This is a genomic window from Citrobacter sp. C348 (assembly GCF_047467975.1).
Lineage (GTDB): Bacteria > Pseudomonadota > Gammaproteobacteria > Enterobacterales > Enterobacteriaceae > Citrobacter > Citrobacter gillenii.
In genome coordinates this window covers 1-82,421 of the sequence record NZ_JASJUJ010000016.1, presented here as the reverse complement: position 1 = coordinate 82,421, position 82,421 = coordinate 1, and the positions used below count along the sequence as shown (strand labels likewise).

Annotated in this window: 75 protein-coding genes and 6 tRNA genes; 62 read left to right on the top strand and 19 right to left on the bottom strand. The window is 53.8% G+C overall.

Annotated elements, in window-relative coordinates; all coding sequences use genetic code 11:
- Window positions 1-32: 32 nt before the first annotated feature.
- Window positions 33-109: transfer RNA gene (locus tag QNN86_RS22685), tRNA-Asp, on the top strand.
- Window positions 110-161: 52 nt separating this feature from the next.
- Window positions 162-237 (top strand) — tRNA-Trp (locus QNN86_RS22680).
- 103 nt (window positions 238-340) lie between these two features.
- On the opposite strand, the gene hdfR is transcribed toward QNN86_RS22680, so the two are convergent.
- Complete coding sequence (gene hdfR / locus QNN86_RS22675) at window positions 341-1,174, bottom strand: HTH-type transcriptional regulator HdfR (RefSeq protein WP_096758962.1); 834 nt, start codon at window positions 1,172-1,174, stop codon at window positions 341-343.
- Between the two features lie 118 nt (window positions 1,175-1,292).
- On the opposite strand from hdfR, the gene maoP reads away from it, so the two are divergent.
- The gene (gene maoP / locus QNN86_RS22670) at window positions 1,293-1,631 is read left to right on the top strand and encodes a macrodomain Ori organization protein MaoP (protein ID WP_096758961.1); all 339 of its coding nucleotides are present in this window, start codon (window positions 1,293-1,295) and stop codon (window positions 1,629-1,631) included.
- Window positions 1,632-1,656: 25 nt separating this feature from the next.
- On the opposite strand, the gene QNN86_RS22665 is transcribed toward maoP, so the two are convergent.
- Window positions 1,657-3,177: a YifB family Mg chelatase-like AAA ATPase gene (locus QNN86_RS22665; protein WP_115259865.1), complete on the bottom strand. Its 1,521-nt coding sequence runs from the start codon at window positions 3,175-3,177 to the stop codon at window positions 1,657-1,659.
- A gap of 353 nt (window positions 3,178-3,530) precedes the next feature.
- Between QNN86_RS22665 and ilvL the strand changes: the two genes are divergently transcribed.
- The 6 genes from ilvL to ilvA all read left to right on the top strand — a co-directional run bounded on the left by ilvL (window position 3,531) and on the right by ilvA (window position 10,084).
- On the top strand, window positions 3,531-3,629 hold the full coding sequence (gene ilvL, locus QNN86_RS22660; RefSeq protein ID WP_001311244.1) for an ilv operon leader peptide: 99 nt from the start codon (window positions 3,531-3,533) through the stop codon (window positions 3,627-3,629).
- A gap of 139 nt (window positions 3,630-3,768) precedes the next feature.
- Window positions 3,769-5,415, top strand: a complete 1,647-nt coding sequence (gene ilvG, locus QNN86_RS22655) for an acetolactate synthase 2 catalytic subunit (protein WP_279277463.1) — start codon at window positions 3,769-3,771, stop codon at window positions 5,413-5,415.
- Entirely contained in the window at window positions 5,412-5,675 is a 264-nt protein-coding gene (gene ilvM, locus QNN86_RS22650) for an acetolactate synthase 2 small subunit (protein WP_096758958.1), read from the top strand. The genes ilvG and ilvM overlap by 4 nt, the downstream gene beginning before the upstream one ends.
- 17 nt (window positions 5,676-5,692) lie before the next feature.
- Window positions 5,693-6,622 carry a branched-chain amino acid transaminase gene (locus tag QNN86_RS22645; protein ID WP_096758957.1) on the top strand — a complete coding sequence of 310 codons (930 nt, stop codon included), beginning with the start codon at window positions 5,693-5,695 and terminating at the stop codon, window positions 6,620-6,622.
- Window positions 6,623-6,683: 61 nt separating this feature from the next.
- Entirely contained in the window at window positions 6,684-8,534 is a 1,851-nt protein-coding gene (ilvD, locus tag QNN86_RS22640) for a dihydroxy-acid dehydratase (protein WP_182270678.1), read from the top strand.
- Between the two features lie 5 nt (window positions 8,535-8,539).
- Complete coding sequence (ilvA, locus tag QNN86_RS22635) at window positions 8,540-10,084, top strand: threonine ammonia-lyase, biosynthetic (protein WP_414212364.1); 1,545 nt, start codon at window positions 8,540-8,542, stop codon at window positions 10,082-10,084.
- A gap of 33 nt (window positions 10,085-10,117) precedes the next feature.
- Here the strand turns inward: ilvA and ilvY are convergent, their stop codons facing one another.
- Window positions 10,118-11,008, bottom strand: coding sequence for an HTH-type transcriptional activator IlvY (gene ilvY / locus QNN86_RS22630; protein ID WP_181618209.1), 891 nt, complete (start codon window positions 11,006-11,008; stop codon window positions 10,118-10,120).
- Between the two features lie 158 nt (window positions 11,009-11,166).
- Between ilvY and ilvC the strand changes: the two genes are divergently transcribed.
- A complete protein-coding gene (ilvC, locus tag QNN86_RS22625) occupies window positions 11,167-12,642 on the top strand; it encodes a ketol-acid reductoisomerase (protein ID WP_414212363.1) in 1,476 nt (491 codons plus the stop codon).
- A 100-nt stretch (window positions 12,643-12,742) separates the two neighbouring features.
- Here ilvC and ppiC read toward each other — a convergent pair whose 3' ends face one another.
- Complete coding sequence (ppiC, locus tag QNN86_RS22620; RefSeq protein WP_015960967.1) at window positions 12,743-13,024, bottom strand: peptidylprolyl isomerase PpiC; 282 nt, start codon at window positions 13,022-13,024, stop codon at window positions 12,743-12,745.
- 84 nt (window positions 13,025-13,108) lie between these two features.
- On the opposite strand from ppiC, the gene rep reads away from it, so the two are divergent.
- A complete protein-coding gene (gene rep / locus QNN86_RS22615) occupies window positions 13,109-15,130 on the top strand; it encodes a DNA helicase Rep (protein ID WP_414212362.1) in 2,022 nt (673 codons plus the stop codon).
- 47 nt (window positions 15,131-15,177) lie between these two features.
- On the opposite strand, the gene gppA is transcribed toward rep, so the two are convergent.
- Window positions 15,178-16,659 (bottom strand): guanosine-5'-triphosphate,3'-diphosphate diphosphatase, encoded by a 1,482-nt coding sequence (gene gppA / locus QNN86_RS22610; protein WP_181618207.1) that lies wholly within the window; start codon window positions 16,657-16,659, stop codon window positions 15,178-15,180.
- Between the two features lie 91 nt (window positions 16,660-16,750).
- Window positions 16,751-18,019, bottom strand: a complete 1,269-nt coding sequence (rhlB, locus tag QNN86_RS22605) for an ATP-dependent RNA helicase RhlB (protein ID WP_414212361.1) — start codon at window positions 18,017-18,019, stop codon at window positions 16,751-16,753.
- A gap of 117 nt (window positions 18,020-18,136) precedes the next feature.
- On the opposite strand from rhlB, the gene trxA reads away from it, so the two are divergent.
- The 20 genes from trxA to QNN86_RS22505 all read left to right on the top strand — a co-directional run bounded on the left by trxA (window position 18,137) and on the right by QNN86_RS22505 (window position 35,288).
- Window positions 18,137-18,466, top strand: coding sequence for a thioredoxin TrxA (gene trxA / locus QNN86_RS22600; protein WP_001280776.1), 330 nt, complete (start codon window positions 18,137-18,139; stop codon window positions 18,464-18,466).
- A 132-nt stretch (window positions 18,467-18,598) separates the two neighbouring features.
- A complete protein-coding gene (locus QNN86_RS22595) occupies window positions 18,599-18,727 on the top strand; it encodes a rho operon leader peptide (RefSeq protein ID WP_102191218.1) in 129 nt (42 codons plus the stop codon).
- 78 nt (window positions 18,728-18,805) lie between these two features.
- Complete coding sequence (gene rho / locus QNN86_RS22590) at window positions 18,806-20,065, top strand: transcription termination factor Rho (RefSeq protein ID WP_096758948.1); 1,260 nt, start codon at window positions 18,806-18,808, stop codon at window positions 20,063-20,065.
- A gap of 237 nt (window positions 20,066-20,302) precedes the next feature.
- Entirely contained in the window at window positions 20,303-21,406 is a 1,104-nt protein-coding gene (wecA, locus tag QNN86_RS22585; protein WP_414212360.1) for a UDP-N-acetylglucosamine--undecaprenyl-phosphate N-acetylglucosaminephosphotransferase, read from the top strand.
- 12 nt (window positions 21,407-21,418) lie between these two features.
- A complete protein-coding gene (gene wzzE / locus QNN86_RS22580) occupies window positions 21,419-22,465 on the top strand; it encodes an ECA polysaccharide chain length modulation protein (protein WP_279277459.1) in 1,047 nt (348 codons plus the stop codon).
- Between the two features lie 55 nt (window positions 22,466-22,520).
- Complete coding sequence (wecB, locus tag QNN86_RS22575; protein WP_181618203.1) at window positions 22,521-23,651, top strand: non-hydrolyzing UDP-N-acetylglucosamine 2-epimerase; 1,131 nt, start codon at window positions 22,521-22,523, stop codon at window positions 23,649-23,651.
- Complete coding sequence (gene wecC / locus QNN86_RS22570) at window positions 23,648-24,910, top strand: UDP-N-acetyl-D-mannosamine dehydrogenase (RefSeq protein WP_414212359.1); 1,263 nt, start codon at window positions 23,648-23,650, stop codon at window positions 24,908-24,910. Before wecB ends, wecC begins: the two co-directional genes overlap by 4 nt.
- Window positions 24,910-25,977 carry a dTDP-glucose 4,6-dehydratase gene (gene rffG, locus QNN86_RS22565; RefSeq protein ID WP_414212358.1) on the top strand — a complete coding sequence of 356 codons (1,068 nt, stop codon included), beginning with the start codon at window positions 24,910-24,912 and terminating at the stop codon, window positions 25,975-25,977. Before wecC ends, rffG begins: the two co-directional genes overlap by 1 nt.
- 18 nt (window positions 25,978-25,995) lie before the next feature.
- Window positions 25,996-26,877, top strand: a complete 882-nt coding sequence (gene rfbA / locus QNN86_RS22560; protein WP_181618200.1) for a glucose-1-phosphate thymidylyltransferase RfbA — start codon at window positions 25,996-25,998, stop codon at window positions 26,875-26,877.
- Window positions 26,855-27,532, top strand: coding sequence for a dTDP-4-amino-4,6-dideoxy-D-galactose acyltransferase (gene rffC / locus QNN86_RS22555; RefSeq protein WP_279277458.1), 678 nt, complete (start codon window positions 26,855-26,857; stop codon window positions 27,530-27,532). Before rfbA ends, rffC begins: the two co-directional genes overlap by 23 nt.
- Window positions 27,533-27,536: 4 nt before the next feature.
- Window positions 27,537-28,667, top strand: a complete 1,131-nt coding sequence (gene rffA / locus QNN86_RS22550; protein WP_181618198.1) for a dTDP-4-amino-4,6-dideoxygalactose transaminase — start codon at window positions 27,537-27,539, stop codon at window positions 28,665-28,667.
- 1 nt (window position 28,668) lies between these two features.
- On the top strand, window positions 28,669-29,919 hold the full coding sequence (gene wzxE, locus QNN86_RS22545; protein WP_181618197.1) for a lipid III flippase WzxE: 1,251 nt from the start codon (window positions 28,669-28,671) through the stop codon (window positions 29,917-29,919).
- Window positions 29,916-30,995, top strand: a complete 1,080-nt coding sequence (locus tag QNN86_RS22540; protein ID WP_414212357.1) for a TDP-N-acetylfucosamine:lipid II N-acetylfucosaminyltransferase — start codon at window positions 29,916-29,918, stop codon at window positions 30,993-30,995. Before wzxE ends, QNN86_RS22540 begins: the two co-directional genes overlap by 4 nt.
- On the top strand, window positions 30,992-32,344 hold the full coding sequence (gene wzyE / locus QNN86_RS22535) for an ECA oligosaccharide polymerase (protein WP_279277456.1): 1,353 nt from the start codon (window positions 30,992-30,994) through the stop codon (window positions 32,342-32,344). The genes QNN86_RS22540 and wzyE overlap by 4 nt, the downstream gene beginning before the upstream one ends.
- 2 nt (window positions 32,345-32,346) lie before the next feature.
- Window positions 32,347-33,087, top strand: a complete 741-nt coding sequence (gene wecG / locus QNN86_RS22530) for a lipopolysaccharide N-acetylmannosaminouronosyltransferase (RefSeq protein WP_096758936.1) — start codon at window positions 32,347-32,349, stop codon at window positions 33,085-33,087.
- 280 nt (window positions 33,088-33,367) lie between these two features.
- A complete protein-coding gene (gene thrP / locus QNN86_RS22525; RefSeq protein ID WP_279277455.1) occupies window positions 33,368-34,753 on the top strand; it encodes a bifunctional threonine/serine APC transporter ThrP in 1,386 nt (461 codons plus the stop codon).
- A gap of 102 nt (window positions 34,754-34,855) precedes the next feature.
- Window positions 34,856-34,932 (top strand) — tRNA-Arg (locus tag QNN86_RS22520).
- 56 nt (window positions 34,933-34,988) lie between these two features.
- Window positions 34,989-35,064, top strand: a tRNA-His gene (locus QNN86_RS22515).
- Window positions 35,065-35,084: 20 nt separating this feature from the next.
- Window positions 35,085-35,170, top strand: a tRNA-Leu gene (locus QNN86_RS22510).
- Between the two features lie 41 nt (window positions 35,171-35,211).
- Window positions 35,212-35,288 (top strand) — tRNA-Pro (locus QNN86_RS22505).
- Window positions 35,289-35,758: 470 nt separating this feature from the next.
- Here QNN86_RS22505 and hemY read toward each other — a convergent pair.
- Genes hemY through hemC form a run of 4 tightly spaced genes read right to left on the bottom strand, consistent with a single transcriptional unit; the run spans window position 35,759 to window position 39,854 of the window.
- Window positions 35,759-36,958, bottom strand: coding sequence for a protoheme IX biogenesis protein HemY (hemY, locus tag QNN86_RS22500; RefSeq protein WP_181619528.1), 1,200 nt, complete (start codon window positions 36,956-36,958; stop codon window positions 35,759-35,761).
- 2 nt (window positions 36,959-36,960) lie between these two features.
- Window positions 36,961-38,154, bottom strand: coding sequence for a uroporphyrinogen-III C-methyltransferase (gene hemX / locus QNN86_RS22495; RefSeq protein WP_414212356.1), 1,194 nt, complete (start codon window positions 38,152-38,154; stop codon window positions 36,961-36,963).
- Between the two features lie 21 nt (window positions 38,155-38,175).
- Entirely contained in the window at window positions 38,176-38,916 is a 741-nt protein-coding gene (gene hemD / locus QNN86_RS22490; protein WP_414212355.1) for a uroporphyrinogen-III synthase, read from the bottom strand.
- Complete coding sequence (gene hemC, locus QNN86_RS22485; RefSeq protein WP_181618191.1) at window positions 38,913-39,854, bottom strand: hydroxymethylbilane synthase; 942 nt, start codon at window positions 39,852-39,854, stop codon at window positions 38,913-38,915. The genes hemD and hemC overlap by 4 nt, the downstream gene beginning before the upstream one ends.
- A 393-nt stretch (window positions 39,855-40,247) precedes the next feature.
- Here hemC and cyaA point away from each other — a divergent pair, with 393 nt between their 5' ends.
- Window positions 40,248-42,794, top strand: coding sequence for a class I adenylate cyclase (cyaA, locus tag QNN86_RS22480; protein WP_181618190.1), 2,547 nt, complete (start codon window positions 40,248-40,250; stop codon window positions 42,792-42,794).
- Between the two features lie 95 nt (window positions 42,795-42,889).
- Here cyaA and cyaY read toward each other — a convergent pair whose 3' ends face one another.
- The gene (cyaY, locus tag QNN86_RS22475) at window positions 42,890-43,210 is read right to left on the bottom strand and encodes an iron donor protein CyaY (protein WP_181618189.1); all 321 of its coding nucleotides are present in this window, start codon (window positions 43,208-43,210) and stop codon (window positions 42,890-42,892) included.
- Between the two features lie 139 nt (window positions 43,211-43,349).
- Here cyaY and lptM point away from each other — a divergent pair, with 139 nt between their 5' ends.
- The 8 genes from lptM (at window position 43,350) to corA (ending at window position 50,387) form a co-directional block, all read left to right on the top strand.
- Window positions 43,350-43,553, top strand: a complete 204-nt coding sequence (lptM, locus tag QNN86_RS22470; RefSeq protein WP_115259844.1) for an LPS translocon maturation chaperone LptM — start codon at window positions 43,350-43,352, stop codon at window positions 43,551-43,553.
- Between the two features lie 36 nt (window positions 43,554-43,589).
- Window positions 43,590-44,414: a diaminopimelate epimerase gene (gene dapF, locus QNN86_RS22465; RefSeq protein WP_003017933.1), complete on the top strand. Its 825-nt coding sequence runs from the start codon at window positions 43,590-43,592 to the stop codon at window positions 44,412-44,414.
- Complete coding sequence (locus tag QNN86_RS22460) at window positions 44,411-45,118, top strand: DUF484 domain-containing protein (RefSeq protein WP_181618188.1); 708 nt, start codon at window positions 44,411-44,413, stop codon at window positions 45,116-45,118. Before dapF ends, QNN86_RS22460 begins: the two co-directional genes overlap by 4 nt.
- Window positions 45,115-46,017 carry a tyrosine recombinase XerC gene (gene xerC, locus QNN86_RS22455; protein WP_414212354.1) on the top strand — a complete coding sequence of 301 codons (903 nt, stop codon included), beginning with the start codon at window positions 45,115-45,117 and terminating at the stop codon, window positions 46,015-46,017. The genes QNN86_RS22460 and xerC overlap by 4 nt, the downstream gene beginning before the upstream one ends.
- Complete coding sequence (gene yigB / locus QNN86_RS22450; protein WP_414212353.1) at window positions 46,017-46,733, top strand: 5-amino-6-(5-phospho-D-ribitylamino)uracil phosphatase YigB; 717 nt, start codon at window positions 46,017-46,019, stop codon at window positions 46,731-46,733. The genes xerC and yigB overlap by 1 nt, the downstream gene beginning before the upstream one ends.
- Before the next feature lie 64 nt (window positions 46,734-46,797).
- Complete coding sequence (uvrD, locus tag QNN86_RS22445; RefSeq protein WP_414212352.1) at window positions 46,798-48,960, top strand: DNA helicase II; 2,163 nt, start codon at window positions 46,798-46,800, stop codon at window positions 48,958-48,960.
- 265 nt (window positions 48,961-49,225) lie between these two features.
- Window positions 49,226-49,282 (top strand): YsgD/CorL family protein, encoded by a 57-nt coding sequence (gene ysgD / locus QNN86_RS22440; RefSeq protein ID WP_212723238.1) that lies wholly within the window; start codon window positions 49,226-49,228, stop codon window positions 49,280-49,282.
- Window positions 49,283-49,436: 154 nt separating this feature from the next.
- Entirely contained in the window at window positions 49,437-50,387 is a 951-nt protein-coding gene (corA, locus tag QNN86_RS22435; RefSeq protein ID WP_181618185.1) for a magnesium/cobalt transporter CorA, read from the top strand.
- An 89-nt stretch (window positions 50,388-50,476) separates the two neighbouring features.
- On the opposite strand, the gene rarD is transcribed toward corA, so the two are convergent.
- Both rarD and yigI read right to left on the bottom strand, forming a co-directional pair.
- Complete coding sequence (gene rarD / locus QNN86_RS22430) at window positions 50,477-51,370, bottom strand: EamA family transporter RarD (RefSeq protein WP_182270669.1); 894 nt, start codon at window positions 51,368-51,370, stop codon at window positions 50,477-50,479.
- A gap of 51 nt (window positions 51,371-51,421) precedes the next feature.
- Window positions 51,422-51,889: an acyl-CoA thioesterase YigI gene (gene yigI / locus QNN86_RS22425; RefSeq protein WP_005133301.1), complete on the bottom strand. Its 468-nt coding sequence runs from the start codon at window positions 51,887-51,889 to the stop codon at window positions 51,422-51,424.
- Window positions 51,890-52,053: 164 nt separating this feature from the next.
- On the opposite strand from yigI, the gene pldA reads away from it, so the two are divergent.
- The 3 genes from pldA (at window position 52,054) to rhtC (ending at window position 55,524) form a co-directional block, all read left to right on the top strand.
- A complete protein-coding gene (gene pldA / locus QNN86_RS22420; RefSeq protein WP_096758921.1) occupies window positions 52,054-52,923 on the top strand; it encodes a phospholipase A in 870 nt (289 codons plus the stop codon).
- A gap of 88 nt (window positions 52,924-53,011) precedes the next feature.
- Window positions 53,012-54,841 (top strand): ATP-dependent DNA helicase RecQ, encoded by a 1,830-nt coding sequence (recQ, locus tag QNN86_RS22415; protein WP_115259840.1) that lies wholly within the window; start codon window positions 53,012-53,014, stop codon window positions 54,839-54,841.
- A gap of 62 nt (window positions 54,842-54,903) precedes the next feature.
- On the top strand, window positions 54,904-55,524 hold the full coding sequence (gene rhtC / locus QNN86_RS22410) for a threonine export protein RhtC (protein WP_096758919.1): 621 nt from the start codon (window positions 54,904-54,906) through the stop codon (window positions 55,522-55,524).
- 45 nt (window positions 55,525-55,569) lie between these two features.
- Here the strand turns inward: rhtC and rhtB are convergent, their stop codons facing one another.
- On the bottom strand, window positions 55,570-56,190 hold the full coding sequence (gene rhtB, locus QNN86_RS22405; protein WP_096758918.1) for a homoserine/homoserine lactone efflux protein: 621 nt from the start codon (window positions 56,188-56,190) through the stop codon (window positions 55,570-55,572).
- Window positions 56,191-56,300: 110 nt separating this feature from the next.
- On the opposite strand from rhtB, the gene pldB reads away from it, so the two are divergent.
- The 3 genes from pldB (at window position 56,301) to QNN86_RS22390 (ending at window position 59,112) form a co-directional block, all read left to right on the top strand.
- Window positions 56,301-57,317, top strand: a complete 1,017-nt coding sequence (gene pldB / locus QNN86_RS22400) for a lysophospholipase L2 (RefSeq protein WP_414212351.1) — start codon at window positions 56,301-56,303, stop codon at window positions 57,315-57,317.
- A gap of 14 nt (window positions 57,318-57,331) precedes the next feature.
- Window positions 57,332-58,132 carry a sugar/pyridoxal phosphate phosphatase YigL gene (yigL, locus tag QNN86_RS22395; protein WP_096758916.1) on the top strand — a complete coding sequence of 267 codons (801 nt, stop codon included), beginning with the start codon at window positions 57,332-57,334 and terminating at the stop codon, window positions 58,130-58,132.
- Window positions 58,133-58,212: 80 nt separating this feature from the next.
- The gene (locus QNN86_RS22390) at window positions 58,213-59,112 is read left to right on the top strand and encodes a carboxylate/amino acid/amine transporter (RefSeq protein ID WP_414212350.1); all 900 of its coding nucleotides are present in this window, start codon (window positions 58,213-58,215) and stop codon (window positions 59,110-59,112) included.
- Here QNN86_RS22390 and metR read toward each other — a convergent pair.
- Window positions 59,015-59,953: an HTH-type transcriptional regulator MetR gene (metR, locus tag QNN86_RS22385; RefSeq protein WP_115259837.1), complete on the bottom strand. Its 939-nt coding sequence runs from the start codon at window positions 59,951-59,953 to the stop codon at window positions 59,015-59,017. The genes QNN86_RS22390 and metR overlap by 98 nt on opposite strands.
- A gap of 235 nt (window positions 59,954-60,188) precedes the next feature.
- Here metR and metE point away from each other — a divergent pair, with 235 nt between their 5' ends.
- Window positions 60,189-62,450, top strand: coding sequence for a 5-methyltetrahydropteroyltriglutamate--homocysteine S-methyltransferase (gene metE, locus QNN86_RS22380; RefSeq protein ID WP_414212349.1), 2,262 nt, complete (start codon window positions 60,189-60,191; stop codon window positions 62,448-62,450).
- Between the two features lie 103 nt (window positions 62,451-62,553).
- Here metE and QNN86_RS22375 read toward each other — a convergent pair whose 3' ends face one another.
- Window positions 62,554-63,363: a dienelactone hydrolase family protein gene (locus tag QNN86_RS22375; RefSeq protein ID WP_137399143.1), complete on the bottom strand. Its 810-nt coding sequence runs from the start codon at window positions 63,361-63,363 to the stop codon at window positions 62,554-62,556.
- Between the two features lie 265 nt (window positions 63,364-63,628).
- On the opposite strand from QNN86_RS22375, the gene udp reads away from it, so the two are divergent.
- From udp to tatD, 9 genes are all read left to right on the top strand, one after another.
- Entirely contained in the window at window positions 63,629-64,390 is a 762-nt protein-coding gene (gene udp, locus QNN86_RS22370; protein ID WP_003828923.1) for a uridine phosphorylase, read from the top strand.
- Window positions 64,391-64,531: 141 nt separating this feature from the next.
- Window positions 64,532-65,962: a DNA recombination protein RmuC gene (gene rmuC, locus QNN86_RS22365; RefSeq protein WP_115259834.1), complete on the top strand. Its 1,431-nt coding sequence runs from the start codon at window positions 64,532-64,534 to the stop codon at window positions 65,960-65,962.
- 94 nt (window positions 65,963-66,056) lie between these two features.
- Complete coding sequence (gene ubiE, locus QNN86_RS22360) at window positions 66,057-66,812, top strand: bifunctional demethylmenaquinone methyltransferase/2-methoxy-6-polyprenyl-1,4-benzoquinol methylase UbiE (RefSeq protein WP_096758910.1); 756 nt, start codon at window positions 66,057-66,059, stop codon at window positions 66,810-66,812.
- A 13-nt stretch (window positions 66,813-66,825) separates the two neighbouring features.
- Window positions 66,826-67,431 (top strand): ubiquinone biosynthesis protein UbiJ, encoded by a 606-nt coding sequence (ubiJ, locus tag QNN86_RS22355; RefSeq protein WP_414212348.1) that lies wholly within the window; start codon window positions 66,826-66,828, stop codon window positions 67,429-67,431.
- Window positions 67,428-69,068: a ubiquinone biosynthesis regulatory protein kinase UbiB gene (gene ubiB, locus QNN86_RS22350; protein ID WP_115259832.1), complete on the top strand. Its 1,641-nt coding sequence runs from the start codon at window positions 67,428-67,430 to the stop codon at window positions 69,066-69,068. The genes ubiJ and ubiB overlap by 4 nt, the downstream gene beginning before the upstream one ends.
- Before the next feature lie 78 nt (window positions 69,069-69,146).
- Window positions 69,147-69,401: a Sec-independent protein translocase subunit TatA gene (gene tatA / locus QNN86_RS22345; RefSeq protein WP_096758907.1), complete on the top strand. Its 255-nt coding sequence runs from the start codon at window positions 69,147-69,149 to the stop codon at window positions 69,399-69,401.
- A 3-nt stretch (window positions 69,402-69,404) separates the two neighbouring features.
- Window positions 69,405-69,953, top strand: a complete 549-nt coding sequence (gene tatB, locus QNN86_RS22340; protein ID WP_181618177.1) for a Sec-independent protein translocase protein TatB — start codon at window positions 69,405-69,407, stop codon at window positions 69,951-69,953.
- Between the two features lie 2 nt (window positions 69,954-69,955).
- Window positions 69,956-70,744, top strand: coding sequence for a Sec-independent protein translocase subunit TatC (tatC, locus tag QNN86_RS22335; RefSeq protein ID WP_181618176.1), 789 nt, complete (start codon window positions 69,956-69,958; stop codon window positions 70,742-70,744).
- 41 nt (window positions 70,745-70,785) lie between these two features.
- Window positions 70,786-71,568, top strand: a complete 783-nt coding sequence (gene tatD / locus QNN86_RS22330; RefSeq protein WP_181618175.1) for a 3'-5' ssDNA/RNA exonuclease TatD — start codon at window positions 70,786-70,788, stop codon at window positions 71,566-71,568.
- 7 nt (window positions 71,569-71,575) lie between these two features.
- Here the strand turns inward: tatD and rfaH are convergent, their stop codons facing one another.
- Complete coding sequence (rfaH, locus tag QNN86_RS22325; protein ID WP_096758903.1) at window positions 71,576-72,064, bottom strand: transcription/translation regulatory transformer protein RfaH; 489 nt, start codon at window positions 72,062-72,064, stop codon at window positions 71,576-71,578.
- 204 nt (window positions 72,065-72,268) lie between these two features.
- On the opposite strand from rfaH, the gene ubiD reads away from it, so the two are divergent.
- Window positions 72,269-73,762 carry a 4-hydroxy-3-polyprenylbenzoate decarboxylase gene (gene ubiD / locus QNN86_RS22320; RefSeq protein WP_096758902.1) on the top strand — a complete coding sequence of 498 codons (1,494 nt, stop codon included), beginning with the start codon at window positions 72,269-72,271 and terminating at the stop codon, window positions 73,760-73,762.
- A gap of 40 nt (window positions 73,763-73,802) precedes the next feature.
- Window positions 73,803-74,504 carry an NAD(P)H-flavin reductase gene (fre, locus tag QNN86_RS22315; RefSeq protein ID WP_181618173.1) on the top strand — a complete coding sequence of 234 codons (702 nt, stop codon included), beginning with the start codon at window positions 73,803-73,805 and terminating at the stop codon, window positions 74,502-74,504.
- Between the two features lie 160 nt (window positions 74,505-74,664).
- Here fre and fadA read toward each other — a convergent pair whose 3' ends face one another.
- Entirely contained in the window at window positions 74,665-75,828 is a 1,164-nt protein-coding gene (fadA, locus tag QNN86_RS22310) for an acetyl-CoA C-acyltransferase FadA (protein ID WP_174361525.1), read from the bottom strand.
- Between the two features lie 9 nt (window positions 75,829-75,837).
- The gene (gene fadB, locus QNN86_RS22305; RefSeq protein WP_414212347.1) at window positions 75,838-78,027 is read right to left on the bottom strand and encodes a fatty acid oxidation complex subunit alpha FadB; all 2,190 of its coding nucleotides are present in this window, start codon (window positions 78,025-78,027) and stop codon (window positions 75,838-75,840) included.
- Window positions 78,028-78,216: 189 nt separating this feature from the next.
- On the opposite strand from fadB, the gene pepQ reads away from it, so the two are divergent.
- Genes pepQ through hemG form a run of 4 tightly spaced genes read left to right on the top strand, consistent with a single transcriptional unit; the run spans window position 78,217 to window position 82,209 of the window.
- Window positions 78,217-79,548 carry a Xaa-Pro dipeptidase gene (pepQ, locus tag QNN86_RS22300; protein WP_414212346.1) on the top strand — a complete coding sequence of 444 codons (1,332 nt, stop codon included), beginning with the start codon at window positions 78,217-78,219 and terminating at the stop codon, window positions 79,546-79,548.
- Window positions 79,548-80,162, top strand: coding sequence for an IMPACT family protein (locus tag QNN86_RS22295; RefSeq protein ID WP_414212345.1), 615 nt, complete (start codon window positions 79,548-79,550; stop codon window positions 80,160-80,162). Before pepQ ends, QNN86_RS22295 begins: the two co-directional genes overlap by 1 nt.
- A 38-nt stretch (window positions 80,163-80,200) precedes the next feature.
- Window positions 80,201-81,652: a Trk system potassium transporter TrkH gene (trkH, locus tag QNN86_RS22290; protein ID WP_115259827.1), complete on the top strand. Its 1,452-nt coding sequence runs from the start codon at window positions 80,201-80,203 to the stop codon at window positions 81,650-81,652.
- 11 nt (window positions 81,653-81,663) lie between these two features.
- Window positions 81,664-82,209 (top strand): menaquinone-dependent protoporphyrinogen IX dehydrogenase, encoded by a 546-nt coding sequence (hemG, locus tag QNN86_RS22285; protein WP_096758895.1) that lies wholly within the window; start codon window positions 81,664-81,666, stop codon window positions 82,207-82,209.
- Window positions 82,210-82,421 lie beyond the last annotated feature (212 nt).

The following is an 82,421-nucleotide window of genomic DNA, read 5'->3' as shown; positions in this document are numbered from 1 at the left end:
AAAAAATCCGGGTAGTGACAAAGAAATTCGGTGGAGCGGTAGTTCAGTTGGTTAGAATACCTGCCTGTCACGCAGGGGGTCGCGGGTTCGAGTCCCGTCCGTTCCGCCACTTATTAGAAAATTAAGCCTGCTACCTTAGCAGGCTTAATGATAAGAAATATAGGGGCGTAGCTCAGTTGGTAGAGCACCGGTCTCCAAAACCGGGTGTCGCGAGTTCGAGTCTCTCCGCCCCTGCCAGAAACAATCCTTAGCATTTTTGCTAAGGATTTTTTTTATCTGAAAATGACGCCACCTTCATACTGTTTATTTCCTGTTTCCGGCATCCTTGCCAGCGTCCATTTTAATCATCCAGAATATTCGTTTTCAGCAGATCGCAGATAAGCGTATGTTTATCGCTATTTTGTAGCCAGACCGCATACAACGGACGTGAAAGTGTCGTGCTGTCAGAAACTATATGGAGATCGCTTTTTGTTTTCGCCCAACACACGGGAAGCCAACTAAACCCCTTCAGTACAGGAAGTTGCTGTCTTGCTAGCTCAGCAGAACTGGTGGTTAGCACTGGTACTTCGTCGCCGGCAACTAATCCCGCTTCGTGTTGTTGAAAATCAGGTCCCCACTCCAGACGCAGATAATTCAGTTCATCTTTTGTTTGTGATGGAGCGCTGCAATAGAGCGCCAGCGTGAAATACCCCAGTAGTTGACTGCTAAATTCGTCCATTTTTGGGGATTCAGTAGTAATCAGCAGATCAAGCTGTCGTTCATGGAGTTGCTTTACTAGCGACTGGCGCTGCGCGATCCTGGCTTCAAACTGCAGGCTGGTTTGCGGCACCTGCGACTGATATAAACGACCCAGCCAGCCATTGAGCATGCATTCCCAAAGGGAAGCGCTGGCACCGATAGAGAACTCATTATGGCGTGAGGTATTTGCGACCTCCTTACGTGCTGCTTGCCACGTATTCATCAGCGTTTCAGCATATGGCAATAATTTTTCACCCGCAGCGGTTAAACGGATATTGTTTCTGTGTCGGGTGAAGAGGTTCACACCCAGTTGATTTTCCAGTTGTCTGATGCGAAAACTGACCGCCGATTGGGTCAAATAGAGCGCTTCAGCTGCCCGGCCAAAGTGGCGCGTTCGGCTAACTTCCAGGAAAGTCTTTAACAATTCCGTATCCACAACTCACTCCATAAAATTATTTGTCGTTATGATTTAAATCTTTTGTTTGACGCTCTGTCAAGCGTAACTAATACTCCGCGCCATAAATAGCTCGGCCAAAGAATTAGGAGCGTGCAGGATGGCGGAAAGCTTTACGACGACTAATCGATATTTCGACAATAAATATTACCCCCGCGGATTCTCTCGTCATGGTGATTTCACCATTAAAGAGGCACAGCTGCTTGAGCGTCACGGTTATGCCTTTAATGAGCTGGATCTGGGCAAGCGTGAGCCGGTAACTGAAGAAGAGAAGTTGTTTGTGGCGGTATGCCGTGGTGAACGTGAGCCGGTTACCGAAGCGGAACGTGTGTGGTCTAAATACATGACGCGTATTAAGCGTCCAAAACGTTTCCACACGCTGTCTGGCGGCAAACCTCAGGTAGAAGGTGCGGAAGATTACACCGAGTCAGAGGATTAATAAAAAAAGGGCGAAAGCCCTTTTTTTATGCCAGTAGTTTCTGTAAATGGATTAACAACCTGTCTATTGCCCGATAGCCAACGGCTTCCTGTAAATGTTGACGGGTGATCTGGTCACATTGCTCAATATCTGCAATTGTGCGAGCGACCTTTATCAAGCGCAGCCATGCGCGGATGGACAATCCAAGATGTGCTAACGTTTCCTCCAGCCAGCGTGCGTCATCCCTGTGTAAGACGCAGAATTGATGTATATCCTGGCTGCCCAGATGCGCATTTAACTTATTTTGCCGCTGATACTGGCGCTCACGCGCGGCCATAACCCGTTTCTTCACCGTCTCACTGTCTTCTCCCTTTGCTGCTCGCTGACTGAGTATACCGGGCGGTGGAAGGGGTATTTCGAGGGACAAATCGAAGCGGTCGAGAAAAGGGCCAGATAAGCGATTGAGGTAACGTAGCGTTTGCTCTGGGGTACAACGGTTGTGGTTTCCCTGATAGTGCCCTGTTGGGCTTGGATTCATTGCTGCTATCAATTGAAAGCGTGCCGGGTAGGTTATTTTTGCCCGGGTGCGTGATAAATGAATCTGTCCGGATTCAATAGGCTCACGCAGGGCATCCAGCGTACGGCGTTCAAACTCGGGCAATTCATCCAGAAATAATATGCCGTTATGTGCCAGAGAAATCTCGCCCGGTGCCGGTATCGATCCTCCTCCTACCATTGCGGTTAAGGACGCGCTGTGATGGGGTGAGCGAAAGGGGCGTTGCTTCCACTGTTTTTGTATGGTGTCGGAATTGACCAGACTGAGAATTGCCGCGCTTTCCAGAGCCTCATCATTGCTTAACGGTGGTAACAATCCGCGAAGGCGACTGGCAAGCATCGTTTTTCCCGTACCCGGCGGGCCGATGAGCAAGAGATTGTGGCCGCCTGCAGCGGTAATCTCCAGCCCTCGCTTGCCCTGTTCCTGGCCGATGACGTCACTGAGGTCATCAGATGAGCCTGAAGGTGGAATCTCTACGCAAACAGGCCTTTCTAATTCATGCTTACCTTCGAGAAATGCGCACACGGCTTGCAGGTGATCGGCAATCAGGCAGCCCTCGCCGTGTATTAGCCCCACTTCTGCAGCGTTCTCTTTTGCGACAATAATTCGCCTACCTGCGCGAATTGCTTCAGTTGCGCTGGATATTGCTCCGGGAACGCCACGTAGAGCACCTGTAAGCGCTAGTTCACCGACTAACTCATAAGTATCGAGATTATGTGTTGTAAGCTGCTCTGACGCAGCCAGAAGCGCAATGGCGATAGGTAAATCATATCTCCCTCCTTCTTTAGGCAGATCTGCCGGGGCAAGGTTGATGGTTATCTTCTTGGCCGGAAATTCATACCCGCTATTAATAATCGCACTGCGAACTCGATCTCGAGCCTCTTTCACGGTGGTTTCGGGTAGTCCAACCATGGTTAAACCGGGCAAGCCATTACTAATATGGACTTCAATAGTAATGGGTGGTGCATTGACGCCTAATGCGGCGCGCGTGTGGACTATCGACAGTGACATAACCCCTCCTGATGCAGGCATTATGTCTTAATAGATGGCGACGATATCTTGCTTGATTGATACTTTTAGATGCTGATTCATGTATTTTTATGCAAGGGTTAATATTTTACGTAACCTCTGGAACAACGCTCACAAGCGCCGCTCAAAGTGCCGCCTGCAAAGGGAAAACATGATCGTGTTGACTGAATAACGTGAAATATTTTCATTTTCTATTTTTTGTATAAAAAACAAGGTGATTTATAGAAACCGTTAACCGTGTCAGAAAAATGAATGCAGAAATATCTTGTGCCATAGTGAAACTCTATGGTAACTCTTTAGGTATTCCTTCGAACAAGATGCAAGAAAATACAAAAATGACAGCCCTTCTACGAGTGATTAGCCTGGTCGTGATTAGCGTGGTGGTGATTATTATCCCACCGTGCGGGGCTGCACTTGGACGAGGAAAGGCTTAGAAAACAAGCCTTAACGAACTAAGACCCCCGCACCGAAAGGTTCGGGGGTTTTTTTTGACCTTAAAAACTTAAACGAGGAGCAGAAAGTGAACACTAGCATAAAATTCTGTTTCTCAAGATTTACGGCGGGGATGTAACTATGAATGGGGCACAGTGGGTGGTACATGCGTTGCGTGCACAAGGGGTGAAAACCGTCTTTGGCTATCCCGGTGGCGCAATTATGCCGGTTTACGATGCGTTGTACGACGGCGGCGTAGAACACCTGTTGTGTCGACACGAGCAGGGGGCGGCGATGGCGGCGATTGGCTATGCCCGCTCAACCGGTAAAACCGGTGTCTGTATCGCGACTTCCGGTCCTGGTGCAACCAACCTGATCACCGGCCTGGCAGATGCGCTGTTAGATTCCGTTCCCGTTGTGGCGATCACTGGTCAAGTCTCTTCCCCGTTTATCGGCACCGATGCGTTCCAGGAAGTGGATGTACTCGGCATGTCGCTGTCATGTACCAAACATAGTTTCCTGGTGCAGTCGCTGGAAGAGCTGCCGCGTATCATGGCCGAGGCCTTCGACGTGGCGAACTCTGGTCGTCCGGGTCCGGTTCTGGTTGATATCCCGAAAGACATTCAGTTAGCCAGTGGTACGCTGGAGCCCTATTTCACCACCGTCGAAAACGCAGTTGCTTTCCCACATGCTGAGATTGAACAAGCCCGCAAGATGTTGGCGAAGGCACAGAAACCCGTGCTGTACGTAGGTGGTGGCGTAGGGATGGCGCAGGCGGTTCCAGCGCTGCGTGAGTTTATCGCCGCAACGCATGTGCCGGTGGTTTGTACGTTGAAAGGCCTTGGCGCTGTGGATGCAGATTACCCGTACTATCTGGGTATGCTGGGCATGCATGGCACCAAAGCGGCAAACTTTGCGGTGCAGGAGTGCGATTTGCTGATCGCTGTCGGTGCACGTTTTGATGACCGGGTGACCGGCAAGCTGAACACCTTTGCCCCCAATGCCAGCGTGATCCACATGGATATCGATCCGGCCGAGATGAATAAATTGCGTCAGGTACACGTTGCGCTGCAAGGCGACTTGAATATGCTGTTACCCGCATTACAACAACCGCTGGCCATCAACGAATGGTGCCAGTATGCCGCTGACATGCGCGCAGAACATGCCTGGCGCTACGATCATCCGGGGGAGGCTATTTACGCTCCGCTGTTGTTAAAACAGCTGTCCGAAAGGAAACATAAGGATAGCGTGGTGACGACGGATGTTGGTCAGCATCAGATGTGGTCAGCACAACACATGACCTACACTCGCCCGGAGAACTTCATCACCTCCAGCGGCCTGGGGACGATGGGCTTTGGTTTACCTGCAGCAGTGGGGGCGCAGGTGGCCCGTCCGAATGATACGGTCATCTGTATCTCCGGTGACGGCTCTTTCATGATGAATGTGCAGGAGCTGGGCACCGTAAAACGCAAGCAGTTGCCGCTGAAGATCGTCTTACTCGACAACCAACGGTTAGGCATGGTGCGACAATGGCAGCAGCTGTTTTTCCAGGAACGCTATAGCGAAACTACCCTGACCGATAATCCCGATTTCCTCATGTTAGCCAGTGCCTTCGGCATCCCAGGCCAACACATCACCCGTAAAGACCAGGTTGAAGCAGCGCTCGACACCATGCTGAACAGTAAGGGGCCATACCTGCTTCATGTCTCAATCGACGAACTTGAGAATGTCTGGCCTCTGGTACCTCCTGGTGCCAGTAACTCAGAAATGCTGGAGAAATCATCATGATGCAACATCAGGTCGCCGTTGAGGCTCGTTTCAATCCGGAAACGTTAGAACGTGTTTTGCGCGTGGTACGCCATCGTGGTTTTCAGGTGTGCTCCATGAATATGAACGCAGCCAGCGATGCGCAGAATATAAATATTGAATTGACCGTTGCCAGCCCACGGTCGGTCGACTTACTGTTTAGTCAGTTAAGTAAACTGGTCGATGTTGCACATGTTGCTATCTGCCAGAGCACAACCACATCACAACAAATTCGCGCCTGAGCGCAAAAGGAAGAGAAATGACGACGAAAAAAGCTGATTTCATTTGGTCTAATGGCGAGATGATTCGTTGGGAAGACGCGAAGGTTCATGTGATGTCCCATGCGCTGCACTACGGTACATCCGTATTTGAAGGTATCCGTTGCTACGATTCTCACAAAGGGCCGGTGGTGTTCCGTCATCGCGAACACATGCAGCGTCTGCGTGATTCAGCCAAGATTTATCGTTTTCCGGTTTCTCAGAGCGTTGATGAGTTGATGGAAGCTTGCCGTGCGGTGATCCGTAAAAACAACCTGACCAGTGCGTACATCCGCCCGCTGGTGTTTGTTGGCGATGTCGGCATGGGCGTTAACCCACCGGCGGGATACACCACGGATGTGATCATCGCTGCGTTCCCGTGGGGTGCTTACCTGGGTGCTGATGCCCTGGATCAGGGGATCGACGCGATGGTTTCTTCCTGGAACCGTGTCGCACCCAACACCATTCCTACCGCCGCCAAGGCGGGTGGTAACTACCTGTCTTCACTGCTGGTGGGTAGCGAAGCGCGTCGTCATGGTTATCAGGAAGGTATTGCGCTGGATGTGAACGGCTACATCTCCGAAGGCGCGGGTGAAAACCTGTTTGAAGTTAAAGACGGCATTCTGTTTACTCCACCGTTTACCTCTTCCGCGCTGCCGGGCATCACACGTGATGCGATTATCAAACTGGCGAAAGACCTCGATATCGAAGTGCGTGAACAGGTGCTGTCTCGCGAGTCGTTGTATCTGGCCGATGAAGTGTTCATGTCCGGTACGGCGGCAGAAATTACCCCGGTGCGCAGCGTTGACGGTATCCAGGTGGGTGAAGGCCGTTGTGGCCCGGTCACTAAGCGCATTCAGCAGGCCTTCTTTGGCCTCTTCACCGGTGAAACGGAAGATAAATACGGCTGGTTGGATCAGGTTAATCACTAAGTATAAATTTGGGACGGCACGCACCGTCCCATTTAAATAGTCAGACGGGAGTAAATAAAGCATGCCTAAGTATCGTTCCGCCACAACAACACATGGCCGCAATATGGCGGGAGCCCGCGCGCTGTGGCGCGCCACCGGGATGACTGACGATGACTTCGGTAAGCCGATTATCGCCGTCGTAAACTCGTTTACCCAGTTCGTGCCGGGCCACGTGCATCTGCGCGATCTCGGTAAGCTGGTTGCCGAACAAATTGAAGCTTCCGGCGGCGTAGCCAAAGAGTTTAATACTATCGCCGTGGATGACGGTATCGCCATGGGCCACGGGGGCATGCTGTATTCACTGCCGTCGCGCGAGCTGATTGCTGATTCGGTCGAGTACATGGTTAACGCCCACTGTGCCGATGCGATGGTCTGCATCTCTAACTGCGACAAAATCACCCCGGGAATGTTAATGGCTTCCCTGCGCCTGAACATCCCGGTGATCTTTGTGTCCGGTGGCCCGATGGAAGCCGGTAAAACCAAACTCTCCGATCAGATAATCAAACTCGATCTGGTGGATGCGATGATTCAGGGCGCGGACCCGAAAGTCTCTGATTCGCAAAGCGATCAGATTGAGCGCTCCGCCTGTCCGACCTGTGGTTCCTGTTCGGGGATGTTCACCGCTAACTCGATGAACTGCCTGACTGAAGCGCTGGGCCTGTCGCAGCCGGGTAACGGTTCGCTGCTGGCCACCCACGCCGATCGTAAACAGCTGTTCCTCAATGCGGGTTCACGTATCGTTGAGCTGACCAAACGCTATTACGAACAGAATGATGATTCTGCGCTGCCGCGCAATATTGCCAACAAGGCGGCGTTTGAAAATGCCATGACCCTGGATATCGCCATGGGGGGTTCCACAAATACCGTTCTGCACCTGCTGGCGGCTGCACAGGAAGCTGAAATCGACTTCACCATGAGTGATATCGACAAGCTGTCCCGCAAAGTGCCACAGCTGTGTAAAGTCGCGCCGAGCACCCAGAAATATCATATGGAAGATGTCCACCGCGCGGGCGGCGTACTGGGGATTTTAGGTGAGCTGGATCGCGCCGAATTACTGAACCGCGACGTGAAAAACGTGCTGGGGCTGACCCTGCCACAAACTCTGGATCGCTATGATGTCATGCTGACCCAAGATGAGGCGGTGAAAAACATGTTCCGCGCCGGCCCGGCGGGCATTCGTACCACCCAGGCGTTTTCGCAAGATTGCCGCTGGGACACGCTGGATGACGATCGCGCTGAAGGCTGTATCCGCTCGCTGGAACACGCTTACAGCAAAGACGGCGGTCTGGCGGTGCTGTACGGTAACTTTGCAGAAAACGGCTGTATCGTGAAAACCGCAGGCGTGGATGACAGCATCCTGAAGTTCACCGGCCCGGCGAAAGTCTTTGAGAGTCAGGACGATGCCGTTGAAGCCATCCTCGGTGGCAAAGTGGTTGCTGGTGATGTGGTGGTGATTCGCTACGAAGGACCGAAAGGTGGACCGGGGATGCAGGAAATGCTCTACCCAACCACATTCCTGAAATCAATGGGTCTCGGCAAAGCCTGCGCCCTTATTACCGACGGTCGTTTCTCCGGCGGGACATCAGGTCTGTCTATCGGTCACGTTTCTCCGGAAGCGGCGAGCGGCGGCAACATTGCGATTATCGAAGACGGCGACATGATTGCGATTGATATCCCGAATCGTGGCATTCAGCTGTTGTTGAGCGATGCGGAGATCGCAGCCCGTCGTGAAGCGCAGGATGCTCGCGGTGATAAAGCCTGGACGCCAAAAGATCGCCAGCGTCAGGTCTCCTTTGCACTGCGCGCCTACGCCAGTCTGGCAACCAGCGCCGACAAAGGCGCGGTGCGCGATAAATCGAAGCTAGGGGGGTAATGGCCATGGCGGATTCACAACCTCTATCCGGCGCTCCTGAGGGTGCCGAGTATCTCAGGGCGGTACTGCGTGCGCCGGTCTATGAAGCGGTGCAGGTAACGCCGCTACAGAAAATGGAAAAACTCTCTTCGCGCCTTGATAACGTGGTCCTGGTGAAGCGCGAAGACCGTCAACCCGTTCACAGTTTCAAGCTGCGCGGGGCCTACGCGATGATGGCAGGCCTGACTGAAGCGCAAAAAGCGCAGGGCGTGATCACCGCGTCGGCAGGAAACCATGCTCAGGGCGTGGCCTTCTCCTCTGCGCGCCTTGGGGTGAAGGCGCTGATCGTCATGCCAACGGCTACCGCGGATATCAAAGTCGATGCCGTTCGCAGTTTCGGTGGCGAAGTGCTGCTGCACGGTGCCAATTTTGATGAAGCGAAAGCCAAAGCGATTGAACTGGCACAGCAACAAGGTTTCACTTGGGTTCCGCCATTCGATCACCCGATGGTGATTGCCGGGCAGGGCACACTGGCGCTTGAGCTGCTGCAGCAGGATGCGCATCTCGATCGGATATTTGTTCCGGTTGGCGGCGGCGGTCTGGCGGCGGGTGTGGCGGTGCTGATTAAACAGCTGATGCCACAAATCAAAGTTATTGCCGTGGAAGCCGAAGACTCAGCCTGCCTGAAGGCGGCACTGGATGCGGGCCACCCGGTCGATCTGCCGCGCGTAGGCCTGTTTGCTGAAGGCGTGGCGGTGAAACGCATCGGTGATGAAACCTTCCGCCTGTGTCAGGAATACCTCGACGACATTATCACCGTTGATAGCGATGCAATCTGCGCGGCGATGAAAGACTTGTTCGAAGACGTGCGTGCGGTGGCGGAGCCGTCTGGCGCACTGGCGCTGGCGGGGATGAAAAAATACATCGCCCAGCACAATATTCGTGGTGAACGTCTGGCGCACGTGCTGTCCGGTGCCAACGTCAATTTCCACGGCCTGCGCTATGTGTCTGAACGCTGCGAGCTGGGTGAACAACGTGAAGCGCTGCTGGCGGTGACAATCCCGGAAGAAAAGGGGAGTTTCCTGAAATTCTGCCAGCTGTTGGGTGGACGTTCGGTGACCGAATTTAACTACCGGTTTGCCGATGCGAAAGATGCCTGCATTTTTGTCGGCGTACGCCTGAGCCGCGGTCTGGAAGAGCGCAAAGAAATCCTCCAGTTGCTTAGCGACGGCGGTTACAGCGTGGTGGATCTGTCCGATGATGAAATGGCCAAGCTACACGTGCGCTATATGGTCGGTGGACGCCCCTCGAAACCGCTACAGGAACGTCTGTACAGTTTTGAGTTTCCGGAGTCTCCGGGAGCGCTGCTGAAATTCCTGCATACCTTAGGGACCCACTGGAATATTTCGTTGTTCCATTACCGCAGCCACGGTACCGACTACGGTCGTGTGCTGGCGGCGTTTGAACTGGGCGATCATGAACCGGATTTTGAAACGCGGATCAACGAACTGGGCTACGATTGCCACGATGAGAGTCATAACCCGGCATTCAGATTCTTTCTGGCGGGGTAGTCCGGTTAAGGCGCTTGCGCCACTATCCGGCAACTAGTGGTTTGGTAATATCTTCCAGAATGCCTCAATCAGCGGCTCATGCAGCCGCTTTTTTTGTGCGCAAACGCCCAGCTCAAACGGTGTTTTCTCGTCGCTACGTTCTAAAATCATCACTCGGTTGCGCACCGGTTCAGGGCTATTTTCCAGCACCACTTCCGGCAGCAACGCCACACCGCAGCCCAGTGCCACCATCGACACCATCGCCTCATGGCCGCCAACGGTGGCGTAAATCGACGGATTGCTGATTTTATGGCGGCGGAACCACAGCTCAATGCGGCGGCGTACCGGGCCCTGGTCGGCCATGATAAACGGCACCGTCGACCAGTCGGGGTCATCAACGGAAACCTGATTGCGCACCGGGCAGGGTAACGCCGGGGCGATCAGCACCACCGCCAGATTTTCCAGCATGGAAAATGCCACCGCGCCCGGCAGCGTTTCGGGCTTCCCGGCGATGGCCAGGTCCGCTTCTCCCGTCACCACTTTTTCCATAGCATCGGCAGCATCGCCGGTGGTGAGCTTAATCTCCACCGACGGGTGTTCGGCGCGAAAGCGATCAAGAATTGGCGGCAGATGGCTATATGCGGCGGTCACCGAACAGAAAATATGCAGCTCGCCTGACAGCGACGGCCCTTGTTGATCGAGGGTGTGACGTAACTGCTGATACTGCAACAGCGTCTGTTGGGCAAAGACGCGCAGCTCTTCGCCCGCTTCGGTGAGGGTAACCGTACGGTTATCACGCACAAATAACGGCTGACCGAGGTCTTCTTCCAGTCGCTGGATCTGGCGTGAAAGCGTCGAGGGGCTGACGTGCATCGCCCGCGCGCTGCGGCCAAAATGGCGGCTTTCCGCCAGATGCAGGAAGGTTTTTAGATCGCGTAAATCCACGGCTCGCACTCCACGATTTTACATTGCATAAATTGCAACGTGACGTTGTGAATATATCAATTTCCGCAATAAATTTCCTGTTGTAATGTGGGTTCATTCTCGCTGAGACGCGAACCGAATAATAAGCACAACAACACAACATCACGGAGTACACCATCATGGCTAACTACTTTAATACACTGAACCTGCGCCAGCAGCTGGCACAGCTGGGCAAATGTCGCTTTATGGGCCGCGACGAATTCGCCGACGGCGCGAGCTACCTTCAGGGTAAAAAAGTGGTCATCGTCGGCTGTGGCGCTCAGGGTCTGAACCAGGGCCTGAACATGCGTGACTCCGGTCTGGATATTTCTTACGCCTTGCGTAAAGAAGCGATTGCCGAGAAGCGCGCTTCCTGGCGTAAAGCGACCGAAAACGGTTTTAAAGTCGGTACCTACGAAGAGCTGATCCCGCAGGCGGATCTGGTAGTGAACCTGACGCCAGACAAGCAGCACTCCGACGTTGTGCGTTCCGTACAGCCGCTGATGAAAGACGGTGTGGCGTTGGGTTACTCCCACGGCTTCAACATCGTGGAAGTAGGCGAACAGATCCGTAAAGACATCACCGTGGTGATGGTAGCGCCGAAGTGCCCGGGTACCGAAGTGCGTGAAGAGTACAAACGTGGTTTCGGCGTACCGACCCTGATTGCGGTTCACCCGGAAAACGATCCGAAAGGCGAAGGCATGGCGATTGCTAAAGCCTGGGCTGCGGCAACCGGTGGTCACCGTGCGGGCGTACTGGAGTCCTCTTTCGTCGCGGAAGTGAAATCTGATCTGATGGGCGAGCAGACTATCCTGTGCGGTATGTTACAGGCAGGTTCTCTGCTGTGCTTCGACAAGCTGGTGGAGGAAGGTACCGACCCGGCATACGCGGAAAAACTGATTCAGTTCGGCTGGGAAACCATCACCGAAGCGCTGAAGCAGGGCGGCATCACCCTGATGATGGACCGTTTGTCTAACCCGGCTAAGCTGCGCGCTTACGCGTTGTCCGAACAGTTAAAAGAGATCATGGCGCCGCTGTTCCAGAAACACATGGACGACATCATCTCCGGTGAATTTTCCTCCGGTATGATGGCTGACTGGGCTAACGACGATAAGAAACTGCTGACCTGGCGTGAAGAGACCGGTAAAACCGCGTTCGAAACCGCTGCACAGTTCGACGGTAAAATCGGCGAGCAGGAGTACTTCGATAAAGGCGTTCTGATGATCGCGATGGTGAAAGCGGGTGTTGAGCTGGCGTTTGAAACCATGGTGGATTCCGGCATCATCGAAGAGTCTGCTTACTACGAATCACTGCACGAACTGCCGCTGATCGCGAACACCATCGCCCGTAAGCGTCTGTATGAAATGAACGTGGTGATCTCCGATACCGCTGAGTACGGTAACTACCTGTTCTCTTATGCTTGCGTACCGCTGCTGAAAGAGTTCATGACTACGCTGCAAACTGGCGACCTGGGCAAAGCGATTGCTGAAGGTGCGGTCGACAACGCGCAACTGCGCGATGTGAACGATGCGATTCGTGGTCACGCAATCGAGAAAGTGGGCCAGAAACTGCGCGGATATATGACCGATATGAAGCGTATCGCCGTCGCGGGCTAATTCCTCGTAGAAGAATGTCATATTTATAGAATTTAGTAGGCCTGATAAGCGAAGTGCCATCAGGCAAAAAAGCCCGGAGGTTTATACTCCGGGCTTTCTATTAGTTACGGTACAGCACCTTAATGATGTGGTAACCGAACTGGGTGTGCAGCGGGCCTGTTGGCTCCAGCACCGGGCAGGAGAAGACCACTTTATCAAATGCCGGAACCATCTGGCCCTGACGGAACTCACCCAGGTGACCGCCTTTCTTACCTGACGGGCAGGTAGAGTGTTTCTTCGCCAGCTTCTCGAAGTCGGCACCATTTTTAATTTGCTCCAGAAGATCCAGAGCCAGTTTCTCTTCTTTAACAAGGATATGCAGTGCTGCTGCTGTTTTTGCCATGATCGTGCCTTGAGTGGGGTGGTTGAGGCTGGCTATACTACCATGCTCTAAATTTCCCCTCCCGACTTTCATTGAGTGATCTTTATGCGTTTAAATCCCGGACAACAACAAGCCGTCGAATTCGTCACCGGACCCTGCCTGGTGCTGGCGGGTGCAGGTTCCGGCAAAACTCGCGTGATCACCAACAAAATTGCACACCTGATCCGCGTTTGCGGCTATCAGGCGCGGCATATTGCGGCAGTGACCTTTACCAACAAGGCCGCGCGCGAGATGAAAGAGCGTGTGGCGCAGACGCTGGGCCGTAAAGAGGCGCGTGGGCTGATGATCTCCACCTTCCATACCCTGGGGCTGGACATTATCAAGCGTGAATACGCAGCGCTGGGCATGAAGTCGAACTTTTCATTGTTCGATGACACCGACCAGGTAGCGTTGCTGAAGGAGTTGACCGAAGGGCTCATCGAAGACGATAAGCTAATTCTCCAACAGCTGATCTCGACGATCTCCAACTGGAAGAACGATCTGATGACGCCGGTACAGGCGGCAGCCAGCGCTAAAGGCGAGCGCGATCGTATTTTTGCCCACTGTTACGGGCTGTACGATGCGCACATGAAGGCCTGTAACGTGCTGGATTTTGACGATCTGATTTTGCTGCCTACGCTGCTGCTCCAGCGCAATGAAGAGGTCCGTGAACGCTGGCAGAACAAGATTCGTTATCTGCTGGTGGATGAATATCAGGATACCAACACCAGCCAGTACGAGCTGGTAAAACTGCTGGTGGGTAGCCGTGCGCGCTTTACCGTGGTGGGCGATGACGACCAGTCTATCTATTCCTGGCGTGGTGCACGTCCGCAAAACCTGGTGCTGCTGAGCAAAGATTTCCCGGCGTTGCAGGTGGTTAAGCTGGAACAGAACTACCGTTCTTCCGGACGTATTTTGAAAGCGGCCAACATCCTCATTGCCAACAACCCACATGTTTTTGAAAAACGACTTTTTTCCGAGCTGGGTTACGGTGTCGAACTTAAGGTATTAAGCGCCAAAAACGAAGAACATGAAGCAGAGCGCGTGACCGGCGAACTGATTGCCCACCACTTTGTTAACAAGACGCAGTATAAAGATTACGCGATTCTGTACCGCGGTAATCATCAGTCGCGGGTGTTCGAAAAATTCCTGATGCAGAACCGCATCCCGTACAAAATTTCTGGCGGCACGTCGTTTTTCTCCCGTCCGGAGATTAAAGATCTGCTGGCCTATCTGCGGGTACTGAGTAACCCGGATGATGACAGCGCATTTCTGCGTATTGTGAATACGCCAAAACGTGAAATTGGTCCAGCGACGCTGCAAAAACTGGGCGAGTGGGCGATGACGCGTAATAAAAGCCTGTTCACCGCCAGCTTTGATATGGGGCTTAGCCAGACGCTAACCGGGCGCGGCTATGAGTCGCTGACCCGCTTTACACAGTGGTTGGGTGAAATTCAGCGCCTGGCCGAGCGTGACCCGATTGCGGCTGTGCGCGATCTGATCCACGGCATTGACTACGAATCGTGGCTCTATGAAACCTCACCCAGCCCGAAAGCTGCCGAAATGCGTATGAAAAACGTCAATACACTCTTCAGTTGGATGACGGAAATGCTGGAAGGTAGTGATATTGATGAACCGATGACGCTGACCCAGGTTGTTACCCGCTTTACCCTGCGCGACATGATGGAACGTGGCGAGAGTGAAGAAGAGTTGGATCAGGTACAACTCATGACGTTACATGCCTCTAAAGGGCTGGAGTTCCCGTACGTGTTTATGGTGGGCATGGAAGAAGGCTTTTTGCCACATCAGAGCAGCATTGATGAAGATAACATCGATGAAGAACGTCGTCTGGCCTATGTTGGCATCACTCGCGCGCAGAAAGAACTGATTTTTACACTGTGTAAAGAGCGTCGTCAGTACGGTGAACTGGTGCGCCCGGAGCCGAGTCGTTTTCTGCTGGAATTACCGCAGGACGATATTATCTGGGAGCAGGAGCGAAAAGTGGTCAGCGCTGAGGAGCGGATGCAGAAAGGGCAAGCCAGCATCGCGAATATTCGGGCAATGATGGCGAAAGCAAAAGAGAAGTAGGTTTTTGTCGGCCGGATAAGCGTAGGCTATCCGGCAATACTTGAGGGTTAGTGCACTTCTAAAGGCCAATGGACATAGCTTTGCCACTGGCTTTCCTGATCGATAAGCTCTTTACCGAGCGGATGATGCACCAGCCAGCCTTCAGGCAGCGTTATCGTAAGATGTTCATTCTTTGCTTCGAGATGAATTTCCGGTACTAAATCGTCCCGGCGACGGCTGGCAAAAATGATCGCCAGACGGAGCAAACGGCAAAGATGTTCCGCGATACGCGGCGGCACCGCGTTTTGCTGGTGGAGCGAAGAGAGATCGACCGGGTTGGTTTGGTTGAGTAACAGCGTGGCTAACAGTTTTTTCTGTGCGGGGGTAAATCCCGGAAGATCGAGATTACGCACCAGATAGGCCGCATGCTGTGGCGCTTGCTTAAAATCGACGCTGAGTCCAATTTCATGCAACTGACAGGCACTAATCAGTAGTTCGCGGCTGATAGCTTCCAAATGCCACTTTTTCTCTACCTGATCGAGGAACTTAGTTGCCAGGTTAGCGACACGATGCGCCTGATCGGTATCGACCATAAATCGACGCTGAATATTGCGCAACGTACGGCTACGAATATCCTGGTCCACGGCCAGATGCAGCATGCCATAGACCAGACCTTCACGTAATGCGCCGCCAGCAAGGGTCATACACTGGATATTGAGCTCAGTGAAAATGGCGATCAGGATTGCCAGCCCGCTGGGGAACACCAGCGCACGTTCCAGCGTTAACCCTTCGATTTCCAGCTCTTCAAGACGTCCGCAATGAATGGCGCGCTGCTTTAACTGCTGAAGTTTTGCCAGCGTAATGCGCTCGTCCATGCCCTGCGCCATCATGATTTCCTGCAGAGCCTGTACGGTGCCAGAAGCCCCGACACACACTTTCCAGCCGTGAAAACGTAGATTGTCAGCGACAGGACGTAACACTTCACGCGCCGCCTTCTCTGCCTCGTCAAAGTTTTCCTGCGCCAGATTTCGATCGGTAAAGTACCGTTCGAGCCACGTGACGCAGCCCATCGACAGGCTAAACAAAGAGGTGGTTTGTGCACCTGAGCCGGTGACCAGTTCGGTACTGGCTCCGCCGATATCGACGACCAGACGCTGATCGGCACCCCCGGTGGTGTGGGCAACTCCCTGATAAATCAGCCGGGCTTCTTCTTCACCGCTAATAACCTGAACGGCACAGCCGAGGATCTCTTGCGCTTTAGCAATAAAAATGTCGGCATTGGTGGCGATACGCAGTGTTGCCGTGGCAACCACGCGAATTTGTGGCTGAGGAATATCCTGCAGGCGCTCTGCAAACAGGCGTAGACACTGCCAACCGCGCTCCATGGCTTCAGCAGAGAGCGCATTATCACTATTCAGGCCAGCGGCCAGACGCACTTTGCGTTTAATCCGCGTGAGCGTCTGGATGCTTCCCGCTACCTCGCGTACAACCAGCATATGAAAACTATTGGAGCCGAGATCGATTGCTGCATACAACGAGGTAGAATTCATACACTTCATCCTTCAACCTGTATCTGTGTTGGCTGCGTTTTCTCACCGCCTTGATACAGGCTGAATGATTTTGTGTATGGCATAACGTTTCTTAACCTGAACGACGACGATTACGCGGAACACCACCGGTGCGGCGTGGGCCATTGCCAGGGCGCGTTCGCGTCAGGCGAAGCGGCTTCGGCAAATCGGTCATCAGTGCATCCGGGTTATACTTGCTGACCGGAATCGAATGGCCGATATAGGTCTCGATGGCAGGTAAATTCAACGCGTACTCTTCACAGGCCAGGCTGATGGAGTGTCCGCTTGCGCCTGCACGACCGGTACGACCAATACGGTGTACGTAGTCTTCGCAGTCATCCGGCAGGTCATAGTTAAATACATGCGTAACAGCCGGAATATGCAGACCACGCGCGGCAACGTCGGTTGCAACCAGAATGTCGAGATCGCCACGGGTGAACTCTTCCAGAATACGCAGACGTTTTTTCTGTGCCACGTCACCGGTCAGCAGACCGACGCGATGGCCGTCAGCGGCAAGGCTGCCCCAAATATCTTCGCAACGGTGCTTGGTGTTTGCAAAAACAATGGCGCGATCTGGCCACTCTTCTTCGATCAACGTTTGCAGTAAACGCATTTTCTCTTCGTTTGAAGGATAGAAGAGCTCTTCTTTGATACGGTGGCCCGTCTTCTGTTCCGGCTCGACTTCTACGTACTCGGCGTTGTTCATTTGTTCGAACGCCAGTTCGCGAACGCGGTAAGAGAGGGTCGCGGAAAACAGCATATTCAGACGCTGGTTGGTTGGCGGCATCCGACGGAACAGCCAGCGGATATCTTTAATAAAGCCCAGATCGTACATGCGATCGGCTTCATCCAGTACCACCACCTGAATCGCGCCCAGGTTGATGTGATTCTGTTTTGCGTAGTCAATGAGACGGCCCGTGGTGCCGATAAGGATATCGACGCCGCTTTCCAGCACTTTCAGCTGTTTGTCGTAACCGTCGCCGCCATAAGCCAGGCCTAATTTCAGACCGGTAGTTTGCGCCAGTGGTTCCGCATCGGCATGGATCTGCACGGCTAACTCACGCGTTGGCGCCATAATTAGCGCGCGCGGCTGGTTCACCTTGCGATCGGCAATCGCGGGATGAGAGAGAAGATAATGAAACGTTGACGTCAGAAACGCCATCGTTTTCCCGGTTCCGGTTTGCGCCTGTCCTGCGACATCACGACCAGCCAGCGTTAGCGGGAGGGCCAGTGCCTGAATGGGCGTGCAATTATGAAACCCTTTATTTTCAAGGGCTTCAATCACCTTTGGGTGCAGTGCGAAGTCGGAAAACTTCTGTTCTGTTAAATGTGTTTTGCTCATAGTGTGGTAGAATATCAGCTTACTATTGCTTTACGAAAGCGTATACGGTGAAATAAAGTCAACCTTTAGTTGGTTAATGCTACACCAACACACCAGGCTTTTTCCTGTGGAGTTATTATGAGCGATAAAATTATTCACCTGACAGACGACAGTTTTGACACGGATGTACTCAAAGCGGACGGAGCTATCCTCGTTGATTTCTGGGCAGAGTGGTGCGGTCCGTGCAAAATGATCGCTCCAATTCTGGATGAAATCGCTGACGAGTATCAGGGTAAATTGACGGTTGCGAAACTGAACATTGACCAAAACCCAGGCACCGCACCGAAATATGGTATCCGCGGTATCCCGACCCTGTTGTTGTTTAAAAACGGCGAAGTTGCGGCGACAAAAGTCGGCGCACTGTCCAAAGGTCAGCTAAAAGAGTTCCTCGACGCTAACCTGGCGTAAGATGGAATTATCAAGTTCGGGCGACCTGATTCCTAAATTCTTCGGATGACTGGACGCCCGACTTGAGTCGTGCTAAGTTAGTGTTGACTTCGTATTAAACATACCTTATTAAGTTTGAATCTTGTTTATCCAATGCTTCCCGTTGTTTCTCGCGCGAGAAGTGGACAGATTCCTGGCTTGTCGCTCAATCCGTCTTGTCGTTTCAGTTCTGCGTACTTTCCTGTGACCAGACAGCGAACAGACATGAGTCGATGGCCGTAAACAGGCATGGATGACCCTGCCATACCATTCACAACATTAAGTTCGAGATTTACCCCAAGTTTAAGAACTCACACCATTATGAATCTTACCGAATTAAAGAATACGCCGGTTTCTGAGCTGATCACTCTCGGCGAAAATATGGGCCTGGAAAACCTGGCTCGTATGCGCAAGCAGGACATTATTTTTGCCATCCTGAAGCAGCACGCAAAGAGTGGCGAAGATATCTTTGGTGACGGTGTGCTGGAGATATTGCAGGATGGATTTGGTTTCCTTCGTTCTGGAGACAGTTCCTACCTCGCAGGCCCAGACGACATCTACGTATCCCCTAGCCAAATCCGCCGTTTCAACCTCCGCACTGGTGACACCATTTCCGGTAAGATTCGTCCTCCTAAAGAGGGTGAGCGTTACTTTGCATTGTTGAAAGTTAACGAAGTTAACTACGACAAGCCGGAAAACGCGCGTAATAAGATTCTGTTCGAGAACTTAACCCCGCTGCACGCAAACTCACGTCTGCGTATGGAACGTGGTAACGGTTCTACAGAAGACTTAACGGCTCGTGTTCTGGATCTGGCGTCTCCGATCGGTCGCGGCCAACGTGGTCTGATTGTGGCACCGCCGAAAGCCGGTAAAACCATGCTGCTGCAGAACATTGCACAGAGCATCGCGTACAACCACCCAGACTGCGTGTTGATGGTACTGCTGATCGACGAACGTCCGGAAGAAGTAACCGAGATGCAGCGTCTGGTTAAAGGTGAAGTGATTGCTTCCACCTTTGACGAACCCGCATCTCGCCACGTTCAGGTTGCGGAAATGGTTATCGAGAAAGCGAAACGTCTGGTTGAGCACAAGAAAGACGTTATCATCCTGCTTGATTCCATCACCCGTCTGGCGCGTGCCTACAACACTGTGGTACCGGCTTCCGGTAAAGTGTTGACTGGTGGTGTTGATGCCAACGCCCTGCACCGTCCGAAGCGTTTCTTCGGTGCGGCACGTAACGTGGAAGAGGGCGGCAGCCTGACCATCATTGCGACTGCGCTGGTCGATACCGGCTCTAAAATGGATGAAGTTATCTATGAAGAGTTTAAAGGTACCGGCAACATGGAACTGCACCTCTCGCGTAAGATTGCTGAAAAACGCGTCTTCCCGGCTATCGACTACAACCGTTCCGGTACCCGTAAAGAAGAGCTGCTCACCACTCAGGAAGAGCTGCAGAAAATGTGGATCCTGCGCAAAATCATTCATCCGATGGGTGAAATCGACGCGATGGAATTCCTCATTAACAAGCTGGCGATGACCAAGACCAACGACGACTTCTTCGATATGATGAAGCGCTCTTAAGTCGGGCATCCTCTGAAAACGCCACGTTTTACGTGGCGTTTTGCTTTTGTGCCTGTAATCTTAACGACACAATAACGATAATACGGTATTACTACCGTTTGGTTAAAAAAGATTCGTAACTTTTGTCTTGTGGTTGATAATTAAACAGAACCGCCTAATGTAACGTTGGGTTTCCCTTCTGAATAAAGGTCTTCATGGTTATACTTCCGCTAATAATTTTCTCTGAGAGCATGCATTGTGAATTTACTGACAGTCGGCACTGATCTCATCAGTATTTTTCTATTCACAACACTGTTTCTTTTTTTTGCGCGCAAGGTGGCAAAAAAGGTCGGTTTAGTGGATAAACCCAACTTCCGTAAACGTCATCAGGGACTGATTCCGTTAGTTGGGGGCATTTCGGTTTACGCCGGTATTTGCTTTACATTCATCATCGCCGATTATTACATCCCACACGCTTCTCTCTACCTCGCCTGTGCTGGGGTGCTGGTCTTTGTGGGTGCGCTGGACGACCGTTTTGATATCAGTGTAAAAATTCGCGCCACCATCCAGGCCGCGATTGGTATCATTATGATGGTTGTAGGCAAACTTTATCTTCTTAGTCTTGGGTATATTTTTGGCCCCTGGGAGATGGTACTTGGCCCGTTCGGCTATTTACTGACGCTCTTCGCCGTCTGGGCTGCAATTAATGCCTTCAATATGGTGGACGGTATCGACGGCCTGTTAGGTGGGTTGTCCTGCGTTTCCTTTGCCGCGATGGGCCTGATCCTCTGGTTTGACGGACAAACCAGCCTGGCCATCTGGTGCTTCGCGATGATCGCCGCCATTCTGCCTTATATTCTTCTGAATCTGGGTATTCTTGGGCGCCGGTATAAAGTTTTTATGGGTGATGCGGGCAGTACGCTGATTGGCTTCACTATCATTTGGATCCTGTTGGAAACTACGCAGGGTCAAACCCATCCTATTAGCCCGGTTACTGCGCTGTGGATTATCGCCATTCCTCTGATGGATATGGTGGCTATCATGTATCGTCGTTTGCGAAAAGGCATGAGTCCTTTTTCTGCGGATCGCCAGCACATTCATCATTTGGTGATGCGTGCCGGGTTTACTTCCCGACAGGCCTTTGTTCTGATTACGCTGGCAGCGGCAATTTTGGCATCTATCGGCGTACTGGCTGAATATTTTCGTTTAGTGCCAGAGTGGGTCATGCTGGTACTTTTTTTATTAGCATTCGGCCTCTACGGTTTCTGTATCAAGCGTGCCTGGAAAGTCGCGAGATTTATCAAGCGTGTGAAGCGTAGATTGCGACGAATTCGTAAAAGCAAACCAAACTTAACCAAGTAAATTGAGGATGCGATGACACAGCCATTACCGGGAGATCATGCCGTGAACACTGAGAATGAACTGGACATCCGTGGGTTGTTTCGGACCCTATGGGCTGGGAAGGTGTGGATTGTCGGTATGGCCCTCGTCTTTGCGCTTGCTGCTCTCGCCTATACGTTTTTTGCGCGTCAGGAGTGGAGTGCGACCGCCATTTCCGACCGGCCTACGGTGAATATGTTGGGGGGATATTACTCTCAGCAGCAGTTTTTACGTAACCTGGATATTAAGGCTAGCCTGGCACCTGCGGATCAGCCGTCGGTGATGGACGAAGCGTATAAAGAATTTGTCATGCAGGTTGCCTCGTGGGATACGCGCCGTGAGTTTTGGCAGCAGACCGATTACTTTAAGCAACGGATGGTCGGTAACAGTAAAGCCGATGCAGCATTGTTGGATGAGCTGATTAATAACATTCAGTTTATGCCTGGTGATGCACAGCGCAACACCAATGACAGTGTGAAGCTGATTGCGGAAACGGCGCCAGATGCTAACAACCTGCTGCGCCAGTATGTGGCATTTGCCAGCCAGCGTGCGGCACGCCATCTGAACGATGAGTTAAAAGGCGCGTGGGCTGCGCGCACGGTACAGATGAAAGCGCAGGTTAAACGCCAGGAAGAGGTGGCGAAATCACTCTTTTCTCGTCGCGCTCACAACATTGAACAAGCGCTCAAAATAGCCGAGCAACATAATATTTCTCGCACTTCAACCGATGTGCCTGCGGATGAATTACCGGACTCTGAGCTGTTTTTGCTCGGACGTCCTATGCTGCAGGCGCGACTCGAAAACTTGCAGGCCGTTGGTCCAGAGTTCGATCTGGATTATTTCCAAAACAGAGCCATGCTCAATACGCTGAACGTCGGTCCTACTCTGGACCCACGTTTTCAGACCTATCGTTATTTGCGGACGCCGGAAGAACCGGTAAAACGTGATAGCCCGCGCCGTGCCTTCCTGATGATTATGTGGGGCATTGTCGGAGCCATGATCGGTGCCGGTGTCGCGTTAACCCGTCGCCGCCCGATTTAGCAATACCGTTGCAGTGAGGGGCTGGGCCCTCGCTGCCAATCCGAAGAGAATCGATGTGAAAGTACTGACTGTATTTGGCACGCGACCGGAGGCCATCAAGATGGCACCTCTGGTTCATGCGCTGGCAAAAGATCCTGATTTTGATGCAAAAGTTTGCGTCACAGCGCAGCATCGGGAGATGCTTGATCAGGTGTTGAACCTCTTTTCCATTGTGCCTGACTACGATCTCAATATTATGCAGCCAGGTCAGGGACTCACCGAAATTACCTGCCGAATCCTTGAAGGGTTAAAACCGATTCTGGCTGAGTTTAAACCGGATGTCGTACTGGTACACGGTGATACGACGACAACCATTGCCACCAGTCTGGCCGCGTTTTATCAGCGTATTCCTGTCGGACACGTTGAGGCTGGGTTGCGAACCGGTGATCTCTATTCTCCGTGGCCGGAAGAGGCAAACCGCACGCTGACCGGGCGTCTGGCGATGTATCATTTTGCACCTACTGAAAACTCGCGGCAGAACCTGTTACGCGAAAACATTGCCGATAACCACATTTTTGTCACTGGCAATACGGTGATTGATGCGTTGATCTGGGTTCGCGATCGCGTACTGGCGAGCGATGAACTGCGGGCCGAACTGGCCGAGCATTATCCTTTCCTGAGCGCGGATAAAAAGATGATCCTGGTGACCGGTCATCGTCGGGAAAGCTTTGGTCGCGGTTTTGAGCAAATCTGCCATGCGCTGGCAGAAATTGCAGCGGCGAATCAGGATGTGCAGATTGTCTACCCGGTGCACCTGAACCCTAACGTCAGCGAACCGGTTAATCGCATCCTGGGTCACGTTGACAATGTGATTTTGATCGAGCCGCAGGAGTACCTGCCGTTTGTCTGGCTGATGAACCATGCCTGGCTGATCCTGACCGATTCTGGCGGTATTCAGGAAGAAGCCCCATCTCTGGGCAAGCCAGTGCTGGTGATGCGCGAAACGACGGAGCGCCCGGAGGCCATTACTGCAGGAACTGTGCGGCTGGTGGGGACAGATCCGCAGCGTATTGTGGAAGAAGTCACGCGTTTGCTGCATGACGAAGATGAATATCAGACCATGAGCCGGGCCCATAATCCGTATGGCGATGGGCAAGCGTGTGGTCGCATTTTAGACGCGTTAAAAAACAATCGGATATCGCTATGAGTTTTACGACCATTTCTGTCATTGGGCTGGGTTATATCGGGCTGCCAACCGCAGCTGCTTTTGCTTCCCGTCATAAACACGTGATTGGCGTAGATGTTAATCAGCATGCGGTGGACACCATTAACCGTGGTGAGATCCATATCGTTGAACCCGACCTCGGTGCGGTGGTGAAAACCGCTGTAGAAGAGGGGTATCTTCGGGCGACCACCAAACCCACGGAAGCGGATGCGTATTTAATCGCTGTGCCTACCCCGTTCAAAGGGGAGCATGAGCCCGATATGGTGTACGTCGAAGCGGCGGCGAAGTCAGTGTCGCCGGTGCTTAAAAAAGGCGCGCTGGTGATCCTCGAGTCAACGTCACCCGTCGGGGCGACCGAGCAGATGGCCACATGGCTTGCCGAAATGCGGCCCGACCTGACGTTCCCGCAACAGGCGGGGGAACAGGCGGACGTCAATATTGCCTATTGTCCAGAGCGCGTACTGCCGGGCCAGGTGATGGTCGAGCTGATTAAAAACGATCGTGTGATTGGCGGGATGACGCCCGTCTGTTCCGCGCGTGCCAGCGAGCTGTATAACATCTTCCTTGAAGGTGAATGTGTGGTGACTAACGCCCGCACGGCGGAAATGTGTAAACTGACTGAAAATAGCTTCCGCGACGTAAATATCGCCTTTGCCAATGAACTGTCGCTGATTTGCGCCGAACAGGAGATTAACGTCTGGGAACTGATTCGCCTGGCGAACCGACACCCGCGTGTCAATATCCTGCAACCAGGCCCCGGCGTTGGCGGTCACTGTATTGCAGTCGACCCATGGTTTATTGTGGCGCAGAACCCGCAGCAGGCGAAATTGATCCGCACCGCCCGTGAAGTCAATGATGGCAAACCTCACTGGGTTGTTGATCGGGTAAAAGCAGCCGTAGCGGATTGTCTGGCGAAGACGAACAAACGCGCCAGCGAGGTGAAAATTGCCTGTTTTGGCCTGGCATTTAAACCGAATATTGACGATTTACGTGAAAGCCCGGCGATGGGTATCGCGCTGAGTATCGCCCAGTGGCACGGCGGTGAAACGCTGGTGGTGGAACCGAATGTTCATCAACTGCCAAAAAAACTGGATGGCCTGTGTACGTTGGCGACACTGGACGACGCATTGGCAAGCGCTGATGTGCTGGTGATGCTGGTCGACCATAATGAATTTAAAGCGATTAAAGGCGATGCGGTACACCAGCAGTACGTGGTTGATACCAAAGGAGTCTGGCGATAATGAAACGAATTCTGGTCACCGGTGGCGCCGGATTTATCGGCTCCGCGGTTGTACGGCATATCATTAACGAGACGCAGGATGCTGTGGTGGTGGTCGATAAACTGACCTATGCCGGCAACCTGATGTCGCTAATGCCGGTCGCACAGAATGACCGTTTTGCCTTTGAGAAAGTTGATATCTGCGATCGGGCTGCGCTTGACGGTGTCTTTCAACAGTATCAGCCAGACTGCGTCATGCATCTGGCGGCGGAAAGCCACGTTGATCGTTCCATTGATGGTCCGGCTGCATTTATCGAAACCAATATCGTGGGTACCTACACCCTGCTGGAAGCGGCGCGCGCTTACTGGAACGTATTAACCGATGAGAAAAAATCGGCGTTTCGTTTCCATCATATTTCGACCGATGAAGTGTATGGCGATCTCCATTCTACGGATGATTTTTTCACTGAAACCACGCCGTATGCACCAAGCAGTCCTTATTCCGCATCGAAAGCCAGTAGCGATCACCTGGTCCGTGCCTGGCTACGTACGTACGGTCTGCCTACGTTGATTACCAACTGCTCCAACAACTACGGCCCGTACCACTTCCCGGAAAAACTGATCCCACTGACGATTCTTAACGCGTTGGCGGGCAAACCGCTGCCGGTATACGGCAACGGGCAGCAGGTCCGCGACTGGCTGTACGTGGAGGATCATGCCCGCGCGTTGTATTGCGTAGCGACCACCGGGGCCGTGGGGGAAACCTATAACATCGGCGGGCACAACGAGCGTAAGAATCTGGACGTAGTCGAGACGATTTGCTGTCTGCTGGAAGAACTGGCCCTCAACAAGCCACAGGGCCTTGCGCAGTACCGCTCACTGATCACCTTTGTTGACGATCGTCCTGGTCACGATCAACGTTACGCCATTGATGCGTCGAAGATTGCACGTGAACTTGGCTGGATGCCGCAGGAAACGTTTGAGAGCGGCATGCGCAAAACCGTGCAATGGTATCTGGTGAATGAGGCGTGGTGGAAGCCCGTGCAGGACGGCAGCTACCAGGGCGAACGTTTAGGTCTGAAGGGTTAAATTCCGGAGGAGGTACGCATGAAAGGTATCATTTTGGCGGGTGGGTCGGGTACTCGCCTGCACCCCATCACGCGTGGCGTATCGAAGCAGTTATTGCCGATTTACGACAAGCCGATGATTTACTACCCGCTATCGGTACTGATGTTAGCGGGGATCCGTGAAATCCTGATTATCACCACGCCGGAAGATAAAGGCTATTTCCAGCGTTTGCTGGGCGATGGCTCTGAGTTTGGTATTGAGTTGCACTATGCCGAGCAGCCCAGCCCGGACGGACTGGCGCAGGCGTTTATCATTGGGGAAACGTTCCTTAACGGTGAGCCTTCCTGTCTGGTTTTAGGTGACAACATCTTCTTTGGGCAGGGATTCAGTCCAAAACTGCGCCACGTCGCTGCCCGAACGGAAGGGGCGACGGTATTTGGCTATCAGGTTATGGATCCTGAGCGTTTCGGCGTGGTGGAATTTGACGACAATTTCCGCGCCGTCTCGCTGGAAGAGAAGCCGAAAGAACCGAAATCTAACTGGGCGGTGACGGGACTCTATTTCTACGACAGTAAGGTGGTGGAGTACGCAAAACGCGTGAAGCCTTCCGAGCGTGGAGAGCTGGAGATTACCTCCATCAACCAGATGTATCTTGACGCGGGTAACCTGACGGTGGAACTGCTCGGCCGTGGCTTTGCCTGGCTGGATACCGGTACGCATGACAGCCTGATTGAAGCGAGTATGTTCGTACAAACAGTTGAGAAACGTCAGGGCTTTAAAATTGCCTGCCTGGAAGAGATCGCCTGGCGCAACGGCTGGCTGGATGATGAAGGCGTGAAGCGTGCCGCCAGTTCTCTGGCTAAAACCGGTTATGGTCAATATCTGCTGGAGCTACTCCGTGCTCGTCCGCGCCAGTATTGAGCCGCTGAATTGGGAGAATACGTTCTTTGGCGTGAAGAGCGCCATTGTGCGTGTTGACCCGCATGCACCGGTTCTGACTGCGGATTCGTTGCAGCCCTGGGAGCGGGTACAGGCAAAAATTCCTGCGGCGAACGCCCAGGAGTTAGATGCATTGCAGCAGTTGGGTTTCTCGCTGGTCGAAGGGGAAGTGGATTTAGCGCTGTCGGTCACGGGCGTTTATGACAATCCCGGCGCTCAGGTCGCACAAACTGCAGATATCCCGGCGTTACGTCAGCTGGCGGGGCAGGCGTTCGCGCAAAGCCGTTTTCGTGCGCCGTGGTATGCGCCCGATGCCAGCGCGCGTTTCTACGCGCAGTGGATTGAAAATGCCGTATTGGGCACGTTCGACCATCAGTGTCTCGTTTTTCGCACACAGACTGGCGATATTCGTGGCTATGTCTCACTGCGTGAACTGAATGAGACCGACGCGCGTATTGGCCTACTGGCCGGTCGCGGTGCGGGCGCAGAACTGATGCAGGCTGCGCTTTGCTGGGCGCAGGCTCACGGTAAAACAACATTACGCGTGGCGACCCAGATGGGCAACACCGCCGCGCTTAAACGTTACATACAGAGCGGTGCCAATGTAGAAAGCACCGCGTACTGGTTATACAGGTGACAACATGATCCCATTTAACGCACCGCCGGTGGTGGGCACCGAGCTTGAATACATGCAGTCTGCGATGAGCAGCGGAAAACTGTGCGGCGACGGTGGCTTTACCCGTCGCTGTCAGCAGTGGCTGGAGCAACATTTTGGCAGCGCGAAAGTGCTACTGACGCCGTCCTGTACCGCCTCGCTTGAGATGGCGGCGCTGCTGCTGGATATCCAGGCTGGCGATGAAGTGATCATGCCGAGCTACACGTTTGTCTCCACCGCCAACGCCTTCGTGCTGCGTGGGGCCAAAGTCGTCTTTGTCGATATCCGTCCGGATACCATGAACATTGACGAAACGCTGATTGAAGCGGCGATCACCGACAAAACTCGCGCTATTGTACCGGTGCATTACGCGGGCGTTGCCTGCGAAATGGACACCATTATGGCACTGGCGGCTAAGTACAACCTGTTCGTGGTGGAAGATGCCGCTCAGGGCGTGATGTCGACCTACAAAGGCCGCGCGCTGGGAACGATTGGCCATATCGGCTGCTTTAGCTTCCACGAAACCAAAAACTACACCGCGGGTGGCGAAGGTGGGGCCACGCTGATTAATGATAAAAAATTAATCGAACGTGCCGAGATCATCCGCGAAAAAGGGACCAACCGTAGCCAGTTCTTCCGTGGCCAAGTGGATAAATACACCTGGCGAGATATTGGTTCCAGCTATTTGATGTCCGATCTGCAGGCCGCCTATCTATGGGCGCAGCTGGAAGCGGCGGATCGTATCAACCAGCAGCGTCTGGCGCTGTGGCAGAATTATTATGACGCGCTTGAACCGCTGGCGCGCGCCGGGCGTATTGAGCTGCCTTCCATACCGCAGGGTTGTGTGCAGAATGCGCATATGTTTTACATCAAGCTACGCGACATCGACGATCGCAGCGCGTTGATCAACTTCCTGAAAGAAGCCGAAATTATGGCGGTGTTCCATTATATCCCGCTGCATGATTGCCCGGCTGGCGATAAGTTTGGCGAGTTCGCCGGAGTTGATCGTTACACCACTCAGGAGAGCGAACGTCTGCTGCGTTTGCCGTTGTTCTACAATCTGTCGCCGGTCAACCAGCGCACAGTGATTACGACCTTACTGAACTACTTCGCCTGATATGTCGCTTGCTAAAGCGTCCCTGTGGACGGCGGCCAGTACGCTGGTAAAAATTGGTGCGGGCTTGCTGGTGGTGAAGCTGCTGGCGGTTTCATTTGGCCCGGCGGGTGTTGGGCAGGCGGGTAACTTCCGCCAGATGGTTACCGTGCTCGGCGTGCTGGCGGGGGCCGGAATTTTCAACGGCGTCACGAAGTACGTTGCCCAGCATCATGACGATCCGACGCAGTTACGCCGCGTGGTGGGTACCTCTTCGGCGATGGTGCTGGGATTCTCCACGCTGATGGCCGCCCTTTTTCTACTGGCGGCAGCGCCGATAAGCCAGGGGCTGTTTGGTCATACGCATTATCAAGGGTTAGTGCGGCTGGTTGCGCTGGTTCAGATGGGCATAGCCTGGGCGAACCTGCTGCTGGCGCTGATGAAAGGCTTCCGCGATGCCGCCGGTAATGCACTGTCGCTGATTGTTGGTAGCCTGGTGGGCGTGGTGGCCTATTATGGCTGCTATCGACTCGGGGGTTACGAAGGTGCTTTGCTGGGCCTGGCGCTGGTACCTGCGCTGGTGGTGATCCCTGCAGCCGTGATGTTGATTAAGCGTGGGACTATCCCGCTGCATTACCTGAAACCCTGCTGGGATAACGGCCTGGCCGGGCAGTTAAGCAAGTTCACGCTGATGGCGTTGATCACCTCCGTGACGCTGCCGGTGGCGTACGTAATGATGCGAAACCTGCTGGCAGCCCATTACAGCTGGGATGACGTGGGGATCTGGCAGGGGGTGAGCAGTATTTCCGATGCGTATCTGCAATTTATCACCGCCTCATTCAGCGTTTACTTGCTGCCGACGCTGTCGCGCTTAACTGAAAAGCATGACATTTCGCGCGAGGTCGTAAAGTCGCTGAAGTTTGTGCTACCGGCGGTTGCTGCCGCGAGTTTCACCGTCTGGCTGCTACGTGACTTTGCCATCTGGCTGCTGTTTTCGGCTAAATTTACCGCGATGCGCGATCTGTTCGCCTGGCAGCTGGTGGGCGATGTCCTGAAAGTTGGGGCTTACGTTTTTGGTTATCTGGTGATCGCGAAAGCGTCGCTGCGGTTTTATATTTTGGCTGAAATTAGCCAGTTCACGTTATTGACGGCATTTGCCCACTGGCTGATCCCTGCGCATGGCGCTCTGGGAGCAGCGCAGGCGTATATGGCAACCTATGTGGTCTATTTTTCTCTCTGTTGCGGCGTATTTTTACTCTGGCGTAGGCGGGCATGACAGTACTGATTCACGTTCTGGGATCGGATATCCCTCACCATAACCAAACCGTATTGCGGTTTTTCAACGACTCGCTGGCTGCGACGAGCGAGCACGCGCGCGTGTTTATGGTTGCCGGTCAGGATGCGGGATTCAGCGAAAGCTGCCCGGCGTTATCGCTGAGTTTCTATAGCGGGAAAAAGGCGCTGGCAGAGGCGGTTATTAAGAAAGCGAAAGCGGATCGTCAACAGCGTTTCTTCTTTCACGGTCAGTTCAATACCAGCTTATGGCTGGCACTGCTGAGTGGGGGAATTAACCCCGAGCAGTTTTACTGGCACATCTGGGGCGCCGATCTGTATGAAGTCGCCAATGGACTGAAATTCCGCCTGTTTTATCCGCTTCGTCGGCTGGCGCAAAATCGCGTGGGCTGCGTGTTTGCCACGCGGGGTGATTTGCGCTATTTCGCCGGGCTGCATCCGCGCGTACGCGGCGAGCTGCTGTATTTCCCGACGCGCATGGATCCATCGCTCAATACGATGAGCGACGGGCGTGAACGCAGCGGGAAAATGACCATTCTGGTGGGAAACTCCGGTGACCGCAGCAATGAACATATTGCCGCGCTGCGCGCTGTGCATCAGCAGTTTGGCGATACGGTGAACGTGATTGTGCCCATGGGTTACCCTGCCAATAATGCGGCGTATATCGATGAGGTTCGTCAGGCTGGGCTGGCATTATTTCGTGCGGAAAATCTGCACATTCTCAGCGAAAAACTGGAATTTGAGGCTTATCTGGCGTTACTGCGTCAGTGCGATTTAGGTTACTTTATTTTTGCCCGTCAGCAGGGGATTGGCACTTTGTGTCTGTTGATCCAGGCCGGTATTCCGTGTGTGCTTAACCGCGAAAACCCCTTCTGGCAGGATATGGCAGAGCAAAACTTGCCGGTATTGTTTACCACCGATGAACTCAATGAAGGTATTGTGCGCGAAGCGCAGCGTCAGCTGGCCTCGGTCGATAAGAGCGCCATTACCTTCTTTAGCCCGAATTACCTACAGCCGTGGCATAACGCGCTGAAAATTGCTTCCGGAGAAACGGTATGAGCCTGATGCAATTCAGCGGTCTGCTGGTGGTGTGGCTGCTCTCCACTCTGTTTATCGCCACGTTGACCTGGTTTGAGTTCCGACGGGTACGCTTTAACTTCAATGTGTTCTTCTCATTGCTGTTTTTATTGACGTTTTTCTTTGGCTTCCCGCTAACCAGCGTGCTGGTATTCCGCTTCGACGTGGCGGTGGCCCCGCCGGAAATTCTGCTGCAGGCGCTGCTGTCAGCCGCCTGTTTCTATGCTGTCTATTACGTGACCTATAAAACCCGTTTACGCAGGCGAACGGCGGAAAGACCGCGTAAGCCACTGTTTACTATCAACCGCGTTGAGGCTCATCTGACGTGGATAATATTGATGGCGATTGCGCTAGTGAGCGTGGGCATATTCTTTATGCACAACGGCTTCCTGCTGTTCAGACTGCAGTCCTACAGCCAGATCTTCTCCAGTGAAGTTTCCGGTGTGGCGTTGAAGCGCTTCTTCTACTTCTTCATCCCAGCGATGCTGGTGGTGTACTTCCTGCGTCAGGACAGCAAAGCGTGGCTGTTTTTTCTGGTAAGCACCGTCGCGTTTGGCCTGCTGACCTATATGATTGTCGGCGGCACGCGAGCCAATATCATCATCGCCTTTGCCATCTTCCTGTTTATCGGCATTATTCGCGGCTGGATTTCGCTGTGGATGCTGGCGGCCGCTGGCGTGCTGGGCATTGTGGGGATGTTCTGGCTGGCGCTGAAGCGCTACGGCATGAACGTCAGCGGAGACGAAGCGTTCTATACTTTCCTGTATCTGACGCGCGACACCTTCTCGCCGTGGGAAAACCTGGCACTGTTGCTGCAGAATTACCACAATATTGAGTTCCAGGGTCTGGCGCCGATCGTGCGTGACTTCTATGTGTTTATCCCCAGTTGGCTGTGGCCAGGGCGACCGAGCATCGTACTCAATTCGGCGAACTACTTTACCTGGGAAGTGTTGAACAACCACTCGGGGCTGGCTATCTCGCCGACATTGATTGGCTCGCTGGTGGTGATGGGCGGGGCGTTGTTTATCCCGTTAGGCGCGGTTGTGGTTGGGCTTATCATCAAATGGTTCGACTGGCTGTACGAGTTAGGTAACCGGGAAACAAACCGCTACAAGTCGGCGATTTTGCACAGTTTCTGTTTCGGTGCCATTTTCAATATGATCGTGTTAGCACGTGAAGGACTGGATTCGTTTGTCTCGCGAGTGGTCTTTTTCCTCGTGATTTTTGGTGTCTGTTTGCTGGTGGCAAAACTGTTGTTCTGGCTGTTTGACAGTGCCGGACTGATTCATAAACGCATAAAATCGCTGCCCCGGACACAGGTTGAAGGATAGTAATGACTGATAACACCACTGCGCCGTTGTATTCACTGCGCGGATTACAACTGATTGGCTGGCGCGATATGCAGCATGCGCTAAATTACCTGTTTGCAGAAGGGCATCTCAGGCAGGGGACGCTGGTGGCGATCAATGCTGAGAAGTTGCTGACAGCGGAAGATAACCCTGAGGTACGCGCGCTGATCGATGCCGCTGAGTTTAAATACGCCGATGGGATCAGCGTCGTGCGTTCCGTGCGAAAAAAATTTCCACAGGCCCAGGTTTCACGTGTGGCCGGTGCCGATCTGTGGGAGGCCTTAATGGCACGAGCAGGTCGGGAAGGAACGCCGGTCTTCCTGATTGGCGGCAAGCCGGAGGTGCTGGCGCAGACGGAAGCAAAACTGCGTACACAATGGAACGTGAACATTGTGGGCAGCCAGGACGGCTATTTTACGCCGCAGCAGCGTCAGGCGCTGTTCGAGCGGATTCACGCCAGCGGTGCGCAGATTGTTACCGTAGCGATGGGGTCACCGAAACAAGAAATCTTTATGCGTGATTGCCGCCAGGTTCATCCCGATGCGCTGTATATGGGCGTGGGTGGCACCTACGACGTCTTTACCGGCCATGTAAAGCGTGCGCCTAAAGTCTGGCAAAACCTCGGGCTGGAGTGGCTGTACCGCTTGCTGTCGCAGCCGAGCCGTATCACGCGTCAACTTCGCTTATTACGTTATCTGCGCTGGCACTATACCGGCAATCTCTGATCTCCTCCCTTCTTTGGTATGTAGCGCATTCTGCTGAGTGCGCTACTTATTCACAACATAATCGCTGCTTTCTCAAACAATCTATTCATTTTTTGAATGCTTTAATTGCCATTTAAGTGATTTTAGGAAACCATTCGCAACAATCATGATAGTGCCGTGGTGTTTTGGGTGCCAACCGTCAAGCGGTCGGCGCCGTATGGCCTGTTATGGCAAAAAAAACGATGTACCCATAACGATAACCGGTCATACCGGAAAGCATACAAACACAACAAGAGGATTTATGGCAGAAAGTAAACCTGAGCTACAGCGTGGGCTGGAGGCTCGTCATATCGAATTAATTGCCCTTGGGGGCACTATTGGCGTTGGATTGTTTATGGGCGCCGCCAGCACCCTCAAATGGGCGGGGCCATCAGTTCTGTTGGCGTATATTGTCGCCGGGCTGTTCGTCTTTTTCATTATGCGTTCCATGGGTGAGATGCTGTTTCTGGAGCCGGTTGCTGGTTCATTCGCGGTGTATGCCCACCGTTACATGAGCCCCTTCTTTGGTTATCTCACTGCCTGGTCGTACTGGTTTATGTGGATGGCGGTGGGGATCTCGGAGATTACCGCCATTGGCGTCTACGTGCAGTTCTGGTTCCCGGATATGGCACAGTGGATACCCGCGCTGATTGCAGTCGGGTTAGTGGCGCTGGCAAACCTGGCGGCGGTTCGGCTGTACGGCGAAATTGAGTTCTGGTTTGCGATGATCAAAGTGACCACCATCATTGTGATGATCGTCATCGGGATCGGCGTTATCTTCTTTGGCTTTGGTAATGGCGGTCAGGCGATTGGCTTTGGCAACCTGACCGAGCACGGCGGCTTTTTTGCCGGTGGCTGGAAAGGCTTCCTGACCGCGTTATGTATCGTGGTGGCCTCCTACCAGGGGGTGGAGCTGATCGGTATCACGGCGGGTGAAGCCAAAAATCCGCAGGTCACATTGCGTAGCGCGGTAGGGAAAGTGCTGTGGCGTATCCTGATTTTCTACGTCGGCGCGATATTTGTGATCGTCACTATCTTCCCGTGGAATGAGATTGGCAGCAACGGTAGCCCGTTCGTTCTCACGTTTGCCAAGATAGGGATTACTGCTGCGGCCGGGATTATCAACTTCGTGGTCCTGACCGCCGCGCTGTCTGGCTGCAACAGCGGGATGTATAGCTGTGGTCGTATGCTGTACGCGCTGGCGAAGAACCGTCAACTACCTGCCGTTGTTGGAAAAGTCTCTCGTCATGGTGTGCCGGTGGCTGGCGTGGCGATTTCTATCGCCATCCTGCTGATTGGCTCATGTCTGAATTACGTTATTCCGAATCCGCAGCGTGTCTTTGTGTATGTCTATAGCGCCAGTGTGTTGCCGGGGATGGTACCGTGGTTTGTTATCCTGATTAGCCAGCTGCGTTTTCGTCAGGCACACAAAGAGGCGATTGCCAGCCATCCTTTCCGCTCCATTCTGTTCCCGTGGGCGAATTATTTGACGATGGCGTTCCTGATTTGCGTATTAATCGGCATGTATTTTAATGAAGATACCCGAATGTCGCTGTTTGTGGGCATGGGCTTCTTACTGGCCGTGACGCTCATTTATAAGGTTTTTGGTCTGAATCGGCATGGGGAAAGTCAAAAACTGGAGGAATAAGCGACAAAACGCACATTCCGTGACCAAACGATAATTTATTTTAAAAAAGCACTAGACAGCAGACCGAGACCTCCGTAATATCCAGCCCCGCAACGGCGCTAAGCGCCCGTAGCTCAGCTGGATAGAGCGCTGCCCTCCGGAGGCAGAGGTCTCAGGTTCGAATCCTGTCGGGCGCACCATTTAGTAGGGTGCCAGAGCTGCGGTGGTTTTAATACCGCGTAAAAGATTTGCAGTGGTGGCTATAGCTCAGTTGGTAGAGCCCTGGATTGTGATTCCAGTTGTCGTGGGTTCGAATCCCATTAGCCACCCCATTAATTTAAAGTTGTGAAATGCGAAGGTGGCGGAATTGGTAGACGCGCTAGCTTCAGGTGTTAGTGTCCTTAGGATGTGGGGGTTCGAGTCCCCCCCCTCGCACCACGACTTAAAGAATTGAACTAAAAATTCAAAAAGCAGTAAAACGGCGAGTAGCGCAGCTTGGTAGCGCAACTGGTTTGGGACCAGTGGGTCGGAGGTTCGAATCCTCTCTCGCCGACCAATTTTGAACCCCGCTTCGGCGGGGTTTTTTGTTTTCTGATTTTCTCTTCTTTCAGGCACTTACACAAAGAAAGACCTGTGTGATATCGCTGCCATGTCCCGAATTACCTGATGTCTTAAAAAGTCCGAATAACTAGTTTTTGCAGTGCAATCATGGCATGCCTTGTGCAATAATATGCGTGTAGATGCTCATTCCATCTCTTATGTTCGCCATCTGGCCTCATAAACTCAGGAATGACGCAGAGCCGTTTCCGGTGCTTATCGTCCACTGACAGATGTCGCGTTAGCCTCATCAAACACCATGGACATAACGTTGAGTGAAGCACCCATTATGTTGTCATACAGACCTGTTTAACGCCTGCTCCGAAAGGAGCGGGCGTTTTTTTATGCATATTCGTCTGAAATGATTTTGTGTATACGATTGAAAAATATGTAGGCCCGGTAAGCGAAGTGCCACCGGGCAAGAGGGAATTACTGCGAAGGATTGTTGTTCTGTAGCGTCAGCATCAGGCCATCACGACGCATGGTGGCGGCTTCTTCAGGCTGATGCAGCCTGTCCAGTGCATCAGCGAGCCAGGCGTAGTCATAGGCATCCGGGCGCTGTTTAAGGGCCGCACGGAAGGCGAGTGTTGCCTCCTGCCATTCACCGTGCTTCATCAACGACTGACCAAGCGTACTCCACAGCAGCGGGCGATCGCCCACGGCTTTAATCTGCTGGCGCAGCACTTTTTCTATCTGCTCAGGGTTGTTGGTTTTCAGACGCGGGATGGGCAGCACCAGGCGGTCGTCATATTGACGTTTCAGACCCTCAATGATGATTTGCTGTGCCGTATCATGATCGTCGCACTCAATCAGATGCTCAGCCATGGCCACCTGCAGGGCAACCTGATGACGGGTTTTACGGTTCTGGTTTTTCCACCATGCGCGTAGACCCTCACTACCCTGATCGGCGCGAACCTGATCCATCAGGCCCACCCAGGCTTGTTGTTCCAGCATGGCACGGTGTTCTTCATCACCTACGCGTGCTTTGGCCATAGAAGGAATGATATCCAGTAAGGAACTCCATGCACCGGTGCGAATGTAAGCCTGCTCAGCCAGACGCAGAACTTCCGGGTGACGCGGCGTCACTTCCAGCAGCTTGTCGACGCTGTGGCGCGCGGCGTGGTCCTCATTGCGGGCCAACTGTAGGCGAACACGGGTGATGTCCACCGGGATTGTATCGTTGCCAGCCAGTTCAGCTGCACGTTCAAGGTGCTGATTAGCGCGCGCTTCATCACCACGCTGCTGAGCCGCTTCTGCCGCCAGCAGGTAATTTACTACCGGCTGTTCCGCGTGATCGGCGTTTTTCGACATCAGTTTTTCAACCTGCTGATAGTCGCCTTCTGCCAGCTTGAGCAGAGCCTGCTCGGTCTGCTTACGTGCACGGCGGCGCTTGCGACCCACAAACCAGCCGCGCGTATGCGCACCTGTGCGGAAAATACGGCGCAGCAGCCATTCAATCGCAAACAGAATGACCATGGCGACGATCAGGATGATCGCCAGACCCGTCACGCTGGTTTCAATATTGTAGTTGTCCGTTTGGATCAGTACGTAACCCTGATGACCGGCGATCATCGGACCGACGACGATCCCGGCGATCAGCAACACAAAGAGCAATAATACTTTTAGCATCATTATTCTCCCTGCGGCGCGGTTGCCGGCGTGTCAGCCTGAGGTGCAGGTGCAGGTGCAGGTGCAGGTGCAGCCTCGGCTGGAGAGGTTGTTGGCTGTGCCAGTAAATTACGCACGCGGGTTTGCATGAGCTTCTCGAGAATGGCCTGGCTCTGCAGCGTGTCCGGCACGTTCATACTGATGCTTTGCTGGCTCAGCTGATCCACTTCATCAAGAAACGCTTTGGTGGTTGCATCGTCGGTGTCGTAATAGGCGCGTACCCAGGTGGAGACATTCTCCAGCGCCTGGCGCCAGGTTTCTTCCTGATGACGTGGCACGGCTTGTGCGGCGACTAACAGGCGAGAACGGATATTTTCACGCAGGTAAACGTCCTGATTTGGTGCCAGTAGCGGAACGGCAGTTTCATCGCGACGGCGAATGGTAATAAAGCTGTCCATAAAGTTCTGCCAGCTTTTTTGCAGATTGACGCGCCATTCGCTAATAGAGCTGGAAAGCTCACTGCTGTCGGAATCCATCGGTGAATCGTCGGTGTTGTTGTCCGCCAGGCGTAGGTTATCAATCTGGTTGGAGAGCTGATTTACCTTGAGGATAATGCCGTCGTAGTCGACCTGTGAAACCGCAGACAGGCTGGCGATATCATCGGTGATGGCGCGACGGGCGGTAATCAAACTGGGATCGTTCATGTCTGCCAGGCTGGCATCGGCGCTTTTCAGCAGCGCTGCCGCAGACGTAACGTCCTGATCGCTCCATAATTTACGTCCGGCCATTTTCACCAGGAAATCAGCCTGTGCCAGCAGCCAGGTTTTTGCATCACTGCCGGAGATGGTGGCGACCTTCTGCTGGACTTCATCAAGCTGTTTGACCAGCGCGGCCTGCTGGCGACTGGCTTCATCCAGCTGCGTGGCCTGCTGTTTAATAATGCCTTCCAGTTCGCTCTTCTGACTTTCCTGCGCTTTTTGTAGCGCGATGAGCTGAGTCGCCAGCGCATCGCTGGTTGCGGTCTGTGTTGTTGCCTGCTGTTTCCCCCAGCCATACAAACCCACGCCCGCCGCCAGTGCAATCGCAATTGCCACTGCGCTCAGGATCAGTGCGGTGTTGTTGTGGTTCTTTTTTTCTGCTTTGACTGGCTGTGGCGTTGTTTCCACGGCCTCCCTGGTCTCTTCAACCACGGCGGAGGATTTTTCTTGTTCCGTCATTATGGCATCCCATTATGAGAGTTATTGTAATGCGCGCAGTAGCGCATCGTTGTCGGCGTTATCAGCGACCTTAATATCTTGCCAGCCCAGTTCCCGGGCGAGGTGCGCCAGACGCTCACTGACGACCAGCAGCCGACAGCGTAGTAACCAGTGCTCACGATACCACTGCGGAATAAGAGACCAGAGCTGTTGCAGCATCTCTCCGCTGGTGACAACCACCGTCGTCACACCGCGTGAATGCCAGCGCATTGCCTCTTCTGCACCATCGTAATATTTTGCACTGCGTTGATAACATTCACAAAAATCAACATCTGCACCACGAGCTGTTAAGGCTTCGCCTATCAGCTCACGACCGCCGTTGCCGCGTAAAATAAGCGCGCGTTTTCCCGCAATATTTTGTAATTCAGGTAATTGTAGCAAGACTTCGCTGATTTCCCGATCCAGCGGATAGTGAATATTGCATCCGCTCACGGTATGCAATGCCAGCGCTGTTGTGCGACCGATAGCAAAATAGCGCGGGAGAGTGGGCCAGTTTGCCCCCTGCTGCGAAAGCTCGGCATCGGCAAAGTTGACGGCATGCTGCGAGAGAGCAAAGACCAGATCGTTTTCCGTGAGCGCCGACAGTCGGGAGGCTAGCGTTGCCAGTTCCCGACCGGGCGAAAACTCGATAAGCGGAAAACTCCAGGCCACCTTCCCCAGTGTGCGCAGACGGCTCACTAACTCTTCCCCTGCGGGAGACGGGCGGGTGACCAGAATACTCATGCCGGTGCTTCTCCGTTATACACTTCAGCCAGAATGGTGCGTGCACCGTTCTCTAACAGTTCTTCCGCCAGGGAAATGCCCATTTGTTCGGCATCCTGCGGTGCACCACGACGCTCTCCACACACCATCTGCGACCCGTCAGGTGCACCGACCAGCGCACGTAGCCAAATCTCACCGTTGATGAGTTCTGCATAGCTGCCAATAGGCACCTGACAGCCCCCTTCGAGGCGGGTGTTCATGGCGCGTTCCGCTTTGACGCGTAGCGCTGTTTCTTCATGGTTGAGCGGGGCCAGCAGCGCCTGGGTACGTAGATCGTCAAGTCGACATTCTATACCTACTGCGCCTTGCCCTACAGCCGGCAGAGAGACTTCCGGTGGCAGCGCGGTCCGGACGCGTGACTCAAGTCCCAAACGTTTTAACCCGGCGACGGCGAGAATAATGGCGTCATAGTCGCCGTTATCCAGTTTGCCGAGGCGAGTACCCACGTTGCCACGCAGCGAGCGGATGACGAGATCCGGGCGCTGCTTTGCCAACTGGCACTGGCGACGCAGGCTCGAGGTCCCAACGATGCTGCCTGCCGGGAGGTCATCCAGTGAGTTAAATTTATTTGAGACAAACGCATCGCGTGGATCTTCGCGTTCACAGATAGTGACCAGCCCAAGCCCTTCAGGGAACTCGACCGGCACATCCTTCATGGAATGCACGGCGATATCGGCGCGTTTTTCCAACAGCGCGACTTCCAGCTCTTTGACAAATAAACCTTTCCCCCCGACTTTCGCCAGCGGGGTATCCAGGATCACGTCGCCACGGGTCACCATAGGGACCAGTTCAACGACCAGACCGGGGTGATTTGCCATCAAAGCGTCTTTGACATAATGTGCCTGCCAGAGCGCAAGGGGGCTTTGGCGTGTGGCAATTCTCAAAACATTGTCTAACATGCTTGTTACCGTCATTATCAATCATTAACCATCCTAACATCCTTATCAAAGGGATGTCAGCGTTACGCTCAAACGTAGTGAGACGAAAAGGCGCTGCATCATCACTGGCAGTGATTAATGACGAGAAACCTCCCGACCGTATGAAGGAATTTACACGCAACGAACGGTGCTACACTTGTATGTAGTGCATCTTTCTTTACGGTCAATGAGCAAGGTGTTAAATTGATCACGTTTTAGACCATTTTTTCGTCTGTACTCCCTAAAAAAAGTACGGCGAAAAAAGGTAACGGTTATTTTTGACATACGGTTTATCTGAATTGCTGAAGAGTGTTGGTAAGCGCATGCGCTGCAGCAATCGACAACATGCCAGATAGCAAAATCAGGCGATACGTCTTGTACCTCTATATTGAGACTCTGAAACAGAGACTGGATGCCATAAATCAACTGCGTGTCGATCGCGCGCTTGCTGCCATGGGACCTGCTTTCCAGCAGGTATACAGTCTGCTGCCGACATTATTGCACTACCACCATCCGCTGATGCCGGGTTACCTCGATGGTAACGTTCCCAAAGGCATATGCTTTTACACGCCTGATGAAACCCAACGTCACTACCTGAATGAGCTGGAGCTGTACCGCGGCATGTCGCCGCAGGACCCCCCGAAAGGTGAGCTGCCGATTACCGGCGTTTACTCGATGGGCAGCACCTCTTCAGTCGGGCAAAGCTGTTCCTCTGACCTGGATATCTGGGTCTGCCATCAATCCTGGCTGGATAGCGAAGAGCGTCAGTTGCTGCAGCGTAAATGCAGCCTGCTGGAAAGCTGGGCTGCCTCGCTGGGCGTGGAAGTCAGTTTCTTCCTGATTGATGAAAACCGTTTCCGTCACAATGAAAGCGGCAGTCTGGGTGGTGAAGACTGTGGCTCAACGCAGCACATCCTGTTGCTTGATGAATTTTATCGCACCGCCGTGCGCCTCGCGGGCAAACGTATTCTATGGAATATGGTGCCGGGCGACGAGGAAGAGCATTACGACGATTACGTTATGACGCTCTACGCACAGGGAGTGTTAACGCCAAACGAATGGCTGGATCTGGGTGGGCTCAGCTCGCTTTCCGCCGAAGAGTACTTTGGCGCCAGCCTCTGGCAGTTGTACAAGAGTATCGACTCCCCGTACAAAGCGGTGCTGAAAACGCTGCTGTTGGAAGCGTACTCCTGGGAATACCCCAATCCACGCCTGTTGGCGAAAGACATTAAACAGCGCCTGCACGACGGCGAGATTGTCTCTTTTGGTCTCGATCCGTACTGCATGATGCTGGAGCGCGTGACCGAGTACCTCACGGCAATCGAAGATCCGACGCGCCTCGATTTAGTTCGTCGATGTTTCTACTTAAAAGTGTGCGAGAAACTGAGCCGCGAGCGCGCCTGCGTGGGCTGGCGTCGTGAAGTGCTAGGTCAGTTAGTGAAAGAGTGGGGCTGGGACGACGCCCGTCTTACCATGCTGGATAACCGTGCCAACTGGAAGATTGACCAGGTACGTGAAGCGCACAACGAACTGCTCGATGCGATGATGCAGAGCTACCGTAACCTGATCCGCTTCGCGCGTCGTAACAACCTCAGCGTCAGCGCCAGCCCGCAGGACATCGGCGTGCTGACCCGTAAGCTGTACGCTGCGTTTGAGGCCCTGCCGGGCAAAGTGACGCTGGTGAACCCGCAGATCTCACCGGATCTCTCGGAACCGTATCTGACCTTTATCCATGTGCCGCCGGGTCGTGCTAACCGTTCGGGTTGGTATCTCTACAACCGTGCACCCAACATGGATTCGATCATCAGCCATCAGCCGCTGGAATATAACCGCTACCTGAACAAACTGGTGGCGTGGGCGTGGTTTAACGGTCTGCTGACATCACGTACGCATTTGTTTATTAAGGGCAACGGCATTGTCGATCTGCCGAAGCTACAGGAGATGGTCGCTGACGTATCGCACCACTTCCCGCTGCGCTTGCCGGCACCTACGCCGAAAGCGCTGTACAGCCCGTGTGAGATTCGCCATCTGGCGATTATCGTCAACCTTGAATACGACCCGACGGCGGCATTCCGCAATCAGGTGGTGCATTTTGATTTCCGTAAGCTGGACGTCTTCAGCTTTGGCGAAGAACAAAATTGCCTGGTCGGTAGCGTAGACCTGCTGTACCGCAACTCGTGGAACGAAGTACGTACGCTGCACTTCAACGGCGAGCAGGCGATGATTGAAGCGTTAAAAACGATTCTCGGCAAAATGCATCAAGATGCGGCACCGCCGGACAGCGTCGAGGTCTTCTGTTATAGCCAGCATTTACGTGGTCTGATCCGTACACGCGTCCAGCAACTGGTGTCCGAGTGCATTGAGCTGCGCCTTTCCAGTACACGCCATGAAACCGGTCGCTTCAAAGCGCTGCGCGTTGCCGGGCAGACGTGGGGACTGTTCTTTGAGCGTTTGAATGTGTCGGTACAGAAACTGGAAAACGCCATTGAATTCTACGGCGCAATTTCACACAACAAGCTGCACGGTCTTTCCGTTCAGGTTGAGACCAATCACGTGAAATTACCGTCTGTAGTGGATGGTTTTGCCAGTGAAGGGATCATCCAGTTCTTTTTCGAAGAAACGGGTGACGAGCAGGGCTTTAATATCTACATTCTGGACGAGAGTAATCGGGTCGAGGTGTATCACCATTGCGAAGGCAGCAAAGAAGAGCTGGTTCGCGATGTTAGCCGCTTCTACTCCTCGTCGCACGATCGCTTTACCTACGGCTCCAGCTTCATTAACTTTAATCTGCCGCAGTTCTATCAGATTGTGAAAACCGACGGTCGCGCGCAGGTGATCCCGTTCCGGACCCAGCCGATTAACCCGGTCCCGCCGGCTAATCAGGATAATGACACGCCGATGTTGCAGCAGTATTTTTCGTGATTACGATGCCGGATGGCGGTGTAAACACCGTATCCGGCCTACAATTGACGCGAAACGGGTAGGCCGGATAAGCAAAGCGCGTCCGGCACAAATTCTCAACGGAAGCTAACGGCTTCGCCTGCCTGCAGCGTTGCAGCCTGCTCCAGTAAATCCCAGAAGCTTTCGCCGCTACGGTCGCAAATCCATTCGTCACCTTTCAAGTTAAAATGGTAGCCACCCTGTTTGGTCGCCAGCCACACCTGATGCAACGGCTCCTGACGGTTAATAATAATCTTGCTGCCGTTTTCAAAGCTGATGGTCAGCACGCCGCCGTTAATCTCGCAGTCGATATCGCTGTCGCCGTCCCAGTCATCCAGACGTTCTTCGATGGTCATCCACAGGGTGTCGGCAAGGCGGTGAAATTCACTGTCGTTCATTGGTGTTTTTCCGTTTTTTCATGATGGCGAGAGTATAACCTGAAAGAATTCACGTTGCAGTTTTAGCCAAACTCTTGCTTTTACGTCTTCTCCTGCGATGATAGAAAACAGAAAGTATGAACTTTACGGGCAATCCATAATGAAAAACGTGTTTCAGGCACTCGCTGTACTTCTTACTCTGTTCAGCCTGACGGGCTGTGGTCTGAAAGGTCCACTCTATTTCCCGCCAGCAGATAAAACCGCGCCGCCACCGACGAAGCCAGTTGAAACGCAATCGCAGTCCACAGTGCCCGATCGAAACGATCGAGCAACGGGAGATGGGCCTTCCCAGGTAAACTACTAAAGCGAAGTCTCTGTACCCGCGTGAACGGAGTGAACGATGCAATTCTCTAAAATGCATGGCCTTGGCAACGATTTTATGGTCGTCGACGCGGTAACGCAGAATGTCTTTTTTTCACCTGAGCTGATCCGCCGCCTGGCCGACAGGCATCTTGGTGTGGGATTTGATCAACTGCTGGTGGTTGAGCCTCCGTACGATCCGGAGCTGGATTTCCATTACCGTATCTTTAATGCTGACGGTAGTGAAGTGTCGCAGTGCGGTAACGGTGCCCGTTGTTTTGCGCGTTTTGTACGCCTGAAAGGGCTGACCAATAAACGTGATATCCGCGTCAGTACGGCGAATGGCCGCATGGTATTAACTGTGACGGACGATGAGCTGGTGCGGGTCAATATGGGCGAGCCCAATTTTGAACCCTCGCAGGTGCCTTTTCGCGCCAATAAAGCAGAGAAGACCTATATTATGCGGGCGGCCGAGCAGACAGTATTGTGCGGCGTGGTATCAATGGGGAATCCACACTGCGTCATTCAGGTTGATGATGTGGATACGGCCACGGTGGAAACGCTGGGACCGGTTCTGGAAAGCCATGAACGCTTTCCTGAGCGCGCCAATATTGGATTTATGCAAGTGGTGAAACGCGAGCACATCCGGCTGCGCGTCTATGAACGTGGGGCGGGTGAAACGCAGGCCTGTGGCAGCGGGGCGTGCGCTGCTGTCGCTGTCGGTATTCAGCAGGGCCTGCTGGCAGAAGAAGTGCGCGTGGAACTACCGGGCGGTCGCCTTGATATCGCCTGGAAAGGCCCGGGTCATCCGTTGTATATGACTGGCCCGGCGGCACATGTCTACGACGGATTTATTCATCTATGAAGCAACCAGGGGAAGAACTACAGGAAACGCTCATGGAACTTGACGATCGGGCGGTCGTCGAATATCTACAACGTCACCCTGAGTTTTTTATCCGTAATGCGCAAGCGGTTGAAGCGATGCGCGTCCCGCACCCGGTGCGGGGGACGATCTCTTTAGTTGAATGGCATATGGCTCGGGCGCGTAATCATATCAACGTGCTTGAAGAGAACATGACGCTATTGATGGAACAGGCTAACGCCAACGAAAGTCTGTTTTATCGCCTGTTAAATCTGCAAGGACGGCTGGTGGCGGCCAGCAGCCTCGACGATATGCTGATGCGATTCCATCGCTGGGCACGTGAGCTGGGGCTGGCAGGCGCGACGGTTCGTCTGTTCCCGGATCGCTGGCGGCTTGGCGCCCCCTCAAAGTTTACCCATCTGGCATTAAGTCGTCAGGCCTTTGAGCCGCTGCGTATTCAGCGGCTCGGGCAGTCACAGCATTATCTGGGTCCGCTCAATGGCCCGGAACTGCTGGTGATGATGCCGGAGGCGAAAGCGATTGGCTCGGTAGCCATGTCGATGTTAGGGCAAGATGGTTCCCTTGGCGTCATGCTGTTCAGCAGCCGTGATGTTAATCATTACCAGCAAGGGCAAGGCACGCAGCTATTGCAGGAACTCTCGCTGATGTTGCCGGAACTGCTGGAGCGCTGGATTGAACGTGTATGACCGACTCACCGCTTTCTCAGGACGTTGCACGCTTCTTACGCTATCTGGGCGTGGAGCGTCAGCTTAGTCCCATCACGTTACTCAATTATCGGCGTCAGTTGGATGCCATCATCGCGATAGCCGAAGAAACCGGCCTGCAAAGCTGGCAACACTGTGATGCTGCAACGGTACGCAGTTTTGCCGTACGCAGTCGCCGCAAAGGTCTGGGACCGGCGAGCCTGGCGTTGCGCCTCTCCGCCTTACGCAGCTTCTTCGACTGGCTGGTCAATCAGGGCGAGCTGAAAGCCAACCCGGCAAAAGGTATTTCTGCGCCGAAGGCACCGCGCCATCTGCCGAAAAATATCGATGTGGATGACGTTAACCGACTGCTGGATATCGATCTCAACGATCCCCTCGCCGTGCGCGATCGGGCGATGCTGGAGGTGATGTACGGCGCCGGACTGCGTTTGTCGGAACTGGTTGGCCTGGATTGTAAGCATCTCGATCTCGACACCGGTGAAGTGTGGGTGATGGGTAAAGGCAGCAAAGAGCGCCGCCTGCCAATTGGCCGCAATGCGGTTGCGTGGATTGAACACTGGCTGGATCTGCGCGGGCTTTTCGGCAGTGACGACGACGCGCTGTTCCTGTCAAAACTGGGCAAACGTATCTCCGCGCGTAACGTGCAGAAACGTTTTGCCGAATGGGGTATCAAGCAGGGGCTGAACAGCCATGTGCATCCCCATAAACTGCGCCACTCGTTCGCGACGCATATGCTGGAGTCGAGCGGTGACCTGCGCGGGGTACAAGAGCTGTTGGGACACGCCAACCTCTCTACCACGCAAATCTATACCCATCTTGATTTTCAACACCTGGCTTCAGTGTACGATGCGGCGCATCCGCGCGCCAAACGGGGGAAATAATGCGTTTTTACCGGCCTTTGGGGCGTATTTCTGCGCTCACCTTTGACCTTGATGACACCCTTTACGATAACCGTCCCGTTATCACGCGCACCGAGCAGGAAGCGCTCGCGTTTGTGCAAAATTATCACCCGGCGCTGAGCTCCTTGCAAAATACCGACCTCCAGCGTCTGCGGCAGGCTGTGCGCGACGCCGAGCCGGACATTTATCATGACGTCACCCAGTGGCGTCATCGTGCCGTAGAGCGCGCTATGCTGGAGGCTGGCCTGTCGGCGGCAGAAGCCCGAATGGGGGCGAATGCGGCGATGATGAACTTCGCCAAATGGCGCAGCCGCATCGACGTCCCGCAATCTACGCATGACACGTTGAAGGTACTGGCCCGCAAGTGGCCGCTGGTGGCGATCACCAACGGTAACGCGCAGCCGGAGCTGTTTGGTCTGGGCGAATATTTTGAGTTTGTACTGCGTGCCGGCCCCGATGGGCGATCAAAACCGTTCAGCGACATGTATTTGCTGGCGGCGGAAAAACTGAATATGCCCATGGGTGAGATCCTGCACGTCGGTGACGACCTGACGACAGATGTCGCCGGGGCCATCCGCTGTGGCATGCAGGCCTGCTGGATCAAGCCGGAAAATGCCGACCTTATGCAAATCGCTGACAGCCGTTTACTGCCGCATATCGAAATTTCACAGTTGGCATCTCTGACCTCGCTGATATAATCATCAACAACTCTGTATAAATTCCCAGGGGTCCGGCTGGGCCCTGTTGATTCCGGCGGTGCCAATGGACGTTTCTTACCTGCTCGATAGCCTCAATGACGAACAGCGCCAGGCTGTGGCCGCGCCACGCAGCAACATGCTGGTTCTGGCAGGCGCGGGGAGTGGTAAAACGCGCGTGCTGGTACACCGCATCGCCTGGTTACTGACGGTTGAAAACAACTCGCCATACTCGATTATGGCGGTGACCTTTACCAACAAAGCGGCGGCAGAAATGCGCCACCGTATTGGTCAGATCATGGGAACCAGCCAGGGCGGTATGTGGGTCGGTACCTTCCACGGTCTGGCACACCGCCTGCTGCGTGCGCACCATATGGATGCCAATCTGCCGCAGGATTTCCAGATCCTCGACAGCGAAGACCAGCTGCGCCTGCTGAAGCGTCTGATCAAAGCAATGAATCTTGATGAGAAGCAGTGGCCGGCGCGTCAGGCCATGTGGTTTATCAACAGTCAGAAGGACGAAGGGCTGCGCCCGCATCATCTGCAGAGTTACGGCAATCCGGTCGAGCAAACCTGGCAGAAGGTTTACCAGGCCTACCAGGAAGCGTGCGATCGCGCCGGGCTGGTGGATTTCGCCGAGCTGCTGCTGCGCGCCCATGAACTGTGGCTCAACAAACCGCACATTCTGCAGCACTACCGCGAACGTTTTACCAACATCCTGGTGGACGAATTCCAGGATACCAACAACATCCAGTACGCGTGGATCCGCCTGCTGGCAGGCGACACCGGCAAGGTGATGATCGTCGGCGATGATGATCAGTCAATCTACGGCTGGCGCGGGGCGCAGGTGGAGAACATCCAGCGCTTCCTCAACGATTTCCCCGGTGCCGAAACTATCCGTCTGGAGCAGAACTACCGCTCGACCAACAATATCCTGAGCGCGGCCAACGCCCTGATTGAAAACAACAACGGTCGGTTGGGCAAAAAGCTGTGGACCGACGGCGTCGACGGCGAACCGATTTCGCTCTACTGCGCGTTCAACGAACTCGATGAAGCGCGCTTTGTGGTTAACCGCATCAAAACCTGGCAGGACAACGGCGGCGCGCTGGAACAATGCGCCATTCTGTATCGTAGCAACGCCCAGTCGCGTGTGCTGGAAGAGGCGCTGTTACAGGCCAGCATGCCGTACCGTATCTACGGTGGAATGCGCTTCTTCGAACGTCAGGAAATCAAAGACGCGCTCTCTTACCTGCGTCTGATTGCCAACCGTAACGATGACGCCGCGTTTGAGCGCGTGGTCAATACCCCCACGCGCGGTATCGGCGATCGTACGCTGGACGTGGTGCGTCAAACCTCGCGCGACCGCCAGCTGACAATGTGGCAGGCGTGCCGTGACCTGCTGCAGGAAAAAGCCCTGGCCGGGCGTGCCGCCAGCGCGTTACAGCGCTTTATGGAGCTTATCGACGCGCTGGCGCAGGAAACCGCCGATATGCCGCTACACGTGCAGACCGACCGGGTAATAAAAGACTCCGGCTTGCGTATGATGTACGAGCAGGAAAAAGGCGAGAAGGGCCAGACGCGAATCGAAAACTTAGAGGAACTGGTGACGGCAACGCGCCAGTTCAGCTACAACGAAGAAGACGAAGACTTAATGCCGCTGCAGGCGTTTCTCTCCCATGCCGCGTTGGAAGCGGGGGAAGGGCAGGCGGATACCTGGCAGGACGCGGTACAGCTGATGACGCTGCACTCGGCGAAAGGTCTGGAGTTCCCGCAGGTGTTTATCGTGGGGATGGAAGAAGGCATGTTCCCCAGCCAGATGTCGCTGGACGAAGGTGGTCGCCTCGAAGAAGAGCGTCGCCTGGCTTACGTCGGTGTGACCCGTGCGATGCAGAAGCTGACGCTGACCTATGCCGAGACGCGTCGTCTGTACGGCAAAGAGGTTTACCACCGTCCATCGCGCTTCATCGGTGAATTACCTGAGGCCTGCGTGGAAGAAGTTCGTCTGCGTGCCACGGTCAGCCGCCCGGTCAGCCATCAACGGATGGGCACGCCGATGGCGGAGAACGACACCGGCTATAAGCTCGGTCAGCGTGTGCGTCACGCTAAGTTTGGTGAGGGCACCATCGTCAACCTGGAAGGCAGCGGTGAACATAGTCGTTTGCAGGTGGCGTTCCAGGGGCAGGGGATCAAATGGCTGGTTGCCGCCTACGCCAGACTGGAAACGGTATAATCGGTTTGGCTTTGCCGGATGGCGACGCTGGCGCGTCTTATCCGGCCTACAGACCGGGTAACATTTTGATTTGTAGGCCGGATAAGGCGAAGCCGTCATCCGGCAATCTTTCGGTTAATATTCTGAAATCATAGATAAATCCCCCCGTTCTGCTAACCTTGCAGCATGAGGGGAAATTATTACTTTTTCGCCATCTGTTGCGTGTTGACGTCAAAATTTTGCTGGCGTAACATGCGCGCACGATTACGCTAAGAGGACATTCGCCTTGGACACACCCAGTAGATACTGGCTCATTATCCTGTCATCCAGGATCAACTCCTAAGGCTATCCCTTTTTGCTGATAGCCTTCGCGGTTGTCAGCGACCTTCTGTTTTTTCTCGTCGCGCCGAGTCAGGCTGTTTAATGGTCTGAAACCCAATTTGTTTCTGTGTGCCCACCGAACTGTCCGATAATTTTTTGCATTGGGAGTCCCGGTCATGCTGAGCGCATTTCAACTGGAAAACAATCGTTTAATACGTCTTGAGGCGGATGAGATTGATCATCTCGCTAGCTCGGTTTGGGTCGATTTAGTCGAGCCGGATGACGATGAACGAAACCGTGTGCAAAAGGACTTGGGCCAGAACCTGGCTACGCGCCCTGAACTGGAAGACATCGAAGCATCCGCACGTTTTTTTGAAGACGAAGACGGCCTGCACATCCACTCCTTCTTCTTCTATGAAGATGCCGACGATCACGCGGGCAACTCAACCGTGGCATTCACCATTCGTGAAGGTCGTCTGTTTACCCTGCGCGAGCGTGAACTGCCGGCGTTTCGCCTGTACCGTATGCGTGCGCGCAGCCAGGCGATGGTCGACGGCAACGCTTACGAGCTGTTGCTCGATCTGTTCGAAACGAAAATCGAACAGCTGGCGGATGAAATAGAGAACATTTACAGCGATCTGGAAAAACTCAGCCGTGTGATTATGGAAGGGCGTCAGGGCGATGAATATGACGAAGCGCTTTCCACGCTGGCGGAACTGGAAGATATCGGCTGGAAAGTTCGTCTGTGTCTGATGGATACCCAGCGCGCATTAAACTTCCTGGTGCGTAAGGCGCGATTGCCGGGCGGTCAGCTGGAGCAGGCACGTGAGATCCTGCGCGATATCGAATCCCTGCTGCCGCACAATGAATCCCTGTTCCAGAAGGTTAACTTCCTGATGCAGGCGGCGATGGGTTTTATCAACATCGAGCAGAACCGCATCATCAAGATCTTCTCGGTGGTCTCCGTGGTGTTCCTGCCGCCGACGCTGGTGGCATCCAGCTACGGCATGAACTTTGAGTTCATGCCGGAACTGCACTGGAGCTTCGGTTACCCGGGCGCGATTGTCTTTATGATGCTCGCGGGCCTGGCGCCGTATCTGTACTTTAAGCGCAAGAACTGGCTGTAATGGCTGTGCCGGATGGCGCTTCGCTTATCCGGCCTACTAAAGCACATCTCCGTAGGCCGGATAAGGCGCAGCCGCCATCCGGCAATCCCTTAGCTCCGACGGCCCCGTCGTAGGGTATATATCGCATCCATCACGAATATCGCCAGCGCCACCCAGATAAAGGCGAACGTGACCATTTTATCCGTACCCGGCACCTCACCGTAGAACGTCACCGCCAGCAGGAACATCAGCGTCGGCCCGATATACTGGAAAAAGCCCAGCGTGGACAGACGCAGGCGGGTTGCGGCACCGGTAAAGCACAGCAGCGGAATGGTGGTCACGACCCCTGCGGCAATCAGCAGCAAATTAAGCGACATCGGGTTCTGCCCCATATGGCTGGTTGGGCTGTCGGCAATACCAAACAGATAGATTGCCGCAATCGGTAACAGCCACAAGGTTTCGATCAGCATGCCGGTTTGCGCCTCGACGGCGATCTTCTTACGCACCAGGCCATAAAAAGCAAAGCTGAAGGCCAGTCCCAGCGCAATGATTGGCAGTGACCCAAACGTCCACAACTGTACCAGCACGCCGCAGGCGGCGAGCAGCACGGCCAGCCACTGCATGCGGCGAAAGCGCTCACCGAGGAAAATCATGCCCAATACAATATTCACCAGCGGGTTAATAAAGTAGCCGAGGCTGGCTTCCAGCATATGGTGGTTGTTGACCGCCCAAATGAATAGCAGCCAGTTTCCGCCGATGAGCACCGCGGAAAGCGCCAGCAGGAAAACCTTCTTTGGCGTTTGCAGCAGCGTTTTAACGCCCGACCACTGGCGGCTGATGCTCATCAACACCACCATAAAGAAAAACGACCAAATCACACGGTGCGTCAGGATCTCGTCTGCGGGGACGTAGTAAATCAACTTGAAATATGCGGGTGCAATGCCCCAAATAAAATAGGCAGCAAGAGCGAGTAATACGCCCTGCCGCGTTTGCTTAGCATCCATCGGGAAAACTCATTTCAGAAATGTAACGGCAGTTTACCTTGTTTCAGGCGCTTACCCCACCATATACGTTGCGGTAGCGCTGGCGATATAAAGCTGCTCTTCGTTATGCAGCTCCACTCGCGCGACGGCAACTTTATTGCCTGCCCGCAGCAAACTGCTGGTAGCCGTGAAGCGATTCCCCCTGCCCGGGCGCAGATAATCGACGCGGAGATCGATGGTTCCCATGCGCGACATCCGCTGGCGCAGTTCGTCCTCGCTGATGGTTTCATGGCGCGTCAGCGTACTGCCCACGCACACCAGCCCGGCTGCTACGTCCAATGCTGAGGCGATCACGCCGCCATGCAGAATGCTTTGCGCCCAGTTGCCGACCATCATCGGTTGGTTATTAAAGGCCAGTTGGGCAAACTCTTTTTCGTAGCGTTCCAGCTCCAGCCCCAGCGCCCGGTTAAACGGCATATGGTAGACAAACATTTCACCCACTAATTTCAACGCTTGCTCAGCAGTCAGTACGGCAGACATACAATCCCTAACTCTCAATGGTTAATGAAGTGTTGATATTATGCTTCTTAATTGTTGTTTTCTACTTTAAGACGGGATAACTAACGAGGGACGCACTAAGTATGTAAAATGCTATCAATAAAATCTTACAATTCATCAATATTTTGTTCAGGAGAACATGACCGATGCGGGCGATTCTGGGATGGTTACTACCAGCAGTTATGCTGCCGTTGACCGTGTATGCGCAGGAAGCGACAGTGAAAGAGATTCATGATGCACCCGCTGTGCGCGGCAGTATTATTGCCAACATGCTGCAAGAGCATGACAATCCTTTCACGCTTTACCCTTATGACACCAACTACCTCATCTACACCAATACCAGCGACATGAATAAAGAGGCCATCAGCAGCTATAGCTGGTCTGAAAATGCGCGTAAAGATGAGGTGAAGTTTCAGCTGAGCCTGGCGTTTCCGCTGTGGCGCGGGATTTTAGGCCCGAACTCCGTGCTTGGTGGTTCCTATACCCAGAAATCCTGGTGGCAGCTTTCTAATAGCGAAGAATCGGCACCGTTTCGCGAAACTAACTACGAACCACAACTATTCCTCGGTTTCGCCACCGATTACCGCGTTGCCGGCTGGACGCTACGTGATGTGGAAATGGGATACAACCACGACTCTAACGGTCGTTCCGAACCGACCTCGCGCAGCTGGAACCGCCTGTATACCCGCCTGATGGCAGAAAACGGTAACTGGCTGGTAGAAGTGAAGCCGTGGTACGTCATCGGCAGCACTGACGATAACCCTGATATCACTAAATATATGGGCTACTATCAGCTCAAACTGGGTTACCACCTCGGTGACGCCGTGTTAAGCGCGAAAGGTCAGTACAACTGGAATACCGGCTACGGCGGCGCTGAGCTGGGTGTCAGCTACCCCATCACCAAACATGTTCGTCTTTATACGCAGGTCTACAGTGGTTATGGAGAGTCGCTGATTGACTATAACTTTAATCAGACGCGCGTTGGCGTGGGCGTAATGCTCAACGATATCTTCTGATCGGCATTGAGAGTATTTTAATCATTGCAGTTTCTCTCTCAGGCGCTGAAAATAGCGCCTGTTTTTATTTAAGGTTAACGGGGTTAATGTGGCGCAGGCGGAAGTGTTGAATCTGGAAATGGGCGCTAAACAGGTTTTGCAGGAAACCTTTGGCTACCAACAGTTTCGCCCTGGTCAGGAAGAAATCATTGACACCGTGCTCTCTGGCCGCGACTGCCTGGTCGTTATGCCAACCGGTGGCGGTAAATCCCTTTGTTATCAAATTCCCGCATTATTGCTCAACGGCCTCACCGTGGTTGTTTCGCCGCTGATTTCCCTGATGAAAGACCAGGTCGATCAACTGCTGGCAAACGGTGTGGCAGCGGCGTGCCTGAACTCTACCCAGAGCCGTGAACAGCAGCAAGAGGTGATGGCAGGCTGTCGCAGCGGGCAAATCCGCCTGCTGTATATTGCGCCCGAGCGCCTGATGCTGGATAACTTCCTTGATAATCTGGCGCACTGGAATCCGGTACTGCTGGCGGTAGATGAAGCGCACTGTATTTCCCAGTGGGGGCATGATTTCCGCCCGGAATATGCCGCGCTGGGTCAGCTGCGTCAACGCTTCCCCGCGCTGCCGTTTGTGGCGCTCACGGCCACCGCCGATGACACCACCCGGCTGGATATTGTGCGGCTGCTCGGGCTTAACGATCCCCTCATTCAGATCAGCAGCTTCGACCGTCCAAATATCCGCTATATGCTGATGGAAAAGTTTAAGCCACTCGATCAGCTGATGCGCTACGTGCAGGAACAGCGCGGAAAGTCCGGCATTATTTACTGCAACAGCCGCGCGAAGGTTGAAGACACCGCGGCGCGTCTGCAAAGCCGCGGGATCAGCGCCGGGGCCTATCATGCCGGGTTGGACAACAACGTGCGCGCCGACGTGCAGGAGAAATTCCAGCGCGACGACCTGCAAATCGTTGTCGCGACCGTGGCGTTTGGCATGGGAATTAACAAACCCAACGTGCGCTTCGTGGTGCATTTTGATATCCCGCGTAATATCGAGTCCTACTATCAGGAAACTGGGCGTGCCGGGCGTGATGGCCTGCCCGCAGAAGCGATGCTGTTTTACGATCCGGCCGATATGGCGTGGCTCCGCCGTTGTCTCGAAGAGAAACCCGCCGGACAGCTGCTGGATATCGAGCGTCACAAGCTCAATGCGATGGGGGCCTTTGCCGAGGCGCAAACCTGTCGTCGTCTGGTGCTGCTGAACTATTTTGGCGAAGGGCGTCAGGAGCCGTGCGGCAACTGCGATATTTGTCTCGATCCGCCAAAACAGTACGACGGCTTAATGGATGCGCGTAAAGCGCTGTCGACGATCTACCGCGTTAACCAACGTTTTGGTATGGGCTATGTCGTCGAGGTTCTGCGCGGGGCGAATAACCAGCGCATTCGTGAGATGGCGCATGACAAGCTGCCGGTCTACGGTATTGGTCGTGAACAGAGCCACGAACATTGGGTGAGCGTCATTCGCCAGCTGATTCACCTCGGACTGGTGACGCAGAATATTGCCCACCACTCCGCGTTGCAGTTAACCGAAGCTGCGCGTCCGGTACTGCGCGGCGTTGTGCCGCTACAGCTTGCGGTGCCGCGTATTGTGGCGCTTAAACCACGCGCAATGCAGAAATCCTTTGGCGGTAACTACGATCGTAAGCTGTTTGCCAAACTGCGTAAGCTGCGTAAAGCCATTGCCGATGAAGAGAATATCCCGCCGTATGTGGTCTTTAACGACGCCACGCTGATTGAAATGGCCGAGCAAATGCCGGTGTCACCGAGCGAAATGCTGAGCGTCAACGGCGTGGGAATGCGTAAACTTGAGCGTTTTGGCAAAGAGTTTATGGCACTTATCCGCGCACATGTTGATGGTGACGACGAAGAGTAGTCAGCCAGGCAAAAAAGTGCCAGGATGGTGACTCTCTGAACTATTTCCCCGCGAGTCATTTTATGTTAACGCTATTTTTTACCGTTGCGTTGGTACACATCGTAGCGCTGATGAGTCCTGGCCCGGACTTTTTCTTTGTCTCGCAAACGGCCGTTAGCCGCTCGCGCAAAGAGGCGATGATGGGTGTGCTGGGTATTACCTGCGGCGTCATGGTCTGGGCGGGCGTGGCGCTGCTCGGTCTGCATCTGATCATCGAAAAAATGGCCTGGCTGCACACGATTATTATGGTCGGCGGTGGTCTGTATCTGTGCTGGATGGGGTATCAGATGCTGCGCGGCGCGTTTAAAAAACAGGACGTTGCGGCACCCGCGCCGCAGGTTGAGCTGGCGCAGAGCGGTCGCAGTTTTTTAAAAGGTCTGCTGACCAACCTGGCGAATCCCAAAGCCATTATCTATTTTGGCTCCGTCTTTTCGCTGTTTGTCGGCGACAACGTCGGTACCGCTGCCCGTTGGGGTATTTTTGCGCTGATTATCGTCGAGACGCTGGCGTGGTTTACCGTGGTTGCCAGCCTGTTTGCACTGCCGAAAATGCGTCGTGGCTATCAGCGTCTGGCGAAGTGGATTGACGGCTTTGCCGGCGCGTTATTCGCGGGCTTCGGCATTCATCTGATTATTTCGCGTTAACTTACCAGTAGGCCGGATAAGCGGTAGCGTCATCCGGCACTGATCTCAGGCATGCCGTGCTGACGCCAGCAGGGCACCTATCAGCATAAACAGCGAACCAAACACTTTGTTCAGCGCCTTCATTTGCTTTGGCCCTTTAATCCAGCCCGCAATGCGGGTGGCCAGCGTCGCATAACCGATCATCACAATAATATCGACCACGATGGTGGTCACGCCCAGCACCACGTACTGCATCAACTGCGGCTCCTGCGGCATGATGAACTGCGGGAACAGGGCGGCGAGAAATACAATGCTCTTTGGGTTGGTCAGGTTGACGAAGACGGCGCGCTTGAACAGGCGACTGCGTGATTGCGTATTGGCGATGGTGTTCAGGTCGATGGCACCCGCCGCGCGCCATTGCTGAATGCCCAACCAGATAAGATAGGCTGCCCCCGCCCACTTCAGTACCTCAAAGGCGATCACTGACCGTGAGAATAGCGTTCCTAGCCCAACACCGACCAGCACGATATGAATGCCAAGCCCGGTCTGCAAACCGGCAATCGACGCCGCTGCTCCCCGATAACCATGGCTGATGGCGGTTGTCATGGTGTTGATCGCCCCTGAACCTGGCGACAAGCTCAAAACAATGGACGTCAGCAGGTAGGCGAACCACCATTCAAAGGTCATGAGAAACTCCCGACTTGTCTATTTTTATGCCACAATACGCTACTGCCGATGCGTTGTAACAGGCTCGGCAAAAAAAACGATTTTACTTGGTCAACGAGGCTGGATACCCGATGTTTCAGCAGCAAAAAGACTGGGAAACAAGAGAAAACGCGTTTGCCGCTTTTTCCATGGGGCCACTGACAGATTTCTGGCGTCAGCGGGAGGAAGCGCAATTCACTGGCGTAGATAATGTTCCCGTACGCTTTGTTCGCTTTCGTGCAGAAAAAAACGATCGCGTCATCGTCGTTTGTCCCGGGCGCATAGAAAGCTACGTAAAATACGCTGAACTGGCGTATGACCTGTTTTATTCTGGTTTTGACGTCCTCATTATCGACCATCGTGGCCAGGGGCGTTCCGGGCGGATGCTCTCGGATCCGCACCGTGGCCATGTGGATAACTTTAATGACTATGTCGACGATTTGACCGCCTTCTGGCAGCAGGAAGTGCAGCCAGGTCCATGGAGAAAACGCTATATACTGGCGCATTCCATGGGAGGCGCTATTGCCACGCTGTTCCTGCAGCGCCACCCTAATCAGTGTGATGCTATTGCCCTCAGCGCCCCGATGTTCGGGATCGTGATGCGCTTTCCCGACTGGATGGTGCGCCACATTCTTGACTGGGCAGAAGGGCATCCGCGCATTCGCGAAGGCTATGCCATGGGGACCGGTCGCTGGCGGGCGTTGCCGTTTGGGATGAATGCGCTCACCCATAGCCGACAGCGCTATCGGCGTAATCTGCGCTTCTATGCGGATGATCCGCAGTTGCGCGTAGGCGGTCCGACCTATCATTGGGTGCGTGAAGGCATTCTGGCGGGTGAGCAGGTGTTGGCCGGGGCCGGAGATGATGCGACCCCGACGTTGCTTATTCAGGCTGAAGAAGAGCGTGTGGTGGATAACCGCATGCACTATCGTTTTTGTGAACTCCGCGCTGCAGCGGGCCATCCTGTAGAAGGAGGTCAACCGCTGGTCATAAAAGGCGCCTACCATGAGATCCTTTTTGAAAAGGACGCAATGCGCTCAGTCGCGCTCAACGCCATTGTTGAATTTTTCGACAGGCATAACTCATCCAGCGGACACCGCTTTGCTTAGAGGTTTAATTTTTTATGTATCAGGTAGTTGCATCTGATTTAGACGGTACGCTGCTTTCCCCCGACCATACCCTGTCCCCGTATGCCAAAGAGACGCTGAAACTGCTGACGGCTCGTGGTGTGAATTTTGTGTTCGCGACCGGGCGTCATCATATTGATGTCGGGCAAATTCGCGACAATCTCGGCATTAAGTCCTACATGATCACCTCCAACGGTGCGCGCGTACATGATACTGACGGGAATCTTGTGTTCTCGCATAATCTGGATCGCGACATTGCCAGCGACCTGTTTGGCGTGGTGAATGCGAACCCGGATATTGTGACCAACGTGTATCGCGACGATGAGTGGTTTATGAACCGCCATCGCCCGGATGAAATGCGTTTCTTTAAAGAAGCGGTGTTTAACTACTCGCTGTTTGAACCTGCGCTGCTGGAGCCGGAAGGCGTCAGTAAAGTGTTTTTCACCACCGACTCTCACGAAATCCTGCTGCCGCTGGAGCAGGCGATTAACGCCCGTTGGGGTGATCGTGTGAACGTCAGTTTCTCCACGCTGACCTGTCTGGAAGTGATGGCGGGTGGCGTATCAAAAGGCCATGCGCTGGAAGCGGTGGCAAAAGCGATGGGCTTCAGCCTGAAAGACTGTATCGCCTTTGGTGACGGCATGAATGACGCCGAAATGCTATCGATGGCGGGAAAAGGCTGCATTATGGGTAATGCACATCAGCGCCTGAAGGATCTGCACCCGGAGCTGGACGTGATCGGGCTTAATGCCGACGATGCCGTGCCGCATTATCTACGAGAACTGTTTTTACAGTAACGGAACCGCTCATTAGTTAGTCAGTTGTCAACCGTGAACTTCGCTACAATGGGTGTATCTTTTGTTCAGAGACATCTATTGTGGCGCTACTCATCATTACCACTATTCTGTGGGCCTTTTCCTTTAGCCTGTTTGGCGAGTACCTTGCCGGCCATGTCGATAGCTATTTTGCCGTGCTGGTGCGGGTCGGACTGGCAGCGCTGGTGTTCCTGCCATTTCTGCGTACCCGCGGACACAGTGTAAAAACGATTGGTCTGTACATGCTGGTGGGTGCCATGCAGCTTGGCATCATGTATATGCTCAGTTTCCGTGCTTATCTGTACCTGACGGTTTCCGAGTTGCTGTTATTTACCGTCCTGACACCGCTCTATATCACACTGATTTATGACCTGATGAGCCGACGGCGTTTACGCTGGAGCTATGCGTTTAGCGCGCTGCTGGCGGTGATTGGTGCCGGGATCATTCGTTACGATCAGGTGACCAGCCATTTTTGGACCGGCCTGCTGCTGGTACAGCTTTCCAACATCAGCTTTGCCATCGGCATGGTGGGCTATAAGCGTCTGATGGAAACCCGCCCCATGCCGCAGCACAACGCCTTTGCCTGGTTTTATATGGGGGCATTACTGGTGGCGGTCGTCGCCTGGTCGCTGTTGGGGAATGCGCAAAAAATGCCTGAAACTTCGCTGCAGTGGGGGATTCTGGTGTTCCTTGGCGTGGCAGCATCGGGCATCGGTTACTTTATGTGGAACTACGGCGCGACGCAGGTAGATGCAGGCACACTGGGTATCATGAACAATATGCATGTGCCTGCGGGGCTGTTGGTTAATCTGGCCATCTGGCACCAGCAGCCTCACTGGCCAAGCTTCATCATTGGTGCGGCTGTTATAGTGGCCTCACTGTGGGTGCATCGAAAGTGGGTCGCTCCGCACTCCGCACAAACGGCAGGTGATCGCAGGCGTGATTCCGCGCTGAGCGAATAAATGCTTCCGTGACCGGCTGACGCTGCTCGCCATCGCGCACAGCGGCGTACAGTCGGCTCCACAATCCATCACCCAGGGTTTTGGTCACCACCAGGCCCTGGCGTTCAAAACTCTCCACTACCCAGTGCGGCAGCGCTGCAATACCCATTCTGGCGGCGACCATCTGGATCAGCAGCAGGGTGTTATCCACGCTCTTCAGCGACGGGCTAACGCCAGCAGGCTGCAGGAAATGCCGCCAGACATCCAGTCGGCTGCGCTGTACAGGATAAATCAACAGGGTTTCGCTGGCTAAATCTTCCGGCGTTACCTGCGTTTTGCTGGCCAGTGGGTGATCGGGCGCCAGTATCAGACGGACTTCAAAATCAAACATCGGTGAATAGTGCAGGCCGCTGCGCGGCAGAATGTCGGATGTCATCACCAGGTCCAGCTCATCCTGCTGCAGGGCTGGTTGCGGATCGAAAGTCACACCGGATTTAAAGTCCATCTCTACCTGTGGCCAGTTAGCACGGAAATTCTCCAGCGCGGGGGTCAGCCACTGAATACAGCTGTGACATTCAATGGCGATGCGCAGCCGGGTTTGCTGCGGTTCGTTGCATGCCTGAAGCGCGCGACCGATTTGTGGCAACACCTGATTGGCCAACTGCAACAAAATTTCACCCTGTGGCGTAAAACGTAGCGGCTGGCTTTTACGCACAAATAGCCGAAAGCCGAGGCGTTGTTCCAGATCGCTGAACTGGTGAGACAGGGCGGATTGGGTCTGATGCAACGTCGCTGCGGCTCCTGCCAGCGACCCACTGTTCCGCAACGCCTGTAGCGTTTTCAGATGCTTAATCTCGATCATGAAAGTCCTTCACTTCGGCATGAATAAATTGCGCTTGAGGAATATACAGTAACCGCCAATTATGGATGTGTAAACATCTGGACGGCTAAAATCCTTCGTCTTTTAAATTTATGGTGCGTTGGCTTCGTTTCCCCACCCCAGTCACTTACTTCAGTAAGCTCCTGGGGATGAGCAAACTTGCCGCCTTCCCTAAATTCAAAATCCATAGGATTTACATATAATTAGAGGAAGAAAAATGACAATATTGAATCACACCCTCGGTTTTCCTCGCGTTGGCCTGCGTCGCGAGTTGAAAAAAGCGCAAGAAAGCTACTGGGCGGGTAACGCCTCTCGTGAAGAATTGCTGGCAACGGGTCGTGAACTGCGCGCTCGTCACTGGGATCAACAAAAGCAAGCTGGCGTTGACCTGCTGCCAGTGGGCGATTTCGCCTGGTACGATCATGTGCTGACCACCAGTTTGCTGCTGGGTAACGTTCCGGCCCGTCATCAGAACAAAGATGGCTCTGTCGACATCGACACCTTATTCCGCATTGGCCGTGGTCGCGCACCGACCGGTGAACCGGCGGCGGCGGCAGAAATGACCAAATGGTTTAATACCAACTATCACTACATGGTGCCTGAATTTACCAAAGGTCAGCAGTTCAAACTGACCTGGACCCAACTGCTGGACGAAGTTGACGAAGCGCTGGCGCTGGGCCACAACGTGAAGCCCGTCCTGCTGGGGCCGGTCACCTACCTGTGGCTGGGTAAAGTGAAAGGTGAACAGTTTGATCGCCTGAGCCTGCTAAACGATATCTTGCCGGTTTACCAGCAGGTGCTGGCTGAGTTGGCGAAACGCGGTATCGAGTGGGTGCAGATTGACGAACCTGCGCTGGTGCTGGAGTTGCCCCAGGTTTGGCTGAACGCCTTTAAACCGGCGTATGACGCGTTAACCGGGCAGGTTAAACTGCTGCTGACCACCTACTTTGAAGGCGTGACGCCGAATCTGGATACCATCACCGCGCTGCCGGTACAGGGGCTGCACGTTGACTTCGTACACGGTAAAGATGACGTGGCAGAACTGCACAATCGCCTGCCTGCCGACTGGTTACTCTCAGCGGGACTGATTAACGGGCGTAACGTCTGGCGTGCCGATCTGACCGAGAAATATGCACAGATTAAAGACATTGTCGGGAAACGTGAGCTGTGGGTCGCCTCCTCCTGCTCCCTGCTGCACAGCCCAATTGATCTCAGCGTCGAAACCCGCCTCGATGCGGAAGTAAAAAGCTGGTTTGCCTTCGCCCTGCAAAAGTGCGGTGAACTGGCGCTGCTGCGTGATGCGCTGAACAGCGGTGATACTGCCACGATCGCCGAGTGGAGTGCGCCAATTCAGGCGCGTCGTCAGTCAACCCGCGTCCACAATGCGGCAGTGGAAAAACGTCTGGCGGCTATCACCGCGCAGGACAGCCAGCGTACTCACGCTTACCCGGTACGTGCCGAAGCCCAGCGTGCGCGCTTTAACCTGCCAGCGTGGCCGACCACCACTATCGGTTCCTTCCCGCAAACTACGGAAATCCGCGGCCTGCGTCTGGATTTTAAAAAGGGTAACCTGGATGCGGGCAACTATCGCACCGGTATCGCCGAGCACATCAAACAGGCGATCGCTGAGCAGGAACGTTTAGGCCTGGACGTGCTGGTACACGGCGAAGCCGAGCGTAACGACATGGTTGAATACTTTGGCGAGCATCTGGACGGTTTTGTCTTTACTCAGAATGGTTGGGTACAGAGCTACGGCTCCCGCTGCGTGAAGCCGCCGGTAGTGATTGGTGACGTGAGTCGTCCGGAAGCGATTACCGTTGAGTGGGCAAAATACGCCCAGTCGCTGACTGACAAACCGGTCAAAGGCATGCTGACAGGCCCGGTGACCATTCTTTGCTGGTCATTCCCGCGCGAAGATGTGACCCGCGAAACCATCGCTAAGCAGATTGCGCTGGCACTGCGTGACGAAGTCGCCGATCTGGAAGCCGCCGGTATTGGCATCATCCAGATTGATGAACCGGCGCTGCGTGAAGGTCTGCCGCTGCGTCGTAGCGACTGGGCGGCGTATCTGGAATGGGGTGTCGAGGCCTTCCGTATCAACGCCGCGGTGGCGAAGGACGAAACGCAGATCCATACCCACATGTGTTACTGCGAGTTCAACGACATCATGGATTCCATCGCGGCGCTTGATGCTGACGTGATCACCATTGAAACCTCGCGTTCCGACATGGAGCTACTGGAGTCGTTCGAAGAGTTCGACTACCCGAACGAAATCGGGCCGGGCGTGTACGACATTCACTCGCCAAATGTGCCAAGCGTGGAATGGATTGAAGCCCTGCTGAAGAAAGCGGAACAGCGTATCCCGGCTGAGCGTCTGTGGGTGAACCCGGACTGTGGTCTGAAGACGCGTGGCTGGCCGGAAACCCGCGCGGCGCTGGCGAACATGGTGAAAGCGGCGCAGAACCTGCGTCAGGCTTAATTAGGTGCCCGATCGCCGGGGGCGCTAACGCTTACCCGGCCAACAGGAACGTGCAAGTCGTTGTAAGCCCGGTAAGGCGTAGCCGCCACCGGGCGATTAACATTTATTTCTTCCCACCATATTGCGCAAACCACGCCAGCATTCTTTGCCAGCCGTCATTGGCGGACTCTTCGTGATAGCTCGGGCGATAATCCGCGTTAAAAGCATGCCCGGCATCGGGATACACCACGATTTCTGCTTTGGCATTCGCCGCGCGCAATGCCTGACGCATGGTTTCCACGCTTTCCTGCGAAATACTGGTGTCCTGCGCGCCATAAAGCCCCAACACGGGGGCGTTCAAGTCGGTTGCGATATCCACGGGATACCTGGGCGAGTTCAGCGTTTTGTCGCCGACCAGTTTGCCATACCATGCCACCGCCGCTTTTAACTGCGGGTTGTGTGCGGCATACAGCCAGGTGATGCGTCCACCCCAGCAAAAACCAGTGATCATCAGTCGGTGTGCGTCACCACCGTTGCGTGAGGCCCAACTGGCGACGTGGTCCAGATCGGCCAGTACCTGAGAGTCCGGGACCTTGGCCACCAGGCCGCTTAACAGCGTTGAAATATCGGCAAAATCATTCGGATCGCCCTCGCGAAAGTAAAGCTCCGGAGCGACAGCCAGATACCCTTCCAGCGCCAGGCGGCGACAAATATCACGGATGTGTTCATGAACGCCAAAAATTTCCTGCACGACGATAACAACCGGTAGTGGACCCTCGCTGTGCTTCGGGCGTGCATGATACGCTGGCATATCATCGCCTTGAGACGGAATCGACGTTATTCCCGCGATGATTTCGTTATCCGGGGTGTGAACCGCTGTTGCTGCGGGTGGGGATACTGCAGGTGCAAAGCCAGATTGTCGTGTTGTTGCCATGGTATTCTCCGTACCCTTAAGTATTTAGCCAAATAGCGCATCATTAACTATAGACGCGTGCAACGAACCACATTGCCTTAAACGGTCTATCTTTTGTGCAAGGCTTGCCTGCATCGAACAGTTAATGTGATGTTCATCACTATTTGACGGTAATGAAATGCAATTGATTTACATCAAAGTGATGGCTGTCACGAAAATATGTTTATGCCTTCGGTAAAGTGTGTTTTTGCTTCTTCTGACAAAACCGATTCACAGAGGAGTTTTTATGTCTAAGTCTGATGTTTTTCATCTCGGCCTCACCAAGAACGATTTACAAGGGGCTACGCTTGCTATCGTCCCTGGCGACCCGGAGCGTGTGGAAAAGATCGCCGCGCTGATGGACAAGCCGGTTAAGCTGGCATCTCATCGCGAGTTCACTACCTGGCGTGCGGAACTGGACGGTAAAGCCGTGATTGTCTGCTCTACCGGTATCGGCGGTCCGTCGACCTCTATCGCGGTAGAAGAGCTGGCGCAACTGGGCATTCGTACCTTCCTGCGTATCGGTACGACCGGCGCTATTCAGCCGCATATCAACGTGGGCGACGTGCTGGTTACCACCGCATCTGTCCGTCTGGATGGGGCGAGCCTGCACTTTGCTCCGATGGAATTCCCGGCGGTTGCCGATTTCGAATGCACCACCGCGCTGGTGGAAGCCGCGAAATCTATTGGCGCGACTACCCACGTCGGCGTGACCGCGTCTTCTGATACTTTCTACCCAGGCCAGGAGCGTTATGACACCTTCTCCGGTCGCGTGGTGAGCCGTTTCAAAGGCTCGATGGAAGAGTGGCAGTCCATGGGCGTCATGAACTACGAAATGGAATCTGCAACGCTGCTGACCATGTGCGCAAGCCAGGGTCTGCGTGCCGGTATGGTTGCGGGTGTTATCGTTAACCGTACTCAGCAAGAGATCCCGAATGCTGAAACCATGAAGCAAACGGAAAGCCACGCGGTGAAAATCGTGGTAGAGGCTGCACGTCGCCTGCTGTAATTTTCTCTCCTTTCTGAAAAGGCCGACATGTTCGGCCTTTTTATTTTGCGCAGTACCTCGCAGGAAATTCCTTTTAAACTGGACGTTTATACAGCACAATTCTATTTTGTGCGGGTAAGTCGTTGCTGTAAGGGGGGCGTAGTGGATATTTCGATAATGATAAGTGCCGTCGTAGCGTTAGCTGCAGGGCTGCTTGTGGGCTGGCTGGCGACCAAAGCGCGTGCTGACCAAATCCGCGCGGATCTTATCGAAGAACGGCGTGAACTGGATATTGCGCTAAGCGCCGCACGTCAACAGCTGGCGCAGGAAGCCCACTGGCGCGACGAGTGCGAGCTACTCAACAACGAACTTCGCAGCCTGCAGAGTATTAACACCTCTCTGGAAGCCGATCTCCGGGAAGTCACCACGCGACTCGACGCGACGCAACAGCATGCGGAAGATAAAATCCGCCAGATGATCAACAGCGAACAGCGTCTGAGCGAACAGTTCGAAAACCTGGCAAACCGTATTTTTGAACACAGCAATCGTCGCGTTGATGAGCAAAATCGCCAAAGCCTGAATAGCTTGCTTACACCATTACGTGAACAGCTGGACGGTTTTCGCCGCCAGGTGCAGGATAGCTTTGGCAAAGAGGCGCAAGAGCGTCATACCCTGGCGCACGAAATTCGTAACCTTCAGCAACTGAACGCGCAGATGGCGCAAGAAGCGGTTAACCTGACACGGGCGCTGAAAGGCGATAACAAAACCCAGGGCAACTGGGGAGAAGTCGTACTCACGCGAGTCCTGGAGGCTTCCGGTCTGCGTGAAGGCTATGAATATGAAACCCAGGTCAGCATAGAAAATGATGCGCGCTCGCGGATGCAGCCGGATGTTATTGTCCGATTGCCGCAGGGCAAAGACGTGGTGATCGATGCGAAAATGACGCTGGTGGCCTATGAACGCTACTTTAATGCAGAGGATGACTACACCCGCGAAAGTGCGTTACAGGAACATATCGCCTCCGTGCGTAACCATATTCGTCTGCTGGGCCGCAAAGACTACCAGCAGTTGCCGGGATTACGTACGCTTGATTATGTGCTGATGTTTATCCCGGTTGAGCCCGCTTTTCTGCTGGCGCTGGACAGGCAGCCCGAACTGATTACAGAGGCACTCAGAAATAATATTATGCTGGTAAGCCCGACCACGTTGTTGGTGGCATTGCGCACCATTGCTAATCTGTGGCGGTATGAGCATCAAAGTCGTAATGCGCAGCAGATCGCGGACCGGGCCAGCAAGCTTTATGACAAAATGCGACTGTTTGTCGATGATATGTCGGCGATTGGCCAGAGCCTGGACAAGGCGCAAGATAACTATCGGCAGGCGATGAAAAAATTGTCTTCAGGGCGTGGAAACGTTCTGGCTCAGGCAGAAGCGTTTCGTGGATTGGGTGTAGAAATTAAGCGCGAGATTAATCCTGAACTGGCTGAACAAGCCACGAGCCAGGATGAAGAGTTTCGTTTACGTTCGGTCCCCGAGGCGCAACAAGACGAGACTTACCCCGATGGAGAGGCGGTAAATCAGCAATCAAACTAGCCCGTTTGGGGTAGTGGAACCCGGTAGAAGGGTAGGGCAAATTGGCCCAATCTGTTACACTTCTCGAACATTTTTTGGATGAGCAGGCACTGAGATGGTGGATAATTCACAAGAAACGACGCACTTTGGCTTTCAGACCGTCGCTAAAGAGCAGAAAGCTGACATGGTGGCCCACGTTTTTCATTCTGTGGCGTCTAAATATGACGTTATGAATGACTTAATGTCATTTGGCATTCATCGTTTGTGGAAGCGCTTCACCATTGATTGTAGTGGCGTGCGCCGTGGGCAGACTGTCCTGGATTTAGCCGGTGGTACGGGCGATCTGACGGCGAAATTTTCTCGCATGGTCGGTGAAACCGGGAAAGTGGTTCTGGCGGATATCAATGACTCAATGCTCAAAATGGGTCGCGAAAAGCTGCGCAACATTGGCGTGATTGGCAACGTCGAGTATGTCCAGGCGAACGCGGAAGCATTGCCGTTCCCGGACAACACCTTTGACTGCATTACCATTTCGTTCGGCCTGCGTAACGTCACGGATAAAGACAAAGCACTGCGTTCTATGTATCGCGTGCTGAAGCCTGGTGGACGTTTACTGGTGTTGGAATTTTCCAAGCCGATTATCGAGCCGCTGAGCAAAGCGTATGACGCATACTCTTTCCATATTCTGCCGCGTATCGGTTCAATGGTGGCAAGCGATGCCGATAGTTACCGCTATCTGGCGGAGTCCATCCGTATGCATCCCGATCAGGACACGTTAAAAGCAATGATGCAAGATGCCGGGTTTGAAAGCGTTGATTACTACAACCTGACGGCAGGTGTTGTTGCGCTGCATCGTGGTTATAAGTTCTGACAGGAGATCGGGGATGCCTTTTAAACCCTTAGTGACCGCAGGCGTTGAAAATCTGCTCAACACCTTTCTGTATCGTTCACCGGCACTGAAATCAGCCAGAACGCGTTTGCAGGGCAAGGTGCTGCGTGTGGATCTCAAAGGATTTTCGACACCGCTAGTCCTGGTGTTTAGCGAGCGCCAGGTTGACGTCCTGGGGGCATGGGAAGGCGACGCTGATTGCACCGTGATCACTCATGCCAGCGTGTTACCGAAATTGCGCGACCGCCAGCAGCTCACGACGCTTATTCGCAGCGGTGAACTGGAAGTGCAGGGCGATATTCAGGTAGTGCAAAACGTTGTCGCGCTGGCCGATCTGGCGGAGTTCGACCCCGCAGAACTGCTTGCCCCTTATACTGGCGATATTGTTGCAGAAGGGATCAGCAAGACCCTGCGCGGTGGGGCTACGTTTTTATGCCGTACCGTTCAACGTCAGCAGCGTTATGTTGCCGAAGCGATCACCGAAGAGTGGCGCATGGCCCCGGGCCCGCTGGAAGTTGCATGGTTTGCCGAAGAAACCGCTGCCGTTGAGCGTGCGGTCGACTCTCTGGCCAAACGGCTGGAAAAACTGGAGGCCAAATGACGCCAGGTGAAGTACGGCGCCTTTATTTCATCATTCGCACTTTCTTAAGCTACGGTCTTGATGAACTCATCCCCAAAATGCGTATTACGCTGCCGCTTAGGTTGTGGCGCTACACGTTGTTCTGGATGCCAAACCGGCATAAAGATAAACCGCTGGGTGAAAGGCTGAGACTGGCTTTGCAGGAGCTGGGACCGGTGTGGATCAAGTTTGGTCAAATGCTTTCCACCCGCCGCGACCTTTTTCCTCCGCAAATCGCCGATCAGCTTGCACTGCTGCAGGACCGGGTGGCCCCATTCGATGGGCAACGTGCAAAACAACAAATCGAAGAAGCAATGGGCGGACTCCCTGTTGAAGAATGGTTTGATGATTTTGACATCACTCCACTGGCATCTGCGTCTATTGCACAGGTACACACTGCGCGACTGAAATCGAACGGCAAAGAGGTCGTGATCAAGGTCATTCGCCCGGATATTCTGCCGGTCATCAGAGCCGATTTAAAACTGATCTATCGCCTTGCTCGCTGGGTGCCTCGCTTGCTGCCGGATGGTCGCCGCCTGCGGCCAACGGAAGTGGTGCGTGAATATGAAAAAACGCTGATCGATGAGCTGAATCTGCTGCGCGAGTCGGCGAACGCGATTCAGCTGCGGCGTAATTTTGAAGACAGCCCGATGCTGTACATCCCGGAAGTGTATTCTGACTATTGCAGTCAGAACATGATGGTGATGGAGCGTATTTACGGTATCCCTGTTTCAGATGTTGCCGCGCTTGAGAAGAACGGCACCAATATGCAACTATTGGCTGAGCGTGGCGTTCAGGTCTTCTTTACTCAGGTATTCCGCGACAGCTTTTTCCATGCGGATATGCACCCTGGGAATATTTTTGTTAGCTATGAACACCCTGAGAACCCGAAATATATTGGCATTGACTGCGGGATTGTCGGTTCGTTGAATAAAGAAGATAAGCGCTACCTGGCGGAAAACTTTATCGCGTTCTTTAACCGCGACTACCGCAAGGTTGCCGAGTTGCACGTAGATTCTGGCTGGGTTCCGCCGGACACCAACGTCGAAGAATTTGAATTTGCTATTCGTACCGTGTGTGAACCGATATTTGAAAAACCGCTGTCGGAAATTTCATTTGGTCACGTGCTGTTGAACCTGTTTAACACCGCACGTCGGTTTAATATGGAAGTCCAGCCGCAACTGGTGCTGTTACAGAAGACATTGTTGTATGTTGAGGGCGTTGGTCGACAGCTGTATCCGCAGTTAGATTTATGGAAAACAGCCAAGCCATTTCTGGAGTCGTGGATTAAAGATCAGGTCGGTATTCCTGCGCTTGTCAGGGCTTTTAAAGAAAAAGCACCGTTCTGGGTCGAAAAAATGCCAGAAATACCTGAACTTGTGTATGACAGTTTGCGCCAGGGCAAATATTTACAACACAGTGTTGATAAGATTGCGCGCGAGCTTCAGGCGAATCATGTTCGTCAGGGACAATCCCGTTATTTATTGGGTATTGGCGCAACGCTGCTGCTAAGTGGGACATTCCTGCTGGTAAGCCGTCCTGAGTGGGGTTTGATGCCTGGCTGGCTAATGGCGGGTGGCGTCATAGCCTGGCTGATAGGCTGGCGCAAAATGCGCTGAATTTTTCATCGCTCAAGGCAGGTCGTGTAACGTATACTACGGTCTTATTAATTCATCATCTATAACAGAGGAACATGTATGGGTGGTATCAGTATCTGGCAGTTGTTGATCATTGCCGTCATCGTTGTACTGCTATTCGGCACCAAGAAACTCGGCTCCATCGGTTCCGACCTTGGCGCGTCAATCAAAGGCTTCAAAAAGGCGATGGGTGATGATGAACCTAAGCAAGATAAAACCAGCCAGGATGCTGATTTTACTGCTAAATCTATCACCGATAAGCAGGGCGAAGTGAAAAAAGAAGACGCCAAAAGCCACGATAAAGAGCAGGTATAATCCGTGTTTGATATCGGTTTTAGCGAACTGCTATTGGTGTTCGTGATTGGCCTCATTGTTCTGGGGCCACAACGACTGCCGGTGGCGGTAAAAACGGTCGCGGGTTGGGTTCGTGCATTGCGCTCTCTTGCAACGACGGTTCAGAATGAACTGACCCAGGAGCTTAAGCTTCAGGAGTTTCAGGACAGCCTGAAGAAAGTTGAGAAAGCGAGCCTGACAAATCTGACGCCGGAGCTGAAAGCTTCGATGGATGAATTGCGTGAAGCTGCGGAGTCGATGAAGCGTTCTTACAGCGCTAACGACCCTGAGAAAGCCAGCGATGAAGCCCACACTATCCATAATCCGGTAGTGAAAGGGAGCGAAGCGCAGCATGAGGGGGTTACCCCGGCGACCGCTGAAGCGCAGGCCAGCTCGCCAGAGCAAAAACCGCAATCCACGGGTGCTAATACGCCGGAACTGACGGAAGCCGCTTCCGTAACGTTGATGGACGCAGAAAAGAAATCCGCCGCGCCTGTTGTCGAATCCTCCCCTTCGTCGAGTGATAAACCGTAAACATGGCTGTAGAAGATACTCAACCGCTCATCACGCATCTGATTGAGCTGCGTAAGCGACTCCTGAACTGCATTATTGCGGTTCTGGTGATCTTTCTGGCGTTGGTTTATTTTGCCAACGACATTTACCATATGGTTGCGGCACCGCTGATCAAGCAAATGCCGCAGGGTGCGACGATGATTGCCACAGATGTGGCCTCGCCGTTCTTTACCCCGATAAAGCTCACCTTTATGGTGTCGCTGATCCTGTCAGCGCCAGTGATCCTGTACCAGGTATGGGCATTTATTGCACCGGCCTTATATAAGCATGAACGCCGCCTGGTTGTGCCGCTACTGGTTTCAAGTTCGCTGCTGTTCTATATCGGCATGGCATTCGCCTACTTTGTCGTCTTCCCGCTGGCGTTTGGTTTCCTTGCCAATACGGCTCCGCAGGGCGTGCAGGTGTCGACGGATATTGCCAGCTATCTCAGCTTCGTCATGGCACTCTTCATGGCCTTTGGTGTCTCTTTCGAGGTTCCCGTTGCCATTGTGCTGCTGTGCTGGATGGGCATTACGACGCCTGACGAATTACGTAACAAACGTCCTTATGTTGTCGTCGGCGCCTTTGTCGTGGGGATGTTACTGACGCCGCCGGATGTCTTCTCGCAAACGCTGTTGGCCATACCGATGTACTGCCTGTTTGAAGTCGGCGTTTTCTTCTCCCGTTTCTATGTCGGTAAGCGACGTACGCGAGACGAAGATAACGAGGCGGAGAACGAGAAAGCTGAAGCTGCCGATAAAACCGAAGAATAAATTCAACCGCCCGTAAGGGCGGTTGTCATATGGGAGGAAGCATGTTTGATATTGGCGTTAATCTAACCAGTACGCAATTTGCAAAAGACAGGGATGAGGTTGTCGCGCGTGCCTTTGCTGCCGGCGTAAATGGCATGCTTTTGACCGGAACTAACCTGCACGAAAGCCAGCAGGCGTTAAAACTGGCACAGCATTATCCACATTGCTGGTCCACCGCGGGTGTTCATCCGCATGACAGTAGTCAATGGCAATCCTCAACGGAAGAGGCGATTGTGGCGCTGGCAAACCAGTCAGAGGTGGTCGCCATTGGTGAATGTGGCCTGGATTTCAATCGCAATTTCTCCACGCCACAGGAGCAGGAGCGAGCGTTTGAGGCGCAACTGCGCATCGCCGCCGAGCTGCAGATGCCGGTTTTCATGCATTGCCGCGATGCACATGATCGTTTCCTGACGCTGCTCGAACCCTGGCTGGACAGCCTACCAGGCGCTGTGTTGCACTGCTTTACCGGCTCACGCCAGGAGATGCAGGACTGCGTAGACAGGGGGCTGTATATAGGCATCACCGGATGGGTCTGCGATGAGCGTCGGGGCATGGAACTGCGGGAACTGTTGCCGTCTATCCCGGTGGAAAGGCTCCTGATCGAAACCGATGCTCCTTATTTACTCCCCCGCGATTTAACACCGAAACCGGCTTCACGTCGTAATGAACCTGCGCACCTGCCGCACATTCTTGAGCGTATTGCGCACTGGCGTGGGGACGATCCTCAGCGCCTGGCAACCGCTATCGACGCCAATGTCAGGACACTCTTCGAAGTCACCTTCTGAAGCCGATTTAGATTTTGCGAAAACCGGTGTTTTTCACGCTCTGCTTAACCTCTTTATTCAGCAGGTTGAGCAGCAGCATGGAGCGTGCCTCGCCATCAGGTTCGGTGAAAATTGCCTTCAGCCCTTCAAATGCACCCTCGGTGATAATCACGCTATCTCCTGGATGCGGGGTTTCAGGGTCAATAATCCCCTCTGGTTTGTAGATGGAAAGCTGGTGAATAACGGAGGACGGAACCGTTGCCGGTGTCGCACCAAAGCGGACGAAATGGCTGACGCCACGCGTGGCATTGATGGTGGTGGTGTGGATCACTTCCGGGTCGAATTCGACAAACATGTAGTTAGGGAAAAGTGGCTCACTGACTGTAGTACGTTTTCCACGCACTATTTTTTCCAGGGTGATCATGGGTGTCAGGCAGCTCACTGCCTGTCTTTCCAGGTGTTCCTGGGCACGCTGAAGTTGCCCGCGTTTGCAGTACAGTAAATACCAGGCTTGCATAATAACTCTTATCCGCTTGTTCTGAGGGTAAGCATAACAAAAGCCATGCGCTAAGTTAATTATACCCGCCTCAACGCAACCCGAAACGCATTGGGTATATAATCCCTGCGCTTGCATGTACCGCCAGAGTTCACGCTAATTTAACAAAAATACAGCATCGCAATGATGAACGCCGTATAATGAGGCGCTTACGAAGAGGCCACAATGGACGCCATGAAATATAACGATTTACGCGACTTCCTGACGCTGCTTGAACAGCAGGGTGAGCTCAAACGCATTACGCTGCCAGTGGATCCTCATCTGGAAATCACTGAAATTGCCGATCGCACGCTGCGTGCGGGCGGGCCCGCGTTGTTGTTTGAGAACCCTAAAGGCTATTCGATGCCGGTGCTGTGCAACCTGTTTGGCACGCCAAAGCGTGTTGCCATGGGCATGGGACAAGAAGATGTCTCTGCGCTGCGGGAAGTGGGTAAGCTGTTGGCGTTTTTGAAAGAGCCGGAGCCGCCAAAAGGGTTCCGCGATCTGTTTGATAAGCTGCCGCAGTTCAAGCAGGTTTTGAATATGCCGACCAAACGGCTGCGCGGTGCACCTTGTCAGCAAAAAATCGCGTCAGGCGATGACGTCGATCTCAACCGTATTCCCATCATGACCTGCTGGCCGGAAGATGCCGCCCCGCTGATCACCTGGGGGCTCACCGTGACGCGTGGCCCGCATAAAGAACGGCAGAATCTTGGCATCTACCGTCAGCAGCTGATCGGCAAAAACAAGCTTATTATGCGCTGGCTTTCCCATCGTGGTGGCGCGCTTGATTATCAGGAGTGGTGTGCAGCCCATCCTGGTGAGCGTTTTCCAGTTGCGGTAGCGCTGGGGGCCGATCCGGCAACGATTTTGGGCGCGGTAACGCCGGTACCTGACACGTTATCGGAATACGCGTTTGCCGGACTGTTGCGCGGTACCAAGACCGAAGTGGTCAAATGTATTTCAAACGATCTCGAAGTCCCAGCCAGCGCGGAGATCGTGCTGGAAGGCTACATCGAGCCGGGGGAGTTAGCGCCGGAAGGTCCGTACGGCGACCATACGGGTTACTACAATGAGGTGGATAGCTTCCCGGTCTTCACCGTCACGCACGTTACCCAGCGTGAAGATGCTATTTATCACTCCACCTACACCGGGCGTCCACCCGATGAACCTGCCGTGCTGGGTGTGGCGCTGAACGAAGTGTTCGTGCCGATTCTGCAAAAGCAGTTCCCGGAAATCGTCGATTTTTACCTGCCGCCGGAAGGCTGTTCGTATCGACTGGCGGTTGTCACGATCAAAAAACAGTACGCCGGTCATGCCAAACGCGTCATGATGGGCGTTTGGTCGTTTTTACGTCAATTTATGTACACCAAATTTGTTATTGTCTGCGATGATGATGTCAACGCACGTGACTGGAATGATGTGATTTGGGCGATTACCACCCGTATGGACCCGGCCCGGGATACGGTGCTGGTAGAGAATACCCCCATTGACTACCTGGATTTTGCCTCGCCGGTCTCCGGTCTTGGTTCAAAAATGGGCCTGGATGCCACCAATAAATGGCCGGGCGAGACCCAACGTGAATGGGGACGTCCGATTAAAAAAGATCCCGAAGTGACTGCGCGCATTGACGCAATTTGGGATGAACTGGCCATCTTTAATGACGGCAAAAGCGCCTGAGGCGCGATCGTTTTGCCTATTGATCCGACAGAGAGAGCGCATGACAACCTTAAGCTGTAAAGTGACCTCGGTAGAAGCTATCACTGACACCGTATATCGCGTCCGTTTAGTGCCAGACGCGGCGTTTTCCTTTCGTGCTGGTCAGTATTTAATGGTCGTGATGGACGAACGGGATAAGCGTCCGTTCTCCATGGCCTCAACGCCGGATGAGCACGGGTTCATTGAGCTGCACGTGGGTGCCTCTGAGCTTAACCTGTATGCCATGGCCGTCATGGATCGCATTCTCCAGGATCGGGAAATCAACGTGGATATCCCGCACGGCGAAGCCTGGCTGCGTGACGATGAAGACCGTCCGCTGATCCTGATTGCTGGCGGCACCGGCTTCTCTTATGCACGCTCGATTTTACTGACCGCGCTGGCGCGCAATCCAAACCGTGATGTGACGATTTACTGGGGCGGGCGTGAAGAGAAGCATCTATACGATCTCGGTGAACTGGAAGCGTTGTCTGTTAATCACCCGAACCTGCGCGTTGAGCCCGTGGTTGAACAACCTGAAGCAGGCTGGCGTGGTCGTACGGGTACCGTACTAACGGCAGTATTGCAGGATCACGGCACGCTGGCTGAGCATGATATCTACATTGCCGGGCGTTTTGAGATGGCAAAAATCGCGCGCGATCTGTTCTGTAATGAGCGTCAGGCACGTGAAGATCGCCTGTTTGGTGATGCGTTCGCTTTTATTTAAAAATAAAAAACCCGCCCCTGACAGGCGGGAAGAACGGCAACTAAACTGTTATACAGTGGTGTTCTCGTTGTAGGCCGGATAAGACGTTTTTACGTCGCCATCCGGCATCGTTGCCGGGGGCGCTTCGCTTGCCCGGCCTACAAGATGCGGCACTCTGTGATTACACTCTCTCAAATACCGTGGCGATACCCTGACCCAACCCAATACACATCGTCGCCAGACCAAACTGCACGTCTTTGCGCTCCATCAGGTTCAGCAGGGTAGTGCTGATACGCGCACCGGAACATCCCAGCGGGTGACCCAGGGCGATCGCGCCGCCGTTGAGGTTGATCTTCTCGTCTATCTGCTCCATCAAGCCCAGATCTTTAATGCACGGCAGGATCTGTGCGGCAAAGGCTTCGTTCATTTCAAACAAACCGATGTCACTGACGGAAAGCCCAGCTTTTTTCAGCGCCAACTTTGAGGCTGGAACCGGGCCGTAACCCATGATTGACGGATCGCAACCGACCACCGCCATTGAGCGAATGCGCGCTCGCGGCGTCAGACCCAGCTCACGGGCACGGCTCTCACTCATTACCAACATAGCAGCGGCACCGTCGGAAAGCGCGGAAGAGGTACCGGCAGTGACCGTACCGCTGACCGGATCAAACGCCGGACGCAGGGTCGACAGCGCCTCGATGGTGGTTTCCGGACGGATCACTTCGTCGTAGTTAAACTGTTTCAACACGCCGTCGGCATCGTGACCGCCAGTCGGGATGATTTCATTTTTAAATGCGCCAGACTGGGTGGCAGCCCAGGCGCGAGCGTGTGAACGTGCGGCGAAGGCATCCTGCATTTCACGGCTGATACCGTGCATACGAGAGAGCATTTCCGCCGTCAGGCCCATCATCCCCGCGGCTTTTGCCACGTTGCGGCTCATTCCCGGATGAAAATCTACGCCGTGGCTCATTGGCACGTGACCCATATGCTCCACGCCGCCAATCAGGCAAGCCTGAGCATCGCCGGTCATAATCATGCGCGCCGCATCGTGCAGGGCCTGCATGGATGAACCGCACAAGCGGTTGACGGTGACAGCCGGGACGGAGTGTGGGACTTCCGCCAGCAGTGCGGCGTTACGGGCGATATTGAACCCTTGTTCCAGCGTCTGTTGTACGCAACCCCAGTAAATGTCATCGAGAGCCGCGGGCTCAAGCGCTGGATTCCGCGCCAGCAGGCTACGCATTAAATGTGCGGAGAGATCTTCTGCCCGCACGTGACGGAACGCGCCCCCTTTCGAACGGCCCATCGGGGTACGGATCGCATCAACAATTACAACCTGTTCCATTGTGACTCCTTAAGCCGTTTTCAGGTCGCCAACCGGGCGGGCTGGTTCAACTTGGGGATAATACGGTTCATTATGGCGTGCTTTATCACGCAGACCGGCCGGCACTTCATACAGCGGACCAAGGTGCTGGTATTGCTGCGCCATATCGAGGTATTTGGCGCTGCCGAGCGTATCCAGCCAGCGGAACGCACCGCCGTGGAACGGAGGGAAGCCGAGACCGTAAACCAGTGCCATATCGGCTTCCGCCGGGCTGGCAATGATGCCTTCTTCCAGGCAGCGCACCACTTCGTTGACCATCGGGATCATCATACGGGCGATAATCTCTTCATCGCTGAAGTCTTGCTTCGGCTGACTGACGTCCGCCAGCAGGCCATCGACTGCGGCATCCTCTTCTTTCTTCGGCTTGCCTTTGCTGTCTTCTTTATAACGCCAGAACCCGAGACCATTTTTCTGTCCAAAGCGGCTGGCATCGAACAGGGCATCGATCGCGTCGCGATAGTCTTTCTGCATCCGCTGTGGGAAGCCTGCGGACATAACGGCCTGCGCGTGATGTGCGGTATCAATACCGACTACGTCCAGTAAATACGCCGGGCCCATTGGCCAACCGAACTGTTTCTCCATCACCTTATCGACTTTGCGGAAGTCCGCGCCGTCGCGCAGTAACTGGCTGAAACCAGCGAAGTATGGGAACAGCACGCGGTTTACAAAGAAGCCAGGGCAGTCGTTGACCACAATCGGCGTTTTGCCCATCTTACTGGCCCAGGCGACGACTTTAGCGATGGTTTCATCCGAGCTTTTCTCACCGCGGATGATCTCAACCAGCGGCATCCGGTGCACCGGGTTAAAGAAGTGCATGCCACAGAAGTTTTCTGGGCGCTTCAGAACGCTGGCCAGTTCGCTAATCGGAATGGTAGACGTGTTTGACGCCAGCACGGTATCCGGGCGCACTTTATCTTCGGTCTCTGCCAGCACCGCTTTTTTCACTTTTGGATTTTCAACAACCGCTTCCACCACCACGTCCACGCGCTCAAAGCCGGTGTAGTCGAGGGTTGGCTGGATGGTGGAAATCACGCCTGCCAGTTTCAGACCATCAATCTTGCCGCGCTCAAGTTGCTTATTCAGCAGCTTGGCGGCTTCGGTCATGCCCAGCGTCAGCGATTTATCGTTGATATCTTTCATGATTACCGGCACGCCTTTCCAGGCGGACTGATAAGCGATACCGCCACCCATAATGCCTGCGCCCAGAACTGCGGCTTGCTTCGGTGTCTCAATATCTTTCGTCAGTTTTTTCGCTTTCGCTTTGACGTACTGATCGTTGAGGAAAATACCGACCAGCGCACGCGCCTCGTTGGTGTGCGCCAGCGGGACAAAACTTTGGTTTTCCAGATTCAGCGCTTCTTCGCGACCAAAGCGGGCGGCAGCTTCAATCGTTTTCACGGCGGTGATCGGGGCCGGGTAATGTTTCCCTGCCGTCTGCGCAACCATGCCTTTGGCGATGGTAAAGCTCATGGCCGCTTCAATTTTGCTGAGTTTCAGCGGCTCCAGTTTTGGTTGGCGTTTGGCCCGCCAGTCGAGGTCGCCGTTGATGGCCTGACGCAGTACCGCCATTGCGCCCTCGAGCAGTTTTTCCTGCTTCACAATGCCATCAACCAGACCGATTTTCAGTGCCTGCTCGGCACCGACGTCTTTACCTGCGGCAATGATTTCCAGCGCGCTGTCTGCACCCAGCATGCGTGGCATACGCACGGAACCGCCAAAGCCCGGCATGATGCCCAGCTTGGTTTCCGGTAGACCGATGCGCAGGTCCGGGGTTGCCAGACGGTAGTCGGTCGCCAGGACGCACTCGCAGCCGCCACCCAGTGCATAGCCGTTGACCGCAGACAGGGTTGGGACAGGCAGATCTTCCAGGCGATTAAAGACGCTGTTGGCAAAGTGCAGCCACTGGCTTAGCTGTTCTTCAGGAACAAGGAACAGTGAAAGGAATTCGGTGATATCGGCACCGACAATAAAGGCTGCTTTGTTAGAACGCAGCAGCAGCCCTTTTAAATCATGTTGTTTCTCCAGCACATCCAGCGCATGGCCAAGGCTGGCTACGGTTGCCGTGTCGAGTTTATTGACCGAGCCAGGGGCATCGAACACCAGTTCGGCGATGCCATCTTCCAGCCAGTCGAGGTACAGGGTGTCGCCTTTGTAAAGCATGTCAGTCTCCTGAATCCGCAAGGTGATCTGGTCATACCAGATGAATCGAAGTGTGTGTTTTATGTTAATAAAATGCAAATGAATGATTAAAGAAATGACGGGCCGATCACGCTCGGCAGAAATCACGCAGCCACAGGACGATGTGCTAAGATGCGGAGACTTGAGGTCAAAAAAACAGAAGGGTAAATAATGGAATCACTGGCCGCACTCTATAAAAATCATATTGTTACCTTACAGGAACGGACCCGCGATGCGCTGGCGCGTTTTAAGCTGGATGCGTTACTTATTCACTCCGGTGAGCTGGTTAACGTTTTTCTCGACGACCATCCGTATCCGTTCAAGGTCAATCCGCAGTTTAAAGCCTGGGTACCCGTCACGCAGGTTCCCAACTGCTGGTTGCTGGTGGATGGCGTTAATAAGCCTAAGTTGTGGTTCTACCTGCCGGTGGATTACTGGCACAACGTTGAGCCGCTGCCGACCTCTTTCTGGACCGAAGAAGTTGAAATCATTGCGTTGCCAAAAGCCGATGGGATTGGCAGCCAGTTGCCTGCTGCCCGCGGCAATATCGGGTACATCGGCCCGGTACCGGAACGTGCGTTGCAGCTGGACATTGCTGCCAGCAACATCAACCCGAAAGGGGTGATCGACTATCTTCACTATTACCGTGCGTATAAAACCGATTACGAGCTGGCCTGCATGCGCGAAGCGCAGAAAATGGCGGTAAGTGGACACCGTGCAGCCGAAGAAGCGTTCCGTTCAGAGATGAGCGAGTTCGACATCAACCTGGCGTACCTGACAGCTACGGGGCATCGCGATACCGACGTGCCTTACAGCAACATCGTCGCGCTCAACGAACATGCATCTGTGCTGCATTACACCAAGCTGGATCATCAACCGCCATCAGAATTCCGCAGCTTCCTGTTGGACGCCGGGGCGGAATATAACGGCTATGCGGCAGACCTGACGCGGACCTGGTCGGCGAAAAGCGACAACGACTATGCACAGTTGGTGAAAGACGTTAATGAAGAAGAATTGGCGCTGATTGCCACCATGAAAGCGGGCGTCAACTATGTGGATTATCATATTCAGTTCCATCAGCGCATCGCGAAGCTGCTGCGTAAACATCAAATCATCACCGACATGAGTGAAGAGGCGATGGTGGAAAACGATCTTACCGGGCCGTTTATGCCGCACGGTATTGGGCACCCGCTGGGATTACAGGTGCATGATGTCGCTGGTTTTATGCAGGATGACAGCGGTACGCATCTTGCCGCACCGTTGAAGTATCCGTACCTGCGCTGCACTCGCGTGCTGCAACCGGGCATGGTCCTGACCATTGAGCCGGGCATTTACTTTATCGAATCCCTGTTAGCGCCGTGGCGTGAAGGGCAATTCAGCAAACACTTCAACTGGCAGAAGATTGACGCGCTGAAGCCGTTCGGTGGTATTCGTATTGAAGACAACGTGGTCGTCCATGAGAATCATATCGAAAACATGACCCGGGATTTGAAACTGGCGTAATGGACAGTTGGTTAATCCCTGCGGCGCCGGTTAGCGTCGTTGAAGAGATCAAAAAAAGCCGCTTTATTACGTTGCTCGCCCACACGGACGGCGTAGAGGCGGCAAAAGCGTTTGTCGAGTCAGTCAGGACAGAGCATCCGGACGCCCGCCACCATTGCGTGGCGTGGGTAGCGGGTGCACCGGATGACTCGCAACAGCTGGGCTTTTCGGACGACGGCGAACCGGCGGGGACGGCAGGTAAACCGATGCTTGCGCAGCTAATGGGCAGTGGCGTCGGCGAGATTACCGCGGTGGTGGTGCGCTACTACGGCGGTATTCTTCTCGGTACCGGTGGGCTGGTCAAAGCCTACGGTGGTGGGGTGAGTCAGGCACTGCGGCAGTTAACAACGCAGCGCAAGACGCCGCTAACCGAATATACTTTGCAGTGTGAGTACGGCCAACTGGCAGGTATTGAAGCACTGTTGGGGCAGTTCGACGGTAAAATCATAGCCAGTGATTACCAGGCATTCGTTCAGCTACGGGTAGCGCTTCCTTACACGAAAGTGAATGAATTTTCAGCAAGGCTGGCGGATTTTAGTCGAGGTTCATTGCAATTGTTAGCGATTGAAGAATAATCCCCACCTCATTTTAAAGAACTAAGGAAGCGGCAGAGATGCATTTTCGCGCCATTACCCGAATCGTTGGACTACTGGTCATCTTATTCTCGGGGACAATGATCATCCCCGGACTGGTAGCGCTCATCTACCGTGATGGGGCGGGTCGTGCATTTACGCAAACTTTCTTTGTCGCGCTGGCGATTGGCTCCATGCTGTGGTGGCCGAACCGTAAAGAAAAGGGCGAACTGAAATCCCGCGAAGGGTTTCTTATCGTGGTCTTGTTCTGGACCGTGCTGGGCAGCGTGGGTGCGCTACCGTTTATCTTTGCTGAAAGTCCAAACCTCACGATCACCGATGCGTTTTTCGAATCCTTCTCCGGCTTAACTACGACGGGCGCAACCACGCTGGTGGGGCTGGATTCATTACCACATGCGATTCTCTTTTATCGTCAAATGCTGCAATGGTTTGGCGGGATGGGGATCATCGTGCTGGCGGTGGCTATTCTGCCCATTCTTGGCGTCGGCGGTATGCAGCTTTACCGTGCAGAAATGCCAGGGCCGCTGAAAGACAATAAAATGCGTCCGCGTATTGCCGAAACGGCGAAAACCCTGTGGCTTATCTATGTCTTGCTGACAGTGGCCTGTGCGCTGGCGCTGTGGTTTGCCGGCATGCCTGCGTTTGACGCTATCGGTCACAGCTTTGCGACCATTGCTATCGGCGGTTTTTCAACGCACGACGCCAGCGTGGGCTATTTCGACAGTCCGACTATCAACACAATTATTGCAATCTTCCTGCTGATCTCCGGGTGTAACTATGGCCTGCACTTCTCTTTATTAAGCGGGCGTAGTCTGAAGGTCTATTGGCGCGACCCGGAATTTCGGATGTTCATTGGGGTACAGCTGACGCTGGTGGCTATCTGTACGCTGGTATTATGGATCCACAATACCTACGGTTCGGCGCTAACGACAATCAATCAGGCCTTTTTCCAGGTGGTGTCGATGGCGACCACCGCGGGGTTCACCACGGACAGTATTGCTCGCTGGCCGTTGTTCCTGCCCGTGCTGTTGCTGTGTTCTGCCTTTATTGGTGGCTGTGCCGGGTCAACGGGCGGTGGCTTGAAGGTGATTCGTATTCTGCTGCTGTTCAAGCAGGGTAACCGTGAGCTGAAGCGCCTGGTCCACCCGAACGCGGTTTACAGTATTAAGCTAGGTAACCGTGCACTGCCAGAACGTATCCTCGAAGCAGTATGGGGATTCTTCTCGGCCTATGCGCTGGTCTTTATTATCAGCATGCTGGCGATTATCGCGACCGGCGTGGATGACTTCTCTGCATTTGCTTCCGTTGTCGCGACACTGAATAACCTGGGGCCAGGGCTGGGTGTGGTTGCCGACAACTTTGCCAGTATGAACCCGGTGGCGAAATGGATCCTGATTGCCAATATGCTGTTTGGTCGTCTGGAGGTCTTTACTCTGCTGGTACTCTTTACCCCTACCTTCTGGCGTGAATAATGGAGTAACACGTGAAAACACTGATTCTTTTTTCTTCCCGGGATGGACAAACGCGCGAAATCGCCGAGTATCTGGCTTCTGAGCTCAAAGAGTTGGGCATCTGGGCGGATGTGATGAATCTGCACCGCACCGAAGAGCCTGACTGGCAGCACTATGACAGCGTGGTGATCGGTGCCTCGATTCGCTACGGTCACTACCATTCTGCTTTTCAGACGTTTGTGAAGAAGCACGCTACGCGGCTGAACGCGATGCCGAGTGCGTTCTACTCCGTTAATCTGGTTGCCCGTAAGCCGGAAAAACGTACCCCGCAAACCAACAGCTATGCGCGCAAGTTTCTGATGAGCTCGCCGTGGCGACCCGATCGTAGCGCGGTGATCGCTGGCGCACTGCTTTATCCTCGCTATCGTTGGTATGACCGCGTCATGATCCAACTGATTATGAAGATGTCCGGTGGCGAAACGGATACGAATAAAGAAGTGGTCTATACCGATTGGGAACAGGTTGCGAGTTTTGCGCGAGAAATAGCCCAATTAACCAACAAAGCGTCGTTAAAATAAACGTAAAGAATAAAAAATACGCACTCGGAAAATTATTTTAAATTTCCCCTTGTCAGCCTGAAATAACTCCCTATAATGCGCCTCCACTGACACGGAACAACGGATTACATGCCGCCGGGTCAGCGGGGTTCCACTGAGAATCCCACAGAGAAAAGCGGAAAGAAATGCTTGACTCTGAATGAGGAAAACGTATTATACGGGACCTCGCAACG

Bases quoted from the DNA above. Each gene is read 5' to 3' on its own strand.
- maoP (WP_096758961.1), top strand. From the start codon at position 1,293: ATGGCGGAAAGCTTTACGACGACTAATCGATATTTCGACAATAAATAT.
- QNN86_RS22665 (WP_115259865.1), bottom strand. From the start codon at position 3,177: ATGTCACTGTCGATAGTCCACACGCGCGCCGCATTAGGCGTCAATGCA.
- ilvL (WP_001311244.1), top strand. From the start codon at position 3,531: ATGACAGCCCTTCTACGAGTGATTAGCCTGGTCGTGATTAGCGTGGTG.
- ilvG (WP_279277463.1), top strand. From the start codon at position 3,769: ATGAATGGGGCACAGTGGGTGGTACATGCGTTGCGTGCACAAGGGGTG.
- ilvM (WP_096758958.1), top strand. From the start codon at position 5,412: ATGATGCAACATCAGGTCGCCGTTGAGGCTCGTTTCAATCCGGAAACG.
- QNN86_RS22645 (WP_096758957.1), top strand. From the start codon at position 5,693: ATGACGACGAAAAAAGCTGATTTCATTTGGTCTAATGGCGAGATGATT.
- ilvD (WP_182270678.1), top strand. From the start codon at position 6,684: ATGCCTAAGTATCGTTCCGCCACAACAACACATGGCCGCAATATGGCG.
- ilvA (WP_414212364.1), top strand. From the start codon at position 8,540: ATGGCGGATTCACAACCTCTATCCGGCGCTCCTGAGGGTGCCGAGTAT.
- ilvC (WP_414212363.1), top strand. From the start codon at position 11,167: ATGGCTAACTACTTTAATACACTGAACCTGCGCCAGCAGCTGGCACAG.
- ppiC (WP_015960967.1), bottom strand. From the start codon at position 13,024: ATGGCAAAAACAGCAGCAGCACTGCATATCCTTGTTAAAGAAGAGAAA.
- rep (WP_414212362.1), top strand. From the start codon at position 13,109: ATGCGTTTAAATCCCGGACAACAACAAGCCGTCGAATTCGTCACCGGA.
- gppA (WP_181618207.1), bottom strand. From the start codon at position 16,659: ATGAATTCTACCTCGTTGTATGCAGCAATCGATCTCGGCTCCAATAGT.
- rhlB (WP_414212361.1), bottom strand. From the start codon at position 18,019: ATGAGCAAAACACATTTAACAGAACAGAAGTTTTCCGACTTCGCACTG.
- trxA (WP_001280776.1), top strand. From the start codon at position 18,137: ATGAGCGATAAAATTATTCACCTGACAGACGACAGTTTTGACACGGAT.
- QNN86_RS22595 (WP_102191218.1), top strand. From the start codon at position 18,599: ATGCTTCCCGTTGTTTCTCGCGCGAGAAGTGGACAGATTCCTGGCTTG.
- rho (WP_096758948.1), top strand. From the start codon at position 18,806: ATGAATCTTACCGAATTAAAGAATACGCCGGTTTCTGAGCTGATCACT.
- wzzE (WP_279277459.1), top strand. From the start codon at position 21,419: ATGACACAGCCATTACCGGGAGATCATGCCGTGAACACTGAGAATGAA.
- wecC (WP_414212359.1), top strand. From the start codon at position 23,648: ATGAGTTTTACGACCATTTCTGTCATTGGGCTGGGTTATATCGGGCTG.
- rffG (WP_414212358.1), top strand. From the start codon at position 24,910: ATGAAACGAATTCTGGTCACCGGTGGCGCCGGATTTATCGGCTCCGCG.
- rfbA (WP_181618200.1), top strand. From the start codon at position 25,996: ATGAAAGGTATCATTTTGGCGGGTGGGTCGGGTACTCGCCTGCACCCC.
- rffA (WP_181618198.1), top strand. From the start codon at position 27,537: ATGATCCCATTTAACGCACCGCCGGTGGTGGGCACCGAGCTTGAATAC.
- wzxE (WP_181618197.1), top strand. From the start codon at position 28,669: ATGTCGCTTGCTAAAGCGTCCCTGTGGACGGCGGCCAGTACGCTGGTA.
- QNN86_RS22540 (WP_414212357.1), top strand. From the start codon at position 29,916: ATGACAGTACTGATTCACGTTCTGGGATCGGATATCCCTCACCATAAC.
- wzyE (WP_279277456.1), top strand. From the start codon at position 30,992: ATGAGCCTGATGCAATTCAGCGGTCTGCTGGTGGTGTGGCTGCTCTCC.
- wecG (WP_096758936.1), top strand. From the start codon at position 32,347: ATGACTGATAACACCACTGCGCCGTTGTATTCACTGCGCGGATTACAA.
- thrP (WP_279277455.1), top strand. From the start codon at position 33,368: ATGGCAGAAAGTAAACCTGAGCTACAGCGTGGGCTGGAGGCTCGTCAT.
- hemY (WP_181619528.1), bottom strand. From the start codon at position 36,958: ATGCTAAAAGTATTATTGCTCTTTGTGTTGCTGATCGCCGGGATCGTC.
- hemX (WP_414212356.1), bottom strand. From the start codon at position 38,154: ATGACGGAACAAGAAAAATCCTCCGCCGTGGTTGAAGAGACCAGGGAG.
- hemD (WP_414212355.1), bottom strand. From the start codon at position 38,916: ATGAGTATTCTGGTCACCCGCCCGTCTCCCGCAGGGGAAGAGTTAGTG.
- hemC (WP_181618191.1), bottom strand. From the start codon at position 39,854: ATGTTAGACAATGTTTTGAGAATTGCCACACGCCAAAGCCCCCTTGCG.
- cyaY (WP_181618189.1), bottom strand. From the start codon at position 43,210: ATGAACGACAGTGAATTTCACCGCCTTGCCGACACCCTGTGGATGACC.
- lptM (WP_115259844.1), top strand. From the start codon at position 43,350: ATGAAAAACGTGTTTCAGGCACTCGCTGTACTTCTTACTCTGTTCAGC.
- dapF (WP_003017933.1), top strand. From the start codon at position 43,590: ATGCAATTCTCTAAAATGCATGGCCTTGGCAACGATTTTATGGTCGTC.
- QNN86_RS22460 (WP_181618188.1), top strand. From the start codon at position 44,411: ATGAAGCAACCAGGGGAAGAACTACAGGAAACGCTCATGGAACTTGAC.
- xerC (WP_414212354.1), top strand. From the start codon at position 45,115: ATGACCGACTCACCGCTTTCTCAGGACGTTGCACGCTTCTTACGCTAT.
- yigB (WP_414212353.1), top strand. From the start codon at position 46,017: ATGCGTTTTTACCGGCCTTTGGGGCGTATTTCTGCGCTCACCTTTGAC.
- uvrD (WP_414212352.1), top strand. From the start codon at position 46,798: ATGGACGTTTCTTACCTGCTCGATAGCCTCAATGACGAACAGCGCCAG.
- corA (WP_181618185.1), top strand. From the start codon at position 49,437: ATGCTGAGCGCATTTCAACTGGAAAACAATCGTTTAATACGTCTTGAG.
- rarD (WP_182270669.1), bottom strand. From the start codon at position 51,370: ATGGATGCTAAGCAAACGCGGCAGGGCGTATTACTCGCTCTTGCTGCC.
- yigI (WP_005133301.1), bottom strand. From the start codon at position 51,889: ATGTCTGCCGTACTGACTGCTGAGCAAGCGTTGAAATTAGTGGGTGAA.
- pldA (WP_096758921.1), top strand. From the start codon at position 52,054: ATGCGGGCGATTCTGGGATGGTTACTACCAGCAGTTATGCTGCCGTTG.
- rhtC (WP_096758919.1), top strand. From the start codon at position 54,904: ATGTTAACGCTATTTTTTACCGTTGCGTTGGTACACATCGTAGCGCTG.
- rhtB (WP_096758918.1), bottom strand. From the start codon at position 56,190: ATGACCTTTGAATGGTGGTTCGCCTACCTGCTGACGTCCATTGTTTTG.
- pldB (WP_414212351.1), top strand. From the start codon at position 56,301: ATGTTTCAGCAGCAAAAAGACTGGGAAACAAGAGAAAACGCGTTTGCC.
- yigL (WP_096758916.1), top strand. From the start codon at position 57,332: ATGTATCAGGTAGTTGCATCTGATTTAGACGGTACGCTGCTTTCCCCC.
- metR (WP_115259837.1), bottom strand. From the start codon at position 59,953: ATGATCGAGATTAAGCATCTGAAAACGCTACAGGCGTTGCGGAACAGT.
- metE (WP_414212349.1), top strand. From the start codon at position 60,189: ATGACAATATTGAATCACACCCTCGGTTTTCCTCGCGTTGGCCTGCGT.
- QNN86_RS22375 (WP_137399143.1), bottom strand. From the start codon at position 63,363: ATGGCAACAACACGACAATCTGGCTTTGCACCTGCAGTATCCCCACCC.
- udp (WP_003828923.1), top strand. From the start codon at position 63,629: ATGTCTAAGTCTGATGTTTTTCATCTCGGCCTCACCAAGAACGATTTA.
- ubiE (WP_096758910.1), top strand. From the start codon at position 66,057: ATGGTGGATAATTCACAAGAAACGACGCACTTTGGCTTTCAGACCGTC.
- ubiJ (WP_414212348.1), top strand. From the start codon at position 66,826: ATGCCTTTTAAACCCTTAGTGACCGCAGGCGTTGAAAATCTGCTCAAC.
- ubiB (WP_115259832.1), top strand. From the start codon at position 67,428: ATGACGCCAGGTGAAGTACGGCGCCTTTATTTCATCATTCGCACTTTC.
- tatA (WP_096758907.1), top strand. From the start codon at position 69,147: ATGGGTGGTATCAGTATCTGGCAGTTGTTGATCATTGCCGTCATCGTT.
- tatC (WP_181618176.1), top strand. From the start codon at position 69,956: ATGGCTGTAGAAGATACTCAACCGCTCATCACGCATCTGATTGAGCTG.
- tatD (WP_181618175.1), top strand. From the start codon at position 70,786: ATGTTTGATATTGGCGTTAATCTAACCAGTACGCAATTTGCAAAAGAC.
- rfaH (WP_096758903.1), bottom strand. From the start codon at position 72,064: ATGCAAGCCTGGTATTTACTGTACTGCAAACGCGGGCAACTTCAGCGT.
- ubiD (WP_096758902.1), top strand. From the start codon at position 72,269: ATGGACGCCATGAAATATAACGATTTACGCGACTTCCTGACGCTGCTT.
- fre (WP_181618173.1), top strand. From the start codon at position 73,803: ATGACAACCTTAAGCTGTAAAGTGACCTCGGTAGAAGCTATCACTGAC.
- fadA (WP_174361525.1), bottom strand. From the start codon at position 75,828: ATGGAACAGGTTGTAATTGTTGATGCGATCCGTACCCCGATGGGCCGT.
- fadB (WP_414212347.1), bottom strand. From the start codon at position 78,027: ATGCTTTACAAAGGCGACACCCTGTACCTCGACTGGCTGGAAGATGGC.
- pepQ (WP_414212346.1), top strand. From the start codon at position 78,217: ATGGAATCACTGGCCGCACTCTATAAAAATCATATTGTTACCTTACAG.
- QNN86_RS22295 (WP_414212345.1), top strand. From the start codon at position 79,548: ATGGACAGTTGGTTAATCCCTGCGGCGCCGGTTAGCGTCGTTGAAGAG.
- trkH (WP_115259827.1), top strand. From the start codon at position 80,201: ATGCATTTTCGCGCCATTACCCGAATCGTTGGACTACTGGTCATCTTA.